The sequence below is a fragment of the Eupransor demetentiae genome (assembly GCF_963930865.1).
GTDB lineage: Bacteria > Bacillota > Bacilli > Lactobacillales > Lactobacillaceae > Eupransor > Eupransor demetentiae.
In genome coordinates, this window is sequence record NZ_CAWVOH010000002.1 from 110,384 (window position 1) to 222,259 (window position 111,876).

Consider the following 111,876-nt stretch of genomic DNA (forward strand, 5'->3'; position numbering starts at 1 on the left):
AATTTTCCCTCGTTTGGACATGGAAAAGGAAGTTGCCTTCATCGCTGGTTTGGTATCCAAGGACACTAAGGGTAAGGGCCGTGCCGTTAAGGAAGCTGCCAAGGAAGCCGCTCAGGAAGAATTGGAAGAAGTTCCGGCAAAGCCCGCAATCGAATACGATGACTTTGACAAGGTTCAAATTTTGGCCGCAAAGATTACCGACGGCGAAATCGTGGAAAAGTCGAAGAAGCTCTTGAAGTTTACCTTGGATGATGGTTCTGGCAAGCCTCGCCAAATCTTGTCTGGAATCCGCCAGTGGTATCCAGAACCCGAAGCTTTAGTTGGTAAGACGGTTGCCATCGTCGCCAACATGAAGCCACGCAAGATGGCGGGTGAATTGAGTCAAGGAATGATTTTGTCTGCTGAAAAGCATGGCATTGTCACGGTGACTGAATTGCCTGATTCAATCGAACCAGGTTCGGGAATTGAATAATGCTCGAACCTTTGGTTGAATGGTTCCAAAAGTTAACCCTGCGTGACAAATGGCTTGTCTTTCTAGTCGTGCTCTTCGTTGCCGGATTCTTTATTGGAATTTCGATTGGTTTGAATTTAATGAATTGAAGAAAAGCCACTCCTGCTTGGGGGTGGTTTTTTTGTTACGTTTCTTTAATCGAAAAGTAATTCGATTGTGTTTTGAGGTCGCTATATGAATGCTACACTTGATGCAACAGGAGGTATTTCGCATGGCAAAAGATTTAAAGAATAACCCGCTTAAATATTGGAGTTTACAACTAGTAGCAGCTTCATCTCTACTTGTTGTTGTATTAATGCTCCATACAGCGAAAACGCCATTATTCCACGTCCTACATTTTTTGTTTGATTTTGGGATTTTAGCTTGGATGGTATATTCAGCCTACAATTTGCGAAAGTATTTAAAGGCCGCCAAAAAATCTAAAGAGGCAACAAAATAAAAGAGCTTCCTACGCAGGAAGCTTTTTTTTAATCTGGATGACTCTTTGATTCGAATTTATGTACGACACTTTTGACGTCGGCTTCGACCTCTTCCAGACCCTTTTCGACACCTTCTTCGACCTTCTTGATTTCATCAGGCATAGCGAAACGGTTAACAACCATGGCGAAGAATACACCGACGAAAACGTCGAGTACTCGCAGGAAGACGTAGCCAATGGTGGCATCCATGGGGATGGTCAGCGCGATCATCAGGAAGGCGGCCATTCCACCGACGATTCCGACGCTTTGGTCGAGCTTGTTATGGATGATGATGCCGGCCATGATGAGGACGGGCACCAAGATGATTGAAACCCAATCGGCGTTATGGGTGTACTGGCGGATGATGTAGTAGAAGATGGCTAAGCCACCGCCGACAATATTTGAAATGACACGGACCTTGGCGAAGGCCATGGTGTTGGCCCAGTTTTCACGAAGGGCGAAAACCGCCGCGAGGGCGGGCACAAAGGCGGGTTGGTGCAAAAAATGGTAAACGAGCATGATGAGCATGACGGTGAGTCCAGTTTTAAATGTTCGTAAACCAATGTGAACGTTGAAGAAATTCATTACCTCTCCTAAATATATTTTCAAAGCAAAAATTGGCTTGTGAAGCCGTTCAATCAGTATACAACGAATTACGAGTGGGAGTAATTATTTTTTGTTAAGGAGGCTTAATGGGATTGTAATTTGACTGTGATTATTGCGGATTGGGATTTTGGTAAGCTGAAAGGGTTAAAAATTACGGGAGAGGACCATGGAAAAATTAAAAAATAAACTTTCAGACTGGCTACCAGTCATTATTTCTTGTTTTATCGCAGTAGTTGGCGCATTAATCATTATTCATGTAGGAGATAAAGCTAATACAGCAGATTGGCTCGTCTTAGTGGAAGTGCTTGTTTTCTGTATGGTTGAAGGCGGCATTGTTGGCGCTATCAGCACTTTGATTTCGAAAAGTAAAAACAAGAAGTAAGAAGCCTGCGAGGCTTCTTTTTCGTTATAATAAAAGCACGAAGTAAAAACACGATTCGGTTGGTAGTCCGAATGTGGCCGCTGGTCATCAGTATCCTTCCTCCTTGGATGTCCGTCTTCGTTCATCAAATTAAGGAGGTAGTGATTTTGACAATTCAAAGTTCACTAACAATTGTTTTTGAAGCACCTTATTATCAAGGTGTTTTCGAGGTTCAAGAGGATTACCGGTATTCGGTTGCGAAGGTTAATTTTGGGACGTCAGAACCTAAATTAAATCTGTTGCAGAATTTTATTGTGAAGCGCTGGTTCTCTTTAGATTTTTATTCGCAGCAAATTGACCGCCAAAAGTTGCATCGTAAAGTGAATCCCAAGCGAATGCAACGATTGGCTCGCAAGCAAGCCGTTAACGGTATTGGCAACAAAGCTCAAGAAGCGCTGAAAAGGCAAAGCCAAGCAGGGAAGCAACTGAAAAAGAAAAATCGCAAGGAGTTAAAAGCTCAAAGGGTTGCTGAACAATTCCGCTTGAAACAAATTAAGAAGGCTCAGAAACATCGAGGTCATTAAAATGAAGAAGCTCACCAGGCTTCTTTTTTGTAACCTTCTTTTAACCGAAATGTGACATAGTTGTGACCTGCTTTTGCTATGCTGAAGGCATGAAAAAAGAAGAGATTGGTTCGCTTAAAAGAACAACAAAAAGTAAAATTATTAACTGGGCTTTGGCCGTTATCGCCATTGTTTTTGTGCTGATTGCTGTCTCTGCCTTTACGCATTTGGATCAATTCGTGCAAGGCTGGCAATCTGCCGGTAAGTGAGGCTTGCAACGATGAAAAAGAAATTTGAGTCTGCGAGTTTTTATTTTGAAATGCTTTTGTTAATCTGCTTTGCCGCCTACGTTTTGTGGTTTTTAGCTAGCAGCAATGGTCTTGTGCATATGGACGACTGGTTGAAGAACTTATTCACACCGATTACTTTTCTCTACCTTGCCTATATCACACTTAAATATACGAAAAATAAAAAGCAGTGACCCAGCGGGTCGCTGCTTTTTTACTTCACAATCTTCTGTGGTCGTGCAGAATAATAACTGCCTTGATCCGTCAAAACACCTTGGCCAAGTACTTTATTGTTAATCATGCTGGTTGAATTGCCCTTCATTTTCAGCAAATAACTAGGCGCAAAGGTCTTATTACCTTCAAAAGAGGTTACGACGAAATTGTCGTTTTTGTCATCACCGTTTGGAATAACCAGGTAGGAATAGGTCATCGTCGGCTTTGCCTGGTCGCCATCGCCGATAATCACGGTGCCGTTACCGTTCAGTGGCTGGTACTTACCGTTGATGCCGTCGCTGGAGGACCAACCTAACATATAAGAATTATCGGTAATCTTCTTGTTGTCGGTCGCCATGTGGAAGCCCCAAGTTGAGGTGAAAAGGTACCACCGGCCGCTGTGTTTGAAAATGTTGACACGCTCAAGCTCATCGTTGGTGGCGTTTCCCGTGACCATCGGTTCCATGACCTTTTTAACCGTGAAATTCTTGTTCAACTCCAGCTTACCAATGGCGGAATTGGCAAAGAAGGTCTTGTCATATTCGGCTGTATTTTGGTTCTGGCTCAAACGCTTTTTCTCGTCATTGAAGTAGCTCTTGCTACCAAAATAGGCCTGCGTATTGAAGTTGTTAGAACCCTGTGGATTGAAGTTTGGGCCCGTATTTCCTTCGAAAATCAGATAGTACTTGTCGCCATCTTGAACGAAGTGGGGGTCGCGCAAGGTCAAATCGTCCTCAAAATGAGGTCGCTTACCACCGCCTTGGGCAGCGGTCTGGTAAATCTTACCATCACCAGAAAAGACCGTTTTGCGGTCACTGGCCTTATCATGGTTAATTTGCAAGCCACTGGTCCAGTCCTGGCCAGACTTCGGCTCCAAAACAACTTTGGCCGTCGTCAAAATCTGGCAGGCGGTCTTCTTGTCGTCATAAGCATTGGCGTAGAAAACCCGCAGGCTGTCATCGTCGTCATTCATCAAGTAAGTCGAACCGGACCATTCGCCAACCGAGGACTTGAGATAGTTATCATAGTCGCCAGCAGCGACACCCTCTTTTTTACTATTAAAGAGATAGCCGACAAACTGCCAAGTTGATAGGTCATCTTGGTTAGCCGATTCAGGTTGAGCAAAGAGGCCCATCCGCGTTGGCGCACCGGAGTAGCGCCCGTTTTCAGCAGTTAAGCCGATTACTAAACGGTAGCCGTGGAAGGAAGCCAGGGTTCCATCGGGCTTTTGCACCGGCCAGGAATCCCAGACGTCCATGGGCACCATTTTCTTTTCCTTAGCGCTGTAGACTTTAGCGCCGGGGATGGTCTGTTCAAGCTCCTTGTGATCAATCGTGGGCGCAAGGTACTTTGAATCGGTTAGTTGTGAATTGATTTGGTCCATATTGCTTCGCGTAAAAAAGCTGGTTTTGGAAGTCTTGTCAGCTTTACGCGAAATATTTTGCGTTCGATTGAGCTGGTAGGTCTGGTGCACTCGTTTGAGAGAGTGCGTTACGCCAAAGGCCACGAATAGCGCGGCCAGAACGAGCACAATATAAAATTTCGTCTTTTTCATGTTTTCCCTTAAAGCATTAATCAAAAGTCATACTATTTTATCAAAATTTAATCTCTGCCATAGGGATTGTCATCTATGTTTAAGGAAATTTAATGTTGTCTGGACCAATTAAAAAGCACCAAGCCGGTTGGCGTGATGCTTTTGTTTTGACTAAATTATCCCAATTCACCAAAGGCGGAGTAGCCGATTGATGGGAAGATGGTAACCAAACGCTGCAATTGGGCAGGCGTGTAGCCGAATTCGATGGCAGGCAAGAGGGCGTTAATCACGTCTTCTGCGTGTTCTGAAATTTCAGTGGCACCCACTAATTGTTGCTGCTGGTTGTAAATCAAGGTAATGGAACCTTCTGTTTCGTAGTCAACCAAGCGGTACCAGTCGCCCATGACATCCTTTTCGACAATCTTGTAGTCGTCTGGATGAGCCTTGGCTTCTGCGACTGTCACACCGGCTTGCGCAATGCGAGGACTGGTAAAGACAGTCGTGGCAATTGCTGGGTAGTCGATGGCTTTATCGTCACCGTTAAATAGGCCAGCCAAGTACTGTGATTCAAAGGTAGCCGTTGGCGTCAACTTTGGTTGCTTCTTGGCCAAAACATCACCGGCAGCGTAGATGTTGTCGATTGAAGTTTGCAAGTGGTCGTTGACCTGGATACCGTGTTCGTCGTATGCCACACCAATTTCGTCCAAGCCGATACCTTCTGTGTTAGGGACACGTCCAGTAGCGTCCAAAACCCACTTCGTTTGGATGTCGCCGTGGTTGGTCTTTACGAGCAAACCGTCAGACTTTTGCTGAACGCTTTCAGTCTGGGTAGCCTTCTTGAATTCGATACCGTCGGCTTCCATCTTGGCAACCAAGCGGTCGCTGTATTCCTTGCTGAAGGACTTCAAGGCTTGGTCACCACGCATGATAACCGTTACATCGGCACCAGCAGCGTGGGCCATGCTTGCGGATTCCATGGCGATGTAACCAGAACCGATAACGACCATTGATTCAGGCATCTTAGCCAAAGCCAAGAAGTCGCGTGAATCATGCATCAATTCCTTACCTTCGATATCAAGGCGGTGAGAATGCATTCCAGTTGCAATCACAACCTTGTCAGCTGTAACTGTCTTGTCACCAACCTGAATGGTGTGTGGATCCAAGAACTTACCGTCACCGAAAAGATATTCAACACCAGCATCTTCCAACATACCCTGAAGGGCATTTGGCAAACCGTCGATAACGGAGCGCTTGTGGGCCTGGTTTTTTGACCAGTCAATGCTACCGTCGCCAGCAATTACACCATCGGAAGCGCGAATTTGGCGTTGAACTTCAACGGGTGCTTCCAACAAAATCTTGGCGTTGCAACCCCAGTTTGGGCAGGTTCCACCAACTTTTTCTTTTTCAACAAAAGCTACTTTTTTACCTTGTGCAGTCAAAAGAGGAGCACCGTCAAAGGCAGCGTGACCACTTCCTAGGTACAAGACATCGTAATCATAGTTCGTCATAATTCTTCCTCCTATTTCCTTCTTCAATCCAATTATACGCCTGCAGACCAATTCTGTGAAATTCACGAATTAATCTTCAGATAATTCATTATGACAGACTAAAGTTAAAGGAAAATAAAAAAGCCGCAAGCGCGACTTTTACAGGTATTTCGTGATTTCTTTACGGTTTTTGAGGATGGGCATCATGATCAAAGCCACGACTAATCCCATGGCAACTTGTCCCAGATTTCCAAGCATACCACCGACTCCAGCAGCCCAGGAAACGAGAATGGCCCCGGCAAAAACATAGCCGATAATCATGACCAAAGAACCGACCACGAGAGCAAGGACTTGTTGTGGCCAAGGCTTACGGGCGCCAATTTGACCGACAAGGTAGCCTTCCAAGCCATGGATAACTAAGGAAAAGAGCATCCATTCCGGCGCTGAGGCAATGATATCCAGCAACAAACCAGATAGACCACCGACAATCATACCGGAGCGCTTACCGCCCAGCAGGGCAACCAGGAAAATCCCGGCATCCACTGTGCTGACGTAACCACCTGTGGCCGGTGTGGGGATGCGGACGATAAAGGACAAGGCGATGTTGGCTGCTGTGATGACAGCTAAAATCGCCATGCGACGAATTTGGGTTTGGGACATGTCTCTCCACCTCTCTATAATGAAAGAAATTTAATAAAACCTATTGTAGCATGAATCCTTATGAAAGAATGCACAAAGCGGGGCTTTTGAGCCGTTTTTTATTAAAAATCCGGTGCATACCAACTGCGAATTTAAAGCGGGTGGGCTCTTGGTAAAGCTGGGCTATGTGTTATAATATCTGTGTTGACATTTGTCAAAAAATTATTTGGAGGTCTACACACATGACTGTGAAGATTGGTATTAACGGATTCGGTCGTATTGGTCGTTTGGCATTCCGCCGTATCTTGGAATTGGGTGACACAGCTGCTGATGTTGAAGTTGCCGCAATCAACGACTTGACTAGCCCATCAATGTTGGCATACTTGCTTAAGTATGACTCAACTCATGGAACTTTGGATGCTGAAGTTTCAGCTGACGAAACTGGTATCATCGTTAACGGTAAGCACTACACTGTTTACTCAGAACGCGATGCTAAGAACATTCCTTGGGTTAAGAATGATGGTGTTGAATACGTATTGGAAGCTACTGGTTTCTATACTTCAGCCGAAAAGTCACAAGCTCACTTGGATGCCGGTGCTAAGAAGGTTTTGATTTCTGCTCCAGCTGGTGACGTGCCAACTGTTGTTTATGGTGTAAACCAAGACATCTTGAAGCCAGAAGACAAGATTGTTTCTGCTGGTTCATGTACTACTCAATCATTGGCACCAATGGGTAAGGTATTGGTTGACAACTTCGGTGTTGAAATCGGTACTATGACTACTATTCACGCCTTCACTTCAACTCAAATGATCTTGGATGGACCTAAGGGTAAGAAGTTCCGTTCAAACCGTACTGCTTCAGTTAACACTATCCCTCACTCAACTGGTGCTGCCAAGGCTATCGGTCTTGTTGTTCCAGAATTGAAGGGTAAGGTTGACGGGCACGCACAACGTGTTGCCGTAATCGACGGTTCTGTAACTGAATTGACTACTGTTTTGGACAAGAAGGTTACTGCTGACGAAGTTAACGCTGCTATGAAGGCTGCTTCATCAGACTCATTCGGTTACAACGAAGACGAAATCGTTTCATCAGACATCATTGGTGACACTCACGGTACCACTTTCGATGCAACTCAAACTCAAATCATCGAAGCAGGCGACAAGCAATTGGTTAAGACTGTTTCATGGTATGACAACGAATACGGTTTCACTTCAAACATGATCCGTACTTTGTTGCACTTCGCCCACGTTGGTAACAAGTAATTCATACGATCAAGAGAACGCTTTGGCGTTCTTTTTTTGTGACCAAGATTAGGCGCATAAAAAAGCCCTGCTCGTGCAGGGCTTTTTTGATTAGTAGAACCAAGTGTCGTAAATGGTGATTGGTTCGTGGCGCTTTTGCTGAGTGGCCAAGTACATTTCTTCCAGGTGTTGTGCATCGGCAGCGGGGATGTCCTTGCCTTCCAGGTAGTCGTCGATCTTGTCGTAAGTGACGCCCAGGGCGATTTCGTCTGGTAGTTGAGGTCGGTCGTCTTCAAGGTCGGCCGTGGGCACCTTTTCGTATAGATGCTTAGGGGCCTTGAGTTCTTCGAGTAACTGACAGCCCTGGCGCTTGTTCAAACGCCAAAGGGGATTGATGTCAGTTCCGCCGTCACCGTACTTGGTGTAAAAGCCGGCGATGGCTTCGGCGGCATGGTCAGTACCAATTACGACACCGTTGTGCTCGCGAGCCACTGCATATTGAGCAATCATGCGCATCTTAGGCTTGATGGAGCCACGACTCAAGTCGTCCACCTTCAAACCAGCGGTCCGCAAGGAAGCGACCATGGCATCGGTGGCATCCTTGATGTTGGTCGTCACGACTTCATCCGGCTGTATAAAATCGAGGGCTGCTTGCGCATCGTCTTCATCTTTTTGTTCGCCGTAGGGTTGGCGAATGGCAACGAATTGGTAATCTTCCTTCGTTTCATCGCGCAGTTCGCTGATGGCCATTTGGCCGATTTTACCAGCAAGGGTTGAATCCTGACCACCACTGATAGCCAGTACGAGACCGGTGTAGATGCTGTGGGTCAAGTACTGCTTCAAGAAGTCGACTGAGCGACGGACTTCGCTTTTAGGGTTAATTAGGGGCTGAACTTTAAGTTCGGCAATGATTTTTGCTTGTAAAGGTCTCATTTATCCATCTCCTGAACGTCTTTGCGGATTTTGTGAATTAAGTTAATCTTAGCGTCGTAAAGATTCTGCGCGAGGTCAACCGGGTAGGTCTGTGGGTTCAAGATGCGCTTGTATTCATCCCAGAGGGCACCCAGCGACTGCTTCGAGAATTCCTTGATGGCAAAAATATCTGGCAGTTTGTAAACCAGTTCACCATCAACAAAAATGTCGTGCAAAATTGGCTTAGCGACGAAATCCTTGATTGTTTTGGAAATGACCGGATGGTTGGGGTCAAACATGTGCAGTGAGTCCAATTCATTGGGGTCTTCACCGTAGAAGGTTAAGTAGTCACCTTCGGATTTGCCGTCTTCCCGGTCGGTAATGCGCCAAATCTGCTTTCTTCCAGGCGTTGAAATTTTGCCCACGTTGTTGGAGAGCTTGATGGTGCTTTTGCCATTGATGCTGACCATTTTGTAAACCGCACCGAGCGCCGGTTGGTCATAGGCAGTAATTAGCTTGGTACCAATGCCCCAAACATCGATTTTGGCGCCCTGGATTTTGAGGTTCAGGATGGTGTTCTCATCCAAGTCGTTGGAAGCGTAGATTTTAGCGTTAGGGAAACCGGCCTTGTCCAGCATCTTGCGTACTTCCTTAGAGAGGTAAGCCATGTCGCCGGAATCAATGCGGACTCCCTGGAAGTTGATTTTATCGCCAAATTCCTTGGCGACCTTGATGGCGTTGGGCACGCCCGACTTCAAAGTATCAAAGGTATCGACCAAGAAAACGACGTTTTTGTGAGTGGAAGCGTAGGCATGAAAGGCGGCGTAGTCGTCGCCATAAGCCTGCACTAGGGCATGGGCGTGCGTTCCCGCAATTGGAATGTTGAAGAGCTTTCCGGCTCGGACGTTAGAAGTAGCATCAAAACCAGCAATAAAGGCGGCGCGGGTTCCCCAAAGGGCGGCATCCAATTCTTGTGCCCGGCGGGTTCCAAATTCCATCAGCGGTTGGCCGGTCGTCACGCTGGCAATTCGGGCAGCCTTGGTGGCAATCAAGGTTTGGAAGTTGATCACGTTGAGCAGCAAAGTTTCAAGCAATTGGGCATCAACCAAAGGACCATCAACCTGTAAAAGTGGTTCGTTGTTAAACATCACTTCACCTTCGCGGGCGGCACGAATCGTGGCTTTGAGGCGCCAGTTTTTCAGATAGGCTAGGAAATCATCGTCGTAGAGGTCCAAGGACTTTAGATAGGCGATGTCGTCGTCGCTAAAGTGGAACTTTTCCAAGATGGTGACAATTCGTTCCAGTCCACCAAAAATGGCGTAACCGTTGTGGAAAGGCATTTTCCGGAAATAGGCTTCAAAGACCACGGGGGTCTGGTCAATTCCTTGCTTCCAGTAGGTGTAAATCATATTAATTTGGTAGGCATCCGTGTGGAGTGCCAGGGAATCATCTGCGTACAAAATAAAGTCCTCCACGGCCATTATAGCAATAAATGGAAAATGAAATGTGGCCGACTATGCCGCCTTGCCGCTGCGGTAAAAATGCTATACTAGACCAAATAAGAAAGGGGAGTGAGCCATGAAAGTCGCATTTTCATCGGATAATCATTTTGACTTAAATAAAGTTGACTTAGCGGACGTTCTGCCACGCCAGGCCGATTACCTGCTGGAACTGGGCCTTGATGCCTACATTATCAACGGCGACCTTTTCAATGACTTTAACCGCTCCTTGAAATATGCTCGGCAATTGCAGGAAGCTGTTGGGAATAATTTGGCCATTCGTTTCCTGGCGGGTAATCATGACATGGGTTCGGGCGTAACTTACGAAGAGTTGGAAAGTGACCTGGATCCCCTTTACTTCCATCATAAAAGCCTTGATTTGGGGAACTACCGTATCCTCGGAAACAACGGTTGGTACGATTATGCCTTTGACGAGGGCCGCCATCCGATGACGGAAATCGAACGCTTTAAGCATGAATTTTGGTACGACCGACGGATTGAACAGCCAATGTCGGACCCCGAACGAATGGCACTTGCGGCTAACCAGGTTGCCGAACAGATTAAGGCGGCCGGTCAGCGCAAAACTATTTTGGTCAATCACTTCGTGCCCAAAATCGACTTCATCCGTGCCATTCCAAACCGTAATACCCGCTTTGAAATCCTAAACGCCTTTCTCGGCAGCCCACGGTTTGGTGATTTAGCGCAGGCCAATCAAGTTCAGGCCGTTATCTTTGGGCATTTGCACCGCCATCCTAAGCCCTTAAGTGCTGGCAAAACGACCTATTATAGCGCAGCGGTCGGCTACAACACGCACCGCGTTCATGAATGGACGGGGACGGACTTCTTCAAAGAATGGCAAGAGCGGCTGGTTGTCCTGGATGATCAAAATTTGGCAGAGGCAGGTGAGGCGTGATGACTGTGTTCTTACTCATCTTTCTTGGCTTAAGTTCCGCCCTGGTACTGAGTCTGGCTTATTTATCCTGGGGAATCTGGATTCGTCTACGGATGCGGCCGATGACCCTTGTCCTGGCGCTTTTCCTTTTGCTTGTCGTGCTGTATTCCTGGCTTGGTTTGCTTTGGCCCTTGATGGGAATCTTTACTGCAGTTTGGTCTGGCTCGCTCTTTGTCTTGTTTCTGTTGGACCTGACCTGGCTTTTAACCCTATCAGCAATGGCGATTTATAAGTTGCGCCATGAAAAAGCTCCGCAAGCCGATTACATTATCGTGCTGGGAGCCTACCTGCGTGATGGCCATCGAGTTGGACCGGTCTTGGCGGGGCGGATTAACGCGGCCATGCAAACCGCTCTTGCACAAGAATCAAAACCGACGGTGATTTTTGCTGGTGGGCAGGGCTTTGACGAGTCCTTACCAGAAGGGCAGGCCATGCGGGACTATGCTGGTCAGCATTATGAATACCCAGTGAACAAGCTCCTAGCCGAAACGAAAAGCCGCAATACCTATCAAAATTTGATCTATAGCCAGCAAATGATGCAGGCCCCTGAACAAATTCTAATTTTCACTTCGGATTATCATGTGTTGCGGGCGGCCTTTCTCGCTCATCGAGTGGGCGTTAAGGCTCAGGTTTACGGTGGCAAGACAACTTTGCGGGTCCGTTGGCGAGGTCGTTTGCGCGAATATTTAGCCTTTTTGAACCTTTACCAAAAAACTGTGATTGCTCTTATCGCAGGCATCTACATCCTAAGCTTATTGATTGATTTAATTTAGGCGCAATACTATAGGAAGAAAAGATCAGAAAGTGGTCTTTTTTCTTTGCCAATATTACAGTAATGTTACAAAAATAAGCGAGTGTGATACAATGGCAAAGGATTGTTTCTACTTTGAGATAGTTTGACAGTCGAAATATATGGTGCTAAGCTATCATAGTATCTTTGGTGGCAGATGGCCGCCATACATGAAGGAAGGACCTAAGATGCCAGTTTTAACAACGACCGAAATTATGGATTTAATTCCTAACCGTTATCCAATTATTTATATGGATTACGTGGAAGAAATGACGCCGGACGAATCGATCACCGCCGTAAAGAACGTGACGATCAACGAACAATTTTTCCAAGGACATTTCCCTGGTAACCCAGTGATGCCCGGTGTATTGATTATCGAGTCTTTGGCGCAGGCCGCTTCAATTTTGATTTTGTCTTCCCCACAGTTCAAGGGTAAGACGGCTTATATGACTGGTATTGATGATGCCAAGTTCAAGAAGATGGTTGTGCCAGGGGATGTTTTGAAGCTCCACGCCACTTTCGGTAAGCTCCGCGCCAACATGGGTTCAGTTATTGTTGAAGCCAAGGTTGATGGCAAGGTTGCTACGTCTGCCGAATTGATGTTTGTGGTTGCCCCTGACGAAGAAAAAAATGCCTGAAACAATTAATTTTGACCACACGAACGATGAGTTGGTCGAAGCTTTTACCAATGTGATGTGGGTGGAAGAAAGTGCCCTGCGCAACGGTCCCTTTTCGGATTTAACCGTTAAGGAAGTTCATACGGTTGATGCGATTTCAATGTATGAAGAGAAGAGTGCATCACAAGTAGCCAAAATTGTTCACTTAACGCCTTCGGCCATGACAACGGCCATCGACCGCTTGGTTGATAAGGGTTATGTCGAACGTCGCCGTTCATTGAACGACCGCCGCGTGGTGAAGCTCGGTTTGACACACAAGGGTCGTGTGGTTTATCGTGCCCATCAAGCCTTTCACCGCGGCGTTACCCATTCGCTTTTCAAAGGAACGGATAATGCGCAAGCTTTGGTCTTGGTGGATGCCATTCATAATTTGAAAGAATATTTAAAGTCATTAATCAGCGCACAGTGATGTGCTGGTGAGAAAGGTTGGTTGCTGGTTTGGAACAGATTAAGATTCTTGCCACTGCTAAACAAGTACCAGAACGCGTGGTTTCCAACGACGAACTTAGCGGTTTGATGGAAACCAGCGACGAATGGATTTATCCCCGTACTGGGATTCATAACCGTCACGTTGTCACGGATGAAAATACATCTGATTTGGCAACCGGCGTTGCTAAAAAGCTCTTGGATGAAGCGGGTTGGTCAGCAGATGAATTGGACTTCATCATCGTTTCAACCATGTCACCCGACGGTTTGTCACCCCACACGGCAGCCATTGTCCAGGGCAACATCCATGCGGCAAACGCTTTCGCCTTTGACTTGAACGCCGCCTGCTCAGGCTTCGTTTATGGTTTGTCAGCCGCTTCAGCCTTTTTGGCTTCAGGCCGCTACAAGAAGGGGATGTTCATTGGAGCCGAAGTGCTTTCCAAGTTAGTTGATTGGAAGGACCGTACGGTTTCAGTCCTCTTCGGCGATGGTGCCGGCGGTGTCTTACTGGAAAAGACGGACGAACCTGTTGGTTTGATTGCTGAAGAATTACAGTCCTACGGCGAAATGGGTGATGCCATTTTGACGGGCCGTTTTGCCAATAAGAATGCCTTTGCAGGTGAAATTTCACCGCTTGATCCTTACTTCCACCAGGATGGCCGCGCCGTTTATGGATTTGCCACCCGGGAAGTGCCTAAAGTCATGAACAAGGCTTTGGAAAAGGCTGGTTTGACGGCGGACGATGTTGATTTTTATATCGCCCATCAAGCCAACCATCGTATTATCGAGTCAATGGCGAAGAACTTTGGTCAGTCGATGGATAAGTTCCCAACCAATATGGAGGAGTATGGTAATACTTCTGCCGCTTCACCGGCCATTCTGCTTGACGAAATGGTCAAAGCCGGCCAAATTAAGCCCGGCATGAAGGTTGCTTTTGTCGGCTTCGGTGGCGGTTTGGCCATCGGGGTTCAAATCTGGCAGCTTTAATTAATTAATGGATTTAACTGCGGTGTAGTAGGCTGCACCGTAAAAATCAAACGTATACGTCGTTATCACTATGCATAGGAGAAATAAAATGACTAACGAAGAAATTTTTAACAAAGTAAAGGACATCTTGGTTGACCAGTTCGACTTGGATGACTCAGAAGTAAAGATGGACACGAACTTGACTGACGACATCGATGCCGATTCATTGGACTTGTTCGAAGTTTTGAACCGTGTCGAAGATGACTTTGACATCAAGTTGGATGTTGCTGAAGACATCAAGACTGTTTCTGACTTGGTAAACAAGATCCAGGAACAAGTTGACAAGAAGTAATTTGTTTTAAGCGGTTTAACGCCGCGTACATAAGAAAGGTAGAAGACTGATGACTGTTAAAATTGAAAATCCTATTTTTGATAAGTTGGGCCTCAAGTACCCTATCGTTGAAGGTGGTATGACTTGGGCCGGAACAGGTGCTTTGGCCGCCGCCGTTTCAGAAGCTGGTGGTTTGGGCTTCATCGGAACTGGCTACTGGCATGGCGATGATGTTCGTAAGGAAATTAAGCGTGCAAAGGCTTTGACTGACAAGCCTTTCGGGGTCAACGTCATGTTGCTTTCGCGTCACATTCGCGAAGTCTTTGACGTCATCATTGAAGAGGGTGTTAAGGTCGTGGCCACTGGTGCCGGCGATCCATCACCATTCTTGGATGAACTACACGCCGCTGGTATCGTTGTTATGCCAGTTGTCCCATCTGCCTCAATGGCTCGCATGATGGAACGTAAGGGTGTCGATGCCGTTATCGCCGAAGGTATGGAATCTGGTGGTCACATTGGCCGTATGACGACCATGGCCTTGATTCCACAGGTTGTTGATGCGGTTAACATTCCAGTTATCGCTGCTGGTGGAATTGGTGATGGCCGCGGAGTTGCCGCTGCCTTCATGCTTGGTGCTTCGGGCGTGCAAATGGGAACTCGTTTCTTGACTGCCGCTGAATCTGAAATTCATGAAAACTTCAAGAAGAAGGTCTTGAAGGCCAAGGACATCGATACCATCGTTACTGGTGAGATCACTGGTAACCGTGCCCGCGTTTTGAAGAACAAGATGGCTAAGGAATTCGTGAAGAACGAAGTTAACGAAATCCAAAAGCCCGCTCCTGACTACGAAACCTTGGAAAAGTTGGAATCTGGTACTTTGAAGGCTGCCGTTAAGGAAGGCGACAAGGACCACGGTGCCTTCATGGCTGGTCAAATCTCTGGTTTGATTAACGATGAAAAGCCAGTTAAGGAAATTTTGGCTGACATTTGGGAACAAGCCACTGATTTGATGGGAATTCCGAACACGACGAAGTAAGAGGAGTTAGTACGGTGAAAGTTGGATTGTTATTTTCTGGGCAGGGTGCTCAGCAAGTAGATATGGGAATGGACCTTTACGATGCGCTTCCTGCCTATAAGGAACGCATTGACCAGGCCTCTCAAGTTCTGGGTTATGACTTAACAGAAGTTATGACCGACGAAGTAAAGATTAAGCAAACTGAATTTGCTCAACCTGCCATCGTGGCAATGAGCTTGGGCATCTTGGCTGCGCTTGGGGATGCCTTGCCAAAGCCAACGGCTGCCCTTGGTTTGTCCCTTGGTGAATACAGCGCTTTGACTGCTGCTGGTGCCATGGACTTTGACCAAGTGATTGCGATTCTGAAGGATCGTGGCCACTACATGCAGGCCGTCGGGGACAAGAATCCCGGTAAGATGGTCGCTGTCATGGGTGATGACCAGGACTTAATCGTTCGGGTCTTTAAGGAATGCCAGGACAAAGGTTTGCAGGTTTGGCCCGCCAACTTTAACACCTTTTCACAACTCGTTATCGGTGGGGTAACCGCCGATGTGGAAGAAGCTGTCGGCGAATTGCTCGCCGCAGGTATCAAGCGGACAATCGATTTGCCCGTTACTGGTGCCTTCCACACCCCCCTCTTGAATGAAGCTGCCGAGCAACTAGGCAGCCGCTTATCAAGTGAAAAGTTCAACAATTTGGACTATCTTGTTTACTCAAACACGACTGCAAAGCCATTTGAGAGCCAAGAAATTAAAGAAGTTTTGACCAAGCAAATTGTTTCGCCAACCTATTTCGCGCAGGACTTGCAACAAATGGTTGATGCTGGTGTCGATACTTTGATCGAAATCGGTCCGGGTAAGACCTTGACGAAGTTCGCCAAGAAGATTGCCCCTAAGGAAATCGAACGATTGAACATCGGTGACTTGACTAGCTTTGAAGAAACAAAAGCCTTCCTAGAAGACGCTGCGAAAGGATAATACATGGATTTTAGCAAGCAAACCGTAATGGTAACTGGCTCATCACGTGGAATTGGTTTAGCTATTGCCCACGCCTTTGATGATTTGGGTGCCCGCCTCGTGCTACACGCCCGCTCAGCAATTAAGCCCGAAGTGGTTGCTTCATTTAAGCAGGAACCTTTGACTTTGCAATTTGACATTGCTGATGCACAAGCGGCCGAAGCGGCCCTCAAGGACCTCTACAAGCAAGAAGGTTTTGAAGGGATCGACGTTTTGGTTAACAACGCCGGGATTACGAAGGATCAAATCGCCATCGGGATGAAGCCGGAAGACTTCGCCGCCGTGGTGAACACGAACTTGAACGGGACCTTTAACGTTACGCAACCTGTTTTCAAGAAGATGCTCCGTCAAAAGCACGGGGCTATCATCAACATGTCATCGGTCATCGGTGAAATGGGAAACATTGGTCAGGTTAACTATGCAGCTTCTAAGGCTGGTTTGTTCGGTTTGACCAAGACCTTGGCCAAAGAAGGTGCTCGCAAGAACATCCGCGTAAACGCCATCGCGCCTGGAATGATTGTTTCGGACATGACCGATGCCTTGAGCGACGAAGTGAAGGATAACATCTTGAAGAGTGTTCCGCTTAAGCGTTTTGGAAAGCCGGAAGATGTAGCCAACGTGGCAGTTTTCTTGGCCCAGAACGATTATATTACTGGTCAAACCATCACCATTGATGGCGGTTTGCACATTTAAGCAGATAGTAGAAAGGAAGTAATGATGACACGCGTTGTAATTACTGGAATGGGTGCAATTGCACCGAACGGAAATGATACCAAGGCTTTCTTGGATGCAATTTTTGACAGCAAGATTGGCATTAAGCCAATCACGAAGTTTGATGCCAGCGAAACTGGTATCACGGTTGCCGGACAGGTTGATGGTTTCGACCCAGCCGAACGTGTTGGTAAGCGTGACGCCCGTAAGTTGGATTTGTTCTCACAGTACGCCATCGACGCAGCTACTCAAGCCATGGAACAAGCTGGTTTGATGCCTGAAGAAGGTTCTGACGAAAAGTCAAAGGTTAAGAACCCCAACCGTTTCGGCGTTATCTTGGGTAACGGTATCGGTGGTTTGACCACGATGCAAGAACAAATCATCAAGATGCACGACAAGGGACCACAACGTGTGTCACCACTTTTCGTTCCTGAAGCTATCCCAAACATGGTTTCTGGAAACGTTTCATTGCGTTTCGGTGCTAAGGGTACCAACATGACCATCGTTACGGCCTGTGCTTCAGCTACTAACGCAATTGGGGAAGCCTTCTGGCGAATCGAATCTGGTAAGGAAGATGTTGTTTTGACTGGTGGTTCTGAAGCCGCAGTTAACGAAATCGGAATTGCCGGTTTCGCCGCTTTGACTGCTTTGTCAAAGGAAACTGATCCTAAGCAAGCTTCAAAGCCTTTCGACAAGAACCGTCACGGTTTCGTCTTGGGTGAAGGTTCAGGACTCTTGGTGATGGAATCATTGGAACACGCCCAAGCGCGTGGGGCCAAGATTTTGGCTGAAATCGTAGGTTACGGTGCAACTGCCGATGCTTACCACATGACTTCGCCAGCTCCTACTGGTGAAGGAGTTATCCGCGCCTTCGAAGAAGCTTTGGAAGATGCTGACCTTAAGCCAGAACAGATTTCATACATCAACGCCCACGGAACTGCTACTGGAGCCAACGATTCAGGTGAAGCAGAAGCGATTGCCAAGGTCTTTGGCGAAAACTCCGTGCTGGTTTCATCAACCAAGGGTATGACTGGTCACTTGCTTGGTGCCGCTGGTGCCATTGAAGCCGTTGCTTCAGTTGGGGCAATCGACCGCGGTCAGTTGCCAGTTAACGTTGGTTTTGACGAACCTGACGAACACACGAAGAAGGTAAACTTGGTTAACGATAGCAACAAGAACCAAGCACCAGAATACGTTATGAGCGCCAACTACGGTTTCGGTGGTCACAACGCCGCAATTATCTTTAAGAAATGGGATGGAGAATAATCAACAATGGATTTGAATATCAATGAAATTCGCGAATTAATGGCAGATCTTGAAAAGAGCACCCTTCGGGACGTTGCCATTCAAGATGGAGAATTTTCTTTACATCTTTCCAAGAATGAAAACACTGCTGCGCCAGCACCAGTAGCCGCTGCCCCTGCAGCTGCCGCTCCTTCTGCTGCGCCAGCACCAGTAGCCGCTGCCCCTGCAGCTGCCGCTCCTTCTGCTGCGCCAGTAGCTCCTGCAGCCAACACCGCTGCACCAGCAGCACCTGCTGCTAAGCCAGCCGCAGCCGCCGGTGTTGAAATCAAGGCCCCAATGGTCGGTACAGTTTACTTGCAACCCAAGCCAGATCAACCCAACTTCAAGAATGTTGGTGACCCGGTCAAGAAGGGTGAAACTGTGGCCATCATTGAAGCTATGAAGTTGATGACTGAAATTAAGTCAGATGTTACTGGAACCATTGCTGAAATTTTGGTTTCAAACGAAGAAGTGGTCGACTTTGACAAGCCACTTTACCGTGTAACGACTGATTAATACCATGTTTGGCGCAAGCCAAACGTACATACCAAAAAGGAGAAACTGCAATGAGTGTGTATAACAGCCAAGAAATTCAGGAAATTTTGCCCCACCGCTACCCAATGTTAATGTTGGATACGGTTGAAGAATTGGTTCCCGGTGAACGCTGCGTGGCCATCAAGAATATCTCAATTAACGAAGAGATTTTCCAGGGACATTTCCCAGGTAACCCAACTTTCCCAGGAGCTTTGACCGTTGAAGCTTTGGCCCAAGCTGGTGCCGTTGCTTTGCTTTCAATGCCTGAATTCAAGGGTAAGACCGCTTATTTCGGTGGCATTAAGAAGGCCCGTTACCGCAAGATGGTTCGCCCCGGCGACCAATTGAAGCTTGAAGTAACTTTGGATCGTTTGCGTGGCCCTGTCGGAAGCGGTAAGGGAATCGCATGGGTAAATGGTAAAAAAGCAACCACGGCCGAATTGACCTTTATTGTTGGAGACTAAATCAAAAATGTTTAAAAAAGTATTGGTAGCAAACCGTGGTGAAATCGCCGTGCGCATTATCCGTTCCTTGAAGGAAATGGGAATTGCCACTGTTGCGATTTACTCGACGGCTGATAAGGACAGTCTACATGTGTCGATTGCCGACGAAGCCATCTGTGTGGGTGGCCCCAAACCAACTGATTCTTATTTGAATATGAAAAACGTGCTTTCTGCCGCCCTTTTGACCGGGGCAGAAGCCATTCACCCGGGTTATGGATTCCTTTCCGAAAACTCACTCTTTGCTGACATGGTCGGTGAAGTGGGCATTAAGTGGATTGGGCCTCGTCCCGAAACCATCGATTTGATGGGAAACAAGGAACACGCCCGCGAGGAAATGCGTAAGGCCAATGTGCCGGTTATCCCCGGTTCTGAAGGCTACATCCACAGTGCTGACGAAGCCAAGAAGGTCGCTGATGAAATCGGGTACCCAATCTTGTTGAAGGCCGCTTCTGGTGGTGGAGGCCGAGGCATGCGTTTCGTCTTTACTCCGGATGAATTGGCTGACAAGTTCGACAATGCGCAGAGTGAAGCGCGCATCGCCTACGGCGACGAACACATGTATGTCGAAAAGGTCATGACCCACGTTCGCCACATCGAAATGCAGGTTTTGCGTGATCAAGCCGGACACGTTCTTTGTTTGCCAGAACGTAACTGTTCTTTGCAGCGTCGTAACCAAAAGGTGATGGAAGAATCTCCTGCCGCTTCGGTTACGCCGGAAATGCGTGAAGAATTGATGGACATCGTGACCAAGGCCGTCAATGCCATCGATTACGAAAACACTGGAACCATCGAATTCTTGCAGGACCAAGAAGGTAAGTTCTACTTCATGGAAATGAATACTCGTTTGCAGGTGGAACATACGGTTACTGAAATGGTCACTGGTTTGGACTTGGTCCGCTTGCAGGTCATGGTTGCCGCTGGTGAAGACTTGCCTCTTGCCCAAAAGGACATGAAGATGATGGGACACGCCGTTGAAATGCGTGTTAACGCTGAAAAGACGGAAATGAACTTCGCCCCATCAGCTGGTAAGGTCGACTTCGTTTACCTACCAATCGGTGGGCCTGGCGTGCGTATTGATTCAGCTCTCTACTCGGGTGATACAATCCAGCCATTCTACGATTCAATGATTGCCAAGTTGGTGGCCCACGACGAAACTCGTCGCGAAGCCTTGACCAAGTTGGAACGCATGGTTGATGAAACCCAAGTCGTTGGTGTTTCAACGAGTCAACCATTCCAGAAGGCGCTTTTGTTGGACGAAAACGTCCTCAATGACCGCTTTGATACGAAGTACTTGGAAGATAATTTCTTGCCCCGCTGGGAAAAGGAAATCTCTGAGGACGCTGAACAAGCTGATTAAGAAGTTTAATGAGGGGAGACGGTGCGCCTAGTCGTACCAAGACTGATGAACTTATTTGAATCAAATGAACACCACGATACATCCCGAATTAAGGTTGACCACAAGGTGAAGGATCAGATTCCTGACGGACTCTTCCTGGCCTGCCCATACTGTGGTGCCCAAATGTACAAAAAGCAATTGGGACCTTACCGGGTTTGTGCCAACTGTAACTACGGTTTCCGTTTGCAAGCTCGCGAACGTTTGGAACTCTTAACGGACGAATTCGAAGAATTCGACGCTGATGTGACCATGGAAGATCCTGATTTTCCTGGCTACGCCGACAAGTTAAGCCGTGCTAAGAAGCAAACTGGCATGGGTGAATCTGTATTGACAGGTAAGGCCAAGATTGAAGGACAGGAAGCTGACCTTGGAATCATGGATTCTTACTTCATGATGGGCTCGCTAGGTTCTAAGACCGGGGAAAAGATTACCCGCCTCTTCGAACACGCTACGGCTAACCGCTTGCCGGTCATTCTTTTCACTGCATCGGGTGGTGCGCGAATGCAGGAAGGCATTAACTCCTTGATGCAAATGGCCAAGATTTCTGGGGCCATTGCGACCCATCAAGAAGCTGGTTTGCTCTACCTTGTGGTTTTGACCGATCCAACGACCGGTGGTGTGACCGCATCATTTGCCATGGATGGCGACATTACTTTGGCCGAACCACATGCCTTGATTGGTTTCGCGGGTGCCCGCGTTATCGAATCAACTATTCACGAAAAGCTGCCAAAGGACTTCCAGCGAGCTGAAACGCTTTTGGAACACGGCTTTGTGGATAAAGTTGTACCTCGCCAGAACTTAACCACATTGCTCGGTAAGATTTTGGCAATGCACAAGGTAGGGGAGGACTGAGATGGCTTTATTCGAAAATTTGTTTAAGCGTGATGTTGCTCCTGCCGAAATCGTAAAGCGCTCTCGTGAAGACCGCTTTATGGCCCGTGAATTGATTGATGGTCTTTTCGAAGACTTCATCGAATTTCACGGTGACCGCCAAGGTGGTGGGGATGATAGCTCCGTTATTGGTGGTATCGCGACCTTGAATGGCAAGCCGGTGACGGTCATTGCCATTGATAAGGGAACGGACATCAACGATAAGATCTCTAAGCGTAACGGTTCACCCCAGCCTTGGGGTTACCGTAAGGCGCAACGTTTGATGGAACAGGCTGGTAAGTTTGGCCGTCCAATTATCACTTTCATCAACACGCCAGGAGCCTTTCCTGGAAAAGACGCCGAAGCCTTTAACCAAGGGGAAGCGATTGCACAGTCCATCCTGACTTCAATGAAGTTGCCAGTTCCAATTTTTGCCATCATCTATGGTGAAGGCGGTTCTGGTGGTGCTTTGGCCTTGGCAACAGCCGACCAAGTTTGGATGTTTGAAAACGCTACTTATTCAATCCTTTCACCCGAAGGTTTTGCCTCGATTTTGTGGAAAGATTCCAAGCGTTCCGACGAAGCAGCCGGCATCATGGGCATCACCCCATCTGACCTGCTGGATAAGCACATTATTGATCATGTTATTGCGGAAAATCGCCATCATGCCAAGGTTTTTGCCGGTATGAAGGAAAAGTTGAGCAAGGACATCGCCGAACTAGAAGAATTGTCTGGCGACGAATTGATTGCCCAACGCCGTGCGCGTTACCGTGCTTTTTAAAAAGAAATGTAGGATTTGCCTATATTTCTTTTTTTGTTTGGCATAAAATGACTGTATTGTGAGGTAAAGGATGATTGCATTTGATCAAAATTTGACGATAATCTTAAGTTTTATAGCCGACTGGCTGCTTTTTGTCTTTCCATTTATGCAAGCGGTTATTGAGCTGTCGGAATATTCAGCCATGTTGGAAAATTATAAGACTGTAAGTGCCACTTTTAAGCGGGTCTCGCCCTGGTTCTGGCTTTTTCCACCGGTCAAGGTACATTTGGAGAATAATCGGTTAAAAAAGATTGCCCGTAGTGCCCATTTTTCCAAGAAAGACCATCACGACATGTTGGGCTTCGAATTGAAGGGCACGGCTTGGTTCTTCGTTTCTTTGGCTGGAATCTTTAATGGCTTTGGCGCAACATTGGAAGTCATTGAGCACTTCCACTTTGGCCACGAAAACCTGCTCTTTTGGCTGATTAATCTTTTGATGATTATTGTTGGGATTAGTACGGTTGCCATTCGGATGGCCTTCGCGGGACGAACGGTGGAGAAGTTTGGCTGATGGTACGTTAATAATGCCTAAAATATGACCGCTTATGCTGTTTGCTTTATGGCTTCAGTCGGATTTGCTATAATAAAAATGGCAATACTTCGGGTCTGTTTATGGAATTCGACAGGCTGCTTAGAGCATTGGCTGCATTCCGTCGTCCGGACGTTAAACGGGCAGACATTTAACTGCAAAAAACAATAACTCTTACGCTGTCGCTGCCTAAAAACCAGTAACACGTAGGCACTCTTGCTCAGCTGATAGAGTAAGTTTGCTTTTATAAATCAGTCAGCTCGCCCGGGTCTAGCCACCTGATAGGGCCGAGTTAAATCTGATCAGGTTAGTGATTCTGAGTTGCCGCGGACTATGGCGTGCAGAATCATGAATTTAAATGATAGTCCTATGAATGTAGACGCTGATGTATCGGGCGGTTTGGACAGGGGTTCGACTCCCCTCAGATCCATTTAAAAAGGATGAGATGTTTATCTCATCCTTTTTTATTTATCAAAATCATCAATTTCTTGCAGCATTTTTTTATCTTTTACTTTTGTTCGTTTGTCTTGTTTTTCATCGCTAAAGTAAACGAAGAAAAAGGTAGCACAAATAGTATAAGTGACGAGCGTTAAAATCCAGTGATTAAGGATGAAGGAAATTAGCGCCACGACGGCCAGAAGACCTAACAGTACCGGTATCCACTTGAAGATGGTGTAGCTAGCCAGAAACATGTAATAGATTGCCAAAAAGAAGAGGCATATAAAACCGAAAATTACCACTATTTGCTGCCTTTCCGGGAAGGATGGCCGCCCTTGTAATTGACGCTATCGGAATCATTGGCATCGATAATATGCATGCCGATGACAAAGATGTAAAAGAGAACTGAAATGATAATAATCCATTTTTGTTGTCGATTGATTTTGTACTTCATTGGATAATCCTTGCTGCAGGGGATGGAGGAAAAGTTTTCTTTGAACTGCTTTTAATTATATTATTTTTAAGATTATTTCTGTAATAAAGTTTAACATCTTTCTTTTTTGAAATTTATCGCACGACAGGCGATATTTCCGTTGTATAATGAAGTTAGTTCATGTGAAGAAGTAAACAAAAGGAGTTTTATATGAAAATCGCAATTATTGGTGCTACTCATGCAGGTGTTTTTGCTGCAAAACAGATTAAGGTAGAACACCCGGAAGCTCAGATTGACGTCTTTGAAAAGAACCACACGGTCTCGTTCTTATCGTGTGGCATCGCACTTTGGATTGGAGATCACGTCTCTTCACCACAGAAAATGTTTTACGAATCACCTGAATCCTTGACAGAGCAAGGAATCACCATGCACATGGGAACTGAAGTAACGAAAGCTGATTTAGCAGCGAAGCATCTAGTTTACCGGGATTTGGCATCTGGAAAAGAAACAACGGACGACTACGATAAGATTGTGATTACCACAGGTTCAAAGGCAGTTAAACCAGCCTTGCCAGGAATTGATTCTGACCGTGTTTACGATTCAAAAAACTGGGATAACGCAAAAACTTTGAAAGAGGTTACGCCCGATATTAAGTCGGCCGTGGTGATTGGTGCTGGTTATATCGGTGCCGAATTGGCCGAACAACTTTCAGTAACTGGAAAGCAAGTAACCTTAATTGATGGATTGAATCGTGTTTTGGCTAACAATACTGCCGAAGATTTTTCATCAGTCTTTCAAAAGGAATATGAGCAACACGGTGTTAAACTAGCTTTGAATCAGTTGGTGCAGTCCTTCGAAGAAACGAATGATGGCATTAAGGTGGTCACTGATAAAGGTGTCTATGAGGCGGATATTGCTATTTTGGGAATTGGTTTTGTACCTAACACTGCAATGTTCAAGGGCCAAGTTAAGATGTTGAAGAATGGTGCTATCGAGACGAACAAATACATGGAAACTTCAGTTCCAGGCATCTTTGCGGCGGGCGATGCAGCGACTGTATTTTATAACCCGACTCAAAAATATGATTACATTCCTTTGGCTACTAATGCAGTCCGCCAGGGCTTGCTGGTTGGAAAAAACATTGTGAAACCCAGCCTTGCTTATCAGGGAACGCAGGCCACTTCGGCTGTTGAACTTTACGACATTGCCTACGCCGCAACTGGTTTAACTGTTGATGGTGCCACTCAACGCGGTCTGGATGCTGAATCCGTGACCATCGAAGAAGATTACCGGCCGGACTTTATGCTCTCCACAACAAAAGTTAAGGCTTCTCTGACTTGGGATAAAGGCACGAAGCGTATTATTGGCGGAGCCTTTATGTCGAAGCATGACATCTCTCAAGCAGCTAATGTCGTGTCGCTTGCCATTGAAAACAAGATGACTATTGATCAGTTGGCGATGACAGACTTCTTCTTCCAGCCTAACTTTGGTCAACCAATTAACTACATTTCTTCCGTTGCGATGGCGGCTTCTGCTAAAGCAGCAAAATAATCATTAAATGAATACGCTGATGTATCGGGCGGTTTGGACAGGGGTTCGACTCCCCTCAGATCCATTTAAGAAATCAAGGGCAGGCATTAAGGTGTAAAAATCTTGATGTTAAGCCCTTTTTATTTTTAGATAATCAAGAGGAATAACACCAAAATGAATAGCGTAGACTGGGTTATTCTAAAAAAGTCTCAGTGTAATGAAGCGGCTATTACTAGCTTGATACGGGGATTAATTTACTAATGCTATTAATATTAATTATTATTATTTTGTTTCTGTTTCTTGGGGCGCTGTTTAGTTTTATTGGCTATGGACTCGGTGCGATTATCGGGATTATTACTTACTTCCGCTGGAAGGGCTTGCTCTTCTTGCTTCTGCTCTTTCTGTTCTTCTATTTCTTTTTGTAAGCCAAGCTCTTCCTCTCGGAAGAGCTTTTTTAATACTTGAATCCTTCACAAAGTGGCGTTACACTTTCTTCTAATTGCAGGAGGAAAGAAAATGGTTAGTTCAGCAACGAAGTCAAAGTTGAAGTATGCTGGTTTCCTAATTGCGCTGGGAATCGTCTATGGCGATATTGGAACGTCGCCACTCTACACGATGAATGCTATCATTGCTGGAAACGCCCACACGACCGACTTGAAGGCCCTCGTGATTGGGTCCGTTTCCTTGGTTTTCTGGACCTTGATGTTAATCACGACGGTCAAATACGTCTTGATTGCCTTGCGGGCTGACAACCACGGCGAAGGTGGGATTTTCTCCCTCTACAGTAAAGTGCGCAACAAGCAAATGAAGTGGCTGATTATCCCGGCTATGGTTGGTGGGGCGGCCCTACTGGCCGATGGCGCGCTAACCCCGGCGGTGACCGTTACCTCGGCCGTTGAGGGGCTGGAAGGCCAGCACTTTGGCATGTTGGTCTTTCCCAGCGGGATTGATTTTGTTGTGCCGGTCGTTCTAACCATCTTGTTGGTGGTCTTCGCTTTGCAACGCAAAGGAACGACCAAGATTGGAAAAATGTTTGGCCCCTTGATGCTGATCTGGTTCTCCTTCATCGGCTTCTTCGGGCTATTACAAGTTTTCCATTATCCAGAAATTCTGAAGGCCCTTTCTCCTGTTTACGCCTTTCAGACATTGTTTAGCGCTGACAATGAACTCGGTATCTTCATTCTGGGTAATATTTTCCTGGCAACGACTGGTGCTGAGGCCCTTTATTCGGACATGGGCCACGTTGGTAAAAAGAACATTTACCTGAGCTGGCCATTCGTTTACACCACCTTGATGCTGAATTACATGGGTCAGGGTGCTTGGGCAATTATGCACAACGCGCATGGTAGCAATCTCAACCTCTTTTTCGACATTTTGCCAAATCAGTGGCGTCTAATTGGGGTCATTTTGAGTACGGTGGCGGCCGTGATTGCTTCCCAAGCCTTGATTACGGGGGCCTTTACTCTGGTTTCCGAAGCGATTTCATTAAAAATCATGCCCCGTTTGCGGATCGCTTATCCAAACGAATTCCGCGGTCAGATGTACATTTCCTTCGTCAATTGGGTGCTCTTCGTGGCTGGCGTGGTTGTCGTTGTTTTCTTTCAAACCTCGCATAACATGGAATCGGCTTATGGTTTGGCCATCACGATTACTATGTTGATGACGACCATGCTTCTGTTCGAGTTCATTCGGTCGAAGACTCGTCTCGTTTTGGCGGTAATTTTTGCCATCGTCTTTGGCTCCATCGAGACCCTTTTCTTGATTGCTAGCCTGGGTAAATTCATCCACGGTGGTTACTTTACGCTGATGTTGATGCTGCTGATCTTATCCGTCATGGTTTTCTGGTACTACGGCAACAAGCGCCGCGAAGCGCTTTCTTACAACAACGATTATTTGTCGTTGAAGAATTATCGGCGACAGCTCATGCAACTATCACGGGACCAAGAGGTGCCTTTGATGGCGACAAATTTGGTTTACATCGTCAATGTTTACGATAACTATCAAATTAAGAAATCTGTGATTTATTCCTTGCTGGGCGCGCGGCCAAAGCGGGCCAAGGTTTACTGGTTTGTCACGATTAAGGAATCGATTAACCCTTATGAAAAGTCCTACTCCGTCGACTTGATGGGGAGCCAAAACATGGTGCGCGTGGTTTTGAACCTGGGCTTTAAGGTTGATCCTGAAGTAGAGTACTATGTTCGCCAGATTGCTAAGAATTTGATTAAACAAGGCGTTTTGGAGCCACAAAAGATTCGTTATGGTCTCGACAAAAACCGCAGTGTTGGTGACTTCAAGTATGTTTTGACCAACAATTACTACACTGACTTGAAGACGGTTTCGACGATTTCTGCCTGGGACCGCTTCCTAATCGGCGGTCGTGTTTGGTTGCAGTCGCACTCCGTGCACCTACGCTACTTCTACCGCCTGCGTTTTTCAGATACGGTTGAAGAAATCGTGCCACTCTTTATCGAACATAAGAAAGCTTCCAAGCTGCGGCAACTATCCATTAAAAATCAATTGCCACACGAGCAGCATGAGTAAAGGAAAAGCCTTTCCGAGGGGAAGGGCTTTTTTATTTGTTATTGTAATGTGGCTTTCACGCACCAAAAGCTTTGCTATAATCAAAAGTGAATTGTGAAGAGGAGAATAAGGAATGACGGAAAAATTTTCAGAAGTATTGCGCGAAGAGAATATTGAAGAATGGCACAAGACGATTAACCATCGTTTTTCTAAGGAATTATTTGATGGGACGATTGCGGATGGGGTGATGGCCGGCTATTTGGTCCAGGATTATCGTTTTCAGGATGGCTTCATTGCCTTGCTGGGCGCGGCCATTGTTTCTGCTGATGATCCGCAGGCTCGCTTGCGCTTTGCTAGGTTTGTCGGGGAAGTTGCGGGGGATGAACATACCTACTTTGTGAAGTCCTTTGAGGCTTTCCATTTGTCGGCTGCTGATCGAGAAGCGATTCCGGATACCAGTGCGACGGCTAGCTTCAAAAAGATCTTTAAGGAAGCCACCGATACGCGCAACTATGCCGCGGTCTTGGGCGTTTTGCTCGTGACCGAGTGGATTTATAAGGATTGGGCGGCCCAGGCACCGGTGCCGGCTGAACGACCACAGTCCTTTATTTATACTGAGTGGATTGAACTGCATGAATATCAAGGCTTCCTCGACATCGTCAAGTTTCTGCGCAGTGAAATGGACCGGGTGGGTGTCGCGGATCAGGCGATGGCTCGTAAGTACTTCAAGACGACGGTGGATGCGGAGGTCGATTTCTTTAACTCGAGTTATGCAGCACCGATTGAAGGAATTGAACGATAAATGGTGTGGGAAAAAGGCCTTTGGGCCTTTTTTCATTTGTGCCAATTTAAGGGCTAGCTATGCCAAATATCTATTCAGTGGAAGCGAACTAAGTGACAATAATTGCCAGAGGGAAGCTGACATGGTTTGGGATAACATTTTAAAGTTTTTGCAGGGCGTGTCCTATTTGACGGGCATTATTGGAGTTCTTGGCGTTTGGATTGCACTTAATACATACAAGGAAAATAAAAAGAATCGCGATAGTGAAGGGCAAAGAGAGGTGATAAAGACATCGATAGAGGTCTTAGGCGTTTTTGCTAATGATTTGATTCCCAGTATGATTCTTCACGAAGATAATTGGAGAAAGTTATACAACGATAGTAAGATTTCATTTGTAGAACGAGCGAACGGAATATCTGAGAAACAAGGGAACTATGATCGAATTAAGATTAGTGATTTGAATGAAACAGTGTTAACTGCTCTTCGTGTTAAGGCAAAATTGAAAACAGGCATGCTAACTACTTTCAATATCCTTGAACAGATGTCAGTTTACATGAATTATAATCTTGTGGATAACAAGTTAATTTATTCGACTGTTCATGCTATTTTCATTAATTTTGTTTCTGATAATTTTGATGTTCTTAGAGCATTACAGAGCGAAGAAACACCATTTAACAACTTGGAAAAACTTTTTTATAACTGGAAAAATTATAAGTAAATGATTGACAATTGAATTTTTAGAATAGATAATCTAAATATACGGAGGAGGTAACGAACATGGACGAAATTATTAAAGAGCTTACCTCAGAAATCGAAAAAGAAATTCATCAAGAAATTGAAGATAATCGTTACAAAGTCTTTGCAAAAAAGCTAATCAAATAAAAAAACACCTTCCGGATGAAAGGTGTTTTCATTTACTTTACTTTAACAAACGGCTACGTACGCTGTCTTCGATATAGTCCTTTTCGCCGGCAGGGCCTTCGATGGATCCAAAGGGCATTTCGGCACGGAGCTTCCAAGTGTCGGGCACGTCGAATTCGCGAGCAACGTCAGCATCAATCAAAGGATTGTAGTGCTGGTTTGAAGTGCCGATGCCGTTTTCTGCAAAGGTCAACCAAACGGCGTAGGTTGAAATTCCAATTGCCTGCTCTGACCAGTCGTAGAAATTGTCGGCGTAGGCTGGGAAGGCTTCTTCCAAATCAGTCACAACGCTAGTGTCAGTGAAATAAAGAACGGTTCCAAAGCCAGACTTGAAGGCGCCGTTGATTTTGGCGGCCGTCTTCGCAAAGGCCTCTTCACTCTTAGCAACCGCCTTCAAGCGGTCCAAAGTCATGTCCCAAAGCTTCTTATGAGAATCGCCAGTCAAAACGAGGACACGAACGGATTGGCTGTTCATTGCTGATGGAGCTTCACGCAAGGCTTCGTTAACCATGTGGTGAATTTCTTCGGGTGTTTGTGTGAGCTTGTCGCCGAGTTGGTAAATTGAGCGGCGCTTCTTTTGTAATTCGTTAAAGGTCATGTTTTTAGCTCCTTGTGCTTTTATAAAATACAAGTATTATGGTATACTGCTTTTAGCAATTCGTCAAGGAGGGCAAAATGAAGTATTCCCTACAATTTAGCGATGCCATTCATATTTTGGCATATTTGGATATTTTTGCGGGAAGCGATCGTCTAGCTAGTGCCGACATTGCGGGCAGTATTGAAACCAATCCGACCCGAGTTCGCCGCATCATGGCAGCCTTGAAGCAAGCTGGACTAATTACGACTCAGGCTGGTTCGGCCTGCCCCCACTTAACTAAGCCCACCAATCAAATTACTTTTGCTGACGTTTATGCCGCTTTGGACGAGCCACAGCACATTATCCCGATTGACGAAAAAACCAACCCAGACTGTCCGGTTGGAGCCAATATTCAAGCAGCCTTGGACAAGCAATATCAACGTTTGGATGCCGCTTTGAACGCCGAAATGCAGCAGATTACCCTGGCCGAAGTCCTCAAGGACATGCCAAAAGTATAGGAGAAACCATGGATACCCTTATTAATATTTTGTCGCTCTTAATTGCGGTCGAATTCCTCTACATTATGTATTTGGAAAGCTTTGCCAACCATTCGGGGGCGACCCAGAAAACATTTAGCATGTCGCGGGAAGAATTGGCCCATCCAAAGGTCAATCTTCTGCTCAGCAACCAAGGGGCATATAACGGTTTTTTGGCACTCGGGATTCTCTACGCCCTTTATGCCCAGTTTGACTTGCTCATGCCCATCTTGATTTACATTATTTTGGTTGCCGCTTACGGTGCCTTTTCATCGAAGAACTGGATGATTTTTGTTAAGCAGGCCAGCTTAGCGGTTATTACCCTAATTTTGATTTTAATGAACTAAAAAAGCTCCCGCTGGGGAGCTTTATTTTTTGACCATTTCGATGTGGGGTGTGCCTTCGAGGATAAATTGTTCGCCTACCGTGCTGAAACCGTACTTTTCATAGTAGCCCACGACCTGCGACTGAGCCTCAATTTTGATTTCCTTGCCTGGCCAGTTCTTTTCGCAAACTGCTAAAATTTGTTCGAGTAGCTTGCCGCCCATTCCCTGGCCACGAACCGCTTTGGAAGTGACGACGCGGCCAAAGGTAACGTGATCGCCTTGTTCAAAAATACGGGCGTAGGCCTGCGCTTCCTGGTTTTCGTCATCTTGGAAGAAAACGTGGATTGCTTTGGGGTCATTGGCGTCCAGCTCGTGGTAAATCCGGTGTTGTTCAACGACAAAAGTGTCAATGCGTAGCTTGAGGACATGGTAGAATTCTTCGGCGGTAAGGTCCTGCATCTTTTTGATCTTCCACATAATAGTACCCACTTTCTGTTAAATACGGTATAATTTACTTGCTGATAGAGTTGCATATGCAACTGTTTGTTAAATCATAAACCATAGGGGAGACAATTACAAGTGACGGATATCGAATTATTTCGCTTAATTGGGACGATTTCACGTACGGCAACCCGTGAAGTCAACCAAGCAGTCAAACAATATGACTTGGACAATAACCTCTTTTTGTACCTCCTTCGAATTCTCGAAAAGCCTGGTTTAACCCAGTTTGAACTGATACAACTGGTCCAGGTCGATAAAACGACGATGAGCCGTGCTCTGAAAAAATTGCTGGACCGCGGTTATATTCGCAAGGAAACCGATCCCCAAAATAAAAACTTCAAGCGGCTTTTTCCGACGGAAGAGGCGGTTGCTGTCCGTGAGCGCGTTGCTGGTGTGGAGAAGGAGTATGTTCGTGGCCAGCTGGGCAACCTTTCTGAAGAACAAAAAGAAGTACTCGGGCAGATTTTAGAACTGATTGTAAAATAGGCTGCCGGTCATTTATGCCACTTAATGGGCCTTGTTTGCCAGATATCTTTTCGGCATTGCGTTAATCCTGGATAATTTGGGTTGGAGGTGTGAATACATGGATGAAATTTATGAGCAACTTGCAGCTGAGTTAAAACAGAGCATTCATGATGACATTCAAGCTAATACTCTGACAATGTTTTCAAAGCTTCTGATTAAATAACGATGTAAATCGTTTCGAAAAGATTTGGTAATCCACTATATAAATCAAAAACAGTCTCTCACACGAGAGACTGTTTTTATTACTGCAAGTAACTAACGGGCTTATCAACCTCAACCTTGGTGCCGCCAAATTCTTTTTTGATGAATTCTTGAGTATCTTTGCTGTGGTAAAGCTTGAGCAGTTCCTTGTAGCGCTTGTCGTTCTTGCTTTTTTCAGAGGATGCCAAGACATTGATGCTACCTTTGGTCGATTGGTCGAGCTTTTCATGGTAAAGGGAATCCTTTAACACGTTTAGGTGGGCTTCAAAGGCAATCGTGTTGTTGATCAAAACGGCATCAATGGCGGGATCCTTCACTACGCGTGGGCCGGTGTGATCATCAATTTCCTTGAACTTAAAGTTATGCGGATTGTCGGTGATGGCGTTCAATCCGGACAGGGAGTTGAAGTTTTTGTCGAGTTTAATTAAACCGGCGCTGGCTAGAAGCTGGAGACCACGGGACAGGTCCGCTGGATCGTTGGCGATAGCGATTGTGCCGCCTTCTGGCAAGTCATCTAGTGATTTGTACTTGTCGGAATAGATGCCGAGTGGCTCTAGGTAGGTGGTTCCAACCACGCCAACTTTTCCCTTGGGATTTTCCTTGTTATAAGCTGCTAAATAATTGTAGCTTTGGAAAGCATTCACGTTGATAGTTCCTTCAGCGGTCGCTTTGTTGAGCGAAACACTATCACTAAAAACTTTGACGTTCAGCTTAATGCCGGCCTTTTTGGCAGCTTTTGAATCAGCAATGTGTTGCCAGATTTTTTGGTCGGAGCCAACGGTTCCTAGTGTGATTTCTTTGCCAGAATTTCGATGAGAAACAAAGGTAAAGTAGCCAAAAATGACGATGGCTAGGAGGATTATGCTCCAGACGATTTTTGTTTTTCGTTGCATGAGTTCAAGATTCCTAATTTCGTGATGCTTTATTTTTGTAGGTAACTAACGGGCTTATCAACCTCAACCTTGGTGCCGCCGAACTGCTTTTTGATGTAGTTCTGGACATCCTTGCTATGATAAAGCTTGAGTAACTTCTTATATTCGGCTTTTTTCTTGCTGTCCTTGGCACTGGCTAGGATGTTGACGTTGTCCTTGGTCGACTGGTCAACTTTTTCGTGGTAAAGCGAATCCTTCAAGACGTTGAGATGGCCTTGTTGGGCAATTGTGTTACCAATCAAAACGGCGTCAATGTCGTTATCTTTGATAACGCGAGGGCCAGTGGTATCGTCAATTTCCTTAAATTTGAAATTGTGCGGATTGCTCTTGATGGCATTGGTGCCCGAAAGGGGACCGAAGTCCGACTTCAATTCGATCAAACCAGCTGAAGCAAGCAGCTTGAGACCACGTGAAGTGTTGGCGGGATTATCAGCAATAGCGATGGTACCGCCATCTGGGATTTCATCGAGGGCGTGGTACTTAGCCGAATAAATTCCCATGGGTTCCAGATAGGTCGTTCCTAGGAGGGACAACTGTTCCTTAGGATTTTTGTCGTTATAGGCGACCAAGTAGGTATAGGACTGGAAGGCGTTCACGTCGACCGTTCCTTCCGCCGTTGCCTTATTCAAGGAAACGCCATCGGTAAAGGACTTAACCTTCAGGTGAATGCCTTCGTCCTTGGCTTCCTTCGACTTGGCGATGTAGTTCCAGATTTTTTCATCGTCACCAATCGTTCCTAGAGTAATGTCCTTGCTCTGCCCGTGGTGAAAGGAGAAAAAGGCCAAGAGGAGAATGACGACGATCGCTAATGAGGCAATAATTTTCGTTTTTGTTTTCATTTTCGTAATTCCCTTTCTTAGTGATAGCGCATTCCACCGTCAATCAAGATGGACTGACCCGTGATGTAATCCGCTTGTGGGGATGCCAAAAACGAAACCAAATCCGCAACATCATCACCGGTGGCGGCCCGCCCTAGAGCGATTTCGTCGACAACACTTTGACGTTGTTCGTCGGCAGGGCGGCCCTTGATTTCGCCAGTCCGTTGATCAATATAATCACGCAGGGGAGTCAAAACAATACCGGGATCGTAGGCGTTGACCGTAATCTTGTGTTCGGCCAATTCTTTCGCGGCCGACTGTCCAAGTCCACGAATAGCAAACTTTGAAGCCGAGTAGGCACCTTGCAAAGCCGATCCTTCCACAGAGGCTAGCGAGGCAGCGTTAATGATTTTACCGCCTTGCCCTTGCTTGATGAGTTGCTTAGCAGCGGCTTGAATTCCCCAGAAGGTTCCCTTGAGATTGACGTCGAAGAGGCGGCTCACTTGCTCGGGGTCACTGTCGACAATGGTATCGATGTAGGCGATTCCAGCGTTGTTAACCAAGAGATCTAAGCGACCAAAATCTTCAACAACTTGGTCAACCAGCTGGAAAAATTCATCGCGCTTAGCGACATCAATCTGGTAAGCCTTGGCCTTCTGACCTGCTTTGGCATTGATGGTGTCAGCGGTTTTGGAAGCCGTTTCGAAGTCAATGTCGGCGACTGCTACATCATAGCTTTCACTAGCTAAGCGCTTTGCCACCGCTTCGCCGATTCCACGACCGGCGCCCGTAATAATTGCAATTTTATTTGCCATCCTGGGCCTCCTTTTTTACTTATCGCTAACAACCTTGCGGTCAAATGGGTCGGATGAGAAGCCCTTTTCCAGGATTTCAGCCGCCCAGGCCTTAGCAGAAAAGAGGGAGTGGTCCTTGAAGTTTCCACAACTGAATTTGTCAGTACCAGGGACATCCTTCCACTCGGTCTTGTCACGGATTTCTTCTAATGAAGAAGTGAGCGCTTTGGCCACTTCCTTTGTCGTTGGGGTACCCCAGACAATTAAATGGAAACCAGTTCGGCAACCGAATGGCGAACAATCGATAACTCCCTGCAAACGGTCACGCAACAAGCCTGCCAAAACGTGTTCGATGGTGTGCAAACCGGCCGTTGGAATGGCATTTTCATTGGGTTGGACGAGACGCAAATCAAAATTAGAAATGACGTCGCCCTTAGGCCCGTGTTCCTGGGCGATCAGGCGGACATAGGGCGCCTTGACCTTGGTATGATCTAATTCAAAACTTTCTACTTTAGCCATGTTTATTCTCTCCTTTACTTTGACCAAATCTGCTTGGCAGTATCAACTACCAGCTTGATTTTGGCCCATTGCTGTTCCTCGGTGAGGTGGTTTCCTTCATCCGTTGAGGCGAAACCACATTGAGTACTAAGGGACAAATTGTTGAAGTCAACGTATTCACTGGCTTCCTTAACGCGCTTAGCGATTTCTTCGGGCTTTTCCAATTTCGGTTCCTTGGACGTTACCAAACCAAGCACGACTTCCTTGCCTGCTGGAACTTCCTTCAATGGTCCAAAGTTCCCGGAACGGGGCGTGTCGAATTCAAGGTAGAAGGCATCCACCTTTTCCTTACCGAAAAGATCATTGGCCACAGGACCATAGCCACCAGACGCGGCCCAGGTTGAGGCGTAATTACCACGGCAAACGTGGGTTGAAATCCGCAGATCATCTGGTAAATCAGCGATGGCACGGTTGTTCAAGTCAAGGTAAAGATCCTTTAACTTTTGGATATCACCAGCATCTGCACTCATCGTCTTCCAGAAATTCTTGTCGGCCAGCATGCCCCAAGTACAGTCATCCAGTTTGATATCGCGACAACCTGCATCGTAGAGAGCCAAAATCAAATCGTGATAAGCCTTGGTCAAATCGTCAAACAAATCTTCCTGCTTTTCGTAATATTGATTAAGTGCTTTAATGTTGTCTTCGCCACGTACGAGTTCGGCGTAACACTGAGCAGGGGATGGGATACTTTGACGCGGCACCACATCCAAGTCCTTGGTAACTTGGTAGAGGAACTGGAAAGCCTCTAAATCAGGGTGCTTAGGATTGAAGGCGATTTTTCCGTCTACTTGAGCGGATTCCTTGCGGGTTTCCACGCCGTGGAATTGGTAACCCTCTTTAACAAAGATTTTTTTAATTCCTTTGAAACCCCAGAAGGTATCAAGATGCCACCATGAGCGGCGGAATTCACCGTCGGAGACGAACTTCAGGCCTGCTGCAACTTCTTTTTTGACGAGGTCTTGGATTTCTTCGTCTTGAATTTGTTGTAGTTCGGTTTTGTGCGATTGGCCATCGTCGAAGGCTTGTTGTGCTCGCTTCAAGCGTTCGGGTCGCAAGAAGGAACCGACGATGTCGTAGTGAATGTTTTCGTTATGGAATTTTGGCATGGGCTGCTCCTTATACTTGGGCCAGGGCTTGATCAAGGTCGGCGATGAGGTCGTCAACGTTCTCAATTCCGATTGAAATTCGGATGAGGTCCGGTGTGATACCGGCTGACTTGAGTTCTTCTTCGTTTAGTTGGGCATGCGTGGTTGAGGCAGGATGGATAATCAAAGACTTTGCGTCCGCAACGTTGGCCAAGAGCGAGAAGAGTTCGAGATGGTCGATTAATTCCTTACCCGCTTTTTCACCACCGGTAAGGCCTAGCGTGAAGATGGAGCCGACTCCGCGGGGAAAGTACTTTTCCGCAAGGTCGTGGTAAGGGGAATCCGGCAATTTCGGATACTTAATCCAAGCCACCTTAGGGTGTTTGCTTAAGTAATCGACGATTTTTTCCGTGTCGGAAACGTGGCGTTCTACTCGTAGCGAGAGACTTTCCAATCCTTGCAAAAGAAGAAAAGAATTGAAGGGGCTAATCGAGGCACCTAAATCACGCAAGCTTTCCGCACGTACCTTGGTGGTAAAAGCGGCGCCCTTCAAGTCGGCGAAAACCAAACCGTTGTACTGTTCGTTTGGTTCAGTCAAGCCGGGATACTTGCCGCTGGCCTTGTAGTCGAACTGGTCGCCTTCGACAATGATGCCGCCCATCGTAGTCCCGTGACCGCCAATAAACTTAGTGGCGGAGTGAATCACGATATCAGCACCATGTTCCAAAGGACGGACTAAGTAAGGCGTTCCGAAGGTGTTATCCACAATAAAGAGAATCTTGTGCTTGTGAGCAATGGCCGCGATGGCTTCAAAATCAACCAGGTTAATATTGGGGTTACCGATACTTTCGACATACAAAGCCTTGGTCTTTTCGTCGATGGCTGCTTCGAAATTAGTAGGGTCATCCGGATTAACAAAAGTGGTCTGAATCCCTAATTTGGGTAAAGTTACCGCAAACAGATTGTGCGTACCACCATACAAAGTTGCAGCCGAAACAATGTTGTCGCCTTGTTCCGCAATGTTGAGGATGGCGGACGTGATGGCGGCAGAGCCAGAAGCGAGAGTTACCCCTGCGGTTCCACCTTCCAAAGCAGCCATACGCTTGTCGACCACCTCAGTCGTCGGATTGGTCAAACGAGTATAGATGTTACCCGGTTCCTTTAGTGCGAAGCGGTCCGCAGCCTCCTTAGCATTCTTAAAAACATAAGAAGTCGTTTGGTAAATCGGAACGGCTCGAGAACCGGTAGCTGGGTCAACGCTTTGACCGGCGTCAACTTGTAGTGTTTCAAAGTGTAACTTTTCTTGACTCATAATGATCCTCCTGAGTGGTTTGATTGGCGTTAAAGTGGCTACTTTGGGTAGCTTGGAATAAGTTATGGGTGGCTTCCCAAATCCGCTGCGTATTTTCCATGTTGTTCATCGTGTAGAGATGGATGCCATCGACGCCGTTAGCAATCAAATCAACAATTTGATCAATGGCGTAGGCAATGCCTGCATCGCGCATGGCGACTGGGTTATCGGCGTAACGATCCATAATCGCGATGAACTTTCTGGGTAGCTTAATACCGGACATTTCGGTGATGCGCTTAATTTGCTTTAAGTTCGTACAGGGCATGATGCCGACTTCGACGGGTACGTGAATACCGGCGAGATCGAGGCGTTGCTTGAAATCCCAGTAGTCTTGATTGTCAAAGACCATTTGGGTAATCAAGTGACTGGCCCCTTTTTGCACCTTTTCCTTGAGGTACAAGGTATCGGAAACGACGCTGTCGGATTCAGGATGCTTTTGTGGATAGGCTGCACCAGAAACATCGAAATCACCATATCCTTTAATGAACTCAACGAGATCTGAAGCATAGCGGAAATCTCCGACGGCTGGTTTGTCCGTGCAGGCATCACCACGTAAGGCCAAAATGTTTTCCACCCCGTGGGCTTTCAGCTCTTCAAGATAGTCCGCTACTTCTTCCTTTGAATGGTACAAACAGGGAATGTGGGCAACGGATGGAATGTTCAAGTCGTTTTGAATTTGACTAGCGAGTTGCAGGGTTGCCTGTTCACTAAATCCCGCTGCCGCCGACTGAGTAATCGAAATAAAATCTGGTTGGATACTTTGAATGCCAGTCAGAGCTTGGATTAAGTTGTGACGTCCCTTTGGAGTTTTTGGAGGAAATATCTCCAATGAAAAGACCGTTTTATCTTTAAAAAGTTCTGACAAGGCCATTGATTTTACTCCTTTACTAGGTTTTCTGAGAGTTCGGCACGGGTTTGTTTGGTTGCACTAACAAGGTTTTCGAGGCTGGCAAAGGTTTCGGCTTCACCACGCGTCTTCAAACCACAATCTGGGTTCACCCAAACTTTGTCGACTGGTAACTTGGCCAAAATCTTTTGGATGATACCGTGGATTTCGTCCGTGCTTGGAATACGAGGTGAGTGAATGTCATAAACCCCAGGGCCAACTTCCGTTTCAAAGTGGTTCTTCTTCAATTCATCGATGATGGAAAGATCGGAACGAGATGCTTCAAATGAAATGACGTCAGCGTCCAAGGCATCGATAGCGGGGATGATGTCATTGAACTCGCTGTAGCACATGTGGGTGTGAATCTGAGTTTCCGGTTGGACACGGCTGTGAACCAACTTGAAGGCGGGCACGGCCCAGTCCAAATACTGGCTGTACCAGTCCGTCTTACGGAGTGGTAACTTTTCACGAAGGGCAGCTTCATCGATTTGGATGATAGCGATGCCGTGCTTTTCCAAATCCAAAACTTCATCTTGGATAGCCAGTGCGATTTGGGTAACGGATTCCTTTGGTGAAATGTCTTCACGTGGGAAGGACCAGTTGAAGATGGTTACCGGTCCAGTCAACATTCCCTTGACGGGCTTGTCGGTCAAAGACTGAGCATAAGTTGACGTTGCGACTGAGATAGGGTGCTTACGACTAACGTCACCCCAGATGATAGGGGGCTTAACGGCACGACTACCGTATGATTGGACCCAAGCCTTCTTGGTAAATACGAAGCCGGCCAAGTTTTCACCGAAGTATTCGACCATGTCGTTACGTTCGTATTCCCCGTGAACCAAGACATCGAAACCAGCTTCTTCTTGCCACTTGATGATGCGCTTGATCTTTTCATCGATGAATTCTTGGTATTGTTCGCGGTTAATTTCACCCTTGCGGAAACGTGAACGGTTTTCACGAACATCCTTCGTTTGTGGGAAGGAACCAATGGTAGTGGTTGGCAATTCAGGCAAGTTGAAACGCTTCTTTTGGAGCACTTCACGCTTAGCACGTTCGGGAGAGCGAACGAAGTCGCTATCCTTCAAGTCCTGCACACGTTTTTGAACAGCTGTATCGGCTGGATGTTGAATGTTATCGAAGACCTTTTGGTTTTCATCCAACTTATCCTTGTGGCCATCAAAGTAAATGGCGTTCAAGTCATTCAATTCGTTTAACTTTTGGTATGCAAATGATAGGTGCTGCTTGATGTCGCTAGCCAATTCAGTTTCGTTGTCGACGTTATAAGGAACGTGGAGCAACGAACATGAAGTTGAGATAACCAAGTTGTCTTCGGTCACTGGCAACTTTTTCAACAAATTAATTGTGGCGGTGTAGTTGTTGCGCCAAATGTTCTTACCGTTTAAGACGCCGGCGAAAAGGACCTTGTCGGCTGGGAAGCCCTTCTTACCAACGATGTCCAAGCTTTCCTTCCCTTCAAGGAAATCAAGGCCGAGGCCGTCGAAGTCAAGTTCAATCAAATCATCGTAGATGTCGCGTACATCGCCGAAGTAGGTTTGCAAGTTGACCTTGAAATTGTGCTTTTCGCTAAGCAAATCCTTGTAGATTTCCTTAAAGAGGGCGCGGTCGTCATCGCTCAAATCAAAGACGATGGCGGGTTCATCAATTTGCAACCAAGCAAGTTGATGTTCGTTGAGCTTCTTGAAGATGTCCTTGTAGGCTGCAACAACAGCTGGGGCAAAGTTGCGGGCTTGCTTTTCGCCGCTGAAGTGACCCAACTTCAACAAGGTGAAGGGACCAATCAAAGAAGTCTTAACGTTCTTGTGCTTTTTCAAGGCCTTCGTTAAGTCTTGGAAAAGCGTGTCGCCGGCGAGGCGTACTTCGGTGTCGTCATCAAATTCAGGTACCAAGTAGTGATAGTTGGTGTTGAACCACTTCTTAAGAGGCAAAGCCTTGACTGACTTGCCTTCGCTCTGGTAACCACGGGCCTGTGCGAAATATGTATCCAATGGATTCAATTTCAAGTCCTTGTAGCGCTTGGGGATGATGTTGAGCAAGTTCGCCAAGTCCAAAAGATTGTCGAAGTAGGAGAAGTCGCCCGTTGCAATCCAAGTCAAACCAGATTCGGCTTGCTTCTGCCAGTTCTTGTCCTTTAGGCCATCAGCGATATCGTTCAGTTGATCCTGGTCGATTTCACCCTTCCAATACTTTTCCGTTGCGCGCTTGAGTTCGCGGTTTTCACCAATTCGTGGAAATCCAATAATGTTCGTGCTCATACCTATAACCTCCTCAGGTTGCGTTGTTTTTATAATGATCTTGAAGTTCGGGCAAATAAAAAATCCCGCAGTCTTCGCAAAGACTACGGGACGATTAAATCGTGTTACCACCCTGATTTTGGTCAGCATCACTACTGACCACTCGACAGGTACGTCCAAAATGGAGATACCCTGACGCGATAACGGGCGCACCCGCAAGTAGTTAATTCAATGAACTCGCTACTTGTTTGAACTCCAAGACCATTTTCAAATTCTAAGCAAGACCGACTTTCACCAAAATGTCGGCTCTCTTTAGCTTGCCGCTGAACTTTACTTATCTCATCAACGTTTAATAATTTAATCAAAATATAATGCCATTGTTTCCTTCTGTCAAGAACTTTTTTAAATTTATTGCAATTTCTTGTTGACGAAGGGGGACAACCAAAGTCGGTAAAAGGCTCTAGTTGAACGTTGCCAGCTATTATGGGGCCGTTTATTTTTTCCAAAATAATTTTTTGGTTCGGCAGTTTTCAAACCGCGTTCACGGTCGCGGCGGAATTCTTGTGCCAAGGTTTGGGTGCTATACTCCAAGTGGCCGGTCACATAGTAACTGTTTAAATCGCGGTCATGGAAGAGGGTTGCGCCAAGTTCCTGGTTGCCGGCGATGCATTCCGCCTGTGGCCGCAAACTATCTTTTTCAATTCGGAAGTAGCGTGAATGGGGCATGGTGAAGGCTTGCGTTTGGTATACGCCGTAAGTTTTTTCTTCTAGCTGTTTTCCCTTACAAACGCCTTCGATTTCTCCGGCAGCCCAAGCGGCCCAGCAAGTAAAGAGACTGGTGCGGACGTGATCCTTACGCCAATCGAGCCATTTCTTAAACTCGTCCCAGTAGTCAATTTCGTTAAAGCTCTTGCGATCGAGTGGGGCACCCGAAATCAATAGTGCGTCGTATTGCTTATCTTCAATCTGATTCAAGGTGACGTACTTTTCGCGAATGTCATCTGCAAAGTGGCGGTAGTGGTGGCTGGCCATGCCGGCAAAAGTTAGATTGAAGTTATAGGGAGCATTCTTAAGAACACTAATAAATTGGTGTTCTGTTTCAGCGCGAGTGGGCATCAAGTTTACGATCACCAAATTAATACCATTGCGATCGCCGCGCGTACAGTTTTTGTTGTAGCCGTTTAGAATATTAATCTTTCCCATGCTGCAGTCCTTTCATCGGGTAAATAAAAAAAGTTTTTCGAATCATAGTTATTAGAAACCATGGGACGAAAAACTTGCGCGGTACCACCCAACTTTATTTAAGCATCACTACTTAAACCTCAACGACACAAACATGCCTGGGAAAATAACGGTTCCGGCCGGGCCGTCGGCTTGCACCGCGGGCCATTTACAGAGTTCATCTACCTGGCTCAATCCGGCCCTTCTTTGCACTAAACGAAGGTCACTGCAGACGGATTATTGAGCCAGGCTCTTCTCCAATATTTTGACTTTATGAATATGCGACGAGTATAAGCACATATTTTTTCTTTGTCAAATATCATTTTTCTAATTTAGAATTAATTTTCTCTTGACGAAGAGAAAATCCCGTTTTATACTGCAAGCAATCGAAACGTTGAAGAGATAAGTACCTAGCGGCGAATCTAAAGCGAGTCAACAGATGGTGAAAGTTGATGTTTCAAGGGTAGCGAAAATGGTCTCTGAGTGACAGTTGCTGTGAGTCTTCAGATTAGCAGTGGCCGGGTGCGCCCGTTATCGCGGCAGGGTATCTCTTTTTGACGTACCTATCGAGTGGTCGGCAGTGATGCTGACTAAAAACAGGGTGGTAACACGAATTTTCGTCCCGTAGTCTTGAACAGACTGCGGGACTTTTTTATTTGCGAGAGGAGCAATTATGACAGGATTTAACACGAAATTGATTTTTGGGAAAGGTCTTAACGACCTCCATGACAACAACACCGGTGCAGTTAACGTGCCAATTTATCAGTCGTCAACCTTTGCCTTTGACGACATTGATGGGGAAAACAAGTACGACTATTCCCGTTCACTCAACCCCACACGAGAATACTTGGAAAAAACAGATTGCGGCCCTTGAAGAAGCCCAACACGGTTTTGCCTTTGCCTCCGGAAGTGCTGCTATTCACGCCGTTTTCAGCTTCTTCCGTCCTGGTGACCACATCTTGGTTTCCAAGCACATTTACGGTGGAACTTTCCGCTTGATTCACGATTATTTGGAAAAGTTAGAGATTGAATTTACGCCGGTCGATACCCAGAACTTGGAAGAAGTTGAAGCGGCCGTTAAGGAAAATACCCGCGCCATTTACTTTGAGCCGGTCGACAATCCCTTCTTGAAGGTCACTTCAATTCGTACCATTTCAGCCATTGCCCGTCGCCACAAGTTTTTGACGATTGTGGATAACACCTTCTTGACGCCTTACTTGCAACAGGCACTGAAGCTAGGCGCCGACGTTGTCATTCACTCTGCTACCAAGTATTTGGCAGGGCACTCGGATGTTATTGCGGGGCTGGTGGTAACTGATGACAAGGCCGTGGCCGACCACGTTTACTTTGCCCAAAACGCCATTGGTGGAATTCTGGCACCCCAGGATTGTAATATCGTGATTCGTGGGATTAAGACTTTGTCGGTTCGCCTTGACCGTCACATTAAAAACGCGCAAAAGGTTTTGGCCTACTTGGAAAGTCGTGATGATGTGATTAGCAAAATCTATTATCCTGGACAGGCCGGCGATGCCAGTGACCAAGTGGCCAAGGAAGAAATTAAGGGCTACGGTGGTGTGATTTCCTTTGAAGTCAATGACAAGGTGGATGCCAAGAAATTGGTTAACAACACCAAATTGATCTGGTTGGCGGTGAGTCTGGGATCCGTCGAAAGTCTGATTGAATTGCCTTACTTCATGACGCACGCCGAATTACCGGTTGAAGAGCGTGAAAAGGCCGGTATCAAGACGAACCTGGTTCGTTTGTCCGTTGGTCTGGAAGATCCGGAAGACTTGATTGCCGACTTGGACCAAGCCTTTAAAATCGCTGAAAAATAATTCCAATAAATTCGCTAAAAATCCTGACGCGTCAAGGTCCAAAATAGTACAATAAGCCTGTAAATTAAAGATAGAGGATGCAACGATGCAAGGACAAATCAAGCTCGTGACCCCCAAGGACGTGATTCATTTACAGCAGTTAAGTATCGAATCTTTTTCCGATACTTTTCGTAAGGATAATGATCGTGCCCATCTGGCTGAATACTTGGCGAAAAACTATTCGGACCGACAGTTGACTGCCGAAGTCGCTAATCCCGATAGTGAATTTTATTTTAATATGGTCGGTGAAAAGTATGCTGGCTATATTAAGCTGAATGTCGGTCAAGCGCAGACCGAATACCGTGACGCCGATGGCATGGAAATCCAGCGCCTATACCTTAAGCAGCGCTATAAGGGCCAGGGACTGGGTCGCCAATTGATGGAATTTGCCATCAAGCAAGCCAAAAAAGCCGGTAAGAAGTACCTCTGGTTAGGTGTTTGGGAGGAAAACGAAAGCGCTTTGTCCTTTTATCAAAAAGTTGGTTTTATTGAATGTGGTGACCACGATTTCGATTTTGGTGGTGATCATCAACGCGATATCTTGATGAAAAAGGAATTGTAAAATGAAAATTTTAGTTATTCAGGGCAGTCCCGATGCAGGCTCTTTCAACCATGCTAATGCGCTGAACTATGTCGAAAAGGCTAAGCAGGCGGGTCACGAAGTGGAACTAGTTGACCTTGCGGAAGCTGATTTTGATCCAGTTTTGCGCTATGGCTACCGTAAGCACATGGAAGATGAAAGTTTTCCAGATAGTGTTCAGCAGAAGATGATTTGGGCTGACCACTGGACGATTTTCTTCCCAGTTTGGTGGGCGTCAGAACCTTCAGTTTTGCATGGTTTGCTCGAGCGAACATTGACGCCGCACGTTGCTTACCAGTACAAAAAGGTGACGGATATGTTGCCCGCTAAGCTTTTTAAGGGCAAGACGGCCGACCTCTTAATCACTTCCCGCGGCCCAGCCTTTTATACCCGTTACTTTGCTGGTGTTGTCGGACGCTGGCGAAACGGAATTCTCGGTTACTGCGGTGTAAAGCTTAAGCAAGTTAAAATCATGGGCATGATGCATAAGCCGAAGGATACGGATGCACGCCGTAAAGCCTTTATCGAAACTTGTGCCGCTACTTTGAATAATAAATAAGAAAAACCCTCACTCCTATGAGTGAGGGTTTTATTTTGCCCGAAAATTAATTTTCGTGACGACGACGAAGATATTCAAGGGTGCCAAGCATGGTCAATGAAGCCATACCCGCCATGAATAGTGCAGCATCGTCATTGTTTTCTTTAGCCTGCTTTCCTGTGTTAGGAAGGGCAGTCTGCTGGCTTTTGGCATTTGAAAGTGAACTAGCCACCGAAGCTGTGTGACTTTGCGCCATGGAAACGGCATCGCTCATCGAGTGCGTTTGGCTGGCGTGCTTTGAATAGTCGTTAGAACGGGAGTGGAAATCACTAGCGGATGTCGAGGCCGAAGTACTGCTTGATTCGCTCTTCGAATCAGAAGTTGAGGTCGAAGTCGAGTCAGAACTTGAGGCAGAGCCGGGGTCAACGGGTCCGTTAGAGTTTGAATGAGGATTTTTTGAACCAGAAATTGAACTGGAAATTGAGGTTGAGGTCGAGTCAGAACTTGAGGCAGAACCGGGGTCAACGGGACCATTCGGGTTTGAATGAGGATTTTTTGAACCAGAAATCGAACCAGAAATTGAGGTCGAAGTCGAGTCAGAACTTGAGGCAGAACCGGGGTCAACGGGACCATTCGAGTTTGAGTGAGAGTTGTTGGAACCAGAGATTGAACCGGAAATTGAGGTTGAGGTCGATGTGGATGCTGAACCCGAACCATTCTTGGAATTTGAATGAGGGGTTACAGAACCATTTGAACCGGCCTTTGACTTGCTGTCAGAAGTTGAAGCGGAAGTACTTGCAGAGTCCGACTTAGACTTTGAGTCCGAAATGGAAATACTTTCTGATTTTGAATCGGAATCAGAAATAGAATCAGACGTTGAGGTTGAGGTCGAAGCGCTAGCAGAACCGGCTCCGGATGCGGACTCTGAATTACTTGCCTTCGACTTTGACGTCGATTAGGAACTCGAAATTGATGCTGATGTGCTTCCCGACTTTGAGTCGGAAGTACTGTCGACGCCTGACTTTGAATCTGAAGTAGATTTACTTGCAGAAACACTTTCTGATTCGCTCTTCGACTTCGAAGTTGAAGTTGAAGCGCTATCTGAACCATTCTTTGAAGCAGAGGTACTTGCTGATTTTGAAGCAATTGAATCTGAAGTGGATTCACTCGCTGATTTAGAGTCAGCACCGCTCTTTGAAGCTGAGGTTGATTCACTTGCAGACTTTGAATTTACGGAATTCGATTCTGAAATGCTTTTTGATGTCGAAACAGATTCAGAAGTTGATGTACTTTCTGATTTTGACTTCGAATCGGTCGAGTCTGATTCAGAAATGCTTGTTGATGTTGAAGCTGATGTCGAATCAGAACTACTCTTAGATGTTGAAGTTGATTCACTCGCTGATTTAGAATCGACACTGCTCTTTGATGTTGATGCTGAGTCAGAGGCCGACTTATTAGCCGAAGTGGATTCACTTGCTGACTTTGAATCAGAAATGCTCTTTGACGTTGAGGCCTTCTTCGAATCCGACTCGGAAGCTGACTTTGAGGCAATCGAATCAGAAGTAGAAGTCGACTCGCTGGCCGATTTTGAAGCAGTAGATGCCGAGTCAGAAGCAGACTTGTTTGCCGAAGTCGATTCGCTCGCAGATTTCGATGTAGAATCTTTCTTCGATGTTGAAGCCGACTCACTGGCCGATTTCGAAGCGGTTGATGCCGAGTCAGAAGCGGATTTCTTAGCAGAAGTCGATTCACTGGCTGACTTTGAGGCAATCGAGTCAGAAGTGGAAGTAGACTCGCTGGCCGATTTTGAAGCAGTTGATGCCGAATCAGAAGCAGACTTATTCGCTGAAGTCGATTCGCTCGCGGATTTCGACGTCGAATCTTTCTTCGAAGTTGAAGTGGATTCACTGGCTGACTTTGAAATTGAATCTGAAACACTCTCCGCACCGGATTTTGAGGAACTAGCGTCCTTTGAAGCCGAAGTTGAGGAACTTTCAGATCCACTTGCCGACTTAGAATTTACGCCAGAAGTTGAACTTGAAACACTTTCGGAAGCAGAATGCGATGTACTTTGCGAAGAGCTACCTGAGTAGGAATCGGACAAACTCTTTGAGTTTGAACCGCTGGCATCCTTGCTGACACTTCCGGAAACACTTTCGGCATGTGATTCCGAATTGGAACCTGATGTCGATGATGAGATAGAGGTCGAAATGTAGCCATCGGTGTGCTTATAAACATAGGTATACTCGATGTTTTTATCGCTAGGGAATTTATCGACGATGTCGTAGCCACCCTGAGCATTTTTCACGGCTTCATCAGGGGCTTTGACCAGTTCGTAGCCGTCGATGTTTTCAGAAGCGGCATCGTAGGTAGCATTCGCGTTGTCCAAATCACTGTAGTAGTACTTGCCGGGAGCGATTTGCTGACCATTTTCATCGACGAAGTGAACGGTGACCAGGGTCTGACCTTCAACCAAATTAATGTTGGATTTACCAGAAGTATAGCCAACTACCGTGTCCGACTGATCGTTGCGATTATTGGTTTCGGTCGACGTGTACTTAACCTTGTGGTCAGTGTCGTTGGGGTTAGCGATGTTAATTCCCGTGTTAATCACGTAAGGCAGGGTAACGGTACCGTCAGCGTTGCTGTAGCGGTCCAAATCCTGGTTAATCGTGTCTTGGGAAATACCAGCATACTGCGACTTCAACAGGGTGATGTAGTTATCGCGGCTGACCGTGACACCTTGTTCTTTGCCGTAGTTGATTTCGTATTCGAGCTTGTTGTCAGCTAAACGACGAACACGGTACTGTCCGGGCTGAGGAATGTCATTCGTTTCAACAAAGTAGGTCGAAATGAGGGCAGTGTTGGCCGTGACATAGTTGTTGTTTGCGGCTTTGGAAGACCAACCGGGTGCTTCCGTAGCAGGACCATAACCGGATGGAATGGCCAAACGAGCCCAGAAGTAACCGCCTTCTTCGATGTAGGCCGGCTTGCCGGTAGAATCGACCGTGGCGGTGATAATCCGCTTCTCAACGTAGTCCTGACCATTATTGAGGAGAACTAGCTTTGAGAAAGGGCCGCCATCCGTGTTGTGGATACCAGAACGAATAGAAACACCCTGATTATCATTGGCCACAATCGAATTAACCGTATCAGCAACGTTGTTGTTTTCCTTAAAATCAGGAGAAGTTGGCAACGGATTCCAGGAGTAATGATGGGTCTGATCACCAATCGTTTGGGTAAAGGTTAAATCAGTCCCGTTACCAGCTGACTTAGGGAAGACCTGTTCTTGAGACAGCGAAAAGTTCAAAGTAACGCGGTAACCACGGTCGCTAAAGGACGGATCATCAATTGGGATAACGATGTTATCGCCATCAAAATGAACGCTATTTGAAATTCCATTCAAATGAGGACTCAAATTGCCGGCGTTCCAGTAGTTCAAACCAGGTTGGTTATCCAAGTTTGATGTGATGGGGATGGTAATGGTGTCGCCCTGCTTCAAACCTGAACCGTGGTTAATGACGAAGACGAACTGTGAACCGTTACCGTTATTGGCATCATCAACATAACCAGTTGGCAAAACCGCACCATCGTTGTATTGCCATGAAATGGAATTTGTGTGGACTTTGCCATCGCTAGCAAGGTCGCTGTAATTGTAGTTTGTGCCCTCACTGGCACCAACTCGGTTGCCCAAACCTTGATCAATCTCGTCCAAGGTAACCGCTGTGTCGCTGGTGCTTTGTGTCGAGGTATTTGAAGTGCTTTGTGTCGAGGTATTTGAAGTGCTTTGCTCAGTAGCAGAACTCGTCGATGCCGCCGTGGTGGTGACATTCAAAGCCATTGAATCGCCGTAAATTGCTTGGCTATCGCTGGTTGTCGAGGTGCTTTCTGAAGTCGTTGCACTAGTAGTGGTAGTACTGTCCGCTGAAGCCTGTTGATTTGCTATGGTCAGTCCTGATAAGAGGGAGAGGCCTGAAATCATCCAAAGTTTACCGGACTTGTACATTTTAAAATGCTCACGTCCTAAGTTTGTCATTCCAGTTATCTCTTTTCTATTTAACTGTACCAATTATAACACTTTGGGACAGTTAGGACGAAAATAAGAATTGTAATCAAGCTTGATCTAATGCAGTTTACACATATATTTGCTGTCGGGATTCTACAATCAAACCAATTTTTTATTTAAAAGACTATTTATTCTCATGTGTGCAGTTTGCTATAATAGAATCAAGTTAATATCACTTTCGGTTGGGCAAAAAAGCTTCAAGAATTCTTGGTCGGGGAACCAGGGTTCTTTGAAGCTTTTTATTTTTGAGGAGATGCCATGATTTGGATGAAGATTATGATTTTGATTGTTGGAACGCTGTTGGCCGGTAAAATCACGCAGCGACTCGGTTTGTCGGAAGTCGTCGGACAGTTATTAGCGGGGGTTTTGCTTGGCCCGGCACTTTTGAATTTTGTTCATAGTAACAATTTGATTGCTAGCTTGGCAGAATTTGGCGTGTTGTTGCTGATGTTCCAATCGGGTTTGCAGGCGGATTTGGATGCCATGAAAAAGCACTGGCGGGCCTCGTTCTGGATTGCCTTGCTCGGCATGATCTTGCCAATGATAGCTTTTCCAATTGCATTTTTGTGGCTTGGTTATCAGGAACCGGAAGCGATTTTCTCGGGAATGGTTTTTGCAGCCACGTCAATTTCCATCACGTTGGCAGTGCTGGTCGAACAAGGAAAACTCTCTTCGCCGATTGGCGCCATTATACTGGCAGCTGCAGTTATCGACGACATTCTCGCCTTAGTGGCTGTGACCGTCTTTTCAATTTTTTCTGGCAGTGGTGAATTTCACTGGCTGGACCTCATGCCAGTCATTGTTTTCTTCATTGGAATTGCAATTCAGTCCTGGTGGAGTCCGGACAAGCTGGTTAAGGGCACGACGATTTCGGGCGAATGGTTCTTTTATCCTATCTTTTTCGGATCGATTGGTTTGGAATTAAGCCTTAATAACATGGCTAGCAAAATTTGGATTATCCTGGCCTTTTCCATTTTGGCGATTGCAAGCAAATATCTGGGCGCCTTCTGGGGAGCACGCTTGTCTCACTTATCAAAAGATGGTTCTCGCGCCATCGGAGCCGGCATGATTTCTCGTGGTGAAATGGCGCTCGTCATCACGCAGATGGGCATTTCTAGTCATCTCATTAGTGAAAGTGTGGCCGGCGAGTTTATCATCGTCATCATTATCTCGACAATTGCAGCCCCATTAATCATGAAGCCTTTGTTTGCCAAAATTGATTGAGCGGAAATAAAAAAGCCCGGGAGGGCTTTTTTATTAATCTTGCATTGGCTTCGAGTCAATATAGGCTTTGGCATTTGGGTCGGATACAAAATTGTAGGTATAGGAATGACCATCTCCTGAGGTAGTCCATGGTTCAAAGTTTACATTATCTCCATCAACGTTATAGGGGACAGTAAATGATGCTCCTCCGGCATAAGTAATGATTAACTTATTTGGTTGGATTTGATAATGACCGGTGGCGCCACCGACGTACATTCCCAAGCCAGTGTGGCGAACAACGTGATCATCCTGGAAATAGAATTGTTTTATACCATCATGGACCAAATTCTGTGGTGATCCAGGTTTTTTCATAGCTTCTTCTACTGGAACGCCGTCGTAATCGGTCAACCGAAGATCAAACCCATTCCCAATCAACGCCGCCTGAACCTGCTTGATTTCATCATCGTCACTATTATCATCTGCATCGTCATCGCTTTTTTCACTTGAAGACGATGAGGAGCTAGATTCTTGGGAGCTTGATGAAGAACGTTCCTCTTTTTGAGGATGGTGGTCGGAAGAATTCTGGTCGCCAATGTAGTAGAGGACGCCGACAACGGCCACGATGGTGACTGCCGCGGTAGCTAAAATCGTGTAAATTTTATTCTGCATAAATTGCTCCTTCTCTCAAAAAAACATTATACAGAACCAGATATCTCCCGAATAGAACCAGATAGTCGGAATTGGGCGACACGACAAACAATTTGGCCTATAACTATAAGTGTCGAAAGGAGAGAAGATGAAAGTCACCTATAAAATTAATTCGGAGGCCGCTGGAGACTTGCTCAGTCTGACGGTTCGCCAGGATAGTGCCGATAACCAAGCTTTACTGGCCAACCTTCAAGATTTAGTTGATCAAGAACAGTTCACCATTAAAACCGAAGACGGTTACCGCAACTTTCCGGTCTTCCAAATTCACCGAATCTATACTTCAGCCAAGCGGGTTTACTGCCAAATTGGCGCGCAGAGTTACGAAATTCCAGAACGAATTTATCAAATGCGCAACCGTTTGTCCCATCACCGTTTCATTCGAATTTCTGCCGCTGAAATCGTTAACCGCGCTATCATCAAGCGCTTTGATTTAAGCAAAACCGGAGCCTATCAGCTCATCTTAAAAGATGGTTCCATCAGTCCCGTTTCTCGTCGTTATATGCAAAGTATTCGTAAGGAGTATCTGTCATGATTAAAAAAGTAATTCGCGTCGTTCTGCACAGTGCCATCATTGGTTTCTTCGTTGGCTTCACCGTTGCCATGGTTTGTTCACTATTAAATGAAACCAAGTACTTCATGCCGGCTAGTCCCGACTGGGTCAACCGCTTCAGCACGCCCCTTCAAGCAACCTTGGTGGCCGGCTTGCTTTGGATGGGCATGGGCATTGTCTTTGGTGTCGGGGCCTTGATTTTCAACTACATGGACGGCAGTATCACGAAGAAGACGATTATTCACTTCGCTTGGACCTTTATCGGTTTCGCCATCTTGGCTTTTAACGCCGGCTGGGATATCACCGGTTGGGATGGCACACTAATCTTTGTCGTGATCTTCATCATTGTCTACGTCATTATTTGGTCAATTTCCATGTTGCGCGCTCGCCAAAATGTTGACCAAGTCAACGCTACGCTGCACCTTAATTAATAGTACGAAAAAAGCCCTGAAAATTTTCAGGGCTTTTTCTTTTCTTGTACTTCTTGGACGGACAAGATTGAAACGACGACAGTCAGTAAGAAAAGGGTGAAACGAATTGGTTCTGGTAGGCGGTCAACAAGCCCGGACGCCCAGGCCAGGGCCAAAAGAAATAAAGGGGATAGCTTTCGTGCTAACTTCATGATGTTCATGATTTAGCCCAATATTTGATCCTTAACCTTGGTGAAAATCATCTGGCCCTTGGACTTTGATGACTGCGTACGACGGCTGTAAGGCACGTAGTTTGATTCGTTGGCGGCATGCACCGCAGCAATCCAAAGAGCGCCCATAATCATCAAAACCATGGCTGCTAAAACAGCAACGCGGCGGGGCGTCGGCTTAAAAGTACGTTCTTTTTCCATTCCCATATTCTTTCTCCCAATTCCTAAACTACTAATAGTTTAGCAATAAATGTCCGAGAAAAGGGGCTTCTACAGCCTTTTTAATCTGAATGTAAATCTTTTAACATTCTTGAAACATAGTGCAGCTTTTCAAGAACGATATTAGACACTCAAAGGATTAATGTTCTTATTGTATGTTACGAGTTTTTTACAGCTACTTTTTCATGTTCAACAAAATGGGCTTGTAGGAGGCGGCTGGCAAGAAAGACGAGGTTACCAACAATCAAACTCGCTACCGTCACATCACTCAGCCAATGGGCCCCGATGCGGACTCGGCTAAGCGCTGTCAAAATTGCAACGGACAAGCCTAAGACCGTCAAAATCAGCTGTGGACGAACCTTACTACGGGGAATGAAGAAGGGTAGGTAGAGCCACAGCCATCCCGAGGTCGTGTGGCCGGATGGAAAGGAATTGTGACCATTCATGCCATTAAGATGATACCAAGGGGTGAAGTGGTCGGGATGGCCGGCCAAAATGGTTTCGTAGGGACGGTAGCGACCCCAAAGACTTTTCATTTCATTGATGGTTAGGTTGGCCACGAAAACTAGGACGACGGCAACCAAGGCGGCACGCAGTAGGTAGTTTAAATCCGCTTCGTTTAGGCGACTCAAAGCATGCCAGATGGCTGCCATTATGAATAATAGTAGGACGATTGCCAGCAACCAGCGCAGACTTTCGGGATAGTTGAGGCTGGCGCTAGTATTGTTGGCCTTACCCAATGCAATGCCATCTTGGGCATTGTGGATGGCGGAGAATAAGTAGGATAGAAAGTCCTGCAATAAGGCGAGAATCTGATTAAAAGATAAAGCGATGAAACCGGCGCTTAGCGCTTTGTTACTGAGCTTTTGCGGATCACGCTGCCAGCTATAAAAAGCTAAAATTTGAAAGGCGATGATCAGTAAAAGGTTGGCGCCTTGATCGGCTGCAGTTTGGAAAATAACACCAAAGATCGAGTTCTGATTGATAACGGCGTGGCTAATTTGATAATCAAAAGCACTTGCCAAGGACAGAGACAGTAGGCCCAGAATCATCAAAATGATGTAGATTTTCTTTTCCCGGGCATAAGTGACAAAATTGGCCGATTGGCCAGGATTGTTCAACATACGACTTTCCTTTCGATACGCACCGATTGTGCACCTGAAGTATAACGTCTACTTTCTCTAAATAAGAGTCTTACTTTGTGAAAATTATCCTGGTAGAATATACCTGATTACATCTAGACGGGAAATTGTACGTCAATCCCACTTGTGAAAAGAGCTAAGTTTATGAAGAAAATCGGTATTATCATTGGGTCCAACCGTTCCCAACGAAGTTCATTGATTATTGGTCAATGGCTGCAAAGAAACCTGTCCGATATGCCATTTGATACCGAACTACTTGATTTGGGTAGCGTGAACTTACCTTGGTTGGATGAACCGGAATTGCCGGCAGCGGGTCATTATCAAATGCCTGCAACTCGTGCATGGGCCAAGGCCATTGCCGCCTGTGATGGCTTTATTATCGTCATGCCGCAGTATAATGGCGGCTATCCCGCCGTTTTGAAGAATGCCCTCGATACGGTTTTTGCTGAGTGGAGCGGCAAGCCGGTCGGCTTGGTTTCTTTTGGCGGACACGGCGGTGGTAAGGCGGCTACGGCACTCCAAATGGTTTTCTCCTTCTTGAAGTTGGAGGAAGTGCCCACCCAGCTGCAAGTATGGATTAAACCGGGTGCTTTGAATGTCGGGGATGCTGATGCCATTCTTGCCAAATATCAGTCCGATTTTGCCAAAATGGCTGACGAAATTGCTGAAAAAATCTAAACTAAAAGGCAGCTCATGGCGAGCTGCCTTTTTTATAATTCAGTTTGATAAAGAATCAAGGCGGAGTAGTACGAAGCCGATGGCGACGAATACTTAACGTCGATTACTTTTTTATTTTCTTGATAGAGTTGGTCTAATTCTTTGTTGAGTTTCTTTTGAAGTCCACCAAAAGTGAACGCATCAACACCTGTAACTTGCATGCCGATTCCTCCTGCTAAATAAGATTATAAAGCAGTCCAGAATGTTAGCAAGCCAAAGAGGATGCCGGGCATGTTGGCAATGGCCAACGGTAGGTCGCGGGGATGCTTGAAAAGTCCGTAAAAAACCCAGAGGGAACAGTTCAACGCTGCGACGAGGGGCTGCAAAGGCGTGCCTTTGTTGCCGGCCAAGTTCTGTCCAATTTGTGGAATATAAGTAACGTACATTAGGACCGATAGGATGGTCGCAATCCAGGAAATGTAATGGATAAATGTATCGAAATGAATGTGATGTTGTGAATGGTGTTTGCGGCGAGGAGCCTGCATAAGTACCTTCCTTTCTTTTTAAACTGTCTATGTTCACTTTAACACTAAGTGGCCCTTTTGTTAAATTGCACTGGTCTGAAAAGCGCTTTGTTAGGCGGACCTTTTGTCGTAAGATATAAGTGAAGAAAGTAGTTGAAGAGGGGATTTACATGCAAGACAAGCAGCAGGGTTTGCCCAAGCGTTCATTGAAATATTTGATTTACCTTAGTTTTGGTTTGTTTGGGACACAAATGGCCTTTGGCTTGGAATCATCGCAGCTGGGCCGGCTTTTTCAAACAATTGGTGCCGCACCAGAAGTGCTGGGCATGATTTTCATTATTCCACCGTTGACGGGGATGCTTGTCCAGCCCTTGGTAGGAAAGTATTCGGATCAGACTTGGTTGCCCAAGCTTGGTGGCCGGCGAATGCCCTATCTGATTATCGGTAGTATTTTAACGGTTCTTTCCTTAGTAGTTCTGCCCAATTCTGGTTCCTTTGGCTGATCAACGGCCATTGCGGTTTCTGTCGCAACTCTTGTTCTAGGTGTTTTCATGATTGCCTCGAATATTTGTGCGCAGCCCTATAAGATGTTGGTGGGGGATTTAGTTTCTGACGAACAGCGTGGGCAGGCCTTCTCCATTCAGTCTTTATTGATGAACGGTGGGACGGTTTTGGCAACCATCACGCCCTTTGTGATGACGTCGATTGGGATTAGTAACACTGCCAAGGCTGGCGTGGTCCCCGACACGGTTAAGTATGCTTTTTATTTCGCCGCTGCCGCGATTGCACTCTGCTCCATTGTGACAATTTGGCAAATTGATGAACTGTCGCCGGCTGAATTTAAAGCTCTACATGGGCAAGCAGCCGCCGAAGAAACACCACGCAAATCCATGTGGCAGTTAACCAAGGAGTCAGCAAGAATTTTTTGGCTAGTTGGCCTTGTCCAGTTCTTTGCCTTTTTCGCCTTTTCCTATTTATGGGTTTATGGTGCGGGTGCGATGGCCAAGAACATTTATAACGCTGTTGATGCTAATTCTGCTGGTTACCAGGCTGGTGGAAATTTATTTGGAATCTATTCTGCTTTTTACGCCCTAGTCATTGTCTTTGTGACGATTCTCTTGTCGCGTTTACCACGGAAGTATTACCGTTTGGCTTGGACAATCACGCTCTTTATCGCTGGAGCAGGTTTCGTCTTGATTTTCCTAGCGCATGACTTAGTTTGGATGACGGTTGCCTTTGTTTTAGTCGGCGTTGGCTGGTCGGGAACTAATATATATCCCGTAACCTTTATCACGGATGCCGCGCCAAAGGATTATATGGGGACTTATATAGGGTTGATGAACATTCAGGTCTGCATTCCCCAAATTGCTGCTTCGATACTATCGGTGATTTTTCTACCAATGTTCCATGGTTCGATGCCGGCGATGATTTTCTTGGCGGCTTTTGTTCTTTTTGCTGCCGGTCTCGCCTCACTTCTGATTTCTGACACGGATGTGTAATATTTGTAATATTTCGTAATATTTCGTAATTTAAAAGCGTCTTGCATGTGTGCGAGGCGCTTTTTTACATGAAAATCGAGTCATAAATGTAACATTAATGTTACATTTATGCTGCATAAACATATTAAATGTATAAAATCGCGATTTATTTGTCCAAATTTAATAAAATTTTGACAATTTCTTTTTGTCTTTGTTACAATAACGTTACAGTAATATTTTTGTAACGAAGAAAGAAGGCTTTTCGATGGAATCAGCTGTAGAAAATATTATTCAATCAATCGCCGATCACCCACTTTGGGTCGGTCTCTTTGGTGGGGTTCTCCTCATCATCGGTGTGATTTGGCAATGGGCATCGGATCGTGATGAACTGGCTCAGATTCACGACCCACAAGCTCGTGAGATTGCAAAGCTGCGGATGCAGTTACGCAAGAACGCGTCTGCCCAGTTACTCCAGCAGCAAAATACCTGGAATAGCACGTCCAATCACAGTTATTAATCATTGGTTGCCTTGCAACATCACTATCTCAAATATAAAAATCATTGCATGACCAGGCAAGGAGAGAGGTTTGGCCATAGAAAGGAAGTTCGTTATGAACAAAGTTAATAATCGTCAACAAAAAGTTGCTGAAACGCAAAAAGTTTTACTTTGGACAGCTGCCCTTAGTTCAATTACCCTTTTAATTCGTACGGTTTCATTCTTTGCTGAACTATTCCGCCTGCGTTTTTAATGACCAGGACCGTAAAGATTTAATATTACTGCCCCGACCACAATTAGCATGAGGCCGAGCAGGGTGGGGATGTTGAGGCTTTCTCGCCAAATGACAACATTCAAAACCGCCGTTAAGACAATACCGACGCCGGCCCAGATGGCATAAACGACGCTAATGTTGATGGTTTTCATGGCAATTGCTAAGAAATAAAAGCAAACGCCGTATGCTGCTAGTGCTCCCACGCTAGCCCATAGAACGGAAAAGCCATTGGAAGCTTTCAAAAGATTAGTGCCGATTAGTTCGCCACAGATGGCCAGTGTTAAAAATAAGTATCCCATCGTTTAATTCCTTCGTATTTGCTAGATTATTTTTAGTATAGCAAGAGCTTCTCAGAAATGTTACCGCCACAATCTTATAAAAGAATTGTAGATGAAAGATTACCGGTCTTCGCACAGCTGGCGATCTTTTTTTGTTGGCTTAAAATCAGGCTATGGTATACTTAATATTAAATTTAAATGAGAGAAGCTTAGAATATGAATGAACTGTTAGATTTCCGGACTGGGATCCGAGAATCATTGCCGACGGTCTTTGGTTTCATTGGAATTAGCGCGGCTTTTGGGATGATCGCCAAGACGGCAGGATTGAATATTTTTTTGGTGGTTGCCATTTCAGCTATTGTTTTTGCTGGTGCTTCGCAGTTTGCCATGATTAGCATGTTAGCTGCACATAACAGTGTTGGCGCCATTGCTTTAGCGGTCTTTTTGATCAATTCCCGTTTCATTTTGGCTAGTGTGACGGTGGCGCCTTACTTCAAGGAAGAATCGTATTTGCGCAACGCTCTGATTGGGACTTATTTGACCGACGAAAGCTTTGCTTTGGGTGTTAACAAACTGAATTTTACTGGGCAAAAATTAACTTTTGAGTGGTACCATGCTGCTAATTTGGTGGCTTATTTCGCCTGGGTTTTCGGGACGCTTTTGGGTGCACTTTTGAGTGGCTTAATTACAGATCCACAGAAGCTTGGGCTTGGTTTTGCCATCACGGCCATGTTTATTGGCTTGGTTTATTTTCAGCTGGAGTCTGATAAGGGTCTTTCTTTCAAACATCAACTCGCCGTGATTATTTTCGTCTTTGTGGCCATGTATTTCGGGTTGATTTTTATTTCGCCCCACATGATTATTCTTTTTGTAACGATTCTCGCATGTTTCTTTGGAATGGGGGTTAACCGTGCCTTCAAATAGTTTTGTTATCATCACCATCGCTGTTTGTGCCAGTGTAACTTGGCTTTCACGAGTATTGCCTTTTTTGCTGCTGAAAAAATTCAAGTTGTCAGAAGGGGTCGTTGAATTTCTGTCATTTGTGCCAATTGCCATCATGTCGGCACTTTGGTTCCAGAGTTTGCTGATTGCCCATCCTGGTCATTTACCTGAGATCGATTGGAAAAATTTGGTTGCTTCGGGACCGACTTTATTAGCGGCCATCCTCACCAAGAATCTCTTATTGACGGTCCTGATTGGAATCGTTTCGCTGGCGATTTTGAATTTGTTTTAAAAACTCTTGATGATTCGAGAGTTTTTTATTTGCTCTAATTTGTTAATAAATAATCAAATTAATTTCGTGTTTTTATGTGGTAAATTAAGCGTTTATACTGTAAAATACTTTTTGTTAAGCTAACTATGTGAATATAATAACTAGGAGTTACCGTAATTATGCCGCAAGAAAATTCAAAAAAACATCAATTACCGCAACGTTCATTAGCCTATCTATTTTACTTGTCATTTGGTATTTTCGGGACGCAGATGGCCTTTGGTTTGGAATCTTCGCAGTTGGGCCGATTATTCCAGACGATCGGTGCAAGTCCGGAATTGCTGGGCATTATTTTTATCATTCCGCCTCTTACAGGACTCTTTGTTCAACCCATTATTGGGAAGTATTCTGACCAGACTTGGCTGCCCAAACTGGGTGGTCGTCGTGTTCCTTATCTTATTATCGGCTCGATTTTGACGGCGCTGACTTTGATTTTGTTGCCGAATTCAGGATCTTTCGGTTGGCCGACGACGATTGCAGTATGGGTTGCAACGGCGATTCTCGGGATTTTCATGATTGCCTCCAACATTGCAGTGCAGCCGTACAAAATGATGGTGGGCGACTTGGTTAACCAAGAACAGCGTGGCCAAGCCTATTCCATTCAATCCCAATTGTTAAATGCCGGCGCTACCATTGCTTCAATCACGCCCTTTGTGATGACGACTTTTGGGATGGCCAACACAGCAGAAGCGGGCGTCGTACCAGCAACTGTTAAATATGCCTTTTACTTGGCAGCTTTTGCCTTACTGGTTTCGGCCACGATTACGGTTGTTAAAATTAAGGAAAATAATCCTATTGAATTTGCTGCTGTACATGGTGGGGATGTTGACCAACCCCGTAAGTCGATGTGGCAGTTGACTAAGGAAGCCCCTCGGATTTTCTGGTTGGTCGGATTAGTACAGTTCTTTGGCTTTTTCGCAGTTTCCTATCTTTGGTTTACGGTGCAGGATTTTTGGCGGATAACATCTACAACACCACTGATACCAACAGCATTGGGTACCAAATGGGTGGTAATCTGATTGGTATTTATTCTGGCTTATATTGCTTAGTAGCGGTTATCGTCACAATTTTTTTGGCACGCTTGAAAAAGGAAAACTTCCGAATTGCCCTTAGCATCGCCATGTTCCTTTCAGCATTCAGTTTTGGCATGATGTACTTTGCGCATGACTTGATCTGGATGACCATTGCTTTTGTGATTTTCGGTGCTGGTTGGGCCGGTTTGAACATTTATCCAGTCACCTTTATTACAGATGCAGTTTCTCGTGAATACATGGGATCCTACATTGGCTTGATGAACGTCCAAATTTGTATACCACAGATTGCAGCCTCGCTTTTATCCGTCGTTGTTTTGCCCTTGTTTAAAGGATCAATGCCGGCGATGATTCTCTTTTCCGCTTTCTTCTTCTTGGCTGCTGCCTTTTCAAGTTTGTTAATTAAGAATAAAGATATCTAACAAAAAAACTCCCAAATGGGAGCTTTTTTATTTTTTAATTTCTGCCACAAAATCTTGGTAAGCTGCTTGTTCCGGACTAGCTTCAAAGTGAACTTGGCCGTCCGACCATGAACCACGGTGCAAAGCGGATTCTTCGACTTCGAAGATACCCATGATGGTTGCGTTACCGACTAATTCAATCCAAGGGTTTGAATCTGCCAAATGGAGACGAGTTTTCACCATGCCCCCTGGATTGAAAACCGTAATGAAGACATTGCCATCATAGTCTTCTGGAAAAATTTGACTAAAAGCCCAGGAGGTGGCGGACATGCCGGTACCACAGGCGTTGGTGAAGCCGACGCCCCGTTCATAAGTGCGGACAAAGAGTTGATTTTTCCCCAAAATTTTTGCGAAGTTCAAATTAACTCCTTGTGGGAAATAGGAATTTTCAGCATTTAGACGCTGCCCTAGTTCGGCCAGCGTACTGTTGAGATCTTCATCATCTTCAACAAAGGAGATTAAATGGGGGTTGGGCACCGCCACAGTGCTGAATCGCAAGTGGTCCGAAAACTCTGGCACGACTGTGTTGAGTAGCGGGCGCTGACCCAGATTTTGTGCTGGAAGTGCCGTTAAATCAGTCCGAATAGGTGAAATTTCAACAGCAAAGGCAGGCACGCCAATGGCAAAATTTTCTTGGCGAGCAACGCGTAAATCAGCTGCTGGAGTTTCCACCGTGAACTCGTCCTGGCCATACTTATCGGCAAGGTAACGGGCGACGGTCCGCAGGCCATTACCACACATGCTTGCCCGACTACCATCAGCGTTAATGACGGTCATCTGACCCAAGGGACCGGCATGGCTGGCTTGATCAACAACCAAGACACCATCAGTCTTTTCAGCCTGACAAACCCAGGTGGTGAAGGCGGTTAGTTCGTCCTGTGTTAGTGCATGGTCAAGTAGGGTTTGATCCAGCAAAATGAAACGATTATCCGACCCCTGTACTTTTAATAACTCCATGGCGCTCTCCCTGTCTAATTAAATTCACATTTTATTAACCTGCATTCTAGCAGTAAATTGTTAAATGGCAAGCTCGAATTAGCTCTAAATCGGCGTTTTCTGGTTGCATATATAGAAAGAAAAATATTTTCTAAATTTCTTTCTAAAAGTGTTTGACATAATTCTTAGAATCATTTAATATGGTGTCAAACGAAGAGGTCGCAATCGAGACCAGTAAGTAAGTCGAGTTCCTGTAAGAACAATGACACTTGTCGAACAGTGAGATTGCCGAAATCGAGTCCATTTTACAGAATGGTTTGATTGGGACGTTAGCCGAAAGGCGACGGACTGTCACAAGAAAATAATCTTGTGGAGCGCTTTCGACAATCGATACCGAAATTCTTTGGATACTTGGATTCTTTTGTATGAACGTGAGCTACACACTTTCATACAAAAGAATTTTTTTTATTGAATTGTCGACCTCTCGCCAAAATTGGAGGTTCTTATGACAAATTTAGCAACAAACTCAGCAGGGCATTTAACCATCGGTGGTTGTGACGCCGTTGAGTTAGCTCATCAATATGGTACGCCACTGGTTGTTTACGACCTGGGCATTATTCAATCCCAAGTACAAAGATTTCAACAAGTATTTCAAGAGGAAGGCGTTGAACACGCCGTCTGCTACGCCAGCAAGGCCTTTGCTAACAAGGCATTGTATCAATTTCTAAATCGACTCGGTTGCCATGCCGATGTCGTCTCAGCCGGGGAAATTTCCATGGCGCTCGCTGCTGGTTTTCCAGCCGAAAATTTGGTTTTCCATGGCAACAACAAATCGCGTGAAGAATTGGAATACGCATTAGAAGTTGGTTTAGGCACGATTGCCTTGGATAACTTTCATGAAATTGACCTGCTAGAGGAGTTATTGGCGGAGCACCAGCAGAACGTGCGAGTCATTCTTCGAATCACGCCAGGCATTTCCGCTCACACGCACGAATACATTCAAACTGGCCAGGTCGATTCAAAGTTTGGTTTTGACCTTCAATCTGGTCAAGCGGACGAAGCACTTGAACGTGTCCTTGCTAATCCGGCTTTTGATGTTTTGGGCTTGCACGCCCACATCGGGTCGCAGATTTTTGAAGAAGCTGGTTTCGAAATGGCTGGTCAAACCTTGGTTGATCTGGCAGCCCACTGGCAAGAGGAATTTGGTTTTACGCCGCGAGTAATTGACGTCGGCGGTGGCTTTGGAATTCGCTACACCGAAGACGACCAACCTCTTCCACCAGAACAATTTGTTCGGGCCATCCTTGAAACCATCAAGACGGCTTGTCGCGATAAGGGCTTGCCCCTTCCCGCAATTTGGATTGAGCCCGGGCGTTCACTTGTCGGACCCGCCGGCTACAGTCTTTACACCGTTGGTTCCCGCAAGGAAGTTCCTGGGATTCGAACTTACCTAGCACTTGACGGTGGTATGGGCGATAACATCCGTCCGGCATTATACCAAGCTGATTATGAGGCTGTTTTGGCAAACGATGTGCATGCCGCCGTTACGGAACACGTTCGTTTAGCCGGTAAGTATTGTGAGTCTGGGGACATCTTAATCGAAGATGCGCCCATGCCAAGCGCTCAGCCGGGGGACATCGTTGCCATACTAGCCACCGGTGCTTACGGTTATTCAATGGCCTCGAATTATAACTTAAACGGCAAGCCCGCCGTCGTCTTTGTCCATAATGGCCAGTACTACCTCGTGACTCGCCGAGAAGAACCAGTCGATTTACAACAATATGATCTCGACCTACCAGAAGAAGGAGCACTTTAATAATGAAAGAAATGAACGCACAAGAAATCATCCGCTACATCAGTGAAGCTCCAAAGAAGACACCTGTTAAAGCCTACTTGCAAGGTGACATTAGTGCCGTTGATTTTCCAGACACACTCGAAGTATTTCCAAACGAAACCACAGCGATTGTCTTCGGTGACTGGGCGGACTTGGAACCGGTTTTGAAGCAAGAAGCGATTAGCAATTATCATTTGGAAAACAATGCGCGTAACTCAGCAGTGCCTTTGTTGGATTTGAAAAACATTAAGGCTCGTATTGAACCTGGTGCCATCATCCGTGATCAAGTTCAAATCGGGGATGGGGCGGTTGTCATGATGGGCGCCATTATCAACATCGGCTGTGAAATCGGGGCCGGTTCAATGATTGACATGGGGGTTGTCATGGGTGGCCGTGCCACGGTTGGAAAGCATGCTCACATTGGTGCGGGTGCCGTCTTGGCTGGGGTTATCGAACCTGCTTCAGCTCAGCCAGTCATTATTGAGGATGACGTCTTGATTGGCGCTAATGCCGTGGTTATCGAAGGCGTTCGAGTTGGGCACGGCGCAGTTGTTGCAGCCGGTGCCATCGTGACGGAAGACGTTGCGCCCAACACTTTGGTTGCTGGAACACCTGCACGAGTAATTAAGCAGGTTGACCAACAAACGCTTGATAAGACCGCTTTACAAGATGCCCTTCGTGAACTCTAAGAGGTAGTGAAATGTTAAGTAATGACGATTTAATTCATATTCGTCGCCGGCTTCATCAAATTCCTGAGTTGGCTTTAAAGGAAGAAGAGACGCACGATTTCTTATTAGAAACAATTCAAACTTTCCCGCAGACTAATTTGAGCTACCGTGAAATTGAAGGTTTACCAACTGCAATCCTTGTTCGAGTTGCCGGCAGTAATCCGGAACGAACAATCGGCTATCGCGCTGATATCGATGCCTTACCAGTTGAGGAAGATACTGGTTTGGATTTTGCATCAGAAAATGAAGGCCAGATGCATGCCTGTGGCCATGACATCCACATGACGGTAGCACTTGGAACCTTGAGTTACTATGCCGATAATCAACCGAAAGATAATTTGATTTTCTTCTTTCAACCGGCTGAAGAAAGCGAAGGCGGCGGTAAAATCGCATACGAGAAGAACGCTTTCAGTGGTGAGTGGCGCCCAGACGAATTTTACGCCTTGCATGATACGCCTACTTTGCCAGCCGGAACGATTGGCTGCCGAATGGGAACGCTCTTTGCAGGAACCTCCGAAGTTGTCGCAACTTTGACTGGTAAGGGTGGCCACGCGGCCTATCCACATCAAGCCAACGACATGGTGGTTGCAGTTGCCCAATTTATTAACCAGGTGCAGACCATCATTTCACGTAGCATCGACCCAATTGAAAGTGGAGTCATCACCTTTGGTAAGTTACGTGCCGGCGAAATTAACAACGTCATTGCTGGAAAAGCAGTCTTAGAAGGAACCATGCGTGGTTTGACGCAAACAATGCTGGAAGACTTAACGCAGCGAGTTCGCGATATCGGCGAGGGCATCGCTCGCTCATACAATTGTCAGGTTGATGTCGATTTCAAGCAGGATGCTTACTATCCCGTTGAAAACACACCCGCTTTAACGGCAAAGTTTATTGACTTCATGGAAAATGATGCATCAATTGATTTTGAAACAACGCCACCAGCCATGACTGGTGAAGATTTTGGCTACTTGATCCACCAAATTCCCGGCACGATGTTCTGGCTCGGGGTTGGTGAAACAAGTTCCCTCCATTCCGCAACATTCAAGCCCGATGAAGCAGCGATCGAAAAGGGCATTCACGCAATTACTAGCTATTTGAATTGGCGCATGACAACAGGGGAGGCGCAAGATGTTTGAAAATGCTGACTTGATTACCGCTCTGATTACTCCATTTAATGAAGAAAACCAGGTCGATTATGACACTCTAGAAGAATTAACGGAACGTTACTTGAGTGAGGGCGTTCGTGGCTTTGTCATCGGTGGAACAACCGGTGAAACGCCCACTTTAAGTGCTGAAGAAAAGCTCGACTTGTATCGACATTTCGCTCAAATCGTAAATGGCCGTGTTCCGGTCATTGCCGGGCTCGGCAGTAACGATACGGCTGCTACGGTTGATTTTGCCCAGCAAGTTAACGAAATCGACGGCATTTCTGCTGCTCTCGTGGTCGTGCCTTATTACAACAAACCTGACCAACGCCGTATGTTCGAGCATTTTACGGCAGTTGCTGAAGCGAGTGATCATCCCGTTATTATTTACAATATCCCGGGAAGGACTGGCGTGACCATGTCCGTTGAAACTATCTTGGGACTTGCTCAAAACCCCAATATTATTGGAGTAAAAGAGTGTACGGGGATGGAAGACTTGGAAGCCCTTGTACAGCAAGCACCAGCAGACTTTAATGTTTATTCGGGAGAAGATGCTCAAGCACTGTTTGCCAAGGTCGTTGGGGCACGTGGTGTCATTTCGGTGGCCGCTCACGTCTACGCACCACAAATGCGTGCCATGTATGATGCTTTAGAGGCGGGGGACTACCGTCGTGCCGGCACTTTGCAGTGCTTGCTGACACCAAAAATGGCCGCCCTCTTCATGTACCCATCACCAGCGCCCGTAAAAGCAATTTTGAATGCGCAGGGCTACCAAGTTGGGGCCTGCCGTGCACCAATTTTGCCATTGAACATGGCTGAAGAACACGACTTAGCTCGTCACTTGGGACTAGCTGAAGATGTCTTTGATAATGCACGTGAAAGGAAAGTAATGTCATGGTAAAGGTTTTGGTTGCCGGGTTTACCGGTGCAATGGGGCAAGCGGCGGTTAATTTGATTAACTCCGAAGCAGACTTTGAACTCGTTGGGCTGTACGCCCCTTCAGCAGAAGGAAAGTCCGCTGCGGACTACGACTTGCCGGCAGCACTGCCGGTTTATGGCCGTTTGGCTGAGGTTCCTGCTAACCAAGCAGTTTGGTTGGACTTTACCACGCCGGCTGTTGTTTACGAAAATATTCAATATGCTTTGAAGCATGGTTATACTCCTTTGGTTGGTACGAGTGGTTTGAAGGACGATGAGATTACTAATTTACAACAGCTGGCCCATCAACACCAGCGTGGTGGCCTAATTGTACCTAATTTTGGCTTATCTGCCGTTTTGCTAATGAAGTTTGCTCGTGAAGCCGCACAATATTTACCCGATGTCGAAATCATCGAAATGCACCATGAAGACAAGAAGGATGCCCCTTCTGGAACCGCTTTGGCAACGGCTAAGTTGATCGATGAAGTCCGTCCTCGTCATGAACAAAGTCCATCGGTTGAAAATCTTCCAGGCGTTCGTGGTGGTGATTATCATGGCATCCGTGTCCATGCAGTCCGGTTGCCTGGCTACCTGGCCCATGAAGAAGTTTTGTTTGGTGGGCCCGGGGAAGCCCTCAGTATCCGCCAAGACAGTTTTGATCGTGCTTCCTTTATGCAAGGCATCAAAGTTGCCCTAGAAAAAATTGGACAAGTTGACGAATTATTGCTAGGATTAGAACAAGTTTTATAAGAAAAAAATGAAAAAAGATTAATACAGGAGGAGAAGAGTAATGCGTGAATACAATGTGGCGGTGTTGGGAGCGACCGGTGCCGTTGGCCATCGTTTGGTCGAACAATTGGAGTTGTCCGATATTCCGGTAAAGTCCTTGAAATTACTGGCATCGCCTCGTTCTGCTGGCGAAAAGCTCTTCTTCAAGGGTGAAGAAATTACGGTTGAAGTGGCTGAAGCGGATAGCTTCGAAGGCATTGATTTGGTTCTTGCCTCAGCCGGTGGTTCCGTTTCAAAGAAGTTTTTGCCCGAAGCTGTAAAGCGCGGCGCTGTCTGTGTTGATAATACTTCGGCTTTCCGTATGGATCCCGAAGTGCCTTTGGTTGTGCCCGAAGTGAATGCCGACCAATTGCAAAACCATAAGGGAATCATCGCCAATCCGAACTGTTCAACCATTCAAATGGTCGTTGCTTTGGAACCAATCCGCGAAAAGTTTGGTTTGAATCGCATCGTCGTTTCAACTTATCAAGCGGCTTCGGGGGCTGGTCAAACGGCCTTGAACGAATTTTATCAAGAAGCTCAAGACTACCTTGCTGGGGAAGAAATGCAATCGAACATTTACCCAACTGCTAGCGACAAGAAGCACTACCCTTTGGCCTTTAACCTTTTGCCTCAGATTGATGTATTTGAAGAAGATGGTTATACGCACGAAGAATGGAAGATGATTCACGAAACCAAGAAGATCATGTTGGATGACATGGATGCGTCGGAGTTGAAGGTTACGGCTACTTGTGTGCGTGTTCCGGTTGCTATCGGGCACGGTGAATCAGTTTACTTCGAAATCAACGACGATAAGGCCACGGTTCATGACTTGCAGGCTGCTTTGACGAAGGCGCCTGGTGTTGTCTTGCAAGATAGCCCAAGCAAGCAAGTTTATCCTCAACCAATCGAAGCTGAAGGTAAGCGCGATACCTTTGTCGGTCGTGTTCGCGCCGATTCTGAAAATCCAGGAGCTTTCCATTTGTGGGTTGTTTCGGACAACTTGCTGAAGGGTGCTGCTTGGAATACCGTTCAGATTGCCGAAGAATTAGTAAAGCGCGACTTGGTTCGTGTACCTTAAAAATAAAAAGGGAAGTCTTAGGACTTTCCTTTTTATTTGGTTTTTCATGGCTGTTATTTATGCCAATTTGGAGACCCGAGGACGATAAATTGGCGACATAACAACGTTTAGAGCTTGGCATAGTTATCAGTCGGATTGCTTCGCGACTTATGGTGATTATGCTATAATACAGTTACAAGGTTTGTAAGAGGTTTTCACCTCCTTTAAACTCATCGCTGCCGGGCGATGAGTTTTTTTTATAGAAAAACACCCCATCTGCCGGGATGAGGTGCTTGTGATCAATCATCATGATGATCGAACCATTTCTGCAGGAAGAACAGAACTACGGTTGTTAAAACAGCCGATAGCACTGGTTGAACAACTTGCAGAACGAAGGCTATAAGAGGCATTAAGTTCACCTCCTTCCGGGCACTCAGTAGTGCCCGAAAGTATTGTATAAAATATTCGTGAAATGACCTGTGTGAGTTATGCCGTATTTAAGGATTAAATTGCTGAGAAGACTATTAAACCAAGCCTTACAGCGTGGCATAGTTGGTTCTGGTGCAAGTGGTGAACTTGCTTGGAAACTGTTACAATTTAAGCATAAAGACAGGGGAAAGTTACACTTTCCTTCCGGCACCGCCTGCCAGCGGTGCTTTTTTAATACAAAAAAAGCCTCGTTCTGCCAAACGAGACTTTCCCGGTTTAACTGTCGTCGGGGATTAAACCTTGCGCGCTTTATCAGACGCACAATAAAGACGGGGGATAGCTATGGAGTAAACTTTCCTCCTGGACACATGTCGTGCCCACAAAATATTGTACAGTAAATCACTAATTTGCTTTGTACCAGTTATGCCGAGTTTGAGGGGACTTTTCCTTCAAAAAGGCCTATTCATGGGCTGGATACTTGGCATAATTGGTAAAAACATTCCTTAATAAAGAATGTTCGAGGCAAAGTGACTTCTTTGCACTTTATTGAAGCCATTAAGACGCACGTTAGGATATAATGAACTAACGATTTGTTTACTTTAAGGAGTTTTAAAATATGAATATCGCAATTTTGATGGCGCTTTTGCCAGCCATCTTTTGGGGGTCGGTTGGACTTGTTTCAGCCAAAATGGGCGGTACCCCAGCTCAACAAACGATTGGAATTTCCTTTGGAACCATGATTTTTGGAATGATCGTGATGTTTGGTTATGCCATTCCACACGGCTTCTATTTGGGACCTGAAATCTGGGTTACTGGATTTTTCTCTGGTTTATTTTGGGTTATCGGAATATCAGCTCTTTTCATGCTCTTCCAGCGGATGGGAGTTTCCCTTGGCGTGCCATTATCAACTGGTGGTCAAGTTGTCATGAACGCCCTTTTAGCCGCTACTTTGCTTGGCGAATGGACCAACCTGACAATGTGGTTGGTCGGTTTATTTTCAATTTTGCTGGTAGTAGCCGGGGTTGTCTTGATTTCACGACCTGAAAAAGATGAAAATGCGACAGAAAAACAAGAAAGCCGCATCGATTCGAAGTCGATTCTATACCTGCTACTTGCAGTGGGTGGTTTCGTTCTTTACTTCATCTTGCCGAACTATCTAGCAAAATTGGGTTACATTTCAAACTCGGTTAAGACGGCTGGGGACGGCCTAAACTTCACTTTGGCTATTCTCGGGCCACAATCAATTGGCCAAGTAATCGGCGCAATTTTGATTACGGTCTTCGTCTTCCGTGAAGGGAAAACGATGTTCGCCAAACCATCATGGCGAAATTTGTTAACGGGTCTTTTCCAGGCCTTGGGAAACCTCTTCATGTTCCTATCCGCTGCCAATCCAGCCGTTGGGCAAACAATTGCCACGACGCTTTCGCAGCTCAATATCATCGTTGGAACCTTTGGCGGAATTTACCTTCTAAACGAGAAGAAGAGTCCTCGTCAAATGAAAGCCATCATTGCCGGGACGATCTTAGTTGTCGTAGGTGCCATTATTATTGGAAACATTCATGCTTTTGCTTAAATAAAAAACATCTCACTAGTTAGTGGGATGTTTTTTAATAGATGTCACGTCGATGACCGATTGCAATGACTTCAACGATTACTTCTTGATCTTTGATGATGGCTAGGATGCGGTATGAACCGACTCTATAGCGCCATTCGCCACCATGATTGGCTGACAGTGCTTTACCGTGTAAACGGGGATTGTCAGTTTTATCAACGTTATGAGCGAGCCATTGCCAAATTGTACTTTGAGTGAACTTGTCGAGCTTTTTGAGTTGTTTTAATGCTTGCTTAGTGAAAAGAACTCGGTACATTATAGACCCAACTCGTCATGGACTTCGTCCATTGAGAATCGTGTGCCATCGTCAGTGGCGATGGCTTCTCGCAATTCTTTTAAATCATATTCATCCTCGATTTTTCCAAGCATCGCCTGTCGAGCAAAATCAGAAATGGACAAATTGTGAATTTGAGCGAATTTCTTAATCAGTTCAGAATCATGGTCATCGATTCGTAATGTCATGGTTGCCATATGACCACCTCCTGAATACATTGTATTCAAATTGCAAATTAAAAGCAACAACTCAACATGTTCATCTAATAGTACGTAACGTATTAAAAAACACCACAAAAAAACTGCCAATCGGCAGTTTTTTTCTTACTGATTAAACAATGAACTGTTATGAACTTCGGAGATGTCGAAGTTACCCTTAACACCGTTGAACTTTCCTTCTTGCGTCCATTGCCACATACCGTACTTTTCGTTGTTTTGTGCTGAATCGGCATTGTAATTAGCCATCCAAACATGATCGTTACCGATATAGTCGGTGTTCAAGCCAGAAGTCTTGGCATAGTTGGAGTATGTGTAAAGAACATTGTTGTTGTAGCCGTTGGCCTTCATTGTATTGTTGAAAGCAATCGAGTTGGCCGTAACGTTGGCTGTCTTAGTTGAAGAATCTTCCAAGTCGTTTGCCATCAAAGTGTTACCAGGCAGGTTCAAGTTCTTGGCATAACCTGCATAGTAATTGGCTTCCTGAACGGCCGAAGCTTGGTCGGTATACCATGAATAATGGTAGGTACCCACTTGCAAACCAGCGGCTTGTGCATTGGCAATTTGTTGAGCAGCATAAGGGTTCTTGTAGCTGGATGATTCGGTCAATTTAACGATGACCTGGGTTACACCCTGGGCCTTCATTTTTTGGAAATCAGCAACCGAAGGGATTCCGTTGTTTGATGAAATATCCACCACGTTTGATGCCGGTGTTCCTTGCTGGCGGAAGGCAGTGCTTGTTGAAACGGATTCGCTAGCGATTGCAGCAGTTTGGGAAGCTGATGTTGACTGGGCCAAACTAGCGGCTGCTGACTGAGAGGCCGCAGCAGATTCTGAAGCGGCAGTGCTTTGGGTTGTTGAAGTTGAAGCAGTGCCATTGCGCAAGTAATCGAAGTCGTACTTATGTGGATCAGTTGGCGTCAAAGCTGCTGACTGGCTCGTCCCTTCTGAAGGATTTTCACTTGCAGGGGCGGTAGACTGACTAGCAGGAGCAACGGAAGTTGACAGACTTGCTGGGGCTGCAGAAGTTGACTGGTTTACAACTGGTAGGTTGGCCATTGACTGACTGGTCGAAACTGAAAAGGCCTGCGATACAGAATCAGCTTCAGACATTGAGTTAGCTTGTGATTCTGATGATGCCTGAGAAGCATTATTAGTGCTTACTTCTGATAGTTGTTGGTGACCATCGGCAATGGGGTTTGTACCGTTAGTAGCTGGATTAAATGGCTGTTGGGCCGCTTGGCTAGCTGCCTGAGTTGGCAAAACAACCATGGTGTCATCGCTGTTGCCCTGACTAGCAGGAACTTGACCATAGTTGGCCAAATATGCCTGGCCCAATTGACCTTGTTGGCTCAATGAAAAACCAGCAAAAATCAGGTTGGGGTTTGAAATGCCATATGTAGAAGCCAATTCTGCCGCGGTCGTTTGGTAAGCCTTGGCGATACTGTTAAGCGTGTCACCCTTTTGCACGACATAGTTGGGGCGGTCCTCAACCTTGCCTTGTTCCTTGATATGGGCTTTAACTTGGCAATCAGTGTTGGCCTTCCATTGGCTCTGGTGGACACTGGTGTTATTGTCGGCTGCAGCCATTGGCATTGCTGACATAGCGGCTGGTGCGATAGCCATTCCCGCCGTTAACATTGAACCAGCTTTTAAGAATTTAGATGCGCCTTTGGGCGCTTGGTTAGCGTTATGTTGCATAAGAAACTCCCGTGAATCTTTAGAAAATCATATATTCTTTATAAATTCTTTACCTTTGTAACATAAGTGTAACATTTATTTGGAAAAAGGTGCAGTACTAATCGCATCTTTTTGTTCAACATTTATCGAAGTTTTGAAAAATGTCTAGACCACGATGTTAGTAAAACTCACCAAAATCTCATTTTGCTCCACTTTCGCTGCTAATATCGAGGCAACAAAGAAAGAAGGAGCAAGCAGATGGATAGTGGAAGTATCGCTTTTGTATTGATTTCAGCATTGCTGGTTTGGATTATGACCCCCGGGCTAGGATTGTTTTATGCAGGGTTGGGCCGCCAAGAAAATCGGCAGCACACCATCATCGTTTCCCTTCTGTTAGTCGGGGTAACGGCAGTCGTTTGGGTCCTAATTGGCTACAGCCTCGCCTTCGGTGGTGTGGGTAAGTATTTGGCCTTGAACAACTTATCCTTTGACAGATCGACACGAGGACTGAAAATTCCGGATGGGCTTTTTGCTTTATTCCAAGGGATGTTTCCGATTATTACCGTCGCCATCATCACGGGCTCAATCATCGGGCGTATGCGGATTAAGGCCATGCTCGTCTTTCTATCGCTGTGGATTATTGTGGTTTATTCACCGCTTGCCCACATGGTTTGGGATAACGGCTTTTTGGCAAAGCTAGGCGCAATTGACTTTGCCGGTGGCACGGTTGTTCACATTTCTTCCGGATTAACCGGTTTGATTTTAGCTTTGATTCTTGGCAAGCGAAACCCAGGCGAAGAAGGAAAAATCGATTCGCGCTACGTTTTGCTAGGAGGCATCTTCCTCTGGTTGGGTTGGTTCGGTTTCAACGCCGGTTCAGCCTTAGCAGCCAATGGCCAAGCGATTTTGGCCTTTGCTAACACTTGGGCAGCTTCAGCCATCGCACTTTTGACCTATGCAGCCGTTGCTTACCAGCGGCAGGGCAAGCTTTCCATTGCTGATTTGATGACCGGGGCCTTAACCGGTTTAGTGGTCATTACGCCAGCTGCCGGTTTTGTGCAAATCTGGGCAGCGCTCCTTATGGGAGCTATTGTGGGGCCAGTTGGCTACTGGAGTATTACTGCCTTGAAGGCCTTCTTTGGTTACGACGACACTTTAGATGCTTTCGGGATTCATGGAATTGGCGGAATTCTGGGTGCCCTCTTAACGGGTGTTTTCGCTGATCCTAAGCTTGCTGGAAGTGCCGGTTTGATAAGTGGACACTGGGATTTGCTGGCTAAGCAGGCCTTGGCTGTGCTGGTCACTGTGGTACTTGTTACGGTTGGGTCAATTATTCTGGCTGGCTTAACGCGAATCATCATTGGCCCACTACGCGTCGATGCGCGAAATGAACTGCGTGGCTTTGATTTTCGTTTACACATTTTAATAGAAGAATAAGTAGCTTGTTTATACCGGACGCCTTTGTTAATATAGACAAAATTTGACGGGCGGGAAATGTTGAATGTATGAAAAATTAACGACCAGTTTAAAGCAGGCAGGGCTGTTGTCTCAGCTTTTTGATGGCAACTTTGGAATTGAAATTGAAGAGCATCGGGTGCAAACTGGCCGCAAGAGTTTATCGCAGCATGTTCATCCTGTTGCGTTAGGCGATCGACGCGTTCAGCCTTACTTTCAGACTGATTTTTCAGAAAGTCAGGAAGAGTTGGTAACGGCCCCTCAAAGTTCAATCGATAAGGCCCTCAGAAACTTACGTGAACTCGAAAACATCCTGAACGAGCAACTTGCAGATGATGAGGTAATTTGGCCGCTTTCCATGCCACCACATTTAGCGCCTGATGATGTTACTTTCTTGGAAGAACACTTCGAACGCTACTGGTATCAGGACTATCGGGACGTCTTGCTCGAACATTATGGTCCCTATCAGCACATTATGGCGGGTATCCATCTGAACTTTTCCCTGCCCGACAGTCTCATCGAATGGTACGAAAAGGAACATCATTTTTCACGCGCGGCTGATGCTAAAAACGAAGTTTATTTTCAAATCGCACAGAATGTTGTTGCCTACCGTTGGCTCCTAACTTATCTTTTTGGCGCTGCCCCCATTTCTGAAAACGAGGGGGACACGCTGCCTGCCAACCATGCGGACTATGAACCGGTCCGCTCCTGGCGTTCTAGCCGCTTTGGCTTTGCCAATCGTGACAATATTCATGTCGATTTCAATAGTTTTGACCAACACTTCGCCCAGCTGGAGAAGCTTTTGGCTAATAAGGACCTCTTTGCTTTGAGTGAATATTACGGGCCTGTTCGTTTCAAAGGCAGCGATGACTATGCCGGCTTCAAAAAGAATGGAACGGCCTATCTTGAATTCCGGACTTTCGATTTGAATCCATTTGCCGATGACGGTTTGGATGATAAAACCATGAACATTTGGCACTTGCTGATTCTCGATGGCTTGTTAAGCGAAAAGAAATGGCAGCCCAATGAACTGAAAAAGTTTGACGAATGGAACGAAGAGGTTGCCTTGGCGCACCCAGATTCTCCGTTGAGCGCCGAACAAAAAGAGGCAGCTCAGATGCTTGTTCAGCAACTTGAAGGCATCGTTGCTTTGGCACCAGCTGACCAGACAGCCAGTTTGCAAGGGGCGCTAAGTTACCTAAAGATGGCCATTGCTAATCCCCAAGAAACAATTGCTTTTTATTTAAGCAAAGAAATTCGCAACGATTCGCTGTCGGATTTTGCTTTTGCTCGTGGAAAGGTTGTTAAGGCGGCGCGTGATAGTGAAAAAATTGATTTTAGCCTGCCACCAGCCGAACTTTGGCCAAGCTATGTGCAGGCCCTAGAGCTCGGTTTGAGGGTTGCTTTTAAATCTGACGCCCTGGTTATTACCAAGGGCAACCAGAGCTGGACCATCACCGAAAATACGGATTTAAATCAGTTAATTTAAAAAAGCTCCTAACTTTAGTTAGGGGCTTTTTATGATAAATCAATTCCTTTTCCCGCCAAGTTATCCAGACATTCCTGTAAGTAAGCTGCATCGTGCTCAGGATAAATTGGTTGCTCGGCGGTTTCAACTTTCAAATCAACATAAGGAGGCGTCTTTAAGCCCCAATAGTTCGGATTTAACCAGCGTTGATCTGGTTTATAGCCACGCTTTGCCATTTCCTCCATCACTTTCTGATGGAATAGGAAGAGGTGGTAGGGGCTGTATTCGAAGACGTAGTTAACCGTTGCGTGTTTTCGTCCCCAGCCCGCGCCGCGAAGAGCACAACATTCACGATGCTGGCCCAGTAGTTGCTGGCGGGGGAGTTTTTCAATTAAATCTTGGTGCCAAAGTCGCATATTTTGCCCTGCTTTGTCTCGTATCTTTTACTTCTTGAAGTTTATCTTGAAATTTAGGTCTAAAGCAAGCATTTTTTATACAAAAGATGGCTAAAAATCCGATCCTCTTTATATTACAATCACAAACTTTAGGTTACAAATGTCATATTATTTTTCAAATTATTGCGTAAATATAACAATATTTTCAATTAAATAACAAAGTTGAAAAACGCTTGTGATACTTGCAGCTATCGTATAAATTATAGATGTACTCGAGTGCAGGAATCCAACACACCAATGATAAAAGGGAGAACATTATGACAAACTCATTTGTAACAAAATTAGCAGCAACTGCTTTGCTATCAGCAGGAGCATTGACTTTTGCAGGCGCACATTCAGCAAGCGCTGATGGACAGAACAAGGTCTTTCCAAAGGTTCCGGTAACGGCTGTTTTGGAAACACCTGCTGATGATAGTGACCATGCTGGACAAGCTTTGTACCCAGAAACTGATGGCCCTCAAACCCTTCAAGAATTGCACTACGGTAAGAATAACAGCCGTAACGGCGAAACGAGCTTCCAAGAAATGAGCGGCAACTACATGATCAAGATTAGCCGCGAAGACGCCAACAACGCGCTTAACGGTAATGGTGTAGTTGAAGTTGCCGATGCAGGTGGCGCTTGGAAGGGCGGACCATGGGAAGAATACTTGGGTAACTTTGCTGGCTCCCTTTTGAAGGAAAATGTTGGCCACCACTTGAACGCCGGTTACTGGTTCTTGGTTGACCACGATGGAAATGTTCTTGCACAAGGATCACAATTCTAATTAAATTGATTTAAAAGCAGGCTACTTGGCCTGCTTTTTTATATGTAGAGTTATCGTTACAAATGTGTCAATATGTTTAAAATCATTGCGACCTTGTAACAAAGGTATCAATCAGCTAACAAAGCGCTCGAGACGCTTGTGGCGGGCATCTATCCATATTATGATTCGAATATATCAATGTTGGCTTGTAAGAATATGGAGAAAAGAATGATGAAAAATACCTTAATCACTAAGTTTGTGCTGCCCCTTCTTTTGGCGACAGGTGCCTTGGCCCTTGGTGGCCTTCAGACTGCCAGTGCTGATAGCGGAAACACACAAAATCAAGTCATTGAAAACGTTGCCCGTCCAGAAAGTTCAAAGGGCCAATCCTACGTCAAGCCTGGGTTTCCAGTCGTCCGGGTTTATGTTGATCGTGACACTGCCAATACTGTTATCCGCTATGGTGCAACCGGTGCCGCTGGAATGGCTGGTTTCACCATCGGAAATGCCTTTACGCCAGTTGTCGGTGTTGCGGGTGGGGTAATCATCGGGAAAGTGATTTGGGACCACTTCGGGCATGTCCTCAATTCAGGTGTTTGGGTTGATTACAATCTCATCACGCAAACGCCGGTTGGTGTGGGTGTGCAATAAAATACAGCTTATTAGATAGAAGCTTGAATTTTAGTCTCTTTATATTTCATTCACAAGAAAAATGTTACAAATATGAATAAATATTTAAAATAATTACGTCAATGTAACAAAAATATCAGTTAAATAACAATGGAATTATATGGCTTGTGATGGGTATATATATATTATGGTTAATGGGTACTCGAGTGCAAGAATAGTACAGAAAAAGAATAAGGAGAGCATGATGAAAAATTCACTAGTACCCAAACTAATTATTACCACTTCCATGGCCTTAGGGGCATTGGCATTTGGTGGACATCAGGCAGCAAGTGCTGATAACGTAACCCCCCAAACCCAAGTGACAACAATTGATGTCACAAGTGCACAACCACAAGGTTATAAAAATGGTGTTACTAAAATCCGTTCAGATTGGGGTAAATATCGTATTTTCATTAGTCGTTCGGATGCCAATGGTGCCATTAGCACCGGTGTTGTTGCCGCTTCTACAGCCGGCGCTTCGGCTTTAGGTGGAGGACCTTGGGGGGCAGCTGGTGGAGTTGTTGCTGGAGCGCTCATTAATCGCGTAATTGGTCATCCTGTAAATCGTGGTATTTGGATCGATGTTACACCAGGGGGTAGTTATCTTAATTGGGGATACCAATAATCTGTATTTTTTCACTAATATTTATTTGAATGATGATTAAGGAGTAAATTAAAATGACATCTCAAAAGAGAACAAGGCGAGCGCTTGCAGCAGCGGCAACTGTCATTGTAGTTCAAATTCTATTTATGACTTTCATTAGCTCACACATTCATGATAGTAACGTTAATTTTTGGCTTAATACCATCACAACAGCTGTCATTACTTTCATCGTTGTGGTATTTGTGGATAAAAGAAGCAAAAACAAAGAAGAATGAAGTTTACCAGATAAAGATTGTTAATCAAGACCCTCCTGGGTCTTTTTTCATATCATCAATTGCATTCTCTCATTTTAACCAACATTTACCGGTTAATTATGCCAAATCATGATATAATTATCAGTGTTTTGCGAACATTAAGTGAATAGAAGGGATTGAATGTTATGTATCTCGCCATTAACATTGTCGGTCTCGTCGTTTTTCTAGGTATTGCTATTCTTTTTTCGAAGAATCGCAGCCAGATTAAATGGCGTTCGGTCGCCGTCATGTTGGTCGTGAACTTGGTTTTGGGCTGGTTCTTCACCTCCTTTGCCTTGGGACGCAACATGGTACTCGGCGCCGCCTCCGGCTTTAATGAATTGGTTTCCGTGGCTTATAAGGGAATTTCCTTTGCCTTTGCCGATTGGGTTAACGTGCCGCAGATGAATTTCTTTACCTCGGTTTTGTTGCCATTCCTCTTGGTGGTGCCTTTGTTCGACATCTTGACCTACGTTGGGATTTTGCCATTGGTTATCAAGTGGATTGGACGAATCCTTTCTAAGGTTACGGGCCAACCTAAGTTTGAAACTTTCTTCTCTGTTGAGATGATGTTTCTCGGGAATCCAGAAGTTTTGGCCGTTTCTTCCTTGCAGTTGAAGCATATGAAGGCGGAACGAAACTTGACCATCGCCATGATGACCATGTCCTGTGTGACGGCTTCCGTTATCGGAGCCTACACAAAGCTTATGCCAGGACAGTTCATCTTGACGGCGGTGCCAATCAACGTGATTAATGCTTTGATTATCACGACGATCTTGAATCCAGTGACGGTTGATCCCGAAGAGGACACCATTGCAACGATGAAGGACGATCGAATTGCCCAAAGCAATGTCGATGTTGAACCAGAAGCTGAACTTTTGGCGGCTGGCACTGCTGATAAGCCAACTAAGGTTGAACGTGAACCGTTCTTCTCCTTCTTGGGGGACTCAATTTTATACGCTGGTAAGTTGATTTTGATTATCGCTGCCAACGTCATCGCCTTTGTGGCTTTGGCTGCATTGGTTGATAAGATTTTGATGGCCATTAATCCTTGGTTCTCACTTGAGCACTTATTGGGAATCGTGATGTATCCTTTCGCTTGGCTGTTAGGCGTCCACCAAGATGACGTCTTCCAGTTGGCCCAGTACATGGGCACCAAGCTGGTTACGAACGAATTTGTTGTCATGGGGGATGTGACTTCAAAGATTTCCCACTTTAATCCCCATTACCGGGCGGTTTTGACGGTCTTTCTAACTTCCTTTGCGAACCTTTCGACGGTCGGTATGATCATCGGAACGTTCAAGGGAATGGTTGAACGTCAAAAGAGCGATTTGATTGCTAAGAATGCGGGTTACCTTCTTCTTTCGGGAATTTTGGTATCCTTGCTCTCTGCGGCAGTCGTTGGACTCTACGTCTGGTAAGTTACCTGGCAAACCAAGCATCTGGCTAGTTTTGACTAGTCTTCGAACTTGAATAAAAACAAAGGTGAAATAAATTATGAATTTTCTGGTTAACGTTTTCGGTGTTGTCGTCTTCTTAGGGATTGCCCTGTTATTCTCTAAGAAACGTTCTCAGATTAAGTGGAAGTCCGTCATCATCATGGTGGCCTTGAACCTCTTCTTAGCCTGGTTCTTGACTTCTTTCTCAGTCGGTCGTGGAATTGTCGAAGCGGCTGCAAATGGTTTCAACGAATTGATTCAAGTCGCCTTCAAGGGAATTTCCTTTGCCTTTGCTGACTGGGTGAACGTTAAGCAGATGAACTTCTTTACGTCCGTCTTGCTGCCAATCCTCCTGATTGTGCCAATGTTTGATATCTTGACTTACTTCAAGATTTTGCCTTGGGTCATCAAGTGGGTCGGTCGTGGTTTGGCCAAAGTTTCTGGTCAACCGAAGTTTGAGTCATTCTTCTCGGTTGAAATGATGTTCCTTGGAAACACGGAAGCGCTTGCCGTTTCTGGTTTGCAATTGCGTCAAATGAAGGCGGAACGTAATTTGACGCTGGCCATGATGTCAATGTCTTGTGTGACGGCCTCAATCATCGGAGCCTATACTTCAATGATGCCTGGACAATTCATTTTGACGGCGGTGCCAATCAACGTAGTGAACGCTTTGATTATTACCAGCATCTTAAACCCGGTTGACGTAACGCCCGAAGAAGATACCATTGCAACGTTTAGCAGCGCCAAGCAGGATGAAATCCAAGATGCCGAATCTGGTTCAGAAGAATTGGCTAAGGCAGAAACGCGCGAAGATTTGCACGCCGCTGAAAAGACAGAACGTGAACCATTCTTCTCCTTCTTGGGTGATTCAATTTTGAATGCTGGTAAGTTGATTTTGATCATTGCTGCCAACGTTATCGCCTTCGTGGCCTTGGCTGCCTTGGTCGACAAGATTTTGACGGCCTTCAACCCATGGTTGACGCTGGAACACATCCTAGGAATCATCCTCTTCCCATTCGCTTGGTTAACTGGTGTTGGTAACGACCATGCCTTCCAATTGGCCCAGTACATGGGAACAAAGCTTGTGACGAACGAATTCGTTGTCATGGGTGACGTTACCTCAAAGATTCATACTTTCCCGGCACACTACCGTGCCGTTCTGACAGTCTTCTTGACTTCCTTTGCCAATCTTTCAACGGTCGGCATGATCATTGGTTGTTTCAAGGGCTTGGTTGATGACCAAAAGAACGCCGTGATTGCTAAGAACGTGGGCTACTTGCTTTTGTCAGGTATTCTCGTGTCTTTGCTTTCATCTGGTATGGTTGGTCTCTTCATTTGGTAAGATTTTAAACGAAAGCACCCTTAAGGGTGCTTTTTTATGTACAAAAGGGCCTAAAAGTGGTAAGTTCCGGACATTCTTGGTAGAATAGAAGCAGTCGAATATTACAATTAAGTTACACGACTAAGAGGGTTAAGCAAATGTCTGATAAGCAAGAAAACAAGCAAGCGCAAGATACTTCAAGCAAGCAAGGTGGCCAAGAGTCAAAGACTGAAGCCGCTAAGCAAGCTGCTAGCCAAACTTGGGAAACCACTAAGGAAAACGCTAGCAAGTTCGGTGAAGCCTCTTCAGAACAAGCTGCAAAGGCTTGGGATGCAAGCAAGGAAAAGGGTGAACAGCTGAGCCAGGCTGCCCGCCAAAACGCCGAGCAATTTGCTCATTCAACAAAAGAAAATGCTCAAAAGGCATACGGTGCCGCTAAGGAAAACGTGAACTTCTCGAATCCTTGGGTCATTGCACTCGTTGTTTTGTTGGTTTTGATTCTTGTGAAGTTGGTCTTTGGTACTGAAATCAATGCATTCTTCCGTTACCTTGGTCAACTATTGATGGTTGCTGTGCGCGATAGCCCATGGCCTATTGTGGCTTTGATTTTCGGCTTTTACTTCCGTAAAGACATTCGGGCGGTTCTTGACCGAATTAATCATTAATCGATTTAGAAAGGTGTTTTAACTTTTATGTTATCTCGTAGTCAACGTCGAGAAATGCTCGACGAGCAGATGCCAAAAAAGCGCTTTTACAAGCGTGGATGGTTTTGGATTGCAATCCTAGTCATCTTGGTAATCTTCTCATTCTTTATTAATGGTCAAACTTCAAGTAAGAAGTCCAATGACGATAGCGATTCTGCGACGGCTTACTCTTCCACTAGTACTTCAAGCCACAGCAAGAAGTCTTCATCATCCAACTCAAACGATTCAGATTCTGATAGCAACTCGGATTCTTCCGACAAGGGTTCATCAGATAGCCGCAAGGGCGATGACGGTGATAAGCGCCGTGATGATTCTGATTCTAACCGTGGTAACAAGAAGTCTGGTTCAAGTTCTAATAACAGCCGTAACGATGCGCCAGCTGCTAATAACAACAATAACAATAGCAGCAACAACAGCAATAACGGTGGTGGCAGCAGCGATTCGGGCTCTAACAGCAATTCTGGTAGCGGTTCGAATGGCGGTGGTTCAAGCTCCGATAACGGTGGTGGCTCAAGTTCTGACGACGACGGCTTCAATTTCTTTGACTTCGGTGGCGATCAGGACGATAGCATGAGTTCCGATTACGCGAATAAGATGAACACAATCTTCCATTAAGATAGTTCTGAAGACCCTTCCGGGTCTTTTTTTATATAATTTCGTAAAAAATGTTTTGTAATCTTTGTCATCTTTGTAATATTTTATCCCCCAAAAGGCCGGCATTTGTCGGATATAAATGAAATCATGACCATTTCTACGTAACATTTGTAACATATGGTAACGTTACTGTAATATTTATGTAATAAAAATCTGTGACAATAGTCTTTGCCGGTCAGCCGGGTTTTCCCACAACCCAGTCGGCGAACTTTGAATAAGCAAATGCACACTTATCATTGCGAGTAGAGGAGGTCACTACCTAATAAGTAGTGACGTAAAATATAAAATGAAGAAAGTTTCACTATTTCTTGCCAGTGCTGTTGCCGGCTTGGCCCTTATGACGGGCGCCGCTTCAACACAAAGCGCAAGCGCAGCTGAAGTTACCCATGACGGTGACACGACGACTTACACGATTTCTTTGGGCGAAACGCTCAGCCAAATCGCTCGTGACAACCACTGGGATACTGACTTCCTTGCAAAGTTCAACCACATTTTGAACCCAGACAAGATTTTTGCTGGTCAAAAGTTGACGATGAAGGATGACGGCGAGACGCAAGACGTTAAGATTCCTTTGCCATTCGGTGCAAGCATCCAAGCAAGTGTTCCATCACAGGAAAACGTTGCACAAGCCCAGGGTACTATCGACAAGGTTTCTGAAGTTGTTAACAACCCTAGCCAAATCTCATCTGCTTTGCAGACTTTGATTAACCGCGAATCAGGTAACAATGTTAACGCAAGCAACGGTGACTACTTCGGTCTTGGCCAATTGTCATCAGCATTGCGCTCGACTTACGGTGGTAACTCAACTGATTACAACGACCAGTTGCAAGCCATGAAGGGTTACATCGCTGACCAGTACGGTTCAGACGAAGCAGCCTTGGCTCACCACGATGCCTACGGTTGGTACTAATTCATAATACTTAAAAACGCTTCCCAGTTTTCTGGGAAGCGTTTTTTATTTTAGTGCAGCTTGATATACGTTTTCTTTAATTTGATTGAGTTCGTGTTTTCGGTCGAATTTTGTCGGTAACTTAAAACGAAATTCCATTAAGAAGAGAAAGAGTAACTGACTTGCGATTAGCTGCAAGAGATCAACAGTTGGCATAGTAAAGTCTTTACCAGCTAAGTCGTCCACGGTTTGGCAAACAAATTGGAAACGATCACTTAATTTCTCTTTTGTTAGCTTAACAAAGGCATCATCTGTCAGGAATTGATCCTGTACGATCAAAACCAGTTGGCGGTTTTCACTTAGGAAAGCATAACGATCATCAATAATAAAATTGATAAAGTCCCGCGCAGTGTGAATTTCGTTTTTCAAGCGCTTCATGATTTCCATGCTGTAAGAGGGAATCAGCTGAGCAATCGTCGAATCCAGAATAAAGTTTAACAGGGCTTGTTTATTCTTGAAGTACTTGAAGATTGTTCCTTGGCTCACACCCGCTGCTTCAGCAATTTGCGCCGTTGAGGTTGCAGAATAGCCCTGTAGGGCGAAAAGTTCCACTGAAGCCTGGAGAACTTTCTTTTGTCCGGCGGGCATTTCACTGGTTTCAATTAATTTGGTAAAGTCTTCTGCAATTTGTTGTGTCAATTTTTACACCTTCCGGTAGCGACGTAGGCCACGAATGTTTGCTGCTAACAATACTACCAAGAAAATCAAGAGAATACCAAGTTGTGGCAAAATTCTTACGAAAGTATCACCGTGTAGGATAACGCCTTGCATGGCGGTGGCGGCATACTTCAATGGCAAGATATCGCCGATGACTTGGGCCCAGGTTGCCATGCCATCCAATGGGATCATTCCTGAGAAAATGATTTGAGGAACGATGACAAGGGGAATGAACTGAATCATCTGGAATTCTGAAGCAGCTAGGGTTGAAATCAACAGTCCTAGGGCCAAAGCAACCATAGCCAAGACGATGTTGATAGCAAAGAGGCTCCAGATCGAACCAACGACCTGAATGTTCAAGACAAAGATTGAGTAGAAGACGATGACCGCTGTCATGACGACGGCAAGGATACCGTAGGACAGCATGTAGCCGTAAATAATTTCAGAACGACGAACAGGGGTAGCTAGCAAACGGCTCAAAGTGCCACTAGTACGTTCCTTCAATAGCGAGATTCCTGAAATCAAAAAGACGAACATGAAGACGAAGAAGGCGATGAAGATTGGCATAATCGAGGCGAAGAAGTTGGTGTTCTTATCGCCATAGCTATATGACTCTGACAACTTGGTTTGTTGCTTCAAGGCAGCAGCTTCACTAGAGTTTTGCATGACGGCTTGTGTGGCAACCTGGCTTAACGTACCAATCTTGTTTTGAATCAGGGCACTATTCAAGGCTGCGCGCGTGAGAGAGGTCTTGGATGCCTCTGTGTTGGCGTACAAGACATTGAAGTGCTTGCTGTCTTTTTGCGTAAGAACAGCGTCAATTTTTTGGTCCTTCAAGGCCTTCTTAGCCGCACTATCTGATTCGTAAGACTTGGTTGAAACATGCTTCGTCTTGTCCAGCGGCTGAGTAAGGGCCTGTTCAACTTGCACTGTTCCGATTTTAACGTTGGTCGTTGTGTTGACTGAGAAAATATAGTTAACCAAGGTCAAAATCAATACCGGAGCTAATAGCATCATGGCCAGGGTCCGCTTATCACGGATTAATTCGATAAAAGTTCGCTTAGCGATTGCCCATGTACGTGTCATTTCTTTTCCTCCTCTGCTTCAGCCTTCAAGAAGACATCTTCAATGGTGGGAACACCGTAGTCTTCTTCCAGTTTCTTAGGGCTATCATTGGCGATGATCTTGCCACCCATCAAAAGGGCAACACGGTCAACGAGTTCTGCTTCATCCATGACGTGGGTCGTCACAAGAATAGCATGGCCTTCATCGCGCATCTTGTGGAGTTCGGCCCAAATTTGGCGCCGCAAGGCTGGGTCAATTCCAACCGTCGGTTCATCCAAAACAAGCAATTCAGGATTACCCAGCAGTGCGATGGCCAGCGATAGTCGGCGCTTCATTCCACCCGAAAAACCAGCAACATACTTGTAAAGGGCATCGCCCAGATTAACGATGTTGGAAACCCGCTTGATTTCATCATCCAAACCGTCTTTAGCGAGGCCCTTCATTTCAGCGAAGAACTTGAGATTCTCGTAGGCGGTTAAATCTTCGTACAAGGCATCGGATTGAGCCATGTAGCCGAGGTCACCGAGCAATTCACGGTTAGGCATTTGCTTGCCCAACACCTCGGCTTTGCCACTGTCGGCCTGGTCAACACCCAGTGCGACGTTGATGGCCGTGGACTTACCAGCTCCCGAAGGGCCGATTAGGCCGAGAATTTCATGCCGGCTTAAGGTGAGATCAATGTCTTTTAGCACCTTTTGCTTGCCAAAGGACTTTGCTACTTTTTCCATTTCAATCATGTAAGCCATAATTGTCTCCTTTTTAGGTAAGTGATTACTCACTCACTATATAACATTTCAAAAAATATGCAAGTTTTTCGATAAATGGTTTTCCTTAAAAGAATATAAGCAAAATGTCATTCGTTCCCCAGCAAGAATGTGTTAATCTTAATCTATAAACTTTGGGGCACTGCGCCCCAATTAATTTAGGAGTGGCCCATGGCGGTTAAACAAAACCATTTAAAAGAACGTTTGGCGGATATTCAAAAGGCCGCTGAACGAATGAGCATTGATCGAACACAGCAAAGTTTTGATCAAAAGTCTTCGGTTCACGTTGTTAGCCAAGCCGCTCAATCACAAGTTGACATGAGTCAGGCCTTAAAGCAGTACCAGTCCTCGCTAACGGAGTTTATTCACTACGTTAACGTTGCCTATCGCCACGACCGTCAGGTTGCTAGCGAAGCGGCAGAAAAGGGGCAGGAGCAATAAGCCATGGCAGAAGAAGAACAAGAAGCAGTTGGTATCCGCATCGCAAAGGTGCGCCAACGTTTAGAAGAAGTTGACCAGCGCTTGACCTTTCTCAAGAAGGCCGTTAAGAGTATGGCCAACGTTAATTTGAAGCATCGCTATTTGATGAACCGCTTGGAAACAACTTGGCAGGATGATAGCGAACTCGGTCCCTATTTCAAAAAGATGGACGAACACATGTTGCACTCCTTGAGTGACAAGCGTGTGGCCTATGAACAGGAGCGCGACGCCCTTAAGGCGGAGCAACACGACCTTGAACAGAAACTCCAGCGCCTCTTTGCTGAACGCGCTTTTATGAAGTATTAAGGAAGAAGCATGGCTTTACGATACATTTTAAAAGATGCCCAAAAGCAGGCTGAACAAAGCAACCAAGTTTGTCAGCAGGTCCTAAGTTACCTTAAGCAGGTGCGAGCAAGTTTGCAAAACTTTGCTGATTTGAAGGAAGAAGTTGGTCCTTCGGTTAAAACGGCCCAGGATTTCGCCATTACGATTTATGATCCCTTGGCCCACGGCTTAGAGAATTTGTGTGATGAAATTATTAGCCAAAATAAGCGTTTCATCAAGCTTTACCAAGATGAAGTCGCTAACGTTTCCTTGGCCGAAGATGAAATCCGGACGCAGGTCAACGAAGTTAAGCAAATGCGCTTAATGGCAGAGTCCCTTCAACTGGAAAACCAGGCGGGGGATGAAATCGACCAGGAATATAAGGCGGCCGAACAGAAGCTGACTCACAAGATGCAAAAGTTGGAACAGTACAACGATCGTACTGCGGGCTACTTTGAAGAAGCCCGTTATCTGTTTGTCCAAATTCAGACTGGTTTGCGCGAATTGGCTTCGCAAACGCACTTCAATACCAAGCGTGGTGAATTTTCGACCGACAAGATGGACCTGTCTTGGTTGGGAAACTTGAAGCAGTATGACAAGGAGCACGTTTTTGCCAAACGTTACGGTATTCCTGAGCCATTAGATACCGACCTTGGGACTTACCACCGTTACTTGGAAGAAATCATCGAACAAGAAGCTGCCTTGCGTGAAGCCGGCTGGTCGGATGATAAAGTTAAGAAATATTTCAATGATTTGGGTAAGCGCGTTGTCGATTCTAAATCTAACGAAATCATTAGCCAGGTGCGTGAAGCTTTTCAGGCGACTGGAATTGAATCATAAAAAAAGACGCCTAGGCGTCTTTTATTTTTGAAATTAAGCATTGGGGAAGCATATGAAGCAATCAGAGCTAAAATTCTATCAAGTGGCCTTAATTACGGTTGGCCTCTCTATTCTTTGGACGGGTCTTTCTCGTTTCTTTAACCTATTTTCAGTGGCCAGTTATAATACGATGTTCCGTTCTGCCACAACAATCTTCTGGCACGTTTTGGCGCCAATGGCGTTGGCCTACCTTGCCTTCTTTATCGTTATGACGAAGTTGGGTAGAGTAGAGCAGGTCTATCAAAAGCAGCCTGATATTCAGCATAGGTCGACTAAAGTGATCTTCGGCCTAATCGTGACCGCCATGCTACTCTTTGCTGCTTGGAATTTGTATCATCATCTCTTGCCCATTCTTGAAAATTGGAGTGGACAGGCGGGCATGCGCTTGGGGATGGCCTTTTTAAGCACCTTCTTTGTTGGCTTGACGGAGGAGTCGGTTTTTCGTGGTTTTGCTTTAAGTGAATTTCGGAAGCGCTATAGCGAGCAGGTTTCTTGCTTGCTGTCCTTGCTGCTCTTTGGCCTCTGGCACTTTCCTAACGTTATTGCCGGTGCGCCCTTCTTACAGGCCTTTCTTCAAGTCTTCAGTACGATGATTATTGGCGCCGGTCTCTATATGACGGTTCGCTTATCTAAATCAATTTGGGGCGGGGTTGCCATGCATTGCTTCTGGGATTTTGCCCTCGTAATTGCCCACTAAAAAAAAAGACGCCTAGGCGTCTTTTTTGTTACTGATTTAAGATAATGTCGCTGGCTTCCTTCAAAGCCTTGCGAGCTTCAGGAATTGGCAAGAAGGCGAAGTCATGACCTTGGCTTTCAAAGGTCTTGAGGACAACGTCTTGTTTATTTTCCTGAGCCAACTTAGTAAATTTCTCCGCATCCGGGTAAAGCAAGTCGTGCGTTCCAGAGAAAATCGTGATTTTGGGTAAGTCGTAAAGGTCACCCTTTAGTGGTGAAACTAACGGATCGGTTACCTTGAGATCACCGGCATACATTTCCCCCTGCACACGAAGTACCTTAGCATTCAACATTGAGTCGTACTTTTGTGATTCAACTAAAGCGGGGTTCTCCATCGTGAGATCCAACCATGGCGAAAAGAGGATGATGTTTTCTGGACGAGGAAGGTCGAGTTCTCGAATCTTTTCCCAAAGGGAAAGGGCGAGGCCACCACCAGCAGAATCACCAAGAATAGTGATGTCCTTTGGTTCGGCAGTCTTAACTAACGTTGCGTAAGCCTTTACGACCATGTTAATGACTTCTTCTGCATGGTGCGCTGGTGCCTTAGGGTAAACGGGCATTACGACACGAGCATCGGTTTTATCAGCAATTGTAGCAACTGCCTTAAATTGGAAGTTATTGGGATCAGCCCAGTAAGAACCGCCATGCAAATAAAAGATGGTGTGATCAACGAATTCGCTCTTGTTCGGACGGTCGATGATTTGCGCCTTCTTGTTCATCCAGCGGAAACCATAGCGCTTAGTGACTGCCTTAGGCAAATCATAAGGTAACTCGCTAAGCTTGTACTGCTTTTTCATGGTCTCCTCGTCAAAGACGTCGGGACCATATTGGAAAGTCTCTAAGAACTTCTCCACACCTAAACTGCGAAGGGAGCGCTTCTGCTTCATCGCATAAAGCTTTCCAGCTCCGAGGGATGTGCCCAGCAAGCCCCCGACGGCACCGATACTACCGAGTAAAATCGAGCTCTTCTTCATATTAACTTCCTCCAGTTTCTACCATTTGAAAAGTCTGAGACTAATCAAATTAAATGACGACAGTTGTTTGTCATCTTCTCATGATTATTGTAATAAAAAAGATGGGACTAAGTCCACATCTTTTCTTAATTTATTGCGCTAACTCCAACATAACGTCACGTTCTGAGTCATTTGTATTGCCAGCGTAGTTAGGTGTTGCCAAATTAGCACCGTTTGAACCAGGAACTAAGTAAAGCACACCGTTAGCAATATCAGGGTTGGCAGCCACACCGTCAACCTGATTGGTCAAGGTGATTTGCGTGCTAGCCGTTACGTTTTTCACAGCGTTGTTACCGGGCGCAAAGACGCGGATGTTCTTCGAACCGGCATCACCAACTTGGGCTTGGAAGGTTGAAGTTGAACCGTTTTGAGCAGTGAACTTCACCATTGGATTGCTGCCGTTGATGTCAATCAAGGTAACGCTCGCTGGAACGTTGACGCCCTTGAAGTAATAAGTTGCGTTATCACTGACTGTATTCGAATTTGTTGAGGCTGTTGCGCCCTTGCCATTTACACTTGCCATGCTGCCTGACTTTGAAACCTTCGTATTATTCTTGTTCTTATCAGAGGAAGCGTTCTTACTTGACGTTGAAGATGAGCTTACTTCCTTACTCGTGTTTTCATTATGATTAAAAAATGTTGGCTGAGCAACTACGGCGAAGCACAAGCCCAAAGTAGCTAGGCCGGCTGCTAAAGCAATTAGTAGTCCTTTTTTATTCAAAACTCTCTCCTTTTAGATGGGCGAGCTAGAAGCCACCACTTTCACCCTTTACAGGACTATTTTACCATACTTTAAAGTAAGACTGGTGTAGAGCCTTTTTAGAAAGAACTTGCAAAGTGGTCTAGGAAACAATAGAATGAAGATAAACAGAGGCGCGGGAGCGTCTTTTTCGATTGAAAATGATTTTATCACTTGATAAAATAGTGATTTAACCTTATTTTGCTTTTGGGAGATCAACATGAATTTTAAGAAAATTTTGACCGTTGCGGCGGTGGTTATCGCCAGCGGTATGGCTGGAATTTTTCATTCAGCCTCCGCGGATGACTCTTTTAGCCTGAATTATACGGCTTTGAAAAACGGGACGAACGACACTTCAATGGCGGATCAGTTCTCAGTTAAACCAGGGTCTGCCCGCATTGTTGGTGATCATTATCAGGTAACGCTTTCAATTGAAACGCCGGCAGAATACGGACTTTTCCCGGTTAACATTTTGCAAGTTAACGGCCAAACGCCTTCTTTGTCCCGCTCTACTTCAGATGGTAAGAGCGTTATCACTTATACTTTTAACACGAATAATTTAACGGACCGAATCGTTGGGCACATGACCGTTAATATTCCAGCCTTTCGTTATAGTGGCGATTACCTCTATGACATCGTTTTCGATGCTACGGGTGCACCAACTATTGATGGTGGAAAGGTCAGCGAAGATCAGGCTCAAGAGGGTGCCAAGGCTGCCCAAGCTGCCGAACAAGCGCAAAATGAAAATGCACAAGCTGGTGGTGCCGGTGCAGCTGGGAAGGCTGCTTCCAATAAGAATCGTCCTAAAGCCCAAGTGACGCCTAAGGCTGCCATTAAGCACGATAAGAAGGATAAAGCAGCCGGCAAATCCTTGCCATGGTGGCCCTTTGCCATTGCCGTCGCTGTTGCTGTTCTAGTCGGTATTTTCACGGAATGGCGTTCACGTCGAGCTGGCGCTAAGAAAGAGGATTAATTCTTGACGCTTGGCCTTAAATTGGTTACTATTAAAGCAACTTAGAGGATTAAGTAGGCGCAGTTTCAGCGAGCTGGTGGTCGGTGTGAACCAGTACTGTTAATACCCAAGGTTGCTAGGTGTTTGAATAAGATATTAAAGTGGCCATCGCAAGATGGCAATTTAGGTGGTACCACGTGTAAGCGTCCTAATCTTAATTGATTAGGGCGCTTTTTTTATCACCTGTACTTAGGAGGAAACAGCATGCGCGACGTAAACATGTCCACAAAGTACGACCCAACTGCGGTCGAAAAGGGACGCTACCAACACTGGTTGGACAATAAGCTTTTTGCCCCCGAAGCCAATAAGGCTATTCAGGGTAACGAACCAGAACCATATTCAGTGGTTATTCCACCACCAAACGTTACTGGAAAGTTGCACTTGGGTCACGCCTGGGATACGACTTTGCAAGACATGATTATCCGTCAAAAGCGGATGCAAGGCTTTGACACGCTTTGGTTGCCAGGAATGGATCACGCCGGAATCGCTACGCAGGCAAAGGTTGAACAACGTTTGCGCAAGGAAGGCATTTCCCGCTACGACCTTGGCCGTGAAAAGTTTGTTGAACAAGTTTGGGACTGGAAAAACGAATACGCTGCCACTATCAAGCAACAGTGGGCGAAGTTGGGCCTTTCTTTGGACTATGATCGCGAACGTTTCACCCTTGATAAGGGCTTGAACGACGCCGTTAACAAGGTCTTCATCGACTTGTACAACAAGGGCTTGATTTACCGTGGTGAGTACATCATCAACTGGGATCCCCAGGCTCGTACGGCACTTTCAGATATCGAAGTGATTTACCAAGATGACGAAGGGGCTTTCTACCACGTTAAGTATCCCTTTACTGATGGTACGACTTACGATGGTAAAGATTATATTGAAATTGCGACGACTCGTCCAGAAACGATGTTTGGGGATGTGGCCGTTGCCGTTAATCCAACGGATGAACGCTACAAGGATTTGATTGGTAAGACGGTTAAGGTGCCTTTGGTCAACCGTGAAATTCCGATTATTGCCGACGAATATGTTGAAAAAGACTTTGGAACTGGAATGGTAAAGATTACGCCGGCCCACGATCCAAACGATTTCCAAGTTGGAAACCGTCATGATTTGGAACGCATCAACACGATGACTGAAGATGCCCACATGAACGCCAACGCTGGCAAGTACGAAGGAATGGACCGTTTCGAAGCTCGCAAGGCGATGTCTGACGACCTTGAAAAAGAAGGCTACATGCTCAAGGTTGTTCCTTACACCCACTCCGTTGGGCACTCGGAACGTACGGGGGTTGCCATCGAATCGCGCCTTTCAACGCAGTGGTTCGTTAAAATGGAGCCTTTGGCCCAACAAGCTTTGGACATGCAAAAGGACCCTGAAGGGAAGGTTAACTTCGTTCCTGGACGTTTTGAAGATACTTTCACGCGCTGGATGGAAAACATCCGTGACTGGGTTATCTCTCGTCAACTTTGGTGGGGACACCAAATTCCAGGCTGGTACAAGAACAAGGGAACTGACCAGGAAGAAATTTATGTTGGTGAAAAGGCGCCGGGGGATGACTGGGAACGCGATCCCGATGTTTTGGATACTTGGTTCTCATCTGCCCTTTGGCCATTTTCAACCATGGGTTGGCCCAACGATTTGGATGGCGACTTCAAGCGCTACTATCCAACCGATACTTTGGTAACCGGCTACGACATTATTTTCTTCTGGGTTGCTCGTATGATGTTCCAGGGTAAGGAATTTACCGGCGAACGACCATTTAAGAACGTTTTGATTCACGGTTTGATTCGTGATGGACAGGGCCGCAAGATGTCCAAGTCGCTTGGAAACGGTGTGGATCCAATGGATGTCATCGAAAAGTACGGGGCCGATGCTTTGCGTTGGTTTTTGGCAACTGGTTCAACGCCAGGTCAAGATGTCCGCTTTACTTATGAAAAGATGGACGCCGCTTGGAACTTCATTAACAAGATTTGGAACGCCGCTCGTTACGTTATCATGAACTTGGCCGACGACACCAAGGCTCAGATTCCTGATCAAAAGGATTTGACCCTTGCTGACAAGTGGATTTTGTCCCGCTTGAACAGTGTGGTTGCTAAGGTAACGCGCAATTTCGAAAAGTTTGAATTTGGTGAAGCTGGACGTGAGCTTTACAACTTCATCTGGTCTGACTTTGCCGATTGGTACATCGAAATGACCAAGGAAACTTTGAAGGGCGACGGTGACAAGACAGCAGTTCAAGAAACTTTGGCCTACGTTTTGGACCAAACTTTGCGTCTTTTGCAGCCAATTATGCCATTCATGTCCGAAGCTATTTGGCAGGAAATGCCACAACAGGCTGGTAAGGATGCCGAATTCGGTATTCAAGCCTATCCAAAGGTTAACGATGCTTTGTCAAACCCAGAAGCCGAAGAAGCCTTTGGTTCTTTGAAAGATTTGATTGTTGCGGTTCGTAACATTCGTGCCGAAGCGAATGCGCCAATGTCAAAGGAAATCGACCTTCAAATCAAGATTACGAAGCCTGAATTGAAGCAGATTTTTGAAGATAATGTTGATTACATCAACCGTTTTGTACATCCAAAGTCTTTGACGATTTCAGCTGATGTACAAGCACCAAAGTTGGCCATGTCACAAGTGATTTCCGGTGCGGAAATTTACGTGCCATTGGCTGGTTTGATTGATATTGATGCTGAAATTACCCGTTTGCAGGGTGAGGTTAAGCGATTCCAAGGCGAAGTTAAGCGTGCCGAAGGAAAGCTTGGCAACGAAAAGTTCGTTAATTCAGCGCCTGAAAAGGTTGTTGCTGCCGAACGCGAAAAGTTGGCTGACTGGCAGAGTAAGCTGGAAGCGACTGAAAAGCGCTTAGCTGACTTGCAGGAAAATTAACCTATATAATAGAAGAAAAGTCACAGAGTGGCTTTTTTTATGTTAGATTAATTTATACCTTTAAAATGATATGAAACAACGGTTTAGCAAAGAGACCGAAAAGCTATAGTTGAAGGAAAGTTTATGCTTGGAACAAAAATTTTAGCCAGTGGACACTATGTCCCGGCCGATATCGTGACCAACGACGATCTCGCTAAGATTATCGATACTTCAGATGAATGGATTCAGAGTCACACGGGGATCAAGGAGCGGCACGTTTCCCTTCAAGGTGAAAACACGAGTGATTTGGCAACCAAGGCTGCTGAACGGGCACTGAAGGATTCGGGTATCAAGGCGTCAGACTTGGACTTCATCATTGTGACGACTTTTACGCCAGATGGCTTGGCTCCCGCAACGGCTGCTTTAGTACAGCGTAACCTTAAGGCTGACAAAGCCTGGGCCTATGACTTATCAACCGCTTGTTCGGGATTCGTTTTCGGTTTGTCCACGGCGGATAAGTTCCTCCGTTCAGGTGCTTACCAATACGGTTTGGTAATCGCCGCCGAAGTTAACTCAAAAATGATGAACTTCAAGGACCGTACCAGTACTGTCTTCTTTGGGGATGGAGCAGGTGCCGTTGTCCTTAAAGCTGAGGAAGGTCAGAATCAGGTGCAGGCCGAAGCCATGAGGACGATTGGAAATGCGGAAGTGGTTCATTCTGGACGAATTCCTTCATTAAAGAAGATTTCTGCTGACAACTATCCAACCATTGATGCCTTTGTGCAGCAGGGTAGCCAGGTCTATTCTGAAGTGACTACTTTGATGCCCGAACACATCGAATCTTTCTTAGCCGAACAGGGATTGCAAGCGGATGATATTGATTATTTCATTCCGCATCAGGCAAATTTACGAATGATTGAAGTCATTGCTAAGAAAATTAAGCAACCAATGTCAAAATTTGTCACGAATGTCGAAAATTATGGTAATTCTTCGTCTGCTGGAATTGCGATGGCCTTTGACCAATTAAATCAGAAAAAAGACTTAACAGGTAAAAAAGTCTTGCTGACTGGATTCGGTGCCGGATTCACCTACGGTTCACTCCTACTTTCTTTATAAATTAAAAATACCATCAAAATATTTATACAGTTATGTAACACTACTGTAATAAAAGTAACACTATTGAAATATTACAGCAATTTAGCTGAAATAAATCCTGGGTATGATTAGTTTATTGTTTCGGCCGATGAGTTGATAACTTGTAAGTCGGACATATAAATAGAAAAGTAGAAAACAAATTGGAGTGAATTTTCATGGATACTATTAAGAAAACTGTTTTGGCAACTGCAGCCGGTGCTGCCGCGATTTTTGGTGCAAGCGCTACTGCTTCTGCTGACAACATTACTGTTAAGGCTGGCGACACTTTGTCACAATTGGCTGTTGATCACAACACCACTACTAACGCCTTGGCATCAGCTAACAAGATTACCGATAAGGATTTGATCTTGATTGGCGAAACTTTGAAGGTTGCTAAGGGTTCATCTAAGGATGACGTTGCTGCATCTAAGGTTGTTGCTGCAAAGCCAGCCGAAACTGCTAACACTGAATCAGCACAACCACAAGCTGCTGTTGCTCAAGAAGCTGCTAATACTGAAGATTACTCAGCTGGCGCAAGCTCATCAATCCAAGTTATTGTTGATGCAATGAACGCAAAGCGTGCCGCTCTTGGTTTGTCACCAGTTCGCTACGATGCAAGCTTGGCTGCAACTGCGCAAGCACGTGCTGAAGAAGGTGCCGCAAACGGTGGTTTGCCAACTGGTCACTTCCAACAAATCGCTGGTCCTGAAGTTGTTGCTATCGGATGGAACCCATCATCAGTTGTTGATGCATGGTACAACGAAACTAACATGTACACTAATGGAACTCCTAGCCACCGTAACTGGTTGACTAACGCTTCATTTACTAAGGTTGGCTTCGGTATCTCAGGTGACACTATCGTTGGTATCGCCGGCTAATTCATTTCAATGATTTACATAAAATGCCGCTCTTGCGGCGTTTTTTATTAGGTCGACTTCTTATAACATATTGATCACTTTGTAACGCTAAGTTACAGCAATGTTACAGTAGTGTTAAATTTTGTTGACAAAAATAACGTTTAGTTTATAATTAACTGGTACTGATAAAGACGTACCAGTTTTTTAGTACAATTAATTTTGAAGCTAGTTATTTAATTCGCTGAAAGTGAGCAATTGTCGCTAATGGCATTTTTAGAGTTAAACCAGATATTTAAATCTTATTATTTGGGCAAGGAAGAATTCCCTGTTCTTAAGGGGATTAATCTCGCCATGGAAAAGGGCGAATTTGTCTCGATTTTGGGTGAATCTGGTGGTGGAAAATCAACTTTGATGAACATTATCGGTGGACTGGACCGTAATTTTAAGGGTTCAGTGCGCGTTAATGGCAAGGTTTTGGACCACCACAATCCTAAACAATTGGATATTTATCGCCGTAAGACAGTTGGTTACATTTTCCAAAGTTTTAACTTGATTAACTACCAAACCAACTTGCAAAACGTTGAGACCTCATTGAACATGACGGATTTGACGGCTACGGAACGGCAAGAACGCGCTAAGCTCTTGCTCCGTAAGGTTGGTTTGGAAGAACATATTAATAAGTACCCATCTCAGCTTTCTGGTGGTCAAAAGCAGCGTGTTGCTATTGCACGTGCGCTTGCTGGTGATCCCGATATTATTATTGCTGATGAGCCAACTGGTGCGCTTGATTCCAAGAACACTGATGAAGTTTTGGTTTTGTTGGAGCAGATTGCCAAAGAAGGCAAGCTGGTCATCATGGTTACCCACTCAAAGGAAGTGGCCAACCATGGTAGTCGTATCCTTTATATGGAAGACGGGCACATTGCGGATGACAAGCGTTTGCGTCCGGCCTATCCAGTTCCTAAGATGATTAATCGCTTGGACTCGCGTAACTTGAGTCACAAGACGATTTGGAGCTGGGCCTTTGAGCACATGCGTTATAACGCCTTGCAGTCCTTCCTGATTATTCTAGGATCCACGATTGGTGTTTTCTCAGTTATTCTATTCTTAGGTTTGAGTAACGGTGTTAAGTCTTATATTAATCAGCAGGTCGGTCAACTGGCAAACCCTGATTATCCTGCCGTTTACAAGAACTTGTCTCAGGACACGAAGTTAACGGCGGTTGAGAAGATTAAGAATACTCAGCACGCCATGAGTACCAATTATGCCCAGGCTTCCCTAAACGATCAATACTTGAACCGTTTGGCTAGCGTTAAGCACGTTTCAAAGGTCTATGAAGCCTTCCTCTTGAATTCTGCTAGTTTTGATTATGGAAACGGCAAGGTCAAGGTCGGTGGGACTTTCCGTTCATGGGGTCCTAATATTTCCTCATCATTGATTAAGGAAGGGCACATCCCAACGGGAACTGGCCAAATCGTCATTGATATTGGAATGGCTCAAAAGATTTCCGATAATTGGAAGAAGGCTATCGGGAAGACGGTCAGTGTCGAATACGTTTCTTATGACACAGACAGTCAGCCGGTTACGGTCAAGGCTGACCTTAAGGTTGTTGGTATTGCTGATGGTGGTCAAACCGCCGAAGTTTACGGTACTTCACTGGATGAAGTCAAAAAGGAACTCCAGGAAAATGGTGCTTCTACTCAGCCTAACTATGCCGTGGCCAAGATTGATAAGACCAACAATGTTCAAGAAACGGTTAACAACATTAACAAGGTTAAGATTGACGGCAAGGACGCCTTCACGTCGGCTTCAATGAATGATACTTTGGATGCCATTTACCGCATTACGAACTTGGCAACCTACTTGTTAGCCGCTATCTCCTTGATTTCATTGCTTGTTTCAGCCATCATGATTATCGTGACGACCTTTATGTCGGTTGCTGAACGTACCAAAGAAATCGGTGTCTTGCGTGCTCTGGGAGCTCGTCAGTCCGACATTCGTCGCCTCTTTACTAATGAAGCGGTGATTATGGGTGGCATCGCTATTCTTTGTGGAATTATGCTGGCAAACGTCGGTGAGTTCTTCATGAATAAGTGGCTCTACCATTTGATTACTTATAATATTGTCCGGATTTCGATTTGGAATGTTGTGGAAGCGGCCGCTATCTCAATGCTGATTACGCTTGCTGCAAGCTTTATTCCTTCACGAAAGGCCGCTAAATTGAACACAATCGAAGCCTTGGCTTCCGATTGATATCTAGAAAAAGCTCAGTTGTTAACTGGGCTTTTTTCGTGCTCATTTATGCCAGAAAGATTACTTATCAATGGATTTACGTTATAATAGTGCTACTAATAAACCGGGAGCAGATTTTTCTCATGGATGATAATCACTACAGTCGTGCTGCGCGTCATCAGGACGAATTCCAGTCAAAGCCAGCACCAAAGGGGAAGAAGCCTCGTAAGCCTAAGTCCAAGAAGAAAAAGTGGATTATTCGCATTCTACTTGCAATTCTGGCCTTCTTCTTGATTTTTGGGGCCTACCTGGCCTTCGCTTATAAATCATCAATTGATCACATGCAAGTTCAGCCTAAGATGACAAAGGCTCGTGATGTGGACCAGGTTATCAAGGATGGAAAGCCATTCTCCGTCTTGGTTCTCGGAACGGATGTCGGTGAATTGCACCGTGACCGTACCGGTTTGACCGATTCGATGATGATTGTCACGGTTAACCCTAAGGACAAGAAGGTCACGATGACTTCTATCCCACGTGATATCATGGTCGCCATCGCTGGTTCAGAGAAGACCTTCCCACAGAAGTTGAACGCAGCCTACCCAATTGGTGGTTTGGGTGCAAGTATCCAGACCGTACAGGATTACTTGAACGTGCCGATTGATTTCTATGCCTTGGTTAACATGAAGGGCTTGGAAAGCTTGGTTGATCAAGTTGGTGGCGTTTCAGTTGAATCACCACTTTCATTTAAGTACAGCCAAGAAACGGCCCATGCTTACGGACCAGATTTGTACCGCTTCCATAAGGGCAGTACCGCTTACGAGTATTCGTCAGATAATGGTAAGACTTGGTCGAAGACTAAGCACACGATGGATGGCGATGCCGCTTTGGCCTTCTCTCGTATGCGTTACGATGATCCTGACGGTGACTATGGTCGTCAGCTTCGTCAGCGTTTGGTTTTGAAGGCTTTGATGAAGAAGGCCGTTAAGGGAACAACCTTGGCTAATCCAAAGTTCATCCAGACCTTGTCGAAGAATGTTGAAACCGACATTTCCTTCAACAACGCCATGAAGATTATGCTCCATTACCGTAAGGCAGCAGGTGACCAAGAATCTGACAAGCTCCAAGGAAAGCTGGATACTTATAACCAGATTGCCTACCAGATGGTCCCTAAGAAGGAAAAGCAGCGGGTTACCAATAAGATTCGTTCCGAACTGGATTTGGAAGCTAAGGAAACGGGCTCTCAATTTGGTGGTAACGTGCCGTCCTATGGTCTAGGAATTGCTCGTCAGAATTTGCAACTAATCAAAGAAAATCTTGAAACTTCAGCATATGAAGATGAATAAAGAAAAGGCGCTCTAAAGCGCTTTTTTGCTAGTTTTATTTCATGTTATACTAAAAAGAAAAGCAAGGAACCGTGCACGGATGGCATATCTAGCAATAATTGATTTAGGTAGTAATTCCACAAGAATGGTCGTCGAAGATTTGCATGCTGATGGAACCTACACCGAATTACGACGTGAAAAGCAGGATACTCGGATTTCTCAAAATATGGGACCTGAACTCACGTTGAAGCCGGAACCGATGGCTCGCACTATCAAGGTTTTGGCACAATTCAAAAAGACGATTGACCAATATGGCGACGTTGAACTGCGTGCCATTACAACGGCTGCCGTGCGGACTGCGCGCAATCAGTCTGAATTTTTGGACCGCGTCAAAAAAGAAGTGGGCATTCAACTGCAGGTGCTAACTGGCCAGCAGGAAGCCCACTATGATTACTTAGGAGTTATGAAGGCGCTGCCTAAAATTGAAGACGGCGTCATCCTCGATACCGGTGGGGCCTCAGTGGAGCTGATCGGTTTCAAGAAACGGAACTCCCTTCACGAGGTTTCTCTGCCTTTTGGGGCGGTGAATCTTTCTGAAAAGTACCATCTGGCTAATCGTGTTGAAGAAAGTAAAGTTGACGAAGCTTGCCAGTCGATTTCAAAGCAGTACCAAGACTTAGGTTGGTTAGGTGAATTCAATGGCCAGCCCGTCATCCTTTTGGGTGGTGCCAATCGTTCTTTGGCCCGGATTGCCCGCACTTTCGCTGGTGAACGTGAAGTCGGCCAAATCCACGGCTATGAAATGTCACAGGAGATGGTCCGTCACCTCTTTAACAAGATTTCTCACACCGACCGTGCTGGCCGTGAAAAGATTGCTGGTTTGGAGAAGTCGCGTGCTGACATCATCGTTTCTGGCCTTTTGCCACTTTTGAACTTGATGAAGATTTTGAACGCTCCCTCAGTCATTTTCTCTGAATCGGGCGTTCGCGAAGGCATTATTGCTGAAAAAATGAATTAATTATGGATAAAAAATTCTACCAACTTAGCCCGCAGGGCCGCATTCGTGCCATGGATTTATCAGAAGATGAACAGGCCGAGTTTTTCCTTGACCAGTCGGCGGACAATGCCTTGCTGATTGAAAATTATGTCACTGATTTTCGAGTGCCACTGGGGATTGTGCGTAATTTTCTACTAGATGGAAAAGAGTATCAACTTCCACTGGCAACCGAAGAACCCTCTGTTGTAGCTGCCGCCAATAACGGTAATCGCATGTTGGCCAAGCAGGGCGGTATTAAAGCTATCGTGCCCGAACAGGCCTATACCACGGGACAATTGCTCTTTGCTGGCGTTGATTTCGCCGAACTGGAAGCTTTTGTGGCGGAACATGAAGAAGAGATTTTCGCGAAAGCGAAGGCGGCTCGTCCATCAATTTACCGCCGTGGTGGTGGTTTATTGAAGGTCAGTGCGCGCGATTTGCGGGTCGGAACCGCATCAGTTGACTTTGCGATCGACACGCAGGCGGCAATGGGGGCCAATATCGTGAACACGATTTTGGAAGCGGAAAAAGAGGTCTTCGAACCCTTTGCTAAGGAAATTGTTACCGCTATATTATCGAACTCCGGACTCGGACAATTGGTCACAGTAACTGGCGAAGTAGCCTATAGTGATCTTGGAAGCCGAAAGAAAGCCCACAAGATGGCTAAACTTTCGGCAATTGGCCAATTGGACCCCGAGCGAGCCGTAACTGAAAATAAGGGGATTTATAACGGTGTTGCTGGCGTTGCTTTGGCAACGGGAAATGACTGGCGTGCTTTGGAGGCCGCAGGACACGCCTATGCCAGTTCTTCCGGGCAGTATCGTTCACTGTCATCCTGGGTGACCGATGACGATGCCAAGGTTTTGCGAGGCACTCTCACTTTGCCAGTCAATGTCGGAACAGTGGGTGGTTCAATTTCCGCGATGCCCCAGGCTCGTCGCTCCCTACAATTATTGAAACAACCTTCGGTCGATGAACTGCGAGCATTGATTGCTGGCGTTGGTTTAGCTCAGAATTTAGCTGCTCTAAAGGCCCTTGCTGGCGAAGGAATTCAAAGGGGACACATGCGGATGCAGTACCGCGCCTTAGCCGTTTCGGTCGGCGCTCGCGAAGACGAACTGGCAGCGATGGTAAAGGGTTTGAAAAAAGCGGAACAGGTCGATTCTGAACTGGCCGCAAAATTACTAAAGGAGATAAGAATCAATGCAGAAGAAGATTGAGCAACTTTTGGAGCAGGTCAATCAAACTTATCCAGGAACGGTGATGACCCGTGTTGGCGACGACCATGATGGCAAAATTCACTTGGACCGGGTTCGTCAGTCGGCGCTTGCTGACCGGATTTTGCTAGAATTACCAGATTCAACGGAAGCGGATTTCTTGCTGGGAAACGAACTGCTCAAGATGCTGCTTTCCTTTAACGGCATTACGCCGCAAATCTTCTTCGCTTTGACTTTCAAAGACGAGGGCCTCGACCAGCAGTTGATTCAGATTGCCACACGGATGCACCGTACGGTTGTTCATGCGATTTCTTACCAGGAATTGGCTAAGCAGGGCATTATCACGGCGGACACGGTGAAGGCTTATCAGGCAGGCGTGGAAGAATTGAGCTTAGAAGATGACCAGCCGGACAGTGAGAGCCTCTGGCGCTTGTTAGTCGTGATGGACGCCTTGGTCTTTGCCCACAATGCTGAAAATTCTGACAATCTTCTTGCAACACTGCAAAAGAACTACCCTTTGGCCTATCAAGCGGCTAAGGAAATCGTTGAACCAATCTTTGCTGCTGACTTAAAGCAATCGCGTCAGATTCGCAGCCAAATGGTACGGGTTTTTGATGCTGTCGATAAAACGCTGGATGGCTGGCACTTACCAACAGTCAATGCCCGTCAGTACGTGACCTTGACTTCAGTTTTGTCAGAACGCCAGCTTAAGCAGCCTGTTCGCCAACTTTTTGATATTTTCCATACGCAAATGTATGATTACCGCACGGGTCAAACAGCCTTTGTCGGACTCTTCAAAAACGATCAGCAGAATTCCTTTGTTATCACGCCGCCAGCCGATAAGGCGGAGTCAGCCAAGTTCTTCAAGGAACTCTATGCCTTACCAACGGTTGATTTGTTTAAGAAATTAGCACTACCATACATCGAAAGGAAGTAATTCATGCTCGTCACACCCGAAATTCAAGCCAAATTTGATCAAGCCCAAAAGATTGTTTTCATGACAGGGGCAGGGGTTTCCACCCTATCTGGCATTCCAGATTACCGCTCAAAAAACGGCATTTATAACGGGGTGACCATGCAGCCAGAATACTTGCTTTCCGCGACGGCCTTTGCTCGTGAGCCGGAAAAGCAGTACCAGTTCATGAAGGATAATATGTACTTTCCGGACGCGAAACCCAATGTTATCCACGAGAAAATGGCCCAGTTATGCCAAGCAGGAAAAGCAAAAATCATTACGCAAAACGTCGATGATTTGCATGTGAAGGCCCAAACGCCGGTAGAGCGCCTAATCCGTTTTCACGGTTCACTTTACGATATTTATGCACCGGTTGATGGTTTTGATGGGCCACGAACGGACTATCGGGAATACTTGAAGTCGATGTACCGGGCTAGTGACCATGCGAAGTTGCGACCCAACATTACCTTCTACGAAGAAATGCCCTTTGATGTCGATAAGTCGGCGCAGTGGGTTGCGGATGCGGATTTGCTGGTAGTGGTCGGCACGAGCTTCCGGGTTTACCCCTTTGCAGGCTTGCTGCAATACGCTAATCCGAATGCCCAAATTATGGCCGTCAACCTCGAACACATTGATACACCCTTTGCGGTGGAGCAAGTGATTGGGGATGCGGGTGAATTTTTCCAAGAATTGAAATAGCTTAAAAGCCGGTTAGACCGGCTTTTTTGCTGCTCAGGAAAAAACGATTGTGATATGATGGCTTTGGAGGTAGTATATGTCACATCATGCACATGACGCCGGAGAGATGCGTCAAATGCCCTACATTGTTGGTATTTCATTAAACTTAATTTTCGTTCTGTCTGAATTAGTCCTGTCACAGTTGGCCCATTCAACGGCACTGTTTGCCGATGCCTTTCATAATCTTTCAGATGTTTTAGCACTGGTGATTGCCTGGTTAGCGGTCCTTGTTTTTGGTCTACGCGCCACCCGTCAACACACCTATGGTTGGCATAACGTGTCAATTCTGGCCAGCATCTTTAACGCCTTGCTCTTGCTTTTTGCTGTGGCCCTGATTTTCTATGAAGGAATCCGTGATTTATTCCTAGCAAATCCAGAACACACAAAGGGCTGGTTGGTGACAATTGTTGCTGCAGTTGGAATCGTCGTGAACTTTTCAACGGCCATGCTTTTCAAGGCTTCGGGAACGCCGGACGAACACGGCCACACCCATGGCCAGGATTTAAATGCCAAGACGGCCTATCTGCATTTGCTTTCGGATGCAGCGGTTTCAATTGGGGTCATCATCGCTGGTTGGTTGATTCAGATTACAGGCTGGCAAATCATTGATCCGATTGTTTCGATGATCATTGGGGTGGTTATCCTGATTTCATCATGGGACGTTATGAAATCAACCTTTAACCTCGCTCTGAACGGGGTTCCGGATACGGTCGATGAAAAGGCAGTGCTGGAATATTTGGAAGGGCTGGCAGGCGTTTCAAAAGTTCACGATCTCCACATCTGGCCTTTGTCAACAACTGAAGCGGCCTTGACGGTTCATTTGGCCATCAAAGACATGCATCAGCAGCAAGCTTTGCTCGATAAAATCACGAAGGATTTGCGCGAGCACTACCATATCGCCCACGTTACGATTCAGATTGAAAGTGAGCAAACCGACGAAGAATGTAACCGAATTTGAAGTTCTTGAAAATATTTCAAATTTGTTTCGTTGTAATATTTCTTTAATATAACTGTATAAATAAGCGCCGTCGGTGCCTTTGTGAAAAGGTGGTTAACACCTGATAAATTAAGGCTTGACGGCGTTTATTTCTTGTGTAATATTATAGGTGGACTCAGAGAGAAATCGTCGGGTTAAGTAGCTTTCATAAGCTTTCAACAGCCAAGTTGAATGAAAATCTTTATGAAAATTATTTAGCACTTTAAAGGGATGATTCCACACAATTTTTTGTTGTGGTTTTTTCTATGCTTTTTTGCGCATATTCTGACTATTTTTCTCTTGAGGATTGATTCCTAAAGGAGAGAATATATGGATAATTCAACTTCTCGCGAAGAAAAATATCAAGAACATAAGCCCCATAAGCATCATTCACTAATTGAGCATACGGGCGAAAAGAGTTTGCAGGAAGTTAACGGAACTGTTTCGGTTCCACCCATGGGCGCACCATTTTGGAAGCGCTTGTTAGCTTTCTCTGGACCAGGGGCCTTGGTTGCTGTTGGTTACATGGATCCCGGTAATTGGGTTACATCAATTATGGGTGGTGCCGCATACCACTACTTGTTACTATCAGTTATCTTGATTTCATCTTTGATTGCCATGCTTTTGCAGTATATGGCTGGTAAGCTTGGAATCGTTAAGCAAGAAGATTTGGCCCAGGCAACTGGAAACCGAACCAACAAGGCTGGTCGTATTTTCCTTTGGTTGATTACCGAAATTGCTTTGGTATGTACGGATATCGCCGAAGTTGTCGGTGGTGCCATTGCCTTGTCATTGCTGTTCGGTTGGCCACTTTTGGTGACGGTCTTCTTGACTGCCTTTGACGTTATCATTTTGCTTCTCTTGATGAAGTTCGGTTTCCGTAAGATTGAAGCGATTGTTGCGACATTGATTTTGACTATTCTGGTCGTCTTTGTTTACTTGACTGCTTTGTCACGTCCTGACTGGATGGCAATTTTGGGAAACTACGTGCCTCGACCAAAGACCTTGGATGGTCAAGGTTTGCATGGATTGGATTCGCCAATTGTGATGACCGCTGGTATTATTGGTGCCACGGTCATGCCCCACAACCTTTACCTACACTCATCAATTTCACAGACTCGTAAGGTTGATCACAGTAACCCCGCAGCCGTTAAGGATGCGGTTCGTTTGATGGCTTGGGATTCAAACATTCAGTTGACTTTGGCCTTCTTCATTAACTCAATGCTTTTGATTGTTGGTGCTGCCCTCTTCTTCGGGCATGCTGGTGAATTGCAAGGCTTCCACGAATTGTACGATGCTTTGAACAACCGCAATATTGCGGGTGCGATTGCTTCACCATTCTTGTCAACCTTGTTTGCCTTGGCTTTGTTAGCTTCTGGTCAAAACTCAACGATTACGGGTACCCTTACCGGTGAAATCATCATGGAAGGTTTCTTGCACTTTAAGATTCCTATGTGGCTTCGTCGTGTGATTACTCGTGGTATCGCAATTGCCCCTGTTTTGGCTGTTACCATCTATTATGGTGGTAACGAAGCTCATTTGGATCAATTGATTCAATCAACCCAGGTTGCCTTGTCAGTCGTTTTGCCATTCTCAATGGCACCGTTGATTTACTTCACTTCTTCTAAGAAAATCATGGGTGAGTTTGCTAACTCAGCTTGGGTTAAGTGGACTGGTTGGATTTGCTTTGTTGGTTTAACTATCATTAACATTTACCTAGTTGGTAGCCAATTTGGTTTGTTTTAATTAGTATAGGAGAAAATCATGGCTGAATTATCATTAGATATCGAACCAAAACAATTCAAGCGTATTTTGGTCGGCGTTGACGAATCCGAACAAGGTTACTATGCTTTGACAAATGCTATTCACCAAGCTCGTGAAGATGATTCTCAATTGATCATTGCCACAATTTTGGAAATGGGTGACTTGTCTGCCATCGATGCTTTGCACTTGGATGTTATCAAGGAAAAGCGGGCAGAACTTGAAGCCAACTTGGTCAAGTATGCTAATTACGCTAAAGAACGTGGTGTGAGCCATGTTGAAACTGTCTTTGATGACGGTGCCAAGGCTGGTGAAATTTTGGTTGACGAAATTTCACCACGCGTGGAAGCTGACTTGATTGTCGTCGGTGCCCATTCACACGAAGGTTTCTGGTCTTCAATCGGATCACAAGCTGCTTATATTGCACGTAACTCAAAGATTTCTGCTTTGATTGTTCGTCAGTAAAATTGTTATTAAAAAGAATCGCTACGGCGGTTCTTTTTCTTTTAAAATAAAATTTGAAATTAATGAGAAAAAGTTTATAATAAGCCTATACTAATTGATAGAAGGCGGGTAATCTCGATGAAGTTTAACTATTCTAAGCACGTTCCCAATACTGATAATGACGCGACCGGCGCAATTCTTGCAGCAGCCGCTGATCCTAAGGTCATTTCTTTGGCGGGTGGCTTGCCCGCCGCTGAATTGTTCCCAGTTGAGGACTTCCGCGCCTCAGCCAACCGTGTTTTTGATGAACACGGAGCACAGGCCTTGCAATACGGTGGTGCAGCTGGTTTGCCAGCTTTGCGCGAAGAAATTATCCGTAATTTCTTGAAGCCCCGCCAGGTTGAAGGTGCTGTGGAAAACATTGCCGTAACAACTGGTTCTGAACAGGCAATTGAACAGATTGCCAAGATGTTCATCAATGACGGTGACACTGTTTTGGTTGAAGCCCCAACGTATCTTTGTACGGTTGATGCTTTCAAGTCTTTCGGCGCTAAGATTGTTACGGTTGCCATGGACGATGATGGGATGAAGATGGATGCCTTGGAAGAAGCCTTGAAGGCCCATCCAGAAGCCAAGTTGATTTATACTATCCCAACTTTCCAAAACCCAACTGGCCGTACCATGCCTGTTGAACGCCGTGAACAGTTCGTTAAGTTGGCCGATAAGTACGGCGTACCAGTTTTGGAAGATGACCCATACGGGGCAATTCGTTACTCTGGTAAAGCTGTGCCACCATTGAAGCACTTTGATAAGACTGGCAATGTTATCTACATGTCATCCTTCTCAAAGATCTTGGCCCCTGGTTTCCGTTTGGGCTTTGTGGTTGCCGATGAGGGCTTCATTAAGACCTTTACCATCATGAAGCAGATTGCTGACTTGCATTCTGACAACTTCAGCCAGTACTTGGTTGCTGATTACTTGGCTCACAACGATGTGGATGCCCACATTGCCAAGATTTCAAAGCTTTACCAACACCGCTTCGAATTGATGCAGTCCTTGATTGAAAGTGAATTCCCAGCTGGTGTTAAGCATTCAAATCCTGAAGGTGGAATGTTTATCTGGTGCCAGATTCCTGGTGATATCGACACGCAAGCATTGTTCGATGCCTGCATCAAGCAGGGGGTTGCATTTGTTCCGGGTGATCCATTCTACGCTGGCGAAAGCGAATCAGGTACGATGCGCTTGAACTTCTCAAACGTTGATGATGACACCATTCGCGAAGGAATGAAGCGTCTTGGCGCTGCCATTACTAAGTTCTTGAATAAGTAAAAAGAAAGACCATTGGGGTCTTTTTTATTTGTGAAAAATCATGAATAATATTTCATGCTATAATGGGTTTTACAAAAAGGAGTTCGCTTGTGCGTAATGATAAAGTTGCCGAACAGTTGAGTATTATCTTTAAATTGCTGGCTAGCCCGCAGCGCTTGAAGATTTTAACTTCATTAAAGGAGAGGCCCCATAACGTTTCTGAATTGGTTGAGGAAACGGGCATGGAGCAGTCTGCCTTGTCCCATCAGTTGCGTTTGCTGCGTCATGCCCAGGTGGTGGCGGCGCAGAAGCGGGGCCGGCAAGTATACTACGAGTTGGTTGATTCGCACATTTTGACTTTGCTGGACAATGCCCGCGAGCACGTGGTTCATGTTTTGGGTAACATGACCCATGATGAGGCGATTGCCAAAGAAAAAAGTGAAAAAAGCAATTGACTTAAGACGTGATCCTTGGTATTCTATTAGAGTTGAAAAACACAAGGAAATGCCCTTGTGGCGGAATTGGCAGACGCGCTGGACTCAAAATCCAGTGGTAGCAATACCGTGTGGGTTCGACTCCCACCGAGGGCATCATTAACCAGTCATTAATTTGACTGGTTTTTCTTTTGCCCTTTATTTTCCCGGGACCAAAGGAGTAAGATTACTACTTAAGAAAGAACTAGGAGGTCCTGATGAAATTTAAGAATCTAGCATTAACGAGTTTAGCAGTTGCTGGAACTGCTTTTGTAATTGCCAGAGTCATTCGCCGCAAGCCAATTACGGACGACGAAATTAAGCAACTTGGCATTGATCCGGCGGAATTCCGTGAAAATATCGCGCTTACTAAGGAGCTGTCCCTCTCAGATTTGGAAGAAAAGCTCGATGGTGGCGAATCATTCGACCTCTTCATCGGGAGTGACGATTGCCCATTCTGTCGCTACTTTTCGCGTACCTTAAAGCATGCTTTGGAGAAGCGTGAGTCAGCGGAACCCGTGTATCATTTCGATTTGCACGGAGCTCAGGAAGCTGGTATGTCGGCGGATCAAGTGGCAAAGTTGAAGGACCGTTTGGCCTTCAAGACGATTCCGCACACCATGACCATCAAGGCTGGTCATGGTGCCGATAGTCGTTCCGGTAGCCGGACAAGTATGGCTGATTTGAACGAGCTTTTTAAGGACTAAATGAGTGGGCGCTGGCCTGCTTTTTTATTTTGACATGGTGGGACTGAATTTTGCTTTAACTATCAGAAAATTTCTAATTCGTAAAGACGTATTTTAATAAATTTGTTATAATTTTAAATAAGATATTAAATTTAACAATGCACAAGGGGAGAGAGTATGGCTACACAACAAGAATGGGAAGACTACTTTGAGCTTCTGAACGGCCGCCAACCAAATATTGCCGAAATTCAGGCAGCACTACAGGTGGGGGCTTTTAAGCCGGATCAAGCGGCACAAGCTTCACAAACAGCGCAAGTTCCGCCCGTGCAAGTACAGTCACAAGCACCCGTGCAAAACAGTGAGTCAACCATGACGCGGGCGCAATTGTTCCAAACGCCTGAAGAAGCGCAAGCGGAAGTTCATCAGCCAACTCAGCCACAGCAACCAGTCCAATCTGAGGCGCCTGCGCAATGGCAACAGCCTGTGCAAGCGCAACCAGCGGCTCAATCGCAAGCTCCGGTACAAGTTCAACAACCGGTCCAGCAGGTTCAGCCAAGCCAAAGTGCATATCAGCAGGGCCAATTTGCTTCACAGGCTAGTCAACAAGCTTTTGCGCAACCTGTTCAACCACAGCAAGCAGCTGTTCCTGTTAAGCCACGTATGGAGAACTTCTTTTCTTGGTTTGTTAAGCGTGCCTTGCATCCTAGCCAGTATGTTCATGAAGAAAATCCAAATGCTCTCTACCTCTGGATTAGCTATGGTCTAGCAACTTTGCTTTCAGCTGGAGTTGTCTGGAATCTTGCTCGTCGCATTATTTACGGCCTGATTAACTCTTTCGGAGACGATTTGGTTCCCTATCAATCAAAATCAGCAGTTCGAATGGTTGCCAACAGTGCTTTAACGCCGGTCTTTTTCGTTACTTTGATTACTTTTGCCGTCTTCTTCCTATCTAATTTGGCGGGATTAAGCTTTATTTCGCGGTCAAAGTACACTTTCAGGCAGACACTTTACAAGTACTTAGCTTGGTTCCCAACGACAGCCTTTTTGGCAGCCTTAGGATTCTTGTATTCATTTATCGCCCCTGTATACAACTTTGGTTCCCTGGCTTCAATCGATTCAGAGCGTGATCCATCCGCAGCAATGCACGCTTTGACGGTCATTAATCTTGAATTTATCGGCTATGCTATTCTCCCAGTGTTGGCAGTCTCAGTGGTTTATTATGGAACTTACTACCTGGTGCAAGACGCGCGCTTTTTCGATGCTAAAGTTGATATGATTTGGTGGCAGTTTATCCAGGTCCTTGTCACTTGGATTGTTTTGTATCTTGCCGTTAAGTTTATTGTTGTGCCATTTGGAATTTCACAAATTATTACAATGGTTACTCACCTCGCCGGTCAAATAGGATAATGCTAATGAAGCAGCAAGAATGGCTATCAAATTTTAAAAAAGAATATGGTCGTAATCCCAACCTTGACGAATTCGAGGCAGCCCAAAAGCAGGGCTTTCCAGTTGAAAAAGTTACCGACTCAGAAGGTGATTTGAAAGCCTGGGTGCAAGCTTTTGAACAGGAAAAGGGTCGTCAGCCAAGTTTTGCAGAAGTGCAGCAACGTAAGGCGGCTGAAGAAGTGGCACCGCTCAGTCAGCCTAAGCAAATGAAGGCCTGGGTTTTGGCCTTTGAACAGCAGTATGGCTATACGCCGAGCCTGGACGAAGTCTTAGCTTATAAGGATTTTTTGGAACATCCTGAAAAATATGCTGCGCTACAAGAACAAAGCGACCAAGATGGTTTACGCAGAAAGCGAATCGTCAATATTATCAAAATTGCGGTTTTGTCCATCGTGGGTCTTTTGCTCTTGGCAATGGCTCTTCTTGCCTATGGTAAGCACTATTATTCTTACCAAACTACTTTGGCTCGTGACGCCAATATCCTCAAGAGTTACGACAGTGCCCGCTATGCTAAGATTTCGAAATGGTCGAAATCAGATAAGCCCATTTCTGCGGACGACTTAGAGGCCATGGCCGCCTACATGAAGGGTGAAAAGATGTCTTCTGCTGAAATTCAGCAGTGGATTGAGCGCCCAGATAAAGGTGTTAGTCTCAAAAAAGATGGAAAAGCCTGGTTTATGTTCCAGCGCTACTCTTTGAAGTACGAACCAACTAACATCGAGGTCAGCACCAATCAATCTGGACTATCAATCCTGGCGAATAATCGTACGGTCACGAGTCACAGCAGTTCTGATGGCTACATGACCATCAAGAATAAGGTGCCTGGCCTCTACAACCTGGTTGCAGAAGGTAAGGTTGACGGTAAAAAGGTTCGTGCAACCAATTCGAATTACTTTGGTGGTCCGACAAACGGGGTCATCAGCCTAAACGTTGATAAAAATAGTAAAGACGAAGACTTATCCGATGACGATGCCATGGACTTAATGAGTAACATGGCTAATAGTCTGAATGAATATTCGATTTCTGATGGTAACTTTAAGGATGCCGATGGCGTCTTTAAGGGTGGTGCGGGTAACAAAAGCTACAAGTCTTTTACAGATTTGATCTCCCATAATTTGCATCATGCTAAGCGGAATGCGGACGCTGTAAATTTTAATCTGGTCAACGTGACCGACGTTGACAAAAAATCAAAGCAAACAGCCACTGTGAAGTTCGAAATGGCGGAGGAGTTCGACTATTCTTGTGATACAGATCCTAAGAATGGCACCGCCGGGACGAAGATTCAGCGTTACCTTATGACAGCTCATCTAGTCTATGATAAGGACAAGAAGCAATGGTTGATTGATAGCGTTGACTCGAAACAAAAGAAATTATCAGAAGACGATAATGTCAATTAATGAAAAACCTGGGATTGAATTCCCAGGTTTTTTTAATTTTTACGGGTAAAGAACGCTTTTTATACAAAAGACACATTAAAATATATTTGTTATAATTCTATATGTTTAATCATTTTAGTTATAAAAGGGAGAAAGTATGGCCACACAACAGGAATGGGAAGATTATTTTGAATTGCTAAATGATCGTCGTCCAAATATCGAAGAAATTCAAACCGCTTTACGAGCAGGAGCCTTCAAAGCCGACCAGGCATCACAGGCAGGATCACAAGCACCTTTGCAAAACAGTCAGGCAGTGCTGAACCGTGTTGACTTGCATGAAACCGCTGCCCAAGTTCAAGAGCAGGCGCAACAAGCAGTTGTTGAGTCTCAAGCTCCGCTTCAATCCAAAGCACCAGTTCAATCCCAATCAACTGTTGCATCACAAGCTCCAATCGAGCCGCAGCAAGCGCTTCATTCAGAGGCGCCAGTTCAATCTCAAGCGCCAATCGAATCACAACAGATTCAGGCCAGTCAAAGCTTTGCTAGCCAAAGCGTCTATCAGCAAAGTCAGTATGCTTCACAAGCATCGACAAACGCCGCTGGACAACAAAACCAGCAAGCCAACACTGCTGAAGAAACAAAGGTAAAGGCCGATGAGGTTTACCAGAAGGTTAAGGCCCATACTGGCAATTACTTCTCATGGTTTATTCAGCGTGCCTTGCGTCC

The 111,876-nt window shown here is 45.6% G+C and carries 123 protein-coding genes, 1 tRNA gene, 1 other RNA gene, 1 pseudogene, 1 riboswitch and 2 other annotated features (2 of these 129 only partly in view); of the genes and pseudogenes, 89 read left to right on the forward strand and 37 right to left on the reverse strand.

Annotated features, from left to right (window positions below; genetic code table 11):
- The 3 genes from metG to ABSY64_RS04870 all read left to right on the forward strand — a co-directional run.
- Positions 1-472: the 3' portion of a methionine--tRNA ligase gene (gene metG / locus ABSY64_RS04860; protein WP_349641958.1), read on the forward strand. The gene continues 1,571 nt to the left of window position 1, outside the view; 472 of the gene's 2,043 nt are visible here — the last part of the coding sequence; its start codon lies off the left edge, out of view; it ends in the stop codon at positions 470-472.
- Positions 472-600, forward strand: a complete 129-nt coding sequence (locus tag ABSY64_RS04865; RefSeq protein ID WP_349641959.1) for a hypothetical protein — start codon at positions 472-474, stop codon at positions 598-600. The genes metG and ABSY64_RS04865 overlap by 1 nt, the downstream gene beginning before the upstream one ends.
- A gap of 122 nt (positions 601-722) precedes the next feature.
- Positions 723-950 carry a hypothetical protein gene (locus ABSY64_RS04870; protein WP_349641960.1) on the forward strand — a complete coding sequence of 76 codons (228 nt, stop codon included), beginning with the start codon at positions 723-725 and terminating at the stop codon, positions 948-950.
- 28 nt (positions 951-978) lie between these two features.
- On the opposite strand, the gene ABSY64_RS04875 is transcribed toward ABSY64_RS04870, so the two are convergent.
- Positions 979-1,554, reverse strand: coding sequence for an FUSC family protein (locus tag ABSY64_RS04875; protein ID WP_349641961.1), 576 nt, complete (start codon positions 1,552-1,554; stop codon positions 979-981).
- A 187-nt stretch (positions 1,555-1,741) separates the two neighbouring features.
- Here ABSY64_RS04875 and ABSY64_RS04880 point away from each other — a divergent pair, with 187 nt between their 5' ends.
- The 3 genes from ABSY64_RS04880 (at position 1,742) to ABSY64_RS04890 (ending at position 2,768) form a co-directional block, all read left to right on the forward strand.
- Complete coding sequence (locus ABSY64_RS04880) at positions 1,742-1,957, forward strand: hypothetical protein (protein WP_349641962.1); 216 nt, start codon at positions 1,742-1,744, stop codon at positions 1,955-1,957.
- 146 nt (positions 1,958-2,103) lie between these two features.
- Entirely contained in the window at positions 2,104-2,520 is a 417-nt protein-coding gene (locus ABSY64_RS04885) for a YjdF family protein (protein ID WP_349641963.1), read from the forward strand.
- Positions 2,521-2,609: 89 nt separating this feature from the next.
- Positions 2,610-2,768 (forward strand): hypothetical protein, encoded by a 159-nt coding sequence (locus ABSY64_RS04890; protein ID WP_349641964.1) that lies wholly within the window; start codon positions 2,610-2,612, stop codon positions 2,766-2,768.
- Positions 2,769-3,000: 232 nt separating this feature from the next.
- Here ABSY64_RS04890 and ABSY64_RS04895 read toward each other — a convergent pair whose 3' ends face one another.
- The 3 genes from ABSY64_RS04895 to ABSY64_RS04905 all read right to left on the reverse strand — a co-directional run bounded on the left by ABSY64_RS04895 (position 3,001) and on the right by ABSY64_RS04905 (position 6,680).
- A complete protein-coding gene (locus ABSY64_RS04895) occupies positions 3,001-4,554 on the reverse strand; it encodes a glycoside hydrolase family 68 protein (RefSeq protein WP_349641965.1) in 1,554 nt (517 codons plus the stop codon).
- A 155-nt stretch (positions 4,555-4,709) separates the two neighbouring features.
- Positions 4,710-6,041 carry a dihydrolipoyl dehydrogenase family protein gene (locus tag ABSY64_RS04900; RefSeq protein ID WP_349641966.1) on the reverse strand — a complete coding sequence of 444 codons (1,332 nt, stop codon included), beginning with the start codon at positions 6,039-6,041 and terminating at the stop codon, positions 4,710-4,712.
- A 138-nt stretch (positions 6,042-6,179) separates the two neighbouring features.
- A complete protein-coding gene (locus ABSY64_RS04905) occupies positions 6,180-6,680 on the reverse strand; it encodes an ECF transporter S component (protein ID WP_349641967.1) in 501 nt (166 codons plus the stop codon).
- A 221-nt stretch (positions 6,681-6,901) separates the two neighbouring features.
- Between ABSY64_RS04905 and gap the strand changes: the two genes are divergently transcribed.
- Positions 6,902-7,921 carry a type I glyceraldehyde-3-phosphate dehydrogenase gene (gene gap, locus ABSY64_RS04910; RefSeq protein WP_349641968.1) on the forward strand — a complete coding sequence of 340 codons (1,020 nt, stop codon included), beginning with the start codon at positions 6,902-6,904 and terminating at the stop codon, positions 7,919-7,921.
- Between the two features lie 90 nt (positions 7,922-8,011).
- Here the strand turns inward: gap and nadE are convergent, their stop codons facing one another.
- Both nadE and ABSY64_RS04920 read right to left on the reverse strand, forming a co-directional pair.
- On the reverse strand, positions 8,012-8,833 hold the full coding sequence (gene nadE, locus ABSY64_RS04915; protein ID WP_349641969.1) for an NAD(+) synthase: 822 nt from the start codon (positions 8,831-8,833) through the stop codon (positions 8,012-8,014).
- Entirely contained in the window at positions 8,830-10,293 is a 1,464-nt protein-coding gene (locus ABSY64_RS04920; RefSeq protein ID WP_349641970.1) for a nicotinate phosphoribosyltransferase, read from the reverse strand. The genes nadE and ABSY64_RS04920 overlap by 4 nt, the downstream gene beginning before the upstream one ends.
- Positions 10,294-10,390: 97 nt before the next feature.
- Between ABSY64_RS04920 and ABSY64_RS04925 the strand changes: the two genes are divergently transcribed.
- The 17 genes from ABSY64_RS04925 to ssrA all read left to right on the forward strand — a co-directional run bounded on the left by ABSY64_RS04925 (position 10,391) and on the right by ssrA (position 23,564).
- Positions 10,391-11,224, forward strand: a complete 834-nt coding sequence (locus ABSY64_RS04925; protein ID WP_349641971.1) for a metallophosphoesterase — start codon at positions 10,391-10,393, stop codon at positions 11,222-11,224.
- Positions 11,224-12,036, forward strand: coding sequence for a YdcF family protein (locus tag ABSY64_RS04930; protein WP_349641972.1), 813 nt, complete (start codon positions 11,224-11,226; stop codon positions 12,034-12,036). Before ABSY64_RS04925 ends, ABSY64_RS04930 begins: the two co-directional genes overlap by 1 nt.
- A gap of 205 nt (positions 12,037-12,241) precedes the next feature.
- A complete protein-coding gene (gene fabZ, locus ABSY64_RS04935) occupies positions 12,242-12,691 on the forward strand; it encodes a 3-hydroxyacyl-ACP dehydratase FabZ (RefSeq protein ID WP_349641973.1) in 450 nt (149 codons plus the stop codon).
- The gene (locus ABSY64_RS04940; RefSeq protein ID WP_349641974.1) at positions 12,684-13,139 is read left to right on the forward strand and encodes a MarR family winged helix-turn-helix transcriptional regulator; all 456 of its coding nucleotides are present in this window, start codon (positions 12,684-12,686) and stop codon (positions 13,137-13,139) included. Before fabZ (ABSY64_RS04935) ends, ABSY64_RS04940 begins: the two co-directional genes overlap by 8 nt.
- A 29-nt stretch (positions 13,140-13,168) precedes the next feature.
- On the forward strand, positions 13,169-14,143 hold the full coding sequence (locus ABSY64_RS04945) for a beta-ketoacyl-ACP synthase III (RefSeq protein ID WP_349641975.1): 975 nt from the start codon (positions 13,169-13,171) through the stop codon (positions 14,141-14,143).
- Positions 14,144-14,231: 88 nt separating this feature from the next.
- A complete protein-coding gene (locus tag ABSY64_RS04950; RefSeq protein WP_349641976.1) occupies positions 14,232-14,474 on the forward strand; it encodes an acyl carrier protein in 243 nt (80 codons plus the stop codon).
- Between the two features lie 49 nt (positions 14,475-14,523).
- The gene (locus ABSY64_RS04955) at positions 14,524-15,489 is read left to right on the forward strand and encodes a nitronate monooxygenase (protein ID WP_349641977.1); all 966 of its coding nucleotides are present in this window, start codon (positions 14,524-14,526) and stop codon (positions 15,487-15,489) included.
- Positions 15,490-15,503: 14 nt separating this feature from the next.
- Positions 15,504-16,445, forward strand: coding sequence for an ACP S-malonyltransferase (locus ABSY64_RS04960; protein ID WP_349641978.1), 942 nt, complete (start codon positions 15,504-15,506; stop codon positions 16,443-16,445).
- Positions 16,446-16,448: 3 nt separating this feature from the next.
- Entirely contained in the window at positions 16,449-17,177 is a 729-nt protein-coding gene (fabG, locus tag ABSY64_RS04965) for a 3-oxoacyl-ACP reductase FabG (protein WP_349641979.1), read from the forward strand.
- A 24-nt stretch (positions 17,178-17,201) separates the two neighbouring features.
- Positions 17,202-18,461 (forward strand): beta-ketoacyl-ACP synthase II, encoded by a 1,260-nt coding sequence (gene fabF, locus ABSY64_RS04970; RefSeq protein ID WP_349641980.1) that lies wholly within the window; start codon positions 17,202-17,204, stop codon positions 18,459-18,461.
- Positions 18,462-18,467: 6 nt separating this feature from the next.
- Complete coding sequence (gene accB, locus ABSY64_RS04975; protein ID WP_349641981.1) at positions 18,468-18,995, forward strand: acetyl-CoA carboxylase biotin carboxyl carrier protein; 528 nt, start codon at positions 18,468-18,470, stop codon at positions 18,993-18,995.
- A gap of 50 nt (positions 18,996-19,045) precedes the next feature.
- Complete coding sequence (gene fabZ / locus ABSY64_RS04980; protein WP_349641982.1) at positions 19,046-19,477, forward strand: 3-hydroxyacyl-ACP dehydratase FabZ; 432 nt, start codon at positions 19,046-19,048, stop codon at positions 19,475-19,477.
- 7 nt (positions 19,478-19,484) lie between these two features.
- Positions 19,485-20,873: an acetyl-CoA carboxylase biotin carboxylase subunit gene (locus ABSY64_RS04985; RefSeq protein ID WP_349641983.1), complete on the forward strand. Its 1,389-nt coding sequence runs from the start codon at positions 19,485-19,487 to the stop codon at positions 20,871-20,873.
- A 45-nt stretch (positions 20,874-20,918) separates the two neighbouring features.
- Positions 20,919-21,764: an acetyl-CoA carboxylase, carboxyltransferase subunit beta gene (accD, locus tag ABSY64_RS04990; protein ID WP_349641984.1), complete on the forward strand. Its 846-nt coding sequence runs from the start codon at positions 20,919-20,921 to the stop codon at positions 21,762-21,764.
- Position 21,765: 1 nt separating this feature from the next.
- Positions 21,766-22,563 (forward strand): carboxyltransferase subunit alpha, encoded by a 798-nt coding sequence (gene accA, locus ABSY64_RS04995; RefSeq protein ID WP_349641985.1) that lies wholly within the window; start codon positions 21,766-21,768, stop codon positions 22,561-22,563.
- Between the two features lie 70 nt (positions 22,564-22,633).
- Entirely contained in the window at positions 22,634-23,113 is a 480-nt protein-coding gene (locus tag ABSY64_RS05000) for a hypothetical protein (RefSeq protein WP_349641986.1), read from the forward strand.
- 91 nt (positions 23,114-23,204) lie between these two features.
- Positions 23,205-23,564, forward strand: a transfer-messenger RNA (tmRNA) gene (ssrA, locus tag ABSY64_RS05005).
- Between the two features lie 306 nt (positions 23,565-23,870).
- Here ssrA and ABSY64_RS05010 read toward each other — a convergent pair.
- Positions 23,871-24,023, reverse strand: a complete 153-nt coding sequence (locus tag ABSY64_RS05010) for a hypothetical protein (RefSeq protein WP_349641987.1) — start codon at positions 24,021-24,023, stop codon at positions 23,871-23,873.
- A gap of 189 nt (positions 24,024-24,212) precedes the next feature.
- Here ABSY64_RS05010 and ABSY64_RS05015 point away from each other — a divergent pair, with 189 nt between their 5' ends.
- The 4 genes from ABSY64_RS05015 (at position 24,213) to ABSY64_RS05030 (ending at position 29,551) form a co-directional block, all read left to right on the forward strand.
- The gene (locus ABSY64_RS05015; RefSeq protein ID WP_349641988.1) at positions 24,213-25,553 is read left to right on the forward strand and encodes an FAD-dependent oxidoreductase; all 1,341 of its coding nucleotides are present in this window, start codon (positions 24,213-24,215) and stop codon (positions 25,551-25,553) included.
- Between the two features lie 495 nt (positions 25,554-26,048).
- Positions 26,049-28,073: a KUP/HAK/KT family potassium transporter gene (locus ABSY64_RS05020; protein ID WP_349641989.1), complete on the forward strand. Its 2,025-nt coding sequence runs from the start codon at positions 26,049-26,051 to the stop codon at positions 28,071-28,073.
- 112 nt (positions 28,074-28,185) lie between these two features.
- Positions 28,186-28,854, forward strand: a complete 669-nt coding sequence (locus ABSY64_RS05025) for a TenA family protein (protein WP_349641990.1) — start codon at positions 28,186-28,188, stop codon at positions 28,852-28,854.
- A 121-nt stretch (positions 28,855-28,975) separates the two neighbouring features.
- The gene (locus tag ABSY64_RS05030; RefSeq protein ID WP_349641991.1) at positions 28,976-29,551 is read left to right on the forward strand and encodes a DUF4760 domain-containing protein; all 576 of its coding nucleotides are present in this window, start codon (positions 28,976-28,978) and stop codon (positions 29,549-29,551) included.
- Positions 29,552-29,752: 201 nt separating this feature from the next.
- On the opposite strand, the gene ABSY64_RS05035 is transcribed toward ABSY64_RS05030, so the two are convergent.
- Positions 29,753-30,352 carry a nitroreductase family protein gene (locus ABSY64_RS05035; RefSeq protein WP_349641992.1) on the reverse strand — a complete coding sequence of 200 codons (600 nt, stop codon included), beginning with the start codon at positions 30,350-30,352 and terminating at the stop codon, positions 29,753-29,755.
- A 77-nt stretch (positions 30,353-30,429) separates the two neighbouring features.
- Between ABSY64_RS05035 and ABSY64_RS05040 the strand changes: the two genes are divergently transcribed.
- Complete coding sequence (locus ABSY64_RS05040; protein WP_349641993.1) at positions 30,430-30,849, forward strand: Rrf2 family transcriptional regulator; 420 nt, start codon at positions 30,430-30,432, stop codon at positions 30,847-30,849.
- 8 nt (positions 30,850-30,857) lie between these two features.
- Positions 30,858-31,214, forward strand: a complete 357-nt coding sequence (locus ABSY64_RS05045) for a DUF1304 domain-containing protein (protein ID WP_349641994.1) — start codon at positions 30,858-30,860, stop codon at positions 31,212-31,214.
- Positions 31,215-31,235: 21 nt separating this feature from the next.
- Here ABSY64_RS05045 and ABSY64_RS05050 read toward each other — a convergent pair whose 3' ends face one another.
- The gene (locus ABSY64_RS05050) at positions 31,236-31,670 is read right to left on the reverse strand and encodes a GNAT family N-acetyltransferase (RefSeq protein WP_349641995.1); all 435 of its coding nucleotides are present in this window, start codon (positions 31,668-31,670) and stop codon (positions 31,236-31,238) included.
- 102 nt (positions 31,671-31,772) lie between these two features.
- Here ABSY64_RS05050 and ABSY64_RS05055 point away from each other — a divergent pair, with 102 nt between their 5' ends.
- Positions 31,773-32,180, forward strand: a complete 408-nt coding sequence (locus tag ABSY64_RS05055) for a MarR family winged helix-turn-helix transcriptional regulator (RefSeq protein WP_349641996.1) — start codon at positions 31,773-31,775, stop codon at positions 32,178-32,180.
- 281 nt (positions 32,181-32,461) lie between these two features.
- Here ABSY64_RS05055 and ABSY64_RS05060 read toward each other — a convergent pair whose 3' ends face one another.
- From ABSY64_RS05060 to ABSY64_RS05100, 9 genes are all read right to left on the reverse strand, one after another.
- Positions 32,462-33,313 carry a MetQ/NlpA family ABC transporter substrate-binding protein gene (locus tag ABSY64_RS05060; protein ID WP_349641997.1) on the reverse strand — a complete coding sequence of 284 codons (852 nt, stop codon included), beginning with the start codon at positions 33,311-33,313 and terminating at the stop codon, positions 32,462-32,464.
- Between the two features lie 29 nt (positions 33,314-33,342).
- Complete coding sequence (locus ABSY64_RS05065; RefSeq protein WP_349641998.1) at positions 33,343-34,191, reverse strand: MetQ/NlpA family ABC transporter substrate-binding protein; 849 nt, start codon at positions 34,189-34,191, stop codon at positions 33,343-33,345.
- 17 nt (positions 34,192-34,208) lie between these two features.
- On the reverse strand, positions 34,209-34,985 hold the full coding sequence (locus tag ABSY64_RS05070) for an acetoin reductase (RefSeq protein WP_349641999.1): 777 nt from the start codon (positions 34,983-34,985) through the stop codon (positions 34,209-34,211).
- 15 nt (positions 34,986-35,000) lie between these two features.
- The gene (locus ABSY64_RS05075) at positions 35,001-35,483 is read right to left on the reverse strand and encodes an S-ribosylhomocysteine lyase (protein ID WP_349642000.1); all 483 of its coding nucleotides are present in this window, start codon (positions 35,481-35,483) and stop codon (positions 35,001-35,003) included.
- 14 nt (positions 35,484-35,497) lie between these two features.
- Positions 35,498-36,628 carry a 5-methyltetrahydropteroyltriglutamate--homocysteine S-methyltransferase gene (locus ABSY64_RS05080; RefSeq protein ID WP_349642001.1) on the reverse strand — a complete coding sequence of 377 codons (1,131 nt, stop codon included), beginning with the start codon at positions 36,626-36,628 and terminating at the stop codon, positions 35,498-35,500.
- A gap of 10 nt (positions 36,629-36,638) precedes the next feature.
- Positions 36,639-37,919: an O-acetylhomoserine aminocarboxypropyltransferase/cysteine synthase family protein gene (locus ABSY64_RS05085; RefSeq protein WP_349642002.1), complete on the reverse strand. Its 1,281-nt coding sequence runs from the start codon at positions 37,917-37,919 to the stop codon at positions 36,639-36,641.
- The gene (gene metF / locus ABSY64_RS05090; protein WP_349642003.1) at positions 37,894-38,829 is read right to left on the reverse strand and encodes a methylenetetrahydrofolate reductase [NAD(P)H]; all 936 of its coding nucleotides are present in this window, start codon (positions 38,827-38,829) and stop codon (positions 37,894-37,896) included. Before metF ends, ABSY64_RS05085 begins: the two co-directional genes overlap by 26 nt.
- Positions 38,830-38,834: 5 nt before the next feature.
- On the reverse strand, positions 38,835-41,117 hold the full coding sequence (gene metE, locus ABSY64_RS05095) for a 5-methyltetrahydropteroyltriglutamate--homocysteine S-methyltransferase (protein WP_349642004.1): 2,283 nt from the start codon (positions 41,115-41,117) through the stop codon (positions 38,835-38,837).
- Between the two features lie 83 nt (positions 41,118-41,200).
- Positions 41,201-41,451 (reverse strand) — a binding site (T-box leader).
- A gap of 53 nt (positions 41,452-41,504) precedes the next feature.
- Entirely contained in the window at positions 41,505-42,299 is a 795-nt protein-coding gene (locus tag ABSY64_RS05100; RefSeq protein WP_349642005.1) for a homoserine O-acetyltransferase/O-succinyltransferase family protein, read from the reverse strand.
- A gap of 403 nt (positions 42,300-42,702) precedes the next feature.
- Positions 42,703-42,945 (forward strand) — a binding site (T-box leader).
- 45 nt (positions 42,946-42,990) lie between these two features.
- Between ABSY64_RS05100 and ABSY64_RS05105 the strand changes: the two are divergent.
- The 3 genes and pseudogenes from ABSY64_RS05105 (at position 42,991) to ABSY64_RS05115 (ending at position 45,330) form a co-directional block, all read left to right on the forward strand.
- Positions 42,991-44,152 (forward strand): annotated as a pseudogene (locus ABSY64_RS05105) (trans-sulfuration enzyme family protein).
- Positions 44,153-44,237: 85 nt separating this feature from the next.
- Positions 44,238-44,753, forward strand: a complete 516-nt coding sequence (locus tag ABSY64_RS05110) for a GNAT family N-acetyltransferase (protein WP_349642006.1) — start codon at positions 44,238-44,240, stop codon at positions 44,751-44,753.
- 1 nt (position 44,754) lies between these two features.
- Positions 44,755-45,330, forward strand: a complete 576-nt coding sequence (locus ABSY64_RS05115) for an NAD(P)H-dependent oxidoreductase (RefSeq protein ID WP_349642007.1) — start codon at positions 44,755-44,757, stop codon at positions 45,328-45,330.
- Positions 45,331-45,376: 46 nt separating this feature from the next.
- Here the strand turns inward: ABSY64_RS05115 and ABSY64_RS05120 are convergent, their stop codons facing one another.
- A complete protein-coding gene (locus tag ABSY64_RS05120; protein ID WP_349642008.1) occupies positions 45,377-45,565 on the reverse strand; it encodes a hypothetical protein in 189 nt (62 codons plus the stop codon).
- A gap of 571 nt (positions 45,566-46,136) precedes the next feature.
- Between ABSY64_RS05120 and ABSY64_RS05125 the strand changes: the two genes are divergently transcribed.
- Positions 46,137-46,268 (forward strand): hypothetical protein, encoded by a 132-nt coding sequence (locus ABSY64_RS05125; RefSeq protein ID WP_349642009.1) that lies wholly within the window; start codon positions 46,137-46,139, stop codon positions 46,266-46,268.
- Here the strand turns inward: ABSY64_RS05125 and ABSY64_RS05130 are convergent.
- A complete protein-coding gene (locus ABSY64_RS05130) occupies positions 46,265-49,345 on the reverse strand; it encodes a KxYKxGKxW signal peptide domain-containing protein (protein WP_349642010.1) in 3,081 nt (1,026 codons plus the stop codon). The genes ABSY64_RS05125 and ABSY64_RS05130 overlap by 4 nt on opposite strands.
- Positions 49,346-49,633: 288 nt before the next feature.
- Here ABSY64_RS05130 and ABSY64_RS05135 point away from each other — a divergent pair, with 288 nt between their 5' ends.
- Complete coding sequence (locus ABSY64_RS05135) at positions 49,634-50,599, forward strand: cation:proton antiporter (protein ID WP_349642011.1); 966 nt, start codon at positions 49,634-49,636, stop codon at positions 50,597-50,599.
- Positions 50,600-50,632: 33 nt separating this feature from the next.
- Here the strand turns inward: ABSY64_RS05135 and ABSY64_RS05140 are convergent, their stop codons facing one another.
- Entirely contained in the window at positions 50,633-51,247 is a 615-nt protein-coding gene (locus ABSY64_RS05140) for a hypothetical protein (protein ID WP_349642012.1), read from the reverse strand.
- Positions 51,248-51,374: 127 nt separating this feature from the next.
- Here ABSY64_RS05140 and ABSY64_RS05145 point away from each other — a divergent pair, with 127 nt between their 5' ends.
- Positions 51,375-51,818 carry a LytTR family DNA-binding domain-containing protein gene (locus ABSY64_RS05145; protein WP_349642013.1) on the forward strand — a complete coding sequence of 148 codons (444 nt, stop codon included), beginning with the start codon at positions 51,375-51,377 and terminating at the stop codon, positions 51,816-51,818.
- A complete protein-coding gene (locus ABSY64_RS05150; protein WP_349642014.1) occupies positions 51,815-52,267 on the forward strand; it encodes a DUF3021 domain-containing protein in 453 nt (150 codons plus the stop codon). Before ABSY64_RS05145 ends, ABSY64_RS05150 begins: the two co-directional genes overlap by 4 nt.
- A 26-nt stretch (positions 52,268-52,293) precedes the next feature.
- On the opposite strand, the gene ABSY64_RS05155 is transcribed toward ABSY64_RS05150, so the two are convergent.
- The 3 genes from ABSY64_RS05155 to ABSY64_RS05165 form a co-directional block, all read right to left on the reverse strand.
- Positions 52,294-52,467 (reverse strand): hypothetical protein, encoded by a 174-nt coding sequence (locus ABSY64_RS05155; protein ID WP_349642015.1) that lies wholly within the window; start codon positions 52,465-52,467, stop codon positions 52,294-52,296.
- Between the two features lie 3 nt (positions 52,468-52,470).
- Positions 52,471-52,683 (reverse strand): hypothetical protein, encoded by a 213-nt coding sequence (locus ABSY64_RS05160; protein ID WP_349642016.1) that lies wholly within the window; start codon positions 52,681-52,683, stop codon positions 52,471-52,473.
- 170 nt (positions 52,684-52,853) lie between these two features.
- Positions 52,854-53,819, reverse strand: a complete 966-nt coding sequence (locus ABSY64_RS05165) for a phosphatase PAP2 family protein (RefSeq protein WP_349642017.1) — start codon at positions 53,817-53,819, stop codon at positions 52,854-52,856.
- 162 nt (positions 53,820-53,981) lie between these two features.
- Between ABSY64_RS05165 and ABSY64_RS05170 the strand changes: the two genes are divergently transcribed.
- A complete protein-coding gene (locus ABSY64_RS05170; RefSeq protein WP_349642018.1) occupies positions 53,982-54,515 on the forward strand; it encodes an NADPH-dependent FMN reductase in 534 nt (177 codons plus the stop codon).
- A 32-nt stretch (positions 54,516-54,547) separates the two neighbouring features.
- On the opposite strand, the gene ABSY64_RS05175 is transcribed toward ABSY64_RS05170, so the two are convergent.
- The gene (locus ABSY64_RS05175) at positions 54,548-54,715 is read right to left on the reverse strand and encodes a hypothetical protein (RefSeq protein WP_349642019.1); all 168 of its coding nucleotides are present in this window, start codon (positions 54,713-54,715) and stop codon (positions 54,548-54,550) included.
- A 24-nt stretch (positions 54,716-54,739) separates the two neighbouring features.
- Positions 54,740-55,039, reverse strand: coding sequence for a SemiSWEET family transporter (locus ABSY64_RS05180; protein WP_349642020.1), 300 nt, complete (start codon positions 55,037-55,039; stop codon positions 54,740-54,742).
- Between the two features lie 119 nt (positions 55,040-55,158).
- Here ABSY64_RS05180 and ABSY64_RS05185 point away from each other — a divergent pair, with 119 nt between their 5' ends.
- The 4 genes from ABSY64_RS05185 (at position 55,159) to ABSY64_RS05200 (ending at position 57,245) form a co-directional block, all read left to right on the forward strand.
- On the forward strand, positions 55,159-55,521 hold the full coding sequence (locus tag ABSY64_RS05185) for an MFS transporter (RefSeq protein WP_349642021.1): 363 nt from the start codon (positions 55,159-55,161) through the stop codon (positions 55,519-55,521).
- Positions 55,522-55,569: 48 nt separating this feature from the next.
- Entirely contained in the window at positions 55,570-56,517 is a 948-nt protein-coding gene (locus ABSY64_RS05190; RefSeq protein WP_349642022.1) for an MFS transporter, read from the forward strand.
- Between the two features lie 244 nt (positions 56,518-56,761).
- Entirely contained in the window at positions 56,762-57,013 is a 252-nt protein-coding gene (locus ABSY64_RS05195) for a hypothetical protein (RefSeq protein ID WP_349642023.1), read from the forward strand.
- Positions 57,014-57,107: 94 nt separating this feature from the next.
- Positions 57,108-57,245, forward strand: coding sequence for a hypothetical protein (locus ABSY64_RS05200; RefSeq protein ID WP_349642024.1), 138 nt, complete (start codon positions 57,108-57,110; stop codon positions 57,243-57,245).
- Here the strand turns inward: ABSY64_RS05200 and ABSY64_RS05205 are convergent.
- Entirely contained in the window at positions 57,242-57,565 is a 324-nt protein-coding gene (locus ABSY64_RS05205; RefSeq protein WP_349642025.1) for a DMT family transporter, read from the reverse strand. The two genes, ABSY64_RS05200 and ABSY64_RS05205, sit on opposite strands and share 4 nt — an antisense overlap.
- Before the next feature lie 195 nt (positions 57,566-57,760).
- On the opposite strand from ABSY64_RS05205, the gene ABSY64_RS05210 reads away from it, so the two are divergent.
- The 4 genes from ABSY64_RS05210 (at position 57,761) to ABSY64_RS05225 (ending at position 60,267) form a co-directional block, all read left to right on the forward strand.
- The gene (locus tag ABSY64_RS05210; protein ID WP_349642026.1) at positions 57,761-58,468 is read left to right on the forward strand and encodes an AzlC family ABC transporter permease; all 708 of its coding nucleotides are present in this window, start codon (positions 57,761-57,763) and stop codon (positions 58,466-58,468) included.
- Positions 58,455-58,778, forward strand: a complete 324-nt coding sequence (locus ABSY64_RS05215; protein ID WP_349642027.1) for an AzlD domain-containing protein — start codon at positions 58,455-58,457, stop codon at positions 58,776-58,778. Before ABSY64_RS05210 ends, ABSY64_RS05215 begins: the two co-directional genes overlap by 14 nt.
- Before the next feature lie 158 nt (positions 58,779-58,936).
- Complete coding sequence (locus ABSY64_RS05220) at positions 58,937-59,833, forward strand: MFS transporter (protein WP_349642028.1); 897 nt, start codon at positions 58,937-58,939, stop codon at positions 59,831-59,833.
- Positions 59,767-60,267, forward strand: a complete 501-nt coding sequence (locus tag ABSY64_RS05225; protein WP_349642029.1) for an MFS transporter — start codon at positions 59,767-59,769, stop codon at positions 60,265-60,267. The genes ABSY64_RS05220 and ABSY64_RS05225 overlap by 67 nt, the downstream gene beginning before the upstream one ends.
- Positions 60,268-60,294: 27 nt before the next feature.
- Here the strand turns inward: ABSY64_RS05225 and dapF are convergent, their stop codons facing one another.
- A complete protein-coding gene (gene dapF, locus ABSY64_RS05230; protein WP_349642030.1) occupies positions 60,295-61,263 on the reverse strand; it encodes a diaminopimelate epimerase in 969 nt (322 codons plus the stop codon).
- Positions 61,264-61,447: 184 nt separating this feature from the next.
- A riboswitch (Lysine riboswitch) is annotated at positions 61,448-61,630 on the forward strand.
- Between the two features lie 117 nt (positions 61,631-61,747).
- Here dapF and lysA point away from each other — a divergent pair.
- The 7 genes from lysA to ABSY64_RS05265 all read left to right on the forward strand — a co-directional run bounded on the left by lysA (position 61,748) and on the right by ABSY64_RS05265 (position 69,697).
- Complete coding sequence (gene lysA, locus ABSY64_RS05235) at positions 61,748-63,058, forward strand: diaminopimelate decarboxylase (RefSeq protein WP_349642031.1); 1,311 nt, start codon at positions 61,748-61,750, stop codon at positions 63,056-63,058.
- A 2-nt stretch (positions 63,059-63,060) separates the two neighbouring features.
- The gene (gene dapD / locus ABSY64_RS05240) at positions 63,061-63,765 is read left to right on the forward strand and encodes a 2,3,4,5-tetrahydropyridine-2,6-dicarboxylate N-acetyltransferase (protein ID WP_349642032.1); all 705 of its coding nucleotides are present in this window, start codon (positions 63,061-63,063) and stop codon (positions 63,763-63,765) included.
- Between the two features lie 11 nt (positions 63,766-63,776).
- On the forward strand, positions 63,777-64,940 hold the full coding sequence (locus ABSY64_RS05245) for an N-acetyldiaminopimelate deacetylase (protein WP_349642033.1): 1,164 nt from the start codon (positions 63,777-63,779) through the stop codon (positions 64,938-64,940).
- Positions 64,933-65,850 (forward strand): 4-hydroxy-tetrahydrodipicolinate synthase, encoded by a 918-nt coding sequence (gene dapA / locus ABSY64_RS05250; protein WP_349642034.1) that lies wholly within the window; start codon positions 64,933-64,935, stop codon positions 65,848-65,850. Before ABSY64_RS05245 ends, dapA begins: the two co-directional genes overlap by 8 nt.
- Entirely contained in the window at positions 65,844-66,617 is a 774-nt protein-coding gene (gene dapB / locus ABSY64_RS05255) for a 4-hydroxy-tetrahydrodipicolinate reductase (protein ID WP_349642035.1), read from the forward strand. Before dapA ends, dapB begins: the two co-directional genes overlap by 7 nt.
- A 40-nt stretch (positions 66,618-66,657) precedes the next feature.
- Positions 66,658-67,716, forward strand: a complete 1,059-nt coding sequence (locus ABSY64_RS05260; RefSeq protein WP_349642036.1) for an aspartate-semialdehyde dehydrogenase — start codon at positions 66,658-66,660, stop codon at positions 67,714-67,716.
- A 1,024-nt stretch (positions 67,717-68,740) separates the two neighbouring features.
- Positions 68,741-69,697, forward strand: a complete 957-nt coding sequence (locus tag ABSY64_RS05265; RefSeq protein WP_349642037.1) for a GRP family sugar transporter — start codon at positions 68,741-68,743, stop codon at positions 69,695-69,697.
- Between the two features lie 34 nt (positions 69,698-69,731).
- On the opposite strand, the gene ABSY64_RS05270 is transcribed toward ABSY64_RS05265, so the two are convergent.
- From ABSY64_RS05270 to ABSY64_RS05280, 3 genes are all read right to left on the reverse strand, one after another.
- Positions 69,732-69,992 carry a type II toxin-antitoxin system RelE family toxin gene (locus ABSY64_RS05270; RefSeq protein ID WP_349642038.1) on the reverse strand — a complete coding sequence of 87 codons (261 nt, stop codon included), beginning with the start codon at positions 69,990-69,992 and terminating at the stop codon, positions 69,732-69,734.
- The gene (gene relB / locus ABSY64_RS05275) at positions 69,992-70,207 is read right to left on the reverse strand and encodes a type II toxin-antitoxin system RelB family antitoxin (RefSeq protein ID WP_349642039.1); all 216 of its coding nucleotides are present in this window, start codon (positions 70,205-70,207) and stop codon (positions 69,992-69,994) included. The genes ABSY64_RS05270 and relB overlap by 1 nt, the downstream gene beginning before the upstream one ends.
- A gap of 126 nt (positions 70,208-70,333) precedes the next feature.
- A complete protein-coding gene (locus ABSY64_RS05280) occupies positions 70,334-71,926 on the reverse strand; it encodes a GH25 family lysozyme (protein WP_349642040.1) in 1,593 nt (530 codons plus the stop codon).
- 237 nt (positions 71,927-72,163) lie between these two features.
- Between ABSY64_RS05280 and ABSY64_RS05285 the strand changes: the two genes are divergently transcribed.
- Together ABSY64_RS05285 and ABSY64_RS05290 are read left to right on the forward strand one after the other, a co-directional pair.
- Positions 72,164-73,342, forward strand: coding sequence for an ammonium transporter (locus ABSY64_RS05285; protein WP_349642041.1), 1,179 nt, complete (start codon positions 72,164-72,166; stop codon positions 73,340-73,342).
- Between the two features lie 64 nt (positions 73,343-73,406).
- Positions 73,407-74,849, forward strand: a complete 1,443-nt coding sequence (locus ABSY64_RS05290; protein WP_349642042.1) for a glutamate--cysteine ligase — start codon at positions 73,407-73,409, stop codon at positions 74,847-74,849.
- Positions 74,850-74,878: 29 nt separating this feature from the next.
- Here the strand turns inward: ABSY64_RS05290 and ABSY64_RS05295 are convergent, their stop codons facing one another.
- Positions 74,879-75,244 (reverse strand): TIGR02328 family protein, encoded by a 366-nt coding sequence (locus ABSY64_RS05295; protein ID WP_349642043.1) that lies wholly within the window; start codon positions 75,242-75,244, stop codon positions 74,879-74,881.
- A 296-nt stretch (positions 75,245-75,540) separates the two neighbouring features.
- Between ABSY64_RS05295 and ABSY64_RS05300 the strand changes: the two genes are divergently transcribed.
- From ABSY64_RS05300 to ABSY64_RS05340, 9 genes are all read left to right on the forward strand, one after another.
- Positions 75,541-76,047, forward strand: coding sequence for a hypothetical protein (locus ABSY64_RS05300; protein WP_349642044.1), 507 nt, complete (start codon positions 75,541-75,543; stop codon positions 76,045-76,047).
- Between the two features lie 207 nt (positions 76,048-76,254).
- A complete protein-coding gene (locus ABSY64_RS05305; RefSeq protein ID WP_349642045.1) occupies positions 76,255-76,677 on the forward strand; it encodes a hypothetical protein in 423 nt (140 codons plus the stop codon).
- 223 nt (positions 76,678-76,900) lie between these two features.
- Positions 76,901-77,320, forward strand: a complete 420-nt coding sequence (locus ABSY64_RS05310) for a hypothetical protein (RefSeq protein ID WP_349642046.1) — start codon at positions 76,901-76,903, stop codon at positions 77,318-77,320.
- A gap of 53 nt (positions 77,321-77,373) precedes the next feature.
- Positions 77,374-77,574, forward strand: coding sequence for a hypothetical protein (locus ABSY64_RS05315; protein WP_349642047.1), 201 nt, complete (start codon positions 77,374-77,376; stop codon positions 77,572-77,574).
- Positions 77,575-77,738: 164 nt separating this feature from the next.
- Positions 77,739-79,013, forward strand: a complete 1,275-nt coding sequence (locus ABSY64_RS05320) for a NupC/NupG family nucleoside CNT transporter (protein ID WP_349642048.1) — start codon at positions 77,739-77,741, stop codon at positions 79,011-79,013.
- Between the two features lie 76 nt (positions 79,014-79,089).
- Positions 79,090-80,373 carry a NupC/NupG family nucleoside CNT transporter gene (locus tag ABSY64_RS05325; RefSeq protein WP_349642049.1) on the forward strand — a complete coding sequence of 428 codons (1,284 nt, stop codon included), beginning with the start codon at positions 79,090-79,092 and terminating at the stop codon, positions 80,371-80,373.
- A 137-nt stretch (positions 80,374-80,510) separates the two neighbouring features.
- Complete coding sequence (locus ABSY64_RS05330; protein ID WP_349642050.1) at positions 80,511-81,017, forward strand: hypothetical protein; 507 nt, start codon at positions 80,511-80,513, stop codon at positions 81,015-81,017.
- A gap of 27 nt (positions 81,018-81,044) precedes the next feature.
- Entirely contained in the window at positions 81,045-81,671 is a 627-nt protein-coding gene (locus tag ABSY64_RS05335) for a hypothetical protein (RefSeq protein ID WP_349642051.1), read from the forward strand.
- 325 nt (positions 81,672-81,996) lie between these two features.
- Positions 81,997-82,620, forward strand: a complete 624-nt coding sequence (locus tag ABSY64_RS05340; RefSeq protein WP_349642052.1) for a LysM peptidoglycan-binding domain-containing protein — start codon at positions 81,997-81,999, stop codon at positions 82,618-82,620.
- A 45-nt stretch (positions 82,621-82,665) separates the two neighbouring features.
- Here ABSY64_RS05340 and ABSY64_RS05345 read toward each other — a convergent pair whose 3' ends face one another.
- From ABSY64_RS05345 to ABSY64_RS05355, 3 genes are read right to left on the reverse strand one after another with little or no spacing between them, the layout of a single operon-like run.
- Positions 82,666-83,298 (reverse strand): TetR/AcrR family transcriptional regulator, encoded by a 633-nt coding sequence (locus ABSY64_RS05345; RefSeq protein ID WP_349642053.1) that lies wholly within the window; start codon positions 83,296-83,298, stop codon positions 82,666-82,668.
- Positions 83,299-83,301: 3 nt separating this feature from the next.
- Positions 83,302-84,402 carry an ABC transporter permease gene (locus tag ABSY64_RS05350; RefSeq protein WP_349642054.1) on the reverse strand — a complete coding sequence of 367 codons (1,101 nt, stop codon included), beginning with the start codon at positions 84,400-84,402 and terminating at the stop codon, positions 83,302-83,304.
- Entirely contained in the window at positions 84,399-85,127 is a 729-nt protein-coding gene (locus tag ABSY64_RS05355; RefSeq protein ID WP_349642055.1) for an ABC transporter ATP-binding protein, read from the reverse strand. Before ABSY64_RS05355 ends, ABSY64_RS05350 begins: the two co-directional genes overlap by 4 nt.
- A 189-nt stretch (positions 85,128-85,316) precedes the next feature.
- On the opposite strand from ABSY64_RS05355, the gene ABSY64_RS05360 reads away from it, so the two are divergent.
- The 4 genes from ABSY64_RS05360 to ABSY64_RS05375 are packed head-to-tail and all read left to right on the forward strand — an operon-like array spanning position 85,317 to position 87,525.
- Positions 85,317-85,586: a hypothetical protein gene (locus tag ABSY64_RS05360; protein ID WP_349642056.1), complete on the forward strand. Its 270-nt coding sequence runs from the start codon at positions 85,317-85,319 to the stop codon at positions 85,584-85,586.
- Positions 85,587-85,589: 3 nt separating this feature from the next.
- Positions 85,590-85,931, forward strand: coding sequence for a DUF3958 family protein (locus tag ABSY64_RS05365; protein WP_349642057.1), 342 nt, complete (start codon positions 85,590-85,592; stop codon positions 85,929-85,931).
- A gap of 9 nt (positions 85,932-85,940) precedes the next feature.
- The gene (locus tag ABSY64_RS05370) at positions 85,941-86,789 is read left to right on the forward strand and encodes a hypothetical protein (RefSeq protein ID WP_349642058.1); all 849 of its coding nucleotides are present in this window, start codon (positions 85,941-85,943) and stop codon (positions 86,787-86,789) included.
- Positions 86,790-86,841: 52 nt separating this feature from the next.
- Positions 86,842-87,525 carry a CPBP family intramembrane glutamic endopeptidase gene (locus ABSY64_RS05375; protein ID WP_349642059.1) on the forward strand — a complete coding sequence of 228 codons (684 nt, stop codon included), beginning with the start codon at positions 86,842-86,844 and terminating at the stop codon, positions 87,523-87,525.
- 28 nt (positions 87,526-87,553) lie between these two features.
- Here ABSY64_RS05375 and ABSY64_RS05380 read toward each other — a convergent pair whose 3' ends face one another.
- On the reverse strand, positions 87,554-88,537 hold the full coding sequence (locus tag ABSY64_RS05380; protein ID WP_349642060.1) for an alpha/beta hydrolase fold domain-containing protein: 984 nt from the start codon (positions 88,535-88,537) through the stop codon (positions 87,554-87,556).
- 130 nt (positions 88,538-88,667) lie between these two features.
- Complete coding sequence (locus ABSY64_RS05385) at positions 88,668-89,297, reverse strand: hypothetical protein (protein ID WP_349642061.1); 630 nt, start codon at positions 89,295-89,297, stop codon at positions 88,668-88,670.
- Between the two features lie 238 nt (positions 89,298-89,535).
- Between ABSY64_RS05385 and ABSY64_RS05390 the strand changes: the two genes are divergently transcribed.
- The 20 genes from ABSY64_RS05390 to ABSY64_RS05485 all read left to right on the forward strand — a co-directional run.
- Positions 89,536-90,288 carry an NEAT domain-containing protein gene (locus tag ABSY64_RS05390; RefSeq protein ID WP_349642062.1) on the forward strand — a complete coding sequence of 251 codons (753 nt, stop codon included), beginning with the start codon at positions 89,536-89,538 and terminating at the stop codon, positions 90,286-90,288.
- 243 nt (positions 90,289-90,531) lie between these two features.
- Positions 90,532-93,210, forward strand: a complete 2,679-nt coding sequence (locus ABSY64_RS05395) for a valine--tRNA ligase (protein WP_349642063.1) — start codon at positions 90,532-90,534, stop codon at positions 93,208-93,210.
- A gap of 123 nt (positions 93,211-93,333) precedes the next feature.
- Positions 93,334-94,305 carry a beta-ketoacyl-ACP synthase III gene (locus ABSY64_RS05400; protein ID WP_349642064.1) on the forward strand — a complete coding sequence of 324 codons (972 nt, stop codon included), beginning with the start codon at positions 93,334-93,336 and terminating at the stop codon, positions 94,303-94,305.
- A 194-nt stretch (positions 94,306-94,499) separates the two neighbouring features.
- Positions 94,500-95,201 carry a CAP domain-containing protein gene (locus ABSY64_RS05405; protein WP_349642065.1) on the forward strand — a complete coding sequence of 234 codons (702 nt, stop codon included), beginning with the start codon at positions 94,500-94,502 and terminating at the stop codon, positions 95,199-95,201.
- A gap of 243 nt (positions 95,202-95,444) precedes the next feature.
- Entirely contained in the window at positions 95,445-97,433 is a 1,989-nt protein-coding gene (locus tag ABSY64_RS05410) for an ABC transporter ATP-binding protein/permease (RefSeq protein ID WP_349642066.1), read from the forward strand.
- A gap of 122 nt (positions 97,434-97,555) precedes the next feature.
- Positions 97,556-98,755 (forward strand): LCP family protein, encoded by a 1,200-nt coding sequence (locus ABSY64_RS05415; protein ID WP_349642067.1) that lies wholly within the window; start codon positions 97,556-97,558, stop codon positions 98,753-98,755.
- Positions 98,756-98,834: 79 nt separating this feature from the next.
- Positions 98,835-99,752, forward strand: a complete 918-nt coding sequence (locus tag ABSY64_RS05420; RefSeq protein ID WP_349642068.1) for a Ppx/GppA phosphatase family protein — start codon at positions 98,835-98,837, stop codon at positions 99,750-99,752.
- Between the two features lie 2 nt (positions 99,753-99,754).
- Positions 99,755-100,990 (forward strand): hydroxymethylglutaryl-CoA reductase, degradative, encoded by a 1,236-nt coding sequence (locus tag ABSY64_RS05425; protein ID WP_349642069.1) that lies wholly within the window; start codon positions 99,755-99,757, stop codon positions 100,988-100,990.
- Positions 100,974-101,924: a nitrate ABC transporter ATPase gene (locus ABSY64_RS05430; protein ID WP_349642070.1), complete on the forward strand. Its 951-nt coding sequence runs from the start codon at positions 100,974-100,976 to the stop codon at positions 101,922-101,924. Before ABSY64_RS05425 ends, ABSY64_RS05430 begins: the two co-directional genes overlap by 17 nt.
- Before the next feature lie 3 nt (positions 101,925-101,927).
- A complete protein-coding gene (locus tag ABSY64_RS05435; RefSeq protein WP_349642071.1) occupies positions 101,928-102,641 on the forward strand; it encodes an NAD-dependent protein deacylase in 714 nt (237 codons plus the stop codon).
- Positions 102,642-102,717: 76 nt separating this feature from the next.
- Positions 102,718-103,638, forward strand: coding sequence for a cation diffusion facilitator family transporter (locus ABSY64_RS05440; protein ID WP_349642072.1), 921 nt, complete (start codon positions 102,718-102,720; stop codon positions 103,636-103,638).
- A 348-nt stretch (positions 103,639-103,986) separates the two neighbouring features.
- Positions 103,987-105,402, forward strand: a complete 1,416-nt coding sequence (locus ABSY64_RS05445) for an Nramp family divalent metal transporter (protein ID WP_349642073.1) — start codon at positions 103,987-103,989, stop codon at positions 105,400-105,402.
- Between the two features lie 18 nt (positions 105,403-105,420).
- On the forward strand, positions 105,421-105,882 hold the full coding sequence (locus ABSY64_RS05450) for a universal stress protein (RefSeq protein WP_349642074.1): 462 nt from the start codon (positions 105,421-105,423) through the stop codon (positions 105,880-105,882).
- A 117-nt stretch (positions 105,883-105,999) separates the two neighbouring features.
- Positions 106,000-107,190, forward strand: coding sequence for an aminotransferase-like domain-containing protein (locus tag ABSY64_RS05455; RefSeq protein WP_349642075.1), 1,191 nt, complete (start codon positions 106,000-106,002; stop codon positions 107,188-107,190).
- Between the two features lie 89 nt (positions 107,191-107,279).
- A complete protein-coding gene (locus ABSY64_RS05460; RefSeq protein WP_349642076.1) occupies positions 107,280-107,624 on the forward strand; it encodes an ArsR/SmtB family transcription factor in 345 nt (114 codons plus the stop codon).
- Positions 107,625-107,675: 51 nt separating this feature from the next.
- Positions 107,676-107,759: transfer RNA gene (locus tag ABSY64_RS05465), tRNA-Leu, on the forward strand.
- 101 nt (positions 107,760-107,860) lie between these two features.
- The gene (locus ABSY64_RS05470; RefSeq protein WP_349642077.1) at positions 107,861-108,349 is read left to right on the forward strand and encodes a DUF6568 family protein; all 489 of its coding nucleotides are present in this window, start codon (positions 107,861-107,863) and stop codon (positions 108,347-108,349) included.
- Between the two features lie 156 nt (positions 108,350-108,505).
- Complete coding sequence (locus ABSY64_RS05475) at positions 108,506-109,735, forward strand: hypothetical protein (protein ID WP_349642078.1); 1,230 nt, start codon at positions 108,506-108,508, stop codon at positions 109,733-109,735.
- A gap of 5 nt (positions 109,736-109,740) precedes the next feature.
- Positions 109,741-111,171 (forward strand): zinc ribbon domain-containing protein, encoded by a 1,431-nt coding sequence (locus tag ABSY64_RS05480; RefSeq protein ID WP_349642079.1) that lies wholly within the window; start codon positions 109,741-109,743, stop codon positions 111,169-111,171.
- 136 nt (positions 111,172-111,307) lie between these two features.
- Positions 111,308-111,876 carry the beginning of a hypothetical protein gene (locus ABSY64_RS05485; protein WP_349642080.1) on the forward strand. Its footprint extends 634 nt past the window's final position, so only the first 569 of its 1,203 coding nucleotides appear in the window; the start codon lies at positions 111,308-111,310; its stop codon lies beyond the right edge, outside the window.

Bases quoted from the DNA above. Each gene is read 5' to 3' on its own strand.
- dapD (WP_349642032.1), top strand. From the start codon at position 63,061: ATGAAAGAAATGAACGCACAAGAAATCATCCGCTACATCAGTGAAGCT.
- ABSY64_RS05430 (WP_349642070.1), top strand. From the start codon at position 100,974: ATGCAGAAGAAGATTGAGCAACTTTTGGAGCAGGTCAATCAAACTTAT.
- fabG (WP_349641979.1), top strand. From the start codon at position 16,449: ATGGATTTTAGCAAGCAAACCGTAATGGTAACTGGCTCATCACGTGGA.
- ABSY64_RS04890 (WP_349641964.1), top strand. From the start codon at position 2,610: ATGAAAAAAGAAGAGATTGGTTCGCTTAAAAGAACAACAAAAAGTAAA.
- ABSY64_RS05445 (WP_349642073.1), top strand. From the start codon at position 103,987: ATGGATAATTCAACTTCTCGCGAAGAAAAATATCAAGAACATAAGCCC.
- ABSY64_RS05350 (WP_349642054.1), bottom strand. From the start codon at position 84,402: ATGACACGTACATGGGCAATCGCTAAGCGAACTTTTATCGAATTAATC.
- ABSY64_RS05025 (WP_349641990.1), top strand. From the start codon at position 28,186: ATGACGGAAAAATTTTCAGAAGTATTGCGCGAAGAGAATATTGAAGAA.
- ABSY64_RS05060 (WP_349641997.1), bottom strand. From the start codon at position 33,313: ATGCAACGAAAAACAAAAATCGTCTGGAGCATAATCCTCCTAGCCATC.
- accB (WP_349641981.1), top strand. From the start codon at position 18,468: ATGGATTTGAATATCAATGAAATTCGCGAATTAATGGCAGATCTTGAA.
- ABSY64_RS05400 (WP_349642064.1), top strand. From the start codon at position 93,334: ATGCTTGGAACAAAAATTTTAGCCAGTGGACACTATGTCCCGGCCGAT.
- ABSY64_RS05330 (WP_349642050.1), top strand. From the start codon at position 80,511: ATGTCTGATAAGCAAGAAAACAAGCAAGCGCAAGATACTTCAAGCAAG.
- ABSY64_RS05380 (WP_349642060.1), bottom strand. From the start codon at position 88,537: ATGAAGAAGAGCTCGATTTTACTCGGTAGTATCGGTGCCGTCGGGGGC.
- ABSY64_RS05265 (WP_349642037.1), top strand. From the start codon at position 68,741: ATGAATATCGCAATTTTGATGGCGCTTTTGCCAGCCATCTTTTGGGGG.
- ABSY64_RS04895 (WP_349641965.1), bottom strand. From the start codon at position 4,554: ATGAAAAAGACGAAATTTTATATTGTGCTCGTTCTGGCCGCGCTATTC.
- ABSY64_RS05285 (WP_349642041.1), top strand. From the start codon at position 72,164: ATGGATAGTGGAAGTATCGCTTTTGTATTGATTTCAGCATTGCTGGTT.
- ABSY64_RS05125 (WP_349642009.1), top strand. From the start codon at position 46,137: ATGGAAATACTTTCTGATTTTGAATCGGAATCAGAAATAGAATCAGAC.
- ABSY64_RS05050 (WP_349641995.1), bottom strand. From the start codon at position 31,670: ATGTGGAAGATCAAAAAGATGCAGGACCTTACCGCCGAAGAATTCTAC.
- ABSY64_RS05480 (WP_349642079.1), top strand. From the start codon at position 109,741: ATGAAGCAGCAAGAATGGCTATCAAATTTTAAAAAAGAATATGGTCGT.
- ABSY64_RS05120 (WP_349642008.1), bottom strand. From the start codon at position 45,565: ATGGCGCAAAGTCACACAGCTTCGGTGGCTAGTTCACTTTCAAATGCC.
- ABSY64_RS05135 (WP_349642011.1), top strand. From the start codon at position 49,634: ATGATTTGGATGAAGATTATGATTTTGATTGTTGGAACGCTGTTGGCC.
- dapB (WP_349642035.1), top strand. From the start codon at position 65,844: ATGGTAAAGGTTTTGGTTGCCGGGTTTACCGGTGCAATGGGGCAAGCG.
- ABSY64_RS05165 (WP_349642017.1), bottom strand. From the start codon at position 53,819: ATGTTGAACAATCCTGGCCAATCGGCCAATTTTGTCACTTATGCCCGG.
- ABSY64_RS05355 (WP_349642055.1), bottom strand. From the start codon at position 85,127: ATGGCTTACATGATTGAAATGGAAAAAGTAGCAAAGTCCTTTGGCAAG.
- ABSY64_RS05110 (WP_349642006.1), top strand. From the start codon at position 44,238: ATGCAAGGACAAATCAAGCTCGTGACCCCCAAGGACGTGATTCATTTA.
- ABSY64_RS05475 (WP_349642078.1), top strand. From the start codon at position 108,506: ATGGCTACACAACAAGAATGGGAAGACTACTTTGAGCTTCTGAACGGC.
- ABSY64_RS05175 (WP_349642019.1), bottom strand. From the start codon at position 54,715: ATGCAAGTTACAGGTGTTGATGCGTTCACTTTTGGTGGACTTCAAAAG.
- ABSY64_RS05205 (WP_349642025.1), bottom strand. From the start codon at position 57,565: ATGGGATACTTATTTTTAACACTGGCCATCTGTGGCGAACTAATCGGC.
- ABSY64_RS05150 (WP_349642014.1), top strand. From the start codon at position 51,815: ATGATTAAAAAAGTAATTCGCGTCGTTCTGCACAGTGCCATCATTGGT.
- ABSY64_RS05260 (WP_349642036.1), top strand. From the start codon at position 66,658: ATGCGTGAATACAATGTGGCGGTGTTGGGAGCGACCGGTGCCGTTGGC.
- ABSY64_RS05220 (WP_349642028.1), top strand. From the start codon at position 58,937: ATGCCGCAAGAAAATTCAAAAAAACATCAATTACCGCAACGTTCATTA.
- ABSY64_RS05320 (WP_349642048.1), top strand. From the start codon at position 77,739: ATGTATCTCGCCATTAACATTGTCGGTCTCGTCGTTTTTCTAGGTATT.
- ABSY64_RS05180 (WP_349642020.1), bottom strand. From the start codon at position 55,039: ATGCAGGCTCCTCGCCGCAAACACCATTCACAACATCACATTCATTTC.
- ABSY64_RS05080 (WP_349642001.1), bottom strand. From the start codon at position 36,628: ATGCCAAAATTCCATAACGAAAACATTCACTACGACATCGTCGGTTCC.
- ABSY64_RS05455 (WP_349642075.1), top strand. From the start codon at position 106,000: ATGAAGTTTAACTATTCTAAGCACGTTCCCAATACTGATAATGACGCG.
- ABSY64_RS05000 (WP_349641986.1), top strand. From the start codon at position 22,634: ATGATTGCATTTGATCAAAATTTGACGATAATCTTAAGTTTTATAGCC.
- ABSY64_RS05010 (WP_349641987.1), bottom strand. From the start codon at position 24,023: ATGAAGTACAAAATCAATCGACAACAAAAATGGATTATTATCATTTCA.
- ABSY64_RS04940 (WP_349641974.1), top strand. From the start codon at position 12,684: ATGCCTGAAACAATTAATTTTGACCACACGAACGATGAGTTGGTCGAA.
- ABSY64_RS04925 (WP_349641971.1), top strand. From the start codon at position 10,391: ATGAAAGTCGCATTTTCATCGGATAATCATTTTGACTTAAATAAAGTT.
- ABSY64_RS05045 (WP_349641994.1), top strand. From the start codon at position 30,858: ATGGATACCCTTATTAATATTTTGTCGCTCTTAATTGCGGTCGAATTC.
- metE (WP_349642004.1), bottom strand. From the start codon at position 41,117: ATGAGCACGAACATTATTGGATTTCCACGAATTGGTGAAAACCGCGAA.
- ABSY64_RS05325 (WP_349642049.1), top strand. From the start codon at position 79,090: ATGAATTTTCTGGTTAACGTTTTCGGTGTTGTCGTCTTCTTAGGGATT.
- ABSY64_RS04880 (WP_349641962.1), top strand. From the start codon at position 1,742: ATGGAAAAATTAAAAAATAAACTTTCAGACTGGCTACCAGTCATTATT.
- ABSY64_RS05085 (WP_349642002.1), bottom strand. From the start codon at position 37,919: ATGAGTCAAGAAAAGTTACACTTTGAAACACTACAAGTTGACGCCGGT.
- dapF (WP_349642030.1), bottom strand. From the start codon at position 61,263: ATGGAGTTATTAAAAGTACAGGGGTCGGATAATCGTTTCATTTTGCTG.
- ABSY64_RS05470 (WP_349642077.1), top strand. From the start codon at position 107,861: ATGAAATTTAAGAATCTAGCATTAACGAGTTTAGCAGTTGCTGGAACT.
- fabF (WP_349641980.1), top strand. From the start codon at position 17,202: ATGACACGCGTTGTAATTACTGGAATGGGTGCAATTGCACCGAACGGA.
- ABSY64_RS04875 (WP_349641961.1), bottom strand. From the start codon at position 1,554: ATGAATTTCTTCAACGTTCACATTGGTTTACGAACATTTAAAACTGGA.
- ABSY64_RS05280 (WP_349642040.1), bottom strand. From the start codon at position 71,926: ATGCAACATAACGCTAACCAAGCGCCCAAAGGCGCATCTAAATTCTTA.
- ABSY64_RS05040 (WP_349641993.1), top strand. From the start codon at position 30,430: ATGAAGTATTCCCTACAATTTAGCGATGCCATTCATATTTTGGCATAT.
- ABSY64_RS05365 (WP_349642057.1), top strand. From the start codon at position 85,590: ATGGCAGAAGAAGAACAAGAAGCAGTTGGTATCCGCATCGCAAAGGTG.
- ABSY64_RS05335 (WP_349642051.1), top strand. From the start codon at position 81,045: ATGTTATCTCGTAGTCAACGTCGAGAAATGCTCGACGAGCAGATGCCA.
- ABSY64_RS05405 (WP_349642065.1), top strand. From the start codon at position 94,500: ATGGATACTATTAAGAAAACTGTTTTGGCAACTGCAGCCGGTGCTGCC.
- ABSY64_RS05130 (WP_349642010.1), bottom strand. From the start codon at position 49,345: ATGACAAACTTAGGACGTGAGCATTTTAAAATGTACAAGTCCGGTAAA.
- ABSY64_RS04865 (WP_349641959.1), top strand. From the start codon at position 472: ATGCTCGAACCTTTGGTTGAATGGTTCCAAAAGTTAACCCTGCGTGAC.
- ABSY64_RS05425 (WP_349642069.1), top strand. From the start codon at position 99,755: ATGGATAAAAAATTCTACCAACTTAGCCCGCAGGGCCGCATTCGTGCC.
- ABSY64_RS05020 (WP_349641989.1), top strand. From the start codon at position 26,049: ATGGTTAGTTCAGCAACGAAGTCAAAGTTGAAGTATGCTGGTTTCCTA.
- ABSY64_RS05140 (WP_349642012.1), bottom strand. From the start codon at position 51,247: ATGCAGAATAAAATTTACACGATTTTAGCTACCGCGGCAGTCACCATC.
- ABSY64_RS05370 (WP_349642058.1), top strand. From the start codon at position 85,941: ATGGCTTTACGATACATTTTAAAAGATGCCCAAAAGCAGGCTGAACAA.
- ABSY64_RS04920 (WP_349641970.1), bottom strand. From the start codon at position 10,293: ATGGCCGTGGAGGACTTTATTTTGTACGCAGATGATTCCCTGGCACTC.
- ABSY64_RS04905 (WP_349641967.1), bottom strand. From the start codon at position 6,680: ATGTCCCAAACCCAAATTCGTCGCATGGCGATTTTAGCTGTCATCACA.
- gap (WP_349641968.1), top strand. From the start codon at position 6,902: ATGACTGTGAAGATTGGTATTAACGGATTCGGTCGTATTGGTCGTTTG.
- ABSY64_RS05155 (WP_349642015.1), bottom strand. From the start codon at position 52,467: ATGAACATCATGAAGTTAGCACGAAAGCTATCCCCTTTATTTCTTTTG.
- ABSY64_RS05015 (WP_349641988.1), top strand. From the start codon at position 24,213: ATGAAAATCGCAATTATTGGTGCTACTCATGCAGGTGTTTTTGCTGCA.
- ABSY64_RS05315 (WP_349642047.1), top strand. From the start codon at position 77,374: ATGACATCTCAAAAGAGAACAAGGCGAGCGCTTGCAGCAGCGGCAACT.
- ABSY64_RS05195 (WP_349642023.1), top strand. From the start codon at position 56,762: ATGGAATCAGCTGTAGAAAATATTATTCAATCAATCGCCGATCACCCA.
- ABSY64_RS05410 (WP_349642066.1), top strand. From the start codon at position 95,445: ATGGCATTTTTAGAGTTAAACCAGATATTTAAATCTTATTATTTGGGC.
- ABSY64_RS05065 (WP_349641998.1), bottom strand. From the start codon at position 34,191: ATGAAAACAAAAACGAAAATTATTGCCTCATTAGCGATCGTCGTCATT.
- ABSY64_RS05035 (WP_349641992.1), bottom strand. From the start codon at position 30,352: ATGACCTTTAACGAATTACAAAAGAAGCGCCGCTCAATTTACCAACTC.
- ABSY64_RS05420 (WP_349642068.1), top strand. From the start codon at position 98,835: ATGGCATATCTAGCAATAATTGATTTAGGTAGTAATTCCACAAGAATG.
- ABSY64_RS05310 (WP_349642046.1), top strand. From the start codon at position 76,901: ATGAAAAATTCACTAGTACCCAAACTAATTATTACCACTTCCATGGCC.
- ABSY64_RS05190 (WP_349642022.1), top strand. From the start codon at position 55,570: ATGATTGCCTCGAATATTTGTGCGCAGCCCTATAAGATGTTGGTGGGG.
- ABSY64_RS05075 (WP_349642000.1), bottom strand. From the start codon at position 35,483: ATGGCTAAAGTAGAAAGTTTTGAATTAGATCATACCAAGGTCAAGGCG.
- ABSY64_RS05450 (WP_349642074.1), top strand. From the start codon at position 105,421: ATGGCTGAATTATCATTAGATATCGAACCAAAACAATTCAAGCGTATT.
- nadE (WP_349641969.1), bottom strand. From the start codon at position 8,833: ATGAGACCTTTACAAGCAAAAATCATTGCCGAACTTAAAGTTCAGCCC.
- ABSY64_RS05170 (WP_349642018.1), top strand. From the start codon at position 53,982: ATGAAGAAAATCGGTATTATCATTGGGTCCAACCGTTCCCAACGAAGT.
- ABSY64_RS05440 (WP_349642072.1), top strand. From the start codon at position 102,718: ATGTCACATCATGCACATGACGCCGGAGAGATGCGTCAAATGCCCTAC.
- ABSY64_RS05245 (WP_349642033.1), top strand. From the start codon at position 63,777: ATGTTAAGTAATGACGATTTAATTCATATTCGTCGCCGGCTTCATCAA.
- ABSY64_RS04870 (WP_349641960.1), top strand. From the start codon at position 723: ATGGCAAAAGATTTAAAGAATAACCCGCTTAAATATTGGAGTTTACAA.
- ABSY64_RS05340 (WP_349642052.1), top strand. From the start codon at position 81,997: ATGAAGAAAGTTTCACTATTTCTTGCCAGTGCTGTTGCCGGCTTGGCC.
- ABSY64_RS04950 (WP_349641976.1), top strand. From the start codon at position 14,232: ATGACTAACGAAGAAATTTTTAACAAAGTAAAGGACATCTTGGTTGAC.
- fabZ (WP_349641982.1), top strand. From the start codon at position 19,046: ATGAGTGTGTATAACAGCCAAGAAATTCAGGAAATTTTGCCCCACCGC.
- ABSY64_RS05145 (WP_349642013.1), top strand. From the start codon at position 51,375: ATGAAAGTCACCTATAAAATTAATTCGGAGGCCGCTGGAGACTTGCTC.
- relB (WP_349642039.1), bottom strand. From the start codon at position 70,207: ATGGCAACCATGACATTACGAATCGATGACCATGATTCTGAACTGATT.
- ABSY64_RS05160 (WP_349642016.1), bottom strand. From the start codon at position 52,683: ATGGGAATGGAAAAAGAACGTACTTTTAAGCCGACGCCCCGCCGCGTT.
- ABSY64_RS04900 (WP_349641966.1), bottom strand. From the start codon at position 6,041: ATGACGAACTATGATTACGATGTCTTGTACCTAGGAAGTGGTCACGCT.
- accA (WP_349641985.1), top strand. From the start codon at position 21,766: ATGGCTTTATTCGAAAATTTGTTTAAGCGTGATGTTGCTCCTGCCGAA.
- ABSY64_RS05435 (WP_349642071.1), top strand. From the start codon at position 101,928: ATGCTCGTCACACCCGAAATTCAAGCCAAATTTGATCAAGCCCAAAAG.
- accD (WP_349641984.1), top strand. From the start codon at position 20,919: ATGAACTTATTTGAATCAAATGAACACCACGATACATCCCGAATTAAG.
- ABSY64_RS05100 (WP_349642005.1), bottom strand. From the start codon at position 42,299: ATGGGAAAGATTAATATTCTAAACGGCTACAACAAAAACTGTACGCGC.
- ABSY64_RS05375 (WP_349642059.1), top strand. From the start codon at position 86,842: ATGAAGCAATCAGAGCTAAAATTCTATCAAGTGGCCTTAATTACGGTT.
- ABSY64_RS05270 (WP_349642038.1), bottom strand. From the start codon at position 69,992: ATGTACCGAGTTCTTTTCACTAAGCAAGCATTAAAACAACTCAAAAAG.
- ABSY64_RS05030 (WP_349641991.1), top strand. From the start codon at position 28,976: ATGGTTTGGGATAACATTTTAAAGTTTTTGCAGGGCGTGTCCTATTTG.
- ABSY64_RS05300 (WP_349642044.1), top strand. From the start codon at position 75,541: ATGACAAACTCATTTGTAACAAAATTAGCAGCAACTGCTTTGCTATCA.
- dapA (WP_349642034.1), top strand. From the start codon at position 64,933: ATGTTTGAAAATGCTGACTTGATTACCGCTCTGATTACTCCATTTAAT.
- ABSY64_RS05070 (WP_349641999.1), bottom strand. From the start codon at position 34,985: ATGGCAAATAAAATTGCAATTATTACGGGCGCCGGTCGTGGAATCGGC.
- ABSY64_RS05115 (WP_349642007.1), top strand. From the start codon at position 44,755: ATGAAAATTTTAGTTATTCAGGGCAGTCCCGATGCAGGCTCTTTCAAC.
- ABSY64_RS04985 (WP_349641983.1), top strand. From the start codon at position 19,485: ATGTTTAAAAAAGTATTGGTAGCAAACCGTGGTGAAATCGCCGTGCGC.
- ABSY64_RS05290 (WP_349642042.1), top strand. From the start codon at position 73,407: ATGTATGAAAAATTAACGACCAGTTTAAAGCAGGCAGGGCTGTTGTCT.
- ABSY64_RS05360 (WP_349642056.1), top strand. From the start codon at position 85,317: ATGGCGGTTAAACAAAACCATTTAAAAGAACGTTTGGCGGATATTCAA.
- ABSY64_RS05200 (WP_349642024.1), top strand. From the start codon at position 57,108: ATGAACAAAGTTAATAATCGTCAACAAAAAGTTGCTGAAACGCAAAAA.
- lysA (WP_349642031.1), top strand. From the start codon at position 61,748: ATGACAAATTTAGCAACAAACTCAGCAGGGCATTTAACCATCGGTGGT.
- ABSY64_RS04955 (WP_349641977.1), top strand. From the start codon at position 14,524: ATGACTGTTAAAATTGAAAATCCTATTTTTGATAAGTTGGGCCTCAAG.
- fabZ (WP_349641973.1), top strand. From the start codon at position 12,242: ATGCCAGTTTTAACAACGACCGAAATTATGGATTTAATTCCTAACCGT.
- ABSY64_RS04930 (WP_349641972.1), top strand. From the start codon at position 11,224: ATGACTGTGTTCTTACTCATCTTTCTTGGCTTAAGTTCCGCCCTGGTA.
- ABSY64_RS05415 (WP_349642067.1), top strand. From the start codon at position 97,556: ATGGATGATAATCACTACAGTCGTGCTGCGCGTCATCAGGACGAATTC.
- ABSY64_RS05305 (WP_349642045.1), top strand. From the start codon at position 76,255: ATGATGAAAAATACCTTAATCACTAAGTTTGTGCTGCCCCTTCTTTTG.
- ABSY64_RS05210 (WP_349642026.1), top strand. From the start codon at position 57,761: ATGAATGAACTGTTAGATTTCCGGACTGGGATCCGAGAATCATTGCCG.
- ABSY64_RS05395 (WP_349642063.1), top strand. From the start codon at position 90,532: ATGCGCGACGTAAACATGTCCACAAAGTACGACCCAACTGCGGTCGAA.
- ABSY64_RS05295 (WP_349642043.1), bottom strand. From the start codon at position 75,244: ATGCGACTTTGGCACCAAGATTTAATTGAAAAACTCCCCCGCCAGCAA.
- metF (WP_349642003.1), bottom strand. From the start codon at position 38,829: ATGGCCTTGTCAGAACTTTTTAAAGATAAAACGGTCTTTTCATTGGAG.
- ABSY64_RS05390 (WP_349642062.1), top strand. From the start codon at position 89,536: ATGAATTTTAAGAAAATTTTGACCGTTGCGGCGGTGGTTATCGCCAGC.